Origin of the sequence: Thermococcus sp. GR6 (assembly GCF_012027415.1) — an archaeon.
GTDB classification, from domain to species: Archaea; Methanobacteriota_B; Thermococci; order Thermococcales; family Thermococcaceae; genus Thermococcus; species Thermococcus onnurineus.
The window spans coordinates 228009-341486 of record NZ_SNUM01000002.1; the positions used below are offsets into that span (position 1 = coordinate 228009).

General features: G+C 50.6%; 115 protein-coding genes and 1 tRNA gene (2 of these 116 running past the window's edge). 63 read left to right on the forward strand and 53 right to left on the reverse strand.

Going from position 1 to position 113478, the window contains the following annotated elements:
* Positions 1 to 295 carry the 5' end (the start) of a cation diffusion facilitator family transporter gene (locus E3E32_RS07410; protein WP_167731197.1) on the reverse strand. The gene continues 566 nt to the left of window position 1, outside the view, so the window shows 295 of its 861 coding nt (coding positions 1-295); its start codon is at positions 293 to 295; its stop codon lies off the left edge, out of view.
* A gap of 378 nt (positions 296 to 673) precedes the next feature.
* Between E3E32_RS07410 and E3E32_RS07415 the strand changes: the two genes are divergently transcribed.
* Genes E3E32_RS07415 through E3E32_RS07445 form a run of 7 tightly spaced genes read left to right on the forward strand, consistent with a single transcriptional unit; the run spans position 674 to position 7348 of the window.
* A complete protein-coding gene (locus tag E3E32_RS07415; protein WP_012572670.1) occupies positions 674 to 901 on the forward strand; it encodes a ribbon-helix-helix domain-containing protein in 228 nt (75 codons plus the stop codon).
* Between the two features lie 25 nt (positions 902 to 926).
* Positions 927 to 2066 (forward strand): sulfate adenylyltransferase, encoded by a 1140-nt coding sequence (sat, locus tag E3E32_RS07420; RefSeq protein WP_167731198.1) that lies wholly within the window; start codon positions 927 to 929, stop codon positions 2064 to 2066.
* Between the two features lie 29 nt (positions 2067 to 2095).
* A complete protein-coding gene (locus E3E32_RS07425) occupies positions 2096 to 3031 on the forward strand; it encodes a DHH family phosphoesterase (RefSeq protein WP_167731199.1) in 936 nt (311 codons plus the stop codon).
* Positions 3032 to 3036: 5 nt separating this feature from the next.
* A complete protein-coding gene (locus E3E32_RS07430) occupies positions 3037 to 4467 on the forward strand; it encodes an alkaline phosphatase family protein (protein ID WP_167731200.1) in 1431 nt (476 codons plus the stop codon).
* A gap of 38 nt (positions 4468 to 4505) precedes the next feature.
* On the forward strand, positions 4506 to 5051 hold the full coding sequence (cysC, locus tag E3E32_RS07435) for an adenylyl-sulfate kinase (RefSeq protein ID WP_167731201.1): 546 nt from the start codon (positions 4506 to 4508) through the stop codon (positions 5049 to 5051).
* 18 nt (positions 5052 to 5069) lie between these two features.
* Positions 5070 to 5813, forward strand: a complete 744-nt coding sequence (locus tag E3E32_RS07440) for a sulfite exporter TauE/SafE family protein (protein WP_167731202.1) — start codon at positions 5070 to 5072, stop codon at positions 5811 to 5813.
* Positions 5810 to 7348 (forward strand): flippase, encoded by a 1539-nt coding sequence (locus E3E32_RS07445; RefSeq protein WP_370456366.1) that lies wholly within the window; start codon positions 5810 to 5812, stop codon positions 7346 to 7348. Before E3E32_RS07440 ends, E3E32_RS07445 begins: the two co-directional genes overlap by 4 nt.
* A 247-nt stretch (positions 7349 to 7595) precedes the next feature.
* Here E3E32_RS07445 and E3E32_RS07450 read toward each other — a convergent pair whose 3' ends face one another.
* Complete coding sequence (locus E3E32_RS07450; protein WP_167731204.1) at positions 7596 to 8447, reverse strand: glycosyltransferase family 2 protein; 852 nt, start codon at positions 8445 to 8447, stop codon at positions 7596 to 7598.
* A 74-nt stretch (positions 8448 to 8521) separates the two neighbouring features.
* On the opposite strand from E3E32_RS07450, the gene E3E32_RS07455 reads away from it, so the two are divergent.
* The 5 genes from E3E32_RS07455 to E3E32_RS07475 are packed head-to-tail and all read left to right on the forward strand — an operon-like array spanning position 8522 to position 13683.
* A complete protein-coding gene (locus E3E32_RS07455; RefSeq protein WP_240910604.1) occupies positions 8522 to 9400 on the forward strand; it encodes an alkaline phosphatase family protein in 879 nt (292 codons plus the stop codon).
* Positions 9397 to 10347: a glycosyltransferase family A protein gene (locus tag E3E32_RS07460; protein WP_167731205.1), complete on the forward strand. Its 951-nt coding sequence runs from the start codon at positions 9397 to 9399 to the stop codon at positions 10345 to 10347. Before E3E32_RS07455 ends, E3E32_RS07460 begins: the two co-directional genes overlap by 4 nt.
* A complete protein-coding gene (locus E3E32_RS07465; RefSeq protein WP_370456367.1) occupies positions 10340 to 11611 on the forward strand; it encodes a sulfatase-like hydrolase/transferase in 1272 nt (423 codons plus the stop codon). Before E3E32_RS07460 ends, E3E32_RS07465 begins: the two co-directional genes overlap by 8 nt.
* Positions 11608 to 12492 carry a glycosyltransferase gene (locus E3E32_RS07470; RefSeq protein ID WP_167731207.1) on the forward strand — a complete coding sequence of 295 codons (885 nt, stop codon included), beginning with the start codon at positions 11608 to 11610 and terminating at the stop codon, positions 12490 to 12492. The genes E3E32_RS07465 and E3E32_RS07470 overlap by 4 nt, the downstream gene beginning before the upstream one ends.
* Before the next feature lie 51 nt (positions 12493 to 12543).
* Complete coding sequence (locus E3E32_RS07475; RefSeq protein WP_167731208.1) at positions 12544 to 13683, forward strand: site-2 protease family protein; 1140 nt, start codon at positions 12544 to 12546, stop codon at positions 13681 to 13683.
* On the opposite strand, the gene E3E32_RS07480 is transcribed toward E3E32_RS07475, so the two are convergent.
* Positions 13680 to 14417 (reverse strand): hypothetical protein, encoded by a 738-nt coding sequence (locus E3E32_RS07480; RefSeq protein ID WP_370456368.1) that lies wholly within the window; start codon positions 14415 to 14417, stop codon positions 13680 to 13682. The genes E3E32_RS07475 and E3E32_RS07480 overlap by 4 nt on opposite strands.
* 97 nt (positions 14418 to 14514) lie before the next feature.
* Here E3E32_RS07480 and E3E32_RS07485 point away from each other — a divergent pair, with 97 nt between their 5' ends.
* The 3 genes from E3E32_RS07485 to E3E32_RS07495 all read left to right on the forward strand — a co-directional run bounded on the left by E3E32_RS07485 (position 14515) and on the right by E3E32_RS07495 (position 16507).
* Entirely contained in the window at positions 14515 to 15492 is a 978-nt protein-coding gene (locus E3E32_RS07485) for a TIGR00269 family protein (protein WP_167731209.1), read from the forward strand.
* A 100-nt stretch (positions 15493 to 15592) separates the two neighbouring features.
* The gene (locus E3E32_RS07490) at positions 15593 to 16201 is read left to right on the forward strand and encodes a hypothetical protein (protein WP_370456369.1); all 609 of its coding nucleotides are present in this window, start codon (positions 15593 to 15595) and stop codon (positions 16199 to 16201) included.
* Between the two features lie 9 nt (positions 16202 to 16210).
* Positions 16211 to 16507: a transcriptional regulator gene (locus E3E32_RS07495; RefSeq protein WP_167731210.1), complete on the forward strand. Its 297-nt coding sequence runs from the start codon at positions 16211 to 16213 to the stop codon at positions 16505 to 16507.
* On the opposite strand, the gene E3E32_RS07500 is transcribed toward E3E32_RS07495, so the two are convergent.
* Both E3E32_RS07500 and pcp read right to left on the reverse strand, forming a co-directional pair.
* Positions 16494 to 18488 (reverse strand): DUF460 domain-containing protein, encoded by a 1995-nt coding sequence (locus E3E32_RS07500; RefSeq protein ID WP_167731211.1) that lies wholly within the window; start codon positions 18486 to 18488, stop codon positions 16494 to 16496. The two genes, E3E32_RS07495 and E3E32_RS07500, sit on opposite strands and share 14 nt — an antisense overlap.
* Before the next feature lie 50 nt (positions 18489 to 18538).
* A complete protein-coding gene (gene pcp / locus E3E32_RS07505) occupies positions 18539 to 19141 on the reverse strand; it encodes a pyroglutamyl-peptidase I (protein WP_167731212.1) in 603 nt (200 codons plus the stop codon).
* Between the two features lie 61 nt (positions 19142 to 19202).
* On the opposite strand from pcp, the gene E3E32_RS07510 reads away from it, so the two are divergent.
* Positions 19203 to 20315: an NAD(P)/FAD-dependent oxidoreductase gene (locus E3E32_RS07510; RefSeq protein ID WP_167731213.1), complete on the forward strand. Its 1113-nt coding sequence runs from the start codon at positions 19203 to 19205 to the stop codon at positions 20313 to 20315.
* 9 nt (positions 20316 to 20324) lie between these two features.
* Positions 20325 to 20675: an ASCH domain-containing protein gene (locus E3E32_RS07515; protein WP_167731214.1), complete on the forward strand. Its 351-nt coding sequence runs from the start codon at positions 20325 to 20327 to the stop codon at positions 20673 to 20675.
* A 70-nt stretch (positions 20676 to 20745) separates the two neighbouring features.
* On the opposite strand, the gene E3E32_RS07520 is transcribed toward E3E32_RS07515, so the two are convergent.
* The gene (locus tag E3E32_RS07520) at positions 20746 to 22245 is read right to left on the reverse strand and encodes a carboxypeptidase M32 (protein WP_167731215.1); all 1500 of its coding nucleotides are present in this window, start codon (positions 22243 to 22245) and stop codon (positions 20746 to 20748) included.
* A gap of 156 nt (positions 22246 to 22401) precedes the next feature.
* On the opposite strand from E3E32_RS07520, the gene E3E32_RS07525 reads away from it, so the two are divergent.
* Entirely contained in the window at positions 22402 to 23241 is an 840-nt protein-coding gene (locus tag E3E32_RS07525; protein WP_167731216.1) for a carbohydrate kinase family protein, read from the forward strand.
* On the opposite strand, the gene E3E32_RS07530 is transcribed toward E3E32_RS07525, so the two are convergent.
* The 5 genes from E3E32_RS07530 to E3E32_RS07550 form a co-directional block, all read right to left on the reverse strand.
* Positions 23238 to 23663, reverse strand: coding sequence for a hypothetical protein (locus E3E32_RS07530; protein ID WP_167731217.1), 426 nt, complete (start codon positions 23661 to 23663; stop codon positions 23238 to 23240). The two genes, E3E32_RS07525 and E3E32_RS07530, sit on opposite strands and share 4 nt — an antisense overlap.
* On the reverse strand, positions 23660 to 24886 hold the full coding sequence (locus E3E32_RS07535; protein ID WP_167731588.1) for a DUF58 domain-containing protein: 1227 nt from the start codon (positions 24884 to 24886) through the stop codon (positions 23660 to 23662). Before E3E32_RS07535 ends, E3E32_RS07530 begins: the two co-directional genes overlap by 4 nt.
* A gap of 90 nt (positions 24887 to 24976) precedes the next feature.
* Complete coding sequence (locus E3E32_RS07540) at positions 24977 to 25930, reverse strand: MoxR family ATPase (RefSeq protein ID WP_167731218.1); 954 nt, start codon at positions 25928 to 25930, stop codon at positions 24977 to 24979.
* Positions 25899 to 26351 (reverse strand): hypothetical protein, encoded by a 453-nt coding sequence (locus tag E3E32_RS07545; protein WP_167731219.1) that lies wholly within the window; start codon positions 26349 to 26351, stop codon positions 25899 to 25901. The genes E3E32_RS07540 and E3E32_RS07545 overlap by 32 nt, the downstream gene beginning before the upstream one ends.
* A complete protein-coding gene (locus E3E32_RS07550; RefSeq protein WP_167731220.1) occupies positions 26338 to 27177 on the reverse strand; it encodes a DUF4129 domain-containing protein in 840 nt (279 codons plus the stop codon). The genes E3E32_RS07545 and E3E32_RS07550 overlap by 14 nt, the downstream gene beginning before the upstream one ends.
* 69 nt (positions 27178 to 27246) lie before the next feature.
* On the opposite strand from E3E32_RS07550, the gene E3E32_RS07555 reads away from it, so the two are divergent.
* A complete protein-coding gene (locus tag E3E32_RS07555) occupies positions 27247 to 27741 on the forward strand; it encodes a DUF2118 domain-containing protein (protein WP_167731221.1) in 495 nt (164 codons plus the stop codon).
* Between the two features lie 39 nt (positions 27742 to 27780).
* On the opposite strand, the gene E3E32_RS07560 is transcribed toward E3E32_RS07555, so the two are convergent.
* A complete protein-coding gene (locus tag E3E32_RS07560; RefSeq protein ID WP_167731222.1) occupies positions 27781 to 28074 on the reverse strand; it encodes a hypothetical protein in 294 nt (97 codons plus the stop codon).
* A gap of 122 nt (positions 28075 to 28196) precedes the next feature.
* Between E3E32_RS07560 and E3E32_RS07565 the strand changes: the two genes are divergently transcribed.
* On the forward strand, positions 28197 to 28688 hold the full coding sequence (locus E3E32_RS07565) for a peptidylprolyl isomerase (RefSeq protein WP_167731223.1): 492 nt from the start codon (positions 28197 to 28199) through the stop codon (positions 28686 to 28688).
* Here E3E32_RS07565 and E3E32_RS07570 read toward each other — a convergent pair.
* From E3E32_RS07570 to E3E32_RS07590, 5 genes are read right to left on the reverse strand one after another with little or no spacing between them, the layout of a single operon-like run.
* Positions 28662 to 29567, reverse strand: coding sequence for a type II secretion system F family protein (locus E3E32_RS07570; protein ID WP_167731224.1), 906 nt, complete (start codon positions 29565 to 29567; stop codon positions 28662 to 28664). The two genes, E3E32_RS07565 and E3E32_RS07570, sit on opposite strands and share 27 nt — an antisense overlap.
* Positions 29568 to 29572: 5 nt before the next feature.
* On the reverse strand, positions 29573 to 30640 hold the full coding sequence (locus E3E32_RS07575) for a type II secretion system F family protein (protein ID WP_167731225.1): 1068 nt from the start codon (positions 30638 to 30640) through the stop codon (positions 29573 to 29575).
* Between the two features lie 11 nt (positions 30641 to 30651).
* Entirely contained in the window at positions 30652 to 32511 is a 1860-nt protein-coding gene (locus E3E32_RS07580; protein ID WP_167731226.1) for a CpaF family protein, read from the reverse strand.
* A gap of 6 nt (positions 32512 to 32517) precedes the next feature.
* Entirely contained in the window at positions 32518 to 33501 is a 984-nt protein-coding gene (locus E3E32_RS07585; protein WP_167731227.1) for a hypothetical protein, read from the reverse strand.
* Between the two features lie 11 nt (positions 33502 to 33512).
* Positions 33513 to 34820: a DUF515 domain-containing protein gene (locus tag E3E32_RS07590; RefSeq protein WP_167731228.1), complete on the reverse strand. Its 1308-nt coding sequence runs from the start codon at positions 34818 to 34820 to the stop codon at positions 33513 to 33515.
* Positions 34821 to 35033: 213 nt separating this feature from the next.
* Between E3E32_RS07590 and E3E32_RS07595 the strand changes: the two genes are divergently transcribed.
* Genes E3E32_RS07595 through trm14 form a run of 3 tightly spaced genes read left to right on the forward strand, consistent with a single transcriptional unit; the run spans position 35034 to position 37500 of the window.
* Positions 35034 to 35366 (forward strand): TIGR04076 family protein, encoded by a 333-nt coding sequence (locus tag E3E32_RS07595; RefSeq protein ID WP_167731229.1) that lies wholly within the window; start codon positions 35034 to 35036, stop codon positions 35364 to 35366.
* Positions 35323 to 36396: a GTPase gene (locus E3E32_RS07600; RefSeq protein ID WP_167731230.1), complete on the forward strand. Its 1074-nt coding sequence runs from the start codon at positions 35323 to 35325 to the stop codon at positions 36394 to 36396. The genes E3E32_RS07595 and E3E32_RS07600 overlap by 44 nt, the downstream gene beginning before the upstream one ends.
* Positions 36397 to 36402: 6 nt before the next feature.
* The gene (gene trm14 / locus E3E32_RS07605; protein ID WP_167731231.1) at positions 36403 to 37500 is read left to right on the forward strand and encodes a tRNA (guanine(6)-N2)-methyltransferase; all 1098 of its coding nucleotides are present in this window, start codon (positions 36403 to 36405) and stop codon (positions 37498 to 37500) included.
* A 27-nt stretch (positions 37501 to 37527) separates the two neighbouring features.
* Here trm14 and E3E32_RS07610 read toward each other — a convergent pair whose 3' ends face one another.
* From E3E32_RS07610 to E3E32_RS07635, 7 genes are all read right to left on the reverse strand, one after another.
* Positions 37528 to 38046, reverse strand: a complete 519-nt coding sequence (locus tag E3E32_RS07610; RefSeq protein WP_240910605.1) for a cell division protein — start codon at positions 38044 to 38046, stop codon at positions 37528 to 37530.
* A gap of 4 nt (positions 38047 to 38050) precedes the next feature.
* Complete coding sequence (locus E3E32_RS07615) at positions 38051 to 39763, reverse strand: OPT family oligopeptide transporter (protein WP_167731232.1); 1713 nt, start codon at positions 39761 to 39763, stop codon at positions 38051 to 38053.
* 414 nt (positions 39764 to 40177) lie between these two features.
* The gene (locus E3E32_RS10200) at positions 40178 to 40300 is read right to left on the reverse strand and encodes a hypothetical protein (RefSeq protein WP_255453213.1); all 123 of its coding nucleotides are present in this window, start codon (positions 40298 to 40300) and stop codon (positions 40178 to 40180) included.
* Positions 40301 to 40481: 181 nt separating this feature from the next.
* The gene (locus E3E32_RS07620) at positions 40482 to 41159 is read right to left on the reverse strand and encodes a fumarylacetoacetate hydrolase family protein (protein ID WP_167731233.1); all 678 of its coding nucleotides are present in this window, start codon (positions 41157 to 41159) and stop codon (positions 40482 to 40484) included.
* Positions 41160 to 41171: 12 nt separating this feature from the next.
* Complete coding sequence (locus tag E3E32_RS07625; protein WP_167731234.1) at positions 41172 to 42326, reverse strand: tryptophan--tRNA ligase; 1155 nt, start codon at positions 42324 to 42326, stop codon at positions 41172 to 41174.
* 120 nt (positions 42327 to 42446) lie between these two features.
* Positions 42447 to 43856, reverse strand: coding sequence for an acetate--CoA ligase family protein (locus E3E32_RS07630; protein WP_167731235.1), 1410 nt, complete (start codon positions 43854 to 43856; stop codon positions 42447 to 42449).
* 58 nt (positions 43857 to 43914) lie between these two features.
* The gene (locus E3E32_RS07635; protein ID WP_167731236.1) at positions 43915 to 45231 is read right to left on the reverse strand and encodes an SLC13 family permease; all 1317 of its coding nucleotides are present in this window, start codon (positions 45229 to 45231) and stop codon (positions 43915 to 43917) included.
* A 144-nt stretch (positions 45232 to 45375) separates the two neighbouring features.
* On the opposite strand from E3E32_RS07635, the gene E3E32_RS07640 reads away from it, so the two are divergent.
* From E3E32_RS07640 to E3E32_RS07655, 4 genes are all read left to right on the forward strand, one after another.
* Positions 45376 to 45951: a winged helix-turn-helix domain-containing protein gene (locus tag E3E32_RS07640; protein WP_167731237.1), complete on the forward strand. Its 576-nt coding sequence runs from the start codon at positions 45376 to 45378 to the stop codon at positions 45949 to 45951.
* Positions 45952 to 45975: 24 nt separating this feature from the next.
* Positions 45976 to 46281: a DUF211 domain-containing protein gene (locus tag E3E32_RS07645; RefSeq protein ID WP_012572624.1), complete on the forward strand. Its 306-nt coding sequence runs from the start codon at positions 45976 to 45978 to the stop codon at positions 46279 to 46281.
* Positions 46282 to 46839, forward strand: coding sequence for a winged helix-turn-helix domain-containing protein (locus tag E3E32_RS07650; RefSeq protein ID WP_167731238.1), 558 nt, complete (start codon positions 46282 to 46284; stop codon positions 46837 to 46839).
* 149 nt (positions 46840 to 46988) lie between these two features.
* The gene (locus E3E32_RS07655) at positions 46989 to 48365 is read left to right on the forward strand and encodes an alpha-amylase (protein WP_167731239.1); all 1377 of its coding nucleotides are present in this window, start codon (positions 46989 to 46991) and stop codon (positions 48363 to 48365) included.
* Positions 48366 to 48411: 46 nt separating this feature from the next.
* On the opposite strand, the gene E3E32_RS07660 is transcribed toward E3E32_RS07655, so the two are convergent.
* Complete coding sequence (locus E3E32_RS07660; RefSeq protein WP_167731589.1) at positions 48412 to 49854, reverse strand: NAD(P)H-hydrate dehydratase; 1443 nt, start codon at positions 49852 to 49854, stop codon at positions 48412 to 48414.
* Positions 49855 to 49896: 42 nt separating this feature from the next.
* Positions 49897 to 50448, reverse strand: a complete 552-nt coding sequence (locus E3E32_RS07665; RefSeq protein WP_167731590.1) for a [protein ADP-ribosylglutamate] hydrolase — start codon at positions 50446 to 50448, stop codon at positions 49897 to 49899.
* A gap of 138 nt (positions 50449 to 50586) precedes the next feature.
* Here E3E32_RS07665 and E3E32_RS07670 point away from each other — a divergent pair, with 138 nt between their 5' ends.
* Positions 50587 to 51411, forward strand: a complete 825-nt coding sequence (locus E3E32_RS07670) for a hypothetical protein (RefSeq protein ID WP_167731240.1) — start codon at positions 50587 to 50589, stop codon at positions 51409 to 51411.
* Here the strand turns inward: E3E32_RS07670 and E3E32_RS07675 are convergent.
* The 3 genes from E3E32_RS07675 to E3E32_RS07685 form a co-directional block, all read right to left on the reverse strand.
* Positions 51408 to 52682, reverse strand: a complete 1275-nt coding sequence (locus E3E32_RS07675) for an amidohydrolase family protein (RefSeq protein ID WP_167731241.1) — start codon at positions 52680 to 52682, stop codon at positions 51408 to 51410. The two genes, E3E32_RS07670 and E3E32_RS07675, sit on opposite strands and share 4 nt — an antisense overlap.
* A 72-nt stretch (positions 52683 to 52754) precedes the next feature.
* The gene (locus E3E32_RS07680) at positions 52755 to 53213 is read right to left on the reverse strand and encodes a thermonuclease family protein (protein ID WP_167731591.1); all 459 of its coding nucleotides are present in this window, start codon (positions 53211 to 53213) and stop codon (positions 52755 to 52757) included.
* A 144-nt stretch (positions 53214 to 53357) separates the two neighbouring features.
* The gene (locus E3E32_RS07685; RefSeq protein WP_167731242.1) at positions 53358 to 54131 is read right to left on the reverse strand and encodes an S-methyl-5'-thioadenosine phosphorylase; all 774 of its coding nucleotides are present in this window, start codon (positions 54129 to 54131) and stop codon (positions 53358 to 53360) included.
* 117 nt (positions 54132 to 54248) lie between these two features.
* Between E3E32_RS07685 and E3E32_RS07690 the strand changes: the two genes are divergently transcribed.
* Positions 54249 to 54977, forward strand: a complete 729-nt coding sequence (locus E3E32_RS07690) for a proteasome assembly chaperone family protein (RefSeq protein ID WP_167731592.1) — start codon at positions 54249 to 54251, stop codon at positions 54975 to 54977.
* Positions 54978 to 54986: 9 nt separating this feature from the next.
* Positions 54987 to 55367, forward strand: coding sequence for a DUF473 domain-containing protein (locus E3E32_RS07695; RefSeq protein WP_167711217.1), 381 nt, complete (start codon positions 54987 to 54989; stop codon positions 55365 to 55367).
* On the opposite strand, the gene nucS is transcribed toward E3E32_RS07695, so the two are convergent.
* The 4 genes from nucS to E3E32_RS07715 form a co-directional block, all read right to left on the reverse strand.
* Positions 55364 to 56116 (reverse strand): endonuclease NucS, encoded by a 753-nt coding sequence (nucS, locus tag E3E32_RS07700; protein WP_167731243.1) that lies wholly within the window; start codon positions 56114 to 56116, stop codon positions 55364 to 55366. The genes E3E32_RS07695 and nucS overlap by 4 nt on opposite strands.
* 262 nt (positions 56117 to 56378) lie before the next feature.
* Positions 56379 to 56726 (reverse strand): hypothetical protein, encoded by a 348-nt coding sequence (locus tag E3E32_RS07705; protein ID WP_167731244.1) that lies wholly within the window; start codon positions 56724 to 56726, stop codon positions 56379 to 56381.
* Positions 56727 to 56839: 113 nt separating this feature from the next.
* Entirely contained in the window at positions 56840 to 57901 is a 1062-nt protein-coding gene (gene radA, locus E3E32_RS07710) for a DNA repair and recombination protein RadA (protein ID WP_167731245.1), read from the reverse strand.
* A 176-nt stretch (positions 57902 to 58077) separates the two neighbouring features.
* Complete coding sequence (locus E3E32_RS07715; RefSeq protein WP_167731246.1) at positions 58078 to 59094, reverse strand: TrkA family potassium uptake protein; 1017 nt, start codon at positions 59092 to 59094, stop codon at positions 58078 to 58080.
* 50 nt (positions 59095 to 59144) lie between these two features.
* Here E3E32_RS07715 and E3E32_RS07720 point away from each other — a divergent pair, with 50 nt between their 5' ends.
* The 7 genes from E3E32_RS07720 (at position 59145) to E3E32_RS07750 (ending at position 70322) form a co-directional block, all read left to right on the forward strand.
* Positions 59145 to 59342 (forward strand): hypothetical protein, encoded by a 198-nt coding sequence (locus E3E32_RS07720; protein ID WP_167731247.1) that lies wholly within the window; start codon positions 59145 to 59147, stop codon positions 59340 to 59342.
* Between the two features lie 429 nt (positions 59343 to 59771).
* A complete protein-coding gene (locus E3E32_RS07725) occupies positions 59772 to 60398 on the forward strand; it encodes a DNA-binding protein (RefSeq protein WP_167731593.1) in 627 nt (208 codons plus the stop codon).
* A gap of 259 nt (positions 60399 to 60657) precedes the next feature.
* Positions 60658 to 61905 (forward strand): ORC1-type DNA replication protein, encoded by a 1248-nt coding sequence (locus E3E32_RS07730; RefSeq protein WP_012572606.1) that lies wholly within the window; start codon positions 60658 to 60660, stop codon positions 61903 to 61905.
* Positions 61905 to 64010: a DNA-directed DNA polymerase II small subunit gene (locus E3E32_RS07735; protein WP_167731248.1), complete on the forward strand. Its 2106-nt coding sequence runs from the start codon at positions 61905 to 61907 to the stop codon at positions 64008 to 64010. Before E3E32_RS07730 ends, E3E32_RS07735 begins: the two co-directional genes overlap by 1 nt.
* 2 nt (positions 64011 to 64012) lie before the next feature.
* Complete coding sequence (locus tag E3E32_RS07740; RefSeq protein ID WP_167731249.1) at positions 64013 to 69328, forward strand: DNA-directed DNA polymerase II large subunit; 5316 nt, start codon at positions 64013 to 64015, stop codon at positions 69326 to 69328.
* Between the two features lie 37 nt (positions 69329 to 69365).
* On the forward strand, positions 69366 to 70052 hold the full coding sequence (locus E3E32_RS07745; RefSeq protein WP_167731250.1) for a hypothetical protein: 687 nt from the start codon (positions 69366 to 69368) through the stop codon (positions 70050 to 70052).
* A 194-nt stretch (positions 70053 to 70246) separates the two neighbouring features.
* A tRNA-Gln gene (locus tag E3E32_RS07750) sits at positions 70247 to 70322 on the forward strand.
* Between the two features lie 617 nt (positions 70323 to 70939).
* Here the strand turns inward: E3E32_RS07750 and tpiA are convergent.
* A complete protein-coding gene (gene tpiA, locus E3E32_RS07755; protein WP_167731251.1) occupies positions 70940 to 71620 on the reverse strand; it encodes a triose-phosphate isomerase in 681 nt (226 codons plus the stop codon).
* 319 nt (positions 71621 to 71939) lie between these two features.
* On the reverse strand, positions 71940 to 72422 hold the full coding sequence (gene coaD / locus E3E32_RS07760; protein WP_167731252.1) for a phosphopantetheine adenylyltransferase: 483 nt from the start codon (positions 72420 to 72422) through the stop codon (positions 71940 to 71942).
* Positions 72423 to 72495: 73 nt separating this feature from the next.
* Between coaD and E3E32_RS07765 the strand changes: the two genes are divergently transcribed.
* Genes E3E32_RS07765 through E3E32_RS07785 form a run of 5 tightly spaced genes read left to right on the forward strand, consistent with a single transcriptional unit; the run spans position 72496 to position 77392 of the window.
* The gene (locus tag E3E32_RS07765) at positions 72496 to 73701 is read left to right on the forward strand and encodes a hypothetical protein (protein WP_167731253.1); all 1206 of its coding nucleotides are present in this window, start codon (positions 72496 to 72498) and stop codon (positions 73699 to 73701) included.
* The gene (locus E3E32_RS07770; protein ID WP_167731254.1) at positions 73702 to 75018 is read left to right on the forward strand and encodes an acetate--CoA ligase family protein; all 1317 of its coding nucleotides are present in this window, start codon (positions 73702 to 73704) and stop codon (positions 75016 to 75018) included. It abuts the gene before it with no gap.
* 49 nt (positions 75019 to 75067) lie between these two features.
* Positions 75068 to 75601, forward strand: coding sequence for a flavin reductase family protein (locus E3E32_RS07775; protein WP_167731594.1), 534 nt, complete (start codon positions 75068 to 75070; stop codon positions 75599 to 75601).
* A 31-nt stretch (positions 75602 to 75632) separates the two neighbouring features.
* Positions 75633 to 76610 carry a bifunctional N(6)-L-threonylcarbamoyladenine synthase/serine/threonine protein kinase gene (locus tag E3E32_RS07780; RefSeq protein WP_167731255.1) on the forward strand — a complete coding sequence of 326 codons (978 nt, stop codon included), beginning with the start codon at positions 75633 to 75635 and terminating at the stop codon, positions 76608 to 76610.
* Positions 76601 to 77392, forward strand: coding sequence for a DUF835 domain-containing protein (locus E3E32_RS07785; protein ID WP_167731256.1), 792 nt, complete (start codon positions 76601 to 76603; stop codon positions 77390 to 77392). The genes E3E32_RS07780 and E3E32_RS07785 overlap by 10 nt, the downstream gene beginning before the upstream one ends.
* Here E3E32_RS07785 and E3E32_RS07790 read toward each other — a convergent pair.
* Genes E3E32_RS07790 through E3E32_RS07820 form a run of 7 tightly spaced genes read right to left on the reverse strand, consistent with a single transcriptional unit; the run spans position 77376 to position 86570 of the window.
* The gene (locus tag E3E32_RS07790; protein WP_167731257.1) at positions 77376 to 78212 is read right to left on the reverse strand and encodes an NAD(+) kinase; all 837 of its coding nucleotides are present in this window, start codon (positions 78210 to 78212) and stop codon (positions 77376 to 77378) included. The two genes, E3E32_RS07785 and E3E32_RS07790, sit on opposite strands and share 17 nt — an antisense overlap.
* Before the next feature lie 2 nt (positions 78213 to 78214).
* On the reverse strand, positions 78215 to 79261 hold the full coding sequence (locus E3E32_RS07795) for a lysylphosphatidylglycerol synthase transmembrane domain-containing protein (RefSeq protein WP_167731258.1): 1047 nt from the start codon (positions 79259 to 79261) through the stop codon (positions 78215 to 78217).
* A gap of 2 nt (positions 79262 to 79263) precedes the next feature.
* A complete protein-coding gene (locus E3E32_RS07800; protein WP_167731259.1) occupies positions 79264 to 80415 on the reverse strand; it encodes an RsmB/NOP family class I SAM-dependent RNA methyltransferase in 1152 nt (383 codons plus the stop codon).
* A gap of 9 nt (positions 80416 to 80424) precedes the next feature.
* Positions 80425 to 80943: a DUF3201 domain-containing protein gene (locus tag E3E32_RS07805; RefSeq protein WP_167731595.1), complete on the reverse strand. Its 519-nt coding sequence runs from the start codon at positions 80941 to 80943 to the stop codon at positions 80425 to 80427.
* 45 nt (positions 80944 to 80988) lie between these two features.
* Entirely contained in the window at positions 80989 to 81888 is a 900-nt protein-coding gene (locus tag E3E32_RS07810; RefSeq protein WP_167731260.1) for an LEA type 2 family protein, read from the reverse strand.
* 54 nt (positions 81889 to 81942) lie between these two features.
* Complete coding sequence (locus tag E3E32_RS07815; RefSeq protein ID WP_167731261.1) at positions 81943 to 84315, reverse strand: COG1361 S-layer family protein; 2373 nt, start codon at positions 84313 to 84315, stop codon at positions 81943 to 81945.
* Positions 84312 to 86570 (reverse strand): hydrophobe/amphiphile efflux-3 (HAE3) family transporter, encoded by a 2259-nt coding sequence (locus E3E32_RS07820; protein ID WP_167731262.1) that lies wholly within the window; start codon positions 86568 to 86570, stop codon positions 84312 to 84314. The genes E3E32_RS07815 and E3E32_RS07820 overlap by 4 nt, the downstream gene beginning before the upstream one ends.
* Positions 86571 to 86675: 105 nt before the next feature.
* On the opposite strand from E3E32_RS07820, the gene E3E32_RS07825 reads away from it, so the two are divergent.
* The 10 genes from E3E32_RS07825 (at position 86676) to E3E32_RS07870 (ending at position 95235) form a co-directional block, all read left to right on the forward strand.
* Positions 86676 to 87197, forward strand: coding sequence for a GbsR/MarR family transcriptional regulator (locus tag E3E32_RS07825; protein ID WP_012572587.1), 522 nt, complete (start codon positions 86676 to 86678; stop codon positions 87195 to 87197).
* 40 nt (positions 87198 to 87237) lie between these two features.
* A complete protein-coding gene (locus E3E32_RS07830; protein ID WP_167731263.1) occupies positions 87238 to 87750 on the forward strand; it encodes a CDP-2,3-bis-(O-geranylgeranyl)-sn-glycerol synthase in 513 nt (170 codons plus the stop codon).
* A 114-nt stretch (positions 87751 to 87864) separates the two neighbouring features.
* Positions 87865 to 90846: a hypothetical protein gene (locus tag E3E32_RS07835; protein WP_206205258.1), complete on the forward strand. Its 2982-nt coding sequence runs from the start codon at positions 87865 to 87867 to the stop codon at positions 90844 to 90846.
* Between the two features lie 3 nt (positions 90847 to 90849).
* Positions 90850 to 91566: a hypothetical protein gene (locus tag E3E32_RS07840; protein ID WP_167731265.1), complete on the forward strand. Its 717-nt coding sequence runs from the start codon at positions 90850 to 90852 to the stop codon at positions 91564 to 91566.
* A gap of 66 nt (positions 91567 to 91632) precedes the next feature.
* Positions 91633 to 92955 carry a hypothetical protein gene (locus E3E32_RS07845; RefSeq protein ID WP_167731266.1) on the forward strand — a complete coding sequence of 441 codons (1323 nt, stop codon included), beginning with the start codon at positions 91633 to 91635 and terminating at the stop codon, positions 92953 to 92955.
* 14 nt (positions 92956 to 92969) lie between these two features.
* The gene (locus tag E3E32_RS10075; protein ID WP_206205259.1) at positions 92970 to 93404 is read left to right on the forward strand and encodes a hypothetical protein; all 435 of its coding nucleotides are present in this window, start codon (positions 92970 to 92972) and stop codon (positions 93402 to 93404) included.
* A 161-nt stretch (positions 93405 to 93565) separates the two neighbouring features.
* Complete coding sequence (locus E3E32_RS07855) at positions 93566 to 94024, forward strand: hypothetical protein (RefSeq protein WP_167731268.1); 459 nt, start codon at positions 93566 to 93568, stop codon at positions 94022 to 94024.
* Positions 94021 to 94158: a hypothetical protein gene (locus E3E32_RS07860; protein WP_167731269.1), complete on the forward strand. Its 138-nt coding sequence runs from the start codon at positions 94021 to 94023 to the stop codon at positions 94156 to 94158. Before E3E32_RS07855 ends, E3E32_RS07860 begins: the two co-directional genes overlap by 4 nt.
* 110 nt (positions 94159 to 94268) lie before the next feature.
* Entirely contained in the window at positions 94269 to 94535 is a 267-nt protein-coding gene (locus E3E32_RS07865) for a ubiquitin-like small modifier protein 1 (RefSeq protein ID WP_167731270.1), read from the forward strand.
* Position 94536: 1 nt separating this feature from the next.
* Positions 94537 to 95235: a ThiF family adenylyltransferase gene (locus E3E32_RS07870; RefSeq protein ID WP_167731271.1), complete on the forward strand. Its 699-nt coding sequence runs from the start codon at positions 94537 to 94539 to the stop codon at positions 95233 to 95235.
* On the opposite strand, the gene E3E32_RS07875 is transcribed toward E3E32_RS07870, so the two are convergent.
* Positions 95228 to 96100 (reverse strand): hypothetical protein, encoded by an 873-nt coding sequence (locus tag E3E32_RS07875; protein ID WP_167731596.1) that lies wholly within the window; start codon positions 96098 to 96100, stop codon positions 95228 to 95230. The genes E3E32_RS07870 and E3E32_RS07875 overlap by 8 nt on opposite strands.
* A 99-nt stretch (positions 96101 to 96199) precedes the next feature.
* Here E3E32_RS07875 and E3E32_RS07880 point away from each other — a divergent pair, with 99 nt between their 5' ends.
* A complete protein-coding gene (locus tag E3E32_RS07880; RefSeq protein ID WP_167731272.1) occupies positions 96200 to 96628 on the forward strand; it encodes a molybdenum cofactor biosynthesis protein MoaE in 429 nt (142 codons plus the stop codon).
* Between the two features lie 107 nt (positions 96629 to 96735).
* Positions 96736 to 97668 carry an SPASM domain-containing protein gene (locus E3E32_RS07885; RefSeq protein WP_167731273.1) on the forward strand — a complete coding sequence of 311 codons (933 nt, stop codon included), beginning with the start codon at positions 96736 to 96738 and terminating at the stop codon, positions 97666 to 97668.
* Here E3E32_RS07885 and E3E32_RS07890 read toward each other — a convergent pair.
* Positions 97665 to 98579: an Lrp/AsnC family transcriptional regulator gene (locus E3E32_RS07890; RefSeq protein WP_167731274.1), complete on the reverse strand. Its 915-nt coding sequence runs from the start codon at positions 98577 to 98579 to the stop codon at positions 97665 to 97667. The two genes, E3E32_RS07885 and E3E32_RS07890, sit on opposite strands and share 4 nt — an antisense overlap.
* 69 nt (positions 98580 to 98648) lie before the next feature.
* On the opposite strand from E3E32_RS07890, the gene E3E32_RS07895 reads away from it, so the two are divergent.
* The 3 genes from E3E32_RS07895 to E3E32_RS07905 are packed head-to-tail and all read left to right on the forward strand — an operon-like array spanning position 98649 to position 100242.
* Complete coding sequence (locus E3E32_RS07895; protein ID WP_167731597.1) at positions 98649 to 99137, forward strand: adenosine-specific kinase; 489 nt, start codon at positions 98649 to 98651, stop codon at positions 99135 to 99137.
* A gap of 42 nt (positions 99138 to 99179) precedes the next feature.
* Positions 99180 to 99734 (forward strand): XTP/dITP diphosphatase, encoded by a 555-nt coding sequence (locus E3E32_RS07900; RefSeq protein ID WP_167731275.1) that lies wholly within the window; start codon positions 99180 to 99182, stop codon positions 99732 to 99734.
* 55 nt (positions 99735 to 99789) lie between these two features.
* The gene (locus E3E32_RS07905; protein WP_012572577.1) at positions 99790 to 100242 is read left to right on the forward strand and encodes an Lrp/AsnC family transcriptional regulator; all 453 of its coding nucleotides are present in this window, start codon (positions 99790 to 99792) and stop codon (positions 100240 to 100242) included.
* A 375-nt stretch (positions 100243 to 100617) separates the two neighbouring features.
* On the opposite strand, the gene E3E32_RS07910 is transcribed toward E3E32_RS07905, so the two are convergent.
* From E3E32_RS07910 to eno, 6 genes are all read right to left on the reverse strand, one after another.
* On the reverse strand, positions 100618 to 101541 hold the full coding sequence (locus E3E32_RS07910; RefSeq protein WP_167731276.1) for a hypothetical protein: 924 nt from the start codon (positions 101539 to 101541) through the stop codon (positions 100618 to 100620).
* 24 nt (positions 101542 to 101565) lie between these two features.
* A complete protein-coding gene (locus E3E32_RS07915; protein ID WP_206205292.1) occupies positions 101566 to 102207 on the reverse strand; it encodes a CGP-CTERM sorting domain-containing protein in 642 nt (213 codons plus the stop codon).
* On the reverse strand, positions 102204 to 102908 hold the full coding sequence (locus E3E32_RS10130) for a CGP-CTERM sorting domain-containing protein (protein ID WP_167731277.1): 705 nt from the start codon (positions 102906 to 102908) through the stop codon (positions 102204 to 102206). The genes E3E32_RS07915 and E3E32_RS10130 overlap by 4 nt, the downstream gene beginning before the upstream one ends.
* The gene (locus E3E32_RS07925) at positions 102905 to 104374 is read right to left on the reverse strand and encodes a hypothetical protein (protein ID WP_167731278.1); all 1470 of its coding nucleotides are present in this window, start codon (positions 104372 to 104374) and stop codon (positions 102905 to 102907) included. The genes E3E32_RS10130 and E3E32_RS07925 overlap by 4 nt, the downstream gene beginning before the upstream one ends.
* Before the next feature lie 384 nt (positions 104375 to 104758).
* Positions 104759 to 105589, reverse strand: coding sequence for a radical SAM protein (locus tag E3E32_RS07930; protein WP_167731279.1), 831 nt, complete (start codon positions 105587 to 105589; stop codon positions 104759 to 104761).
* A 180-nt stretch (positions 105590 to 105769) separates the two neighbouring features.
* The gene (gene eno, locus E3E32_RS07935; RefSeq protein WP_167731598.1) at positions 105770 to 107062 is read right to left on the reverse strand and encodes a phosphopyruvate hydratase; all 1293 of its coding nucleotides are present in this window, start codon (positions 107060 to 107062) and stop codon (positions 105770 to 105772) included.
* A gap of 115 nt (positions 107063 to 107177) precedes the next feature.
* On the opposite strand from eno, the gene E3E32_RS07940 reads away from it, so the two are divergent.
* The 4 genes from E3E32_RS07940 to E3E32_RS07955 all read left to right on the forward strand — a co-directional run bounded on the left by E3E32_RS07940 (position 107178) and on the right by E3E32_RS07955 (position 109853).
* Entirely contained in the window at positions 107178 to 108395 is a 1218-nt protein-coding gene (locus tag E3E32_RS07940; RefSeq protein ID WP_167731280.1) for a CGP-CTERM-anchored Cys-rich protein, read from the forward strand.
* A gap of 31 nt (positions 108396 to 108426) precedes the next feature.
* Positions 108427 to 108732: a hypothetical protein gene (locus tag E3E32_RS07945; RefSeq protein ID WP_167731281.1), complete on the forward strand. Its 306-nt coding sequence runs from the start codon at positions 108427 to 108429 to the stop codon at positions 108730 to 108732.
* Positions 108733 to 108904: 172 nt separating this feature from the next.
* Positions 108905 to 109582, forward strand: coding sequence for a deoxyribose-phosphate aldolase (gene deoC, locus E3E32_RS07950; protein WP_167731599.1), 678 nt, complete (start codon positions 108905 to 108907; stop codon positions 109580 to 109582).
* Positions 109569 to 109853 (forward strand): family 4B encapsulin nanocompartment shell protein, encoded by a 285-nt coding sequence (locus tag E3E32_RS07955; RefSeq protein WP_167731282.1) that lies wholly within the window; start codon positions 109569 to 109571, stop codon positions 109851 to 109853. Before deoC ends, E3E32_RS07955 begins: the two co-directional genes overlap by 14 nt.
* Here E3E32_RS07955 and E3E32_RS07960 read toward each other — a convergent pair.
* Positions 109850 to 110449 carry an ECF transporter S component gene (locus E3E32_RS07960; RefSeq protein ID WP_167731600.1) on the reverse strand — a complete coding sequence of 200 codons (600 nt, stop codon included), beginning with the start codon at positions 110447 to 110449 and terminating at the stop codon, positions 109850 to 109852. The genes E3E32_RS07955 and E3E32_RS07960 overlap by 4 nt on opposite strands.
* Before the next feature lie 74 nt (positions 110450 to 110523).
* Positions 110524 to 111861 (reverse strand): ornithine aminotransferase, encoded by a 1338-nt coding sequence (locus tag E3E32_RS07965; protein ID WP_167731283.1) that lies wholly within the window; start codon positions 111859 to 111861, stop codon positions 110524 to 110526.
* 175 nt (positions 111862 to 112036) lie between these two features.
* Between E3E32_RS07965 and E3E32_RS07970 the strand changes: the two genes are divergently transcribed.
* Together E3E32_RS07970 and E3E32_RS07975 are read left to right on the forward strand one after the other, a co-directional pair.
* The gene (locus E3E32_RS07970; protein ID WP_167731284.1) at positions 112037 to 113044 is read left to right on the forward strand and encodes a hypothetical protein; all 1008 of its coding nucleotides are present in this window, start codon (positions 112037 to 112039) and stop codon (positions 113042 to 113044) included.
* A 1-nt stretch (position 113045) separates the two neighbouring features.
* A complete protein-coding gene (locus E3E32_RS07975) occupies positions 113046 to 113285 on the forward strand; it encodes a hypothetical protein (protein WP_167731285.1) in 240 nt (79 codons plus the stop codon).
* Between the two features lie 172 nt (positions 113286 to 113457).
* Here the strand turns inward: E3E32_RS07975 and trxB are convergent, their stop codons facing one another.
* Positions 113458 to 113478, reverse strand: the 3' end of a protein-coding gene (gene trxB, locus E3E32_RS07980; RefSeq protein ID WP_167731286.1) for a thioredoxin-disulfide reductase. It continues 972 nt past the right edge of the window; only the last 21 of its 993 coding nucleotides appear in the window; its start codon lies off the right edge, out of view; it ends in the stop codon at positions 113458 to 113460.

A 113478-nucleotide genomic window follows, 5' to 3' on the forward strand; every position in this document is an offset into this window, starting at 1 on the left:
TCCCAACAGCATCCCGCCCGATCTCGTAGGCGACTATTATTAGGGCCTCACCAATGAGAAAAGCTACGAGAGGCTCAAAGCGAGAGTGGCCGAAGGGGTGACTCCTGTCGGGGGGCTTGGAGGATATCTTTATGCCGAGGTAGCCGATGACGCTTGTCACCACGTCGCTGAGGGAGTGAACACCATCCGACATGAGGGCTATGCTCGAGTACAGGAAACCCACGATTAGTTTGATGAAGGCAAGAAGAACATTGCCGATGATGCTGACCCATAGCGGCTTGTAGATTTCCTCCAACATATCACCCCAAAGTCACGCATATGAACACAACATTTGAACATTTCCATTCCGGATCAACATCAAACTTTATTAGGTTTTCCAATTTTATTCGGGAAGCCTAATCAAAGAACCATAAAAATAAGACCTGCGGTCAGTCCGTCACTCCATCATCACGAGCCTCAGACAAGGCTGAAATCATCATCCCAGAAAAGGTAGGGGATAGACCTTAAAAGGGTTGCTCAGCGATCACCTTTCCTTCCTCATCGGTCGGTTCGCCCATCAATCATCATCGCAGCATAACATACGCCATAGGAGTTTTAAAGATACCTCCCATCGAAAGTTTTATACGGCCTAATTAAATTTAATTAAATGTCATTAAAGCCGGAGGTGTGTGGAATGGCCGACGAAAAGAAGTACACGACAGTTTCCATACCAAAGCCCCTCTATGACAAGATTAAAAAGAGAATAGAGGGCACTGGTTTCACTTCCGTCTCAGATTACGTTACCTACGTTCTCCGCGAGGTTCTGGCGAGCCTCGAAGAGGAGGAGAAGGAAGAAGTCTTCACAGAGGAGGAAGAGGAGAAGGTCAAAGAGAGGCTCAGGGCTCTGGGCTACCTCGACTGATTCCCTAAATTTTTGAGGTGGTAGCATGGTCTCGAAGCCCCATGGAAGCAAGTTAGTCAGAAGGCTCGTCGCGGAGAGAACCCGCGAGAGAATTCTGAGCGAGCAGAAGGAGTATCCCTCCGTTAAGATCGACCACGGAAGGGCGATAGACCTCGAGAACATCGCCCATGGTGTCTATTCTCCCCTGAAAGGCTTTCTCACGAGTGATGATTTCCAAAGTGTACTCGACCACATGCGTCTGAGCGATGATACCCCTTGGACTATCCCGATAGTGATCGACATTGTGGAAAAGACCTTTGATGAGGGAGACGCGGTTCTGCTCTACTACGAAGACATACCCATTGCAAGGATGCACGTTGAGGAGATATATACCTATGATAAGAAAGAGTTCGCCCAAAAAGTCTTCAAGACCACTGATCCAAATCATCCGGGCGTTGCCAAGGTTTATTCCCTGGGTAAATACCTCGTCGGCGGTGAGATAGAGCTCCTCAATGAAGTTCCAAACCCCTTCGCCAAGTACACCCTCAGACCCGTCGAGACGAGGGTCCTCTTCAAGGAGCGCGGCTGGAAGACCATCGTTGCGTTCCAGACGAGGAACGTGCCGCACCTTGGCCATGAGTACGTCCAGAAGGCAGCACTCACATTCGTCGACGGTCTCTTCATAAATCCCGTCCTTGGAAAGAAGAAGAAAGGGGATTACAAGGACGAGGTCATAATAAAGGCCTACGAGGTTCTGTTTGAGCATTACTACCCGAAGAACGCCGCAACTCTGGCGACAGTGCGCTATGAGATGCGCTACGCAGGCCCAAGAGAGGCCATACACCACGCAATAATGAGAAAGAACTTTGGTGCAACGCACTTCATCGTAGGGCGCGATCATGCAGGTGTCGGCGACTACTACGGGCCCTACGAGGCCTGGGACATGTTCGATAACTTCCCCGACCTCGGCATAACGCCGATGTTCATCAGGGAAGCCTTCTACTGCAGGAAGTGCGGCGGAATGGTTAACGCCAAGATATGCCCGCACCCGGAGGAGTTCCACGTCAGAATCAGCGGCACCAAGCTCAGGAAGATGATAATGGCCGGCGAGCAGCCGCCAGAATACATGATGAGGCCCGAGGTTTACGAGGTCATAAGGAGCTTTGAGAAGCCCTTCGTGGAGTGAGCTCCTTTTATTTTTGCGGGGTGAGTTAGGTGCATCTAATAGTCCACCACTGGGACACGGACGGAATAACTTCAGCGGCTTTACTCGTCAGAGCACTCTGTTTAGAAGACTTCACAAATATGACAGCACCAATAGGCGAGTTCCGCTTCGATGAGAGGATCTGGAAGGCAATAGAACAGGCTGAAAAGCTCTACGTGATGGACTTCAACGTTCCGGGTGAGGTGGAGAAGGTAAACGTCGAAACACTCTTCATAGACCATCACACACAGCCGAGGATAAGGAACCCGAAGGTCAAGCAGATTAACCCCTCACTCGACGATGAATATTATCCATCGGCCTCGCTGGTGGTTTCCGAGTACTTCGGCCTCTGGAACGCCTGGAGCGCCCTTGGCGCAGTCGGCGACATCGGGGAGAGGGCTTTTGAGATTCCTTGCGTTAATGAGCTCCTCGATAGGGAAGGCCTATCACGGGAGGAAGCTTTAAGGCTCGTCGAGCTGATGGACTCGAACTACATAGCCGTGGACAGAGAAGCCGTTGAAGAAGCGGTTGCAGTTCTGCTCAGTCAAGAAACTAAAGAGCTCCTTGAATATGAGCCGTGGGTGAAGCGAGCGGATGAGATAAGACGCACAATAGAGGAAGCCCTCTCAAGCGTGGCTGAGAGGAACGGCTTCGCGATAGTCGAGTTCGAGAGTCCGTTCAACATAATCTCCAAGGTTGCACGGAGGCTAGTCTGGGAAATGGGCTTTAGAGGTGCCGTCGTTGTCAATAAGAACTTCCATGGGAAGGTTCAGCTCTACTTCAGGGTCTCAAAGGAGGAAGCCGAAAGGATAGACATGGCAGAAGTCATCGAGAGGCTCCGCGCCCTCGGAACAAACACTGGCGGCAAGAGGGAAGTCCTCGGTTGCGTATGTGAGAGGGATAAAATCGAAGACGCGCTCAAAATCGTTGAGGAATACCTGAGGTGAGAAGTATGGAGTTTGAGAAGAAGGTTGGGGAGAGTATGGCGGAGACCAAGAAGGTCTTTGTGATAGGCCTTGACTCGGCCCCGCCGGAGCTCCTCTTCGGGCGCTTTCTTGACGACATGCCCAACGTCAGGAGGCTCCTTGAGCGCTCAATTTACGGCCCCATGAAGACGGGCATCCCAGCAATCACGATCCCCATGTGGATGGTCATGGTCACGGGCAAAACTGCCGGCGAGCTCGGTCTCTACGGCTTCAGGCACAGGACGGGCTACAGCTACACCGACTACTGGATAGCCCACAGCAAGAAAGTTAAGGAGCCGACCGTGTGGGACTACCTCGGCGAGCGCGGAAAGAGGTCGATAATAGTTGGTGTTCCCCCAACATATCCGCCAAAGCCGATAAAGGGCCATCTAGTTAGCTGCTTCATAACACCAGATGCGAGCGTTGATTACACATACCCGAAGGAGCTAAAGGGTGAGATAGAGAGGCTCGTCGGCGAGTACATCTTCGACGTCCCCTTCAGGAAAGAGGCCAAGGACGAGGTCAAGGAAGGCATCTGGGAGATGACGGAGAAGCGCTTCGAGGTGATAAGGTACCTCCTCCAAGAGAAGGAGTGGGACTACTTCCACTTCGTCGAGATAGGCCTCGACAGGCTTCATCACGCCTTCTGGCGTTACTTCGACGAGAAACACCACCTCTACCCGGGGAAGGGAAACAAATACGAGAACGTCATTCCGGACTACTACAAGCTACTGGATAAAGAGATAGGCGAGACGCTCAAGCTCATAGACCTCGACGAGACGGCCGTCTTCATAGTTTCCGACCACGGCATAAAAGGCATGCACGGCAACTTCGCCGTCAACCAGTGGCTCATCGAAGAGGGCCTGCTGAAGGTCAGGAACCCGGAGGTTATCCACAGCGGTAAGGTAATCCGCTTCGAGCAGCTGGACGTGGACTGGAAGGAGAGCACGGCCTGGGGATGGGGCGGCTACTACTCGCGTGTCTTCCTCAACGTCCTCGGAAGGGAGAAGGAGGGCAGAATACCCCTATCAAAGTTCGAAAGCGTCCGCGATGAGGTTGCGGAGATGATAAAGTCCATACGCGGCCCGAATGGCGAGAAGTGGGACACGAAGGTCTTCTACCCTGAGGACATCTACCCCGTCGCAAAGGGAAGCAAGCCTGACATTATGGTCTACTTCGACAACCTCAACTGGAGAGCAGCAGGAACCCTCGGCCATCCGAGCAACTATTTACCTGAGAACGACACTGGTCCAGATGATGCGAACCACTCGGAGCTTGGAGTGTTTTCCATGTACCTGCCAGGCATGGACGAGTCAAAGCACACCCAACTGACCATCTACGACTTCGCGCCGACTGTGCTCAGGCTCTTTGGAATAGAGGAGCCGCTGGTGGGGATGCATGGGAGGAGCATCCTCTGAGTTCCCAAATTTTGACCACTGAAATCGGGGGAGTTGAAATGTCTGAGTTAAGGAACCTAGAGAAGGGCTTTACAATCTGGCTCACGGGGCCAAGCGGTGCCGGAAAGACTACTCTAGCTGTCAAACTTGCCAAGAAACTCAGAGAAATGGGCTACCGCGTGGAAATACTCGACGGCGATACGATAAGGAAGACGCTCTATCCGGAGCTCGGCTTTTCTAAGGAAGCGAGGGAGATGCACAACAGAATCGTCATCCATATGGCCAAGCTCCTCTCAAGAAACGGCGTTATAGCGATAGTCTCACTGATCTCTCCGTATAGAGCAGTTAGAGAGCACGCAAGGAAGGAGACAGGAAACTTCATAGAGGTCTACGTCCACGCCCCGCTGGAGGTCAGAATACAGCGCGACCCGAAGGGGCTCTATGCAAAAGCCCTGCGCGGCGAAATAAAGGGTCTCACCGGCTACGATGGCGTTTACGAAGAACCCGAGAACCCGGAGGTAAAGGTGGACAGCTCGAAGATGACGCCTGAGGAAGAAGTTGAACTCGTTATTCAGAAGGCCAGGGAGCTTGGGTACCTGCCGTGACACCCACGGGGGAGGGGCATGGAGGAGCTGATAATCTTCGTCGGTCTGGGCCTCCTCGTGGGCTTCCTCGTCGGGTTAACCGGCGTAGGTGGGGGAGCCCTAATGACCCCCTCCCTTATCTTCCTCGGCGTGGAGCCGCTTATAGCGGTCGGAACCGACTTGCTCTACGCCACTGTAACGAGGGTTTTTGGAGTGTTCTTCCACCACAGGAGGGGCAGGATAAGGTATGACGTATCACTGAGGCTTTTCGCAGGAAGTCTGCCCGCGATAGCCCTTGGTGGACTGATACTCAGGGAGATAAACAAGGAGGTCCTCAACAGCTACCTAACACTTCTCCTCGGCCTTATTCTGGTCATCAGCGCGGTTCTGAGCCTTCTCAAGGGCGAGCTTCACGTTCCGATAAAGCCGAGGTGGGCTTACGTTTATCTCCTCGGCTTCATCGTTGGACTTACCGTGCAGTTCACCTCCGTCGGAGCTGGCGTCATAGTGAGCTTCACGCTGATGAACGTGGCGAGGCTCGAGCCCAGGGATGTTGTCGGCGTTACGATAGTCTATGGGCTAGCCCTCTCGACCTTCAGCTTCCTCAACTATGCCCTCCTGGGAAGCGTGGATTACCACCTTGCAGCTGCGCTGATCCTCGGTACGCTGCCCGGCGTTTATTTTGGAACTCACGTGAACACGATGACAGAAAGGGAGAAGCTTAAAAGGGCGATAAACATCATAATCCTGCTGATAGGCATCTTCACCCTTCTCAACAGGTGAGGAATTTGGACGAAGTCAACCGGGCACTGCAGAGAATAGCCAGGGGCACAGGGATAGTGTTCACGGGGACCGTAGCGACGATGCTGCTGACGTTTCTAAGCAGGGTGATAATAGCGCGCTATTTTGACAGGTACCAGTATGGTTCCTTCACGTTAACCATAACGATCCTGAGCATAGCCATGACTGTTGCCATAATGGGCTTTCAAAGCGGCATTCCAAGGGAACTCTCGCGGTACAGGATGGAGGCACCCGAGAAAATCAGCGCTCTTATATCAACGGCCCTTCTGATGACCTCAGTAACATCCCTGATTATGACCACCATTACAGCAATCCTAGCACCTCACCTCGGCTTAATGCTCAATGATATTTATCTCCCTAGAACCCTCAGACTGGCCTCACCGGCCCTTCCATCCATGGTCCTCCTGATGATTCTCGTCGCCATTTCTAGAGGTTTTGGCAGGGTGAGAGAGAACCTTTATTACAGGAACATCCTCTCACCCCTGCTCTTTCTCACCATCCTCGTCGCGGGACTTTTTGCAGGGCTTGGCTTTACCTTTGTTTTCATTGCTTATGTGTTTGCCCAGTTCCTAACAACGGGAGCACTAGCGTTTGAGATGATCCGCCTAGGATTTTTACCAAAGAGGTTTACCTTTGACCGGGAACTTGGAAAAGAGCTGTTCATATTTTCTCTCCCGCTACTGCTGACAGGGATACTCGACTACGTCATGGGATGGACCGACTCAATCATGCTGGGTTACTACTTTAACCCCGATGTCGTCGGCCTCTACAACGGTGCGGCACCTATAGCCAGGCTTATCCCCCTGTTCCTCAACTCGATGGGCTTTCTTTACATACCAATAACCACGACCTTCTTCACCACAGGCAATATTGAGGGCCTGAAAAAGCTCTATCGAACCACAACGAGGTGGGTCTTTCTTCTGACGTTTCCAGTCTTTGTTTTTATCTTTGCCTTTCCAGAGGTAACAATAGGGCTATTTTTCGGTCCCAAATACGTCGAGGCAAGCACAGCACTGAGAATTCTGGCAGCAGGTTTTGTGTTCCACACTCTGTTGGGCCTGAACGGAATGAGCCTTACTGTGATCGGGGAGACAAACGCCAACCTCATCGGCAACTTCTTCGCATCAGTCGCCAACGTGGTTCTTAACGTCCTCCTTATACCAATCTACGGAATAGAGGGCGCGGCAACGGCAACCGCCGTCTCATACATCATCGCGAACATCTTCCGCACCTCATGGCTCTACAAAAAGACAGGGATACACCCCCTCAGCGGGAGCTACCTCAAGCAACTCTTTGTTGGGCTCGGTATGATCGTCATTCTCAAACTCGCCAACGTATCCGTCTCCAGCATATGGGCCGCGTTGGGTGTTCTGGTGGCATTTTTTGTTGTTTATTTCGCGCTGATACTAGTCCTCAGGAGCGTCGAGAAGGAGGACATTGAGCTCCTCTTCGCGGTAGAGAAGAAGTTTGGGATCAGCCTTGGAAGGCTGAGAAAGATATTGGAGCGGTTCGCCTAAAACGGTTGACGCCAGTTCAGGAGGGTCTCGTAGTCCGGCTCCGGCTCCTCCGTGTAGAAGTCCATGCCAAACCACAAGACAACCCCAAAATTGCATCAATTTGCTGTTTGGTAAGCTTCTCACGCCATTTGATGAGCTTTTTTAGAATGCCGATATAGGTCTTCCCATAAGTTTTGCGCGTAACCTTGCCCGGAGCTTCTGAGCCTTTTCTTTCCCCTTCAGGTGTTTCCTGGTTGATATAGCTGAATTATCCTAGTTTGCTACTTAACGCTAGAGGCAGTTTCTTTTTTAATTCAATTAAAAATAAACGCTTCAGAGACGAACTTCCAAGACCATAGTTCAGTGACACGACGCCTTTGAGATTCCATTTTTTTAAGAAGTATTGCCGGGACCGCGATATTCTTTTTTTATTAAACCTATATGAGTTCAGATATTTCTTGTCTCCTCCTGGAAAATGGAAAAAGAAAACTGACGGAACGATAGCAAATTTCCACTTTCCGAGTTTTTTGTGAGATAAATAAAAATCAAGATGCTCAAATCCAATTTTGTAACTGGGATCCCACGAATAGTCTTTCAAGACTTCTCTCCTCAATAGAATAGCATTGGGCACTAAATCAAACTCAAAATACCCAATATTGCCTGAGAACTTCGGTTCAAGAGGAGGATCATACTTTATTAAATATTCATTTTCAATCTTTAAATCGCATGCAAAACACCTGTATTTTCCCCTCTCTATTAAACACCCAGCAACACCGCCTAAATGATCTTCCCTTTCAAGGACTTTTTTTAAAATTCCCACATTATTAACCGTCATATCATCGTCAATTATCAAAAGATATTTAGATTTAGAAGCCTTCACAGCCTCATTTCTTCCATAAGCTAAACCAGAATCGTAGGGAAGCTCAAGAACTTTTAAAGGAAGGTTATCTTCAAATTTTTTGTACACTAAATATTTTGATCGATCTCGCTCACCATCATCCGCAACTATGACTTCTCCAAATCCTTTCCCAATTAAGGAACTCAATACTAATTCCAATTTATCAGGCCTATTAAATGTTTTTATAATTACACCTACATCGCTAAGATCAACCATAATCATCCCTATATCCTAAACACGCCAATTGTACAAAAACTTTATTATCACAGCATCAAGAAGAGAGATAGGGAAATAAAATGAAAAGGAGAATAGTCATATTGGGAATTGATGGCCTAGAATATAATCTTGTCGAAGAATGGAACCTCAGATATATAAAACAGAAAGCCTACACCAAAACAGACCTCTCAGATTTTGAGGTCATTGTTACCCCGCCGATATGGGCTGCGATGCTAACCGGAAGAAAAATCTCCGAGATAGAAGAACCATTCATAAAAAGACATAGATTCATTGCCCACAAAGGTAAGTCCAGCAAAGTAAAAGTCCCATGGTACGTAAGGCTGGGTTCAAGGATATTGCCCCTAGGAATAAGGAAAAAAATAGGGGAGGCAATAATAAAAAGAGTGACTGGAGATCCATTTTTAGCAACTTATGATTACCTTCTCAGGACGAATAAGCACAAAACTATCTTTGACTACTTCGACAAGACCTGGACGAACGGTGTCCCCTCCTACGGGAGTAACGTCTCGAATCCAGAAGTAAAGGCTGCCATGACAGAGGCCGTTAAGGGTAACCTCAAACCCCTCGTGGAATACGCAATGAGGACTTACGAGCAGGATAGAAAAGCCCTCTTTGAGGCGCTTGATGGGGACTACGAGCTCATCTTCTGGTACACACCCTTCCTCGACGAGATTTCCCACTTCTACATCAGGAAAAAGCTAAAGCTGATGAACCTCTACTTTGATGTGAACAAGCTTGTCAAAGAAGTCTCAGAGAAGCTGGACGAAGGTGATGTGCTTTACATAATTTCCGACCATGGAATGGAGCCTATTCCCGGCGACCCGCGCGGTGGGGATCACTCCGACCACGGCTTTTTCAGCAGCAACACTGGGGAGCTTATAGAGAAGCCCCAAGATTTGTTTAAGCTGGTCGTTGAGAAGGCGGAGGGGAAGAAGTGAGAAAACCGAGAAGTTCCCGAACAAATGGCTACATCATCGTAACTCCAGCAAAAAACGAGGAAAAAAATCTGCCTCTGTTAGCCAGGAGCGTCATCAACCAAAGCGTTAAACCAAAGCTGTGGCTTATTGTGAATGACAACAGCACAGACAGGACGGGAGAGATAGCGGAAGAGCTCTCAAGAGAGTTCGATTGGATTGAAGTCCTCCAACTCAGGGATAAAGTCACCGGCTATGACCTTAGATACAGGTATTCCATTGTCGTTAGAAAGGGATTCAGGCATGCACTCAAAATGGCCATAGAGCGAGGAACAGTCTTTGGCTACATCGGAGTTCTCGACGCGGACTTCATCCTCGAGAGAAGGTTTTTTGAAAAGCTGATTGACGCGTTCCACAAAAACAACAGACTCGGAATAGTGAGCGGGGGAGGGTACTACATTAGGAACGGCCGCTTGGTATGGGAGGGCACCGATCCCAAGAGACCAAAAGGAAGCCCGAGACTTTTCAGAAGGGAGTGCTTTAGAGAGGTCGGGGGATACAGAAGGGGCCCGAGTCCGGACACGATATCCCATTACCTCGCGAGGTTCCTTGGATGGGAGACGAGACAGGTAGTGGATGCAATCGCAGTTCAGCTCAGGGAGACAGAGGGCAGATTCGGCTTTTTGAGAGGTTACGAGATGCTCGGATGGTCAAACTACAAGCTCGGCGCCGCGTTTACCTATATACTTGCAAGGGCAGCTTTTCTCATGCTGGAGAATCCAGTAAAAGCCTATGGTCTCATAGCTGGATACCTAAAAGCGTTTAAAGCGGGGGAGAGAAGAATTGAGAACGGAGACCTCAGGGAAATGATAAGACGCGACCTTTCATTTAGGAGCAATCTCGAGAAGCTGAAGAGGATAAAGACAGCCACGCGAGATGTTCCCGTTAAGGAGAGTGGCCTCCGTGGATAAACCCTATGTGATCATAATAGTCCTCGATACCCTCAGAAAGGATTACTCCAAGGGAATAGAGGATAAACTGGTGAGAGAGTTCGGGTTCACAGGATACGAGAACGCAATAGCTCCCTCACCATGGACCATCCCGAGTCATGCATCGATGTTTACCGGTCTGTACCCTATATATCACGGGGTGCACGAGGGCAAGAAGAGGAAAGTGCCCGACGTGAGGTTCAGGGAGGATGGGACGTACCTGCACGAGGTTTTAGCTTCCCTCGGATATACGACATACCTCTTCACTGCAAACTTCTTTATCGGGCCAGACTTTGGGATAAAGGGCTTTTCCGAATTCCACGACACGCTAAAGCCCCTCATCGAGGATCGGGACAGAGAGGAGCTTAACAGGGTGCTCAAAAAGTATCAGCCCAAAAATGGGCTGGAGCTTGTCAAAGCCTTGATGAAAGAGAAGGAGTTCGTCCTGCCCTTCAAAGTCCTCTGGAGAATCATAAGCAGGTACGGAGAAGGGTGGCCAAAGGATAAGGGTGCAAAAGTTACGAACGAGCTCCTCAAGGAACTCAACTTTAAGGCTCCATCCTACATCTTCATCAACCTGATGGAAGTCCATGAGCCATATTCCCTTTTTGAAGGATTCACGGACGCTCCGGTGGTCAACAGACTCCTCGGGGAAGAGCCCGAGCTGGTGGAGAAGTGGAGGAAAGGGTATCCAGAACAGGTTAAATACCTTGAAAAGAGACTCGTGGAGATGCTCAACATCCTTCAGGAGAAGGGGGTACTCGAGAACTCCATAACCATAGTGACCAGCGACCACGGCCAGCTGCTCGGGGAATATGGGGGAAAGCTCGGGCACGGCGTTTTTCTCCATGACGAGCTTTTAAGAGTTCCTCTTCTCATCAGATTGCCCAATGAAGAACCCCCCGAGAAGGAAAACGGATACATCAGCCTTGCAAGGATAAAGCCCCTAATTTTAAGCACTATTCAAGGCAAGGAGTTTAGTCTTACATCAGAGTACGCCATAGCGGAGAGCTTTGGCACCCACTATCCGTATCCAAACCTGGCGGAGGATAAAAAGGAGCTCGTCCAAGAGCTTGAGAAGTACAGGCTGAAGCTCTACCACAGGGATGGCACGGCTGTCTTCAACGTTGAGGACTGGTGCTTTGAAGAAATAAACGCGGAGAACGAAGAAGAGTTCAGGAACATCGCCAAAAAGCTCATAGTCAAACACCTAAGCCTTTTCGCAGGCAAGGGGGTGGCCAAGTGAGGCCAGCTGTTTCCATCGTTATCCCCACATATAACCGAAACAAGCTCTTAACGCGGGCCATCGAAAGCGTTCTAAGCCAGGGATTCGACGACTTCGAGGTTCTCGTAATAGACGGTGCGCAAAGCAATTCAACGAGGGAACTCGTGCGCTCGTACGGGGATGGAAGGCTTCGCTACATTCCGCAGAGAGGAAAGGGGATAGCCGACGCGAGGAACCTCGGCGTTAAGAAAGCGCGGGGAGAGTACATAGCCTTTCTGGATGACGACGACCAGTGGCTTCCGGAAAAGCTCGGGCTCCAGATGGAGCTTTTTAAGAGCTTACCCTCCACATACGGCCTCATATACACGGCATTCAACTACTACTATCTCGAGAGAAACAAAATCCTTGGAACTAAAAAGCCAAAGGCTAGGGGCAACGTTTACCGCCACCTGCTGAAGGATAACATAACGGGAACGTCAACGATTATGGTGAGGAGGGAGTGCTTCAAACGGGCGGGCCTATTCAGAATGAGCTTCCCAACGTGCGAGGACTGGGATATGTGGCTCAGGATATCGAGAATATGTCTCTTCGAGGCTATCGACAAGCCTCTCGTGAACTACTCTATACACACTGGCCAGTTCTCCTTTGCCAAATATCTGGCCGGCAGGTACAGAATGATAGAGGCGCATGGGGACATAAGGCATGACCCTCAAGTTTTGAGCTACCACCTTCTCCAGATAGGCATTCTAAAGCTGTTCAGCGGTGACAGAACGGGTGGAAAGGATGTACTCAGGGCCTTCAAGCTTAACCCCACGATGACGGGCAATCTCCAAGATGTTCTCGGCTCTATTTTCGATGTGAGAACAAAGATATACATCCTGAAGTTCCTGAACAGACTGTGAGTGCGATTACTTTTTAAACTCAGCTCGAAAACGCTTTATTAGGTGACTCAAATGAACAGCACGCTCATCATGATAATCATTGGCATCCTAGCATTTTGGGCCGTGCTCTACGCCCTCTTCGGGAGAAAATACGATGAAGAGAATGAAGAGGGCTTGGCTGTTGACCTTTTCATAGCCATGTGGCGAACAAAGAAACTGTTAGGCTTCATAGACAATCTCGCCCATAGATGGAAGCGCTTCTGGAGGGTTTATGGAGATATAGGAATAGCCCTCGGCTTCCTTGGCATGGCCTATGTCTTCTACGCCCTCCTAAAGACCGCGATGAATACGATACAGACCGGAGGCGAGCAGGCTGGAGTCCAGCTTGTGATACCAGGCATTACGATTCCCCTCTCATACGGCCTGATAGCCCTTGTAGTTGTCATGGTCGTCCACGAGCTGAGTCATGGAGTAGTCGCAAGGGCTGAAAATCTGCCCCTAAAGTCAGTCGGCTTGGTTCTTCTCGCCGTAATCCCCGGTGCCTTCGTGGAGCCCGACGAGGAGGCCCTTGAGGAAGCCCCACTGAGAACGAGGCTGAGGGTTTACGGCGCAGGCTCGCTCGCCAACATAGTGACGGCTCTGATAGCGGTTCTCATAATCAACTTCGCAATAACCCCAGTTCTCCAGCCGGCAGGAATACTCGTCTCTGGAGTCCTTGAAGACGGTCCCGCTTACGGCGTTCTCCAGCAGGGGGATGTAATAATCGCAATGGACGGTCAGCAGATCAAGGACATGGAGCAGTTCATTAATTTCATGAACACGACTAAGCCAGGCCAAGTGCTGACAATCACCGTATTGAGGGACGGGAATGAAATAAACCTCCAGCTGAAGCTCGGGGCGCATCCGGATAACCCGGAAAGAGGTTATATTGGTATTTATCCAGCACCACACTACGTCTCAAAGGTAGGACACGAGGACATAATCTTTCCGCTGTTCTTCACGTTCTACTGGATATACGTGCTCAACCTTGGAATCGGCCTCATGAACCTTTTCCCACTCGTTCCATTGGACGGCGGCAGGATGCTCGATGATGTAGTCAAGACGTATCTGCCGGAAAATGTGGCCAAGCCCGTAAGGTACTTCACGATAGGAGTCGGATTGTTCCTCCTAGCGCTGAACCTGTGGCCGGCCTTAAGGGGTATTATGGGCTAAGATATCCTTATTTTACCTCCTTTTATCCGGAATTTATAAGCTCCCGGCTCAAAGTCAGGTAGTGGAGATTTTCTTATGATCATCTCTTCGTATTTCAGGTCACCAGAACGAAACTCGACAATATACTGACTGTACAATGCCAGCCAAGACATGTATCGTTTTGACACACGATCTTTGTTTAGCAACCAGATATTTATTGGTCTCTTCCTGTTTTCAGTTATTCTCGCGGTTTCTTTTAATGCAAAAATTTTCTGATTTATGCGGATTGAAGTACGTTCCCCCATTAGAAATCCAAATCCGTCGGATGTTACCACTAAACCCACCGGCCTCCTGTCCTTTACATCTTCCTTGAGCAACTGCCTGTAAGTCGCAACATACTTTGGAACGAAGGTAGATACATCCAAATTTGGTAAAGTACGCACGTAACGATGAGGGTATTTTAACTGGTCATATGACGCAAAGATGTCAATAACACCCAAATTTCCACGTTCTCCCTCATGATATATATCGATACCAGCAAAGTTTAGCTGCATATTGAGAGCAGAAAGAGGGAGGACAGTATTTATTATTACCCCAAAATCACCCATGTCCATCCTATTTTTTAGAATCTTAGCACCAAGGGTCCATCCGACAGAATATGTATCATAAACAATCAACAAAACGGAGTCTTCTAAAAGCCCACCACCTATGAGTCTATCAAGCTTCTCTATACCAGTGCTCAACACCGCCCCCACCAATACTTTTTTGATTTAAACGATATTAAATATTTTGATAGAGTAACTCCCAATGTGAATTTTTTTAAGCTCACGAGATTATCCACTTGGGGATAACATGAGATGCTCTAAATGCGGGAGACCAGCCGTCTACCATGCACGCTACACGGGAAGGTACTACTGCAAGAAGCACTTCAACGAGATGGTAGAGAAGAAGTTCAAGGAGACCGTTAAGAAGTACAGACTCGTAGAGAAGGGTGAGAGGATAGCCGTTGGCGTGAGCGGCGGAAAGGACAGCGTTGTTCTTCTCCATCTCCTTGCTAAGCTCCAAAAAAAGTTCCCCTTCGAGCTGGTGGCAGTGACGATAGACGAAGGAATAGCCGGCTACCGTCCACCGAGCGTGGAGATAGCCAGGAGAAACGCGGAGAAGCTTGGTATAGAGCATCGTATCTATTCGTTCAAGGAATACATAGGATTCACCCTCGACGAAACAGTTGAGATAATGGGAAGCTTTGAGAAGGGTGAAAGAGTCGGGGCCTGCTCCTACTGCGGAGTTTGGAGGAGGTGGCTTCTCAACTACGCGGCCAAAGATGTGGAGGCTGATAAGTTAGCCGTCGGCCACAACCTCGACGATGAGGTTCAGATGTTCATAATGAACATACTGAGGGGAGACATTGCCCGCTTGGGCAGAACCGGGCCTTACTACGAAGAGATCCATCCTGAGCTTGTTCCAAGAATAAAGCCCCTCCGCGAGATTCCCGAGAAGGAGATAATACTCTACGCAGTGCTGAACGAGATTGAAGTCGATTTGAGCGAGTGCCCCTACGCTGTCGAAGCCTTCCGCGCCGAGATAAGGGACTGGATCAACGAGATGGAAGAGAAGCATCCAGGAACAAAGTACCAGATTCTCAGGAGCTACGACAAACTCTTCCCTCTCATAGCAAAAACCTATACCAAACGGACGAGCGAGCTTAACCGCTGCAAGATATGCGGCCAGCCGACAACGGGCGAGATATGCAAGGCCTGCCAGTTCAGGTTACAGGTAGAGAGAAAGGCTAGGGAGAAGGGGCTGACCTTCAGGATAGAACAGGACTAAATACCATCCAAATTTGTGTGGAGAACTTTTAGTTGTTTTTCTGAATTTCAGAGTTTCGACCGGTTATAAATAGTTTCACCACCTAGTTCTAATCGAGGTGATGGATATGGAAGAGGTTCGGGAGCTTAAGAGTGTGCTTGAGAAGGTAGAGCGAAAGCTGATCGCCGCCGGAAAGATGTACGGTGCCCTGAACTTCGCGGTATGGTTGGCAATAATGCTCCTCTACTACGACATCCTGGCACTCCTTGATATACCATGGCAGTTCAACCTTGTCTACTGGCCGATTGCTTTTATCGTGGCGATAACATTCACAGGAAGGGTGTGGAAGAGGTTCGTCGAGATAGCAAAGGCAACCGGCAGAGAGGTGGAGTCCTCAAAAAGGGAGGGAATGCCCATTGCCTTCTCGTGGATTCTCGGGATAATTGTAGGCTGGATAGCAATTCCCCAGACGTCAATAGCAGTTAACGCAGAAGCGAGGCTTGCCGTCGGTTTCTTGAGTTTCATAACCATATCGATTGCAGGGATGTTCGCCCTCGTCATGAAAGGCGAGAAGGAGATGATTCCCGCATTCCTCATTCCGGGAATACACATTCCCATCGTCTGGAACATGGAGAACGGAGCCATGATTCTGGCCGGCTTCGTCGTGGCTTTAGGCTTCGCGGTCACAATACTCATCTACATCCACAACGCCTTCAAGGCCATCGAGTAGGGTGATAAAATGGAGCCCCTGCGGGAGCTGACGAAGAACCACGTCCTTGGAAATCCGATCAGGCTAGGCATCATGCTCTTTCTTCTGCCCAGAGAAAAGGCCTTGTTCCGAGATCTGCTCGAAGTCCTCGAGATAACGCCCGGAAACCTTGACTCACATTTAAAGGCCCTTGAAAAAGCCGGCTACGTTGATATCTACAAGGTAATCGCCGATAGACCTAGAACTGCAGTTAAAATAACGGAGAAAGGAGCAAAGGAAATAACAGAGTACCTAGCGACGTTGAAGAAGATCCTCAGTAGGATTTAGACTCGTCCTCAGCTTTTCTCATCAGCTCTTTGGCCCTCTCAATGCGGTATTCCTCGATAAGGCGGAGGAACTTTTCAGTTTCCCTCTCGCGGTCTTCCTCCCCCCACTTCGCCAAGAGTCCTTCGATGGCCTTCTCCAGTGTTTCCCTCTCCACGACGGCAAACTCGTCAACCCTCTTGACGTCCAGCTCTTCAGAGGTGAAAAATGGTACGTGAGCTTCTCTGAGAATCTCAGCGACGGGTTGAGGCAGGGGCTTCTCGGTTATCAGCGCACGGATTTTCTTTTCGATCAGAGACTCCGCTATGGCTTTTCCAGCTCCAGCGGGATTAACCACGAAGAGGACGTCACCCCTCCTTATGCCTATCTCCCTCTCAAGCCTCTCGAGCTCGCGCCAGCTGAGAACCTCCATGACCTTGAGCGGAACTGCACTTCCCCGTATCTCAACGACGTTCATCCGCTTAACTTGAGCCAAATCCCTGCTCAGCCTTTCAATTATCGCCTTGGCCTCTCTAAGTTCCCTCTCAAGCCTCTCTATGCGCTTGACCTTAGCCTCAAGCTCCCTCTCGCGGAGAACCTTCCTTCTGACCTCCTCGTCATAGTCAACAAGCCTGCGCTCGAGCCGCCCTATCGTCTTCCTCTGCTCCTTTATGATTTCCCTCAGCTCAGCGTTTTCCCTCTCGAGGAACTCAATCCTCTTTTCAAGCTCGCGAATTCTCTTCAGGTAGGGTTCGAGATCAACGCTCGGCTTTTCCTCAGGCTTCTCCTCTTCCCTCTTCGGCCTCTCACGGAGGGTTACGCGCTGCATAGCCTCGCCGAGGTTGTAGCCCTGAATCACAAGGGCCTTGACCTCATCCGCCTTTTTGGTCAGCCCTGCCTCCCGGAGCTTGGCCTCAACGTGCTCCAGCTTGGGTTTGAGGCGGAGATATGCCTTGTATGCCGCAGCCAGGGCGTCGCGCTGGTGATCGTCCTCAACGCTTACACCAAGGTTTCTCAAAAGCTCGTTTTTCTCCTCCACGCGGAGGCTCTCCCTCGGGACGAAGAGCTGGGCCTTGAAGGATCGAGCTATCTTCTCGACGAAACCCGGGGCTGGATTAACGTCGGTTGCCACTATCACCGGATGACCGACGTCGCTTATGAAGCGGAAGACCTCGCCGACGGGCATGTTCCTCTCGCTGTGGAGCGCCACTATGTTTCCGCTTAAATCAATAGCCGCTATTCCAACGGTTATTCCCGGATCTATGCCGACTATTATGCTCCTGCGCTCCTCTATGGCCCTCTCGCTCTTCAGAGGAGCAAAACCCAGCTCGGCCCTCTCGACAGGGTAAATTCTAACCTCGACGTCGCCGCCGCGCATGGGTCTTATTAAGCCAGCCAGCTCTTCCCTGCTGGCATAGACCTTGAACTCACCCTTTGCCAGGCCGTAGTCCTTCTCTTCAACTTCTAGATCAAAGGGGACATCGGCCCTCCTCAGCCTGTCCTCTATCTCCCTAACCTTGTCTCTAACCAGGTTGTGGACACGCTTTCTATAGCGATCCTGGCTCCAGCCACCCTTACCGTGGCTCCTCCCTCGCGTCACCTTGATTATGACCTCGTCCTCGAAAGCTAAAACCTCATAACCTATTCCTTTCGAAGCCAGAAGAGCGCAGACTTTGGCTTCTTCGTAGGGATCGAACTTGTCGGTTATTCTTATTCCCTGCTCCCTCGCGAGGCTTGAGAGGGAGCGCTGTTCTCCGGGCCTCCCGGTCACCTGGACGAGCTTCGTCCCGCTGGGTAGCGCCCGGAGGAACTTTCTCAGGTCGTCACCCAGCTCGGTAACGCTGTCCATGGCAACTATATCCGGTCTCTTGCTCTGGATGAAGCGGATTAAGCGGTATAGAGTGAACTCACCCTTTCTCTCTAGTCTGCCGTTGAACCAACTCACGACGGCAAACCTCTTTGGGTGCTCACTTATTATGTCAATTCCGAGGATTAGAATAGGCACCACCCTTAAGGGGTTTTGTAAAAAGTTGGAGAAGGGCCTTAAAAAGGTTATCAGGCTTTCAGCGAGGTTTTAATGATAACCTCATAGGCCTTCACTACCGTTTCTAAGGCCATTGAAGGCCTCGGCTTGTCGAGGGCCTGCTCATGGATGAAAGGCACGTGGATGAAGCCGGCTTTGGTTTCCATTCCTGCGACGGCTATCGTATGGAGGGCAGTGTACATAGCCGTGTTGCAGACGTAGGTTCCGGCGGTGTTTGAAACGGCTGCGGGTATCTTCGCCTCCCTCAAAGCCTTCACGATGGCCTTTATCGGAAGTGTGGCGAAGTATGCATCCGGTGCCCCCTCGAAAATCGGCTCGTCCTCCGGTGTGTATCCCTCATTGTCGGGCATCGTCGAATCCATGACGTTTATTGCAACTCGCTCTACTGTGATGTTCGGCCTTCCGCCGGCCTGGCCAGTCAAAATGACCACGTCGGGTTTCGTCTCCACTATGAGCCTCGGCAGAATTTCCCTGGCCCCTCTGAAGGTGACCGGGAGTTGGCGCTTTACCAGCTCGGCACCAGCTATTTTGTCCGGCAGCCTCCTGACTGCCTCCCACGAGGGATTTATTTCCTCCCCACCAAAGGGCTCGAAACCAGTAATCAGCACCTTCATGATGACCACCGAAAAGGTTAGGTTTTTAGGTTTAAAAACACACTCAGCTTGAGGGGTGAGAATGAGGTACGACGTTCTTATAATCGGTGGCGGACCCGTTGGCAATTATCTCGCTAACCTGCTCGCTAGGGACTTCAAAGTAGCGATGGTGGAGAAGAAGGGCTCCTTCGGGGGAAAGGCCTGCACCGGGATAATAGGGGCAGAGAACTTCGAGAGGCTCGGTCTCCCGGAGGAGGCTATCATCAACAAGCTTAGGGGGGCAGTCTTCTACTCCAGAATACAGAGCTTCGAGATAGAGAGAAAATCACCGCAGGCTTACCTTGTCGACAGGAAAATCCTTGAGAAGAGCCTCGCCGAGAGAGCCGTTAGGAGGGGAGCCGACTATTACATGAGCACAACTTTCTTAGGCTTCAAGAACGGAAGGGCAGTTCTTCAGAGGTTCGGCGAGAGGTTTGAGATCGAAGCTGGCTTCTACGTTGGCGCCGACGGCGTGAGCAGCACCGTGGCAAAAGCCATTAGAGCTCAGACAAAGGCGGAGTTCCTGAGCGGCTACGAGGTCGAGGTCGTTGGTGAGTTCAAGCCTGACTTCGTAGAGGTATGGGTGAACAAGGACATCAACGAGGAGTTCTTCTTCTGGGTGGCGCCGGTAAACGAGAGTCTGGCCAGAGTCGGAACCTTCGGAAGCCTTGAAGCACTCTACAAGTTCCTCAAGATCCGGATGCTCAAGCCGACCTCAGTTGTTGAGTTCAAGGCGGGATCGGTTGGCTTTGGAGCAAGAAAGCCATGGGTCCGGGGCAACATCGCTTTAATCGGTGACGCGGCACTCCAGATAAAACCCACAACTGCTGGAGGAATAGTCTTTGGGATGATCTGCGCCCATGCCCTTAGAAGCGCCCTTCTCGAAGGCAGGCCCGAGGAATATGAAAAGCTGTGCAAGAACATAAAGAGACAGATATCCTTCGGGCTTCGCTTCAGGAAAGTCTTCAGGGGCCTGAGTCAGGACGACATCGAAAAGATTTTTGAGGTTCTCGGAAGTGAGGAGGCAAGGGAGGTAATAGAGAGTCATGCTGACTTCGATGACCATGTTAAGACCACCAAAGCCATACTTAGACGGCCAAAGCTCCTCGCGAAGCTCCTGAGGATAAGCCCGAGCATCGTCAGGTACCTCGTGTGAGGTGGGAGTATGGTAACGTGGAGAATGGGTCTTCAGGAGGAGTACCTCAAGGCGATAGCCGAGGGCAGAAAGAAGGTCGAGGGAAGGCTCTACGACGAGAAGAGGCAGGGGATAAAGCCGGGCGATACGATAATCTTCGAGAACAAGCTCATGGTGGTCGTGAAGGACATCAGAGTTTACTCCTCCTTCAGAGAGATGCTGGAGAAGGAGGGTCTTGAGAACGTCTTACCAGGGGTAGAGAGCATCGAGGAAGGTGTGAAGGTTTACAGAAAGTTCTACAGCGAGGATAAGGAGAAGAAATACGGTGTTGCGGCGATAGAAGTCGAGCCAATGGGATGGATCGGAGAAGAGAATCCATAACCCATGAGAAGTACGTCAATCCAAAATTTCTTTAGAACTCAAACACAAACAGAAAAAGAAAGGAGAAACCTCAGAGGTACCTCTCCTTCACCCAGCGGACGAAGTACTCCGGGTTCAGCTCCTCGCCGATGGCTTTCTTTAAGAGCTCCTTCGGTGGGTAGATGCTGCCCCAGCGGTGTATCTTCTCCCTCAGCCAGGCCTTGATGGGCTCGAACTCGGCTCTGGCAACCTTCTCCTCGAAGTCCGGAATGTCCCTCTTCATGTGGTAGTATATCTGCGCTGAAAGGAGCGTTCCTATGCTGTAGGTCGGGAAGTAGCCGACAGTCCCGTGAGCCCAGTGGATGTCCTGGAGTATTCCCTCGGTGTAGGTCTTGGGCCTTATGCCGAGGAGCCTCTCCATCTCCTCGTTCCAGAGCTCGGGGAGGTCTTTCGCCTTGACGCCCTCGTTGAGCATCATCCTCTCAACCTTGAAGCGAAGGAGTATGTGGAAGTTGTAGGTTACAACGTCGGACTCTGTCCTGATGAAGTCCGGCCTGACCATGTTGAAGTAGAGGTAAACATCCTCGGGCGTGTAGTTGGCCATGAACGGCAGGTTTTCCTTGAGCACGGGGTGAATCAGCTCGGCGAACTCCCTGCTCCTTCCGATTACGTTCTCCCAGAACCTGCTCTGGCTCTCATGGATTCCAAGGGAGACACCTCCAGCGATTGGGCTGAACATGAAGCGCTCATCCTGCTGGAGCTCGTAGAGGGCATGACCGAACTCGTGGACGGTGCTCAGTATGGTCCTCCTAAAGTCGTAGCCCTCGTATCTGGTCGTTATCCTGACGTCCCTTATGCCAAACTCCGTGGTGAACGGATGGGCCGAGACGTCAAGCCTTGAGCGGACGCCGAGCGGAAAGCCGAACTTCTCCAAAATCCAGAGGTTAACGCGCTCCATCTGCTCCCTCTCGTACTTCTCCTTTTCGAGCGGGTGGCTCTGCGGAACCTTTCCCTCATCCATTATCTTTTCGAGAAGCGGCTTAAGCTCCTTCTCCAGCTTTTTGAACATCCTTTCGACGTCTCTGGTGGTTGTTCCCTCCTCAAAGAGGTCGAGCAGAGCATCGTAGGGCTCGTCCTCGTAGCCGAGATAGTCAGCGGCCCTCTTGGCGAGGTCTATGATTCTGTCGAGCCAGGGCTCGAACTTGGAGTAGTCGTTGGTTCTTTTAGCCTCTTCCCATGCTTTCGTTGCCTGGCTCGTTACCTCGCTCATCTCCCTGAGGAACTCGGGTGGGAAGGACTTGCTTATCCTGATTGAGCGGTCGAGAACGCGAACGACGCCGCGCTCGTACTCGTTGAGGTCTTCGATTCCCTTCGCCTTCTCGACGAGCTCGACGAACTCAGGCTTGAGGAGGAACTCCTGGCTGAGAACGCTCAGCTCGCCCTGGGCAACAGAGCGCTCGAGTATGCCCTCTCTAGGCATGTTAACCTCCATGTCCCAGCCAAGGACGCTCCGGGCGTGGCTAATGGCCCAGATGCGCCTGTACCTGGCGAGAATCTGCTTGATGGTTTCGTTCTGGAAGATTTCCTCCATGGCAACCACCCCACTGTCTTTGATTCAGCATTGGAATTAGGCTCTTTTAATCTTTTCGATGAGCATCTAAACGAATGGGTAGAAATCGATTACTCAACCGGAAATCGCTTAAAGACCGGTTCATAATGATGGCCAAAATAAAAAGAGAAAATGGTGATGAGGATGGACCTCGTCGTGCTCGGTCATGTCTCAATAGATCATCTCAGGTTTCCGGGCAAGGAGGAGATACTCCTTCCGGGAGGAGCTGCAGCGGCAGTGGCGACTTCTGCGGCTCTAGCAGGGGCTAAGGTGGGCCTCGTTACCAAGGTGGGGGAGGATTTCCCGAAGGAGTGGCTGGAGAAGCTCTCATTGATCCTTGACGTTAGAGGCGTTCAGGTTCTCCCGGGAAGGACGATACATATCTACATGATATACCATGAGGACGGAAGCGTGGATGCACCCGTTGACATGGGAGTTGCCCAGGCCATGGGGGAGACGCCCATTCCCGAAGAATATCTCAAAGCCAAACTCTTCCACATAGCCCCCATTCCCCCAGAGGAACAACTGAAAGCCATCAAAAGGCTCGAAGGGAAAAGGATAAGCATTGACTTCAACCCGACCTACATGGAGGACTACAAGAGGAAAACCAAACTTATGAAGGAGATAGTCTCGCGCGTTGAGGTTATCTTCCCCAACGAGAGGGAGGCGTTAACGATAACGAAAGCCGAGACCGCGGAGGAAGCCGCAAAGATTCTCCACGACTGGGGCGCGAAGCTGGTGGTCATCACAAGGAGCGAGAGGGGAGTTTTAATCTACGATGGAACCTTCAAAGAGTTCCCGGCACTCCCAATAAGTCCCGAGGAGATAGTGGACCCGACCGGGGCTGGAGATGCATTCGCGGGTGGCTTCCTGGCGGGATACTCGAAGGGAGCACCGCTCGAGGAGTGCGTTAGAACGGGTCTTGAGAGAGCCCGCGAGATCCTCAAAAAGATGGGGAGCTGGAGCATAGAGGTTTAGCTCTCAGCAACGGCCTTCGCGAAGACGTACAGTGCTATGAGCAGGAAAGCGGCCAAGGCAGTAACCTCGAGCCTCGGAAGGGCAGGGGAGATGCTCTCCATGAGGAGATAAGTTGGAAAAGCCAGCACCACCGCAGCTAAGACGACGAAGTAGTGCTCCTTTGGAGCCCTCTCCCTGTCGAGGTAGCCCATCTCGATGGCCAGAAGGGTTAGGGCAATTATCGCGAGGCCGTAGAGACCGCCGGTGCGCGTGTATATCAGGAATGCTCCAATGGTCACGAGGAAGAGAGAGCCAATGAAGTACCACTGGATTCCCATGAGGCCGAGGGGGATCAGGAAGAGGATCCTACCGTCAATCCTCACCAGCAGCGCAAAGAGAAAAACCAATGGAATCATTGAAAAGAGCCGCCTCTTTATCTTCATAGGCTTATCACCTCTGCTATCGCGGACTTGAGAGGCTTCCTGACGTCCCAGTCAATTACTATTCCATAGGCTGCCATCTTTCTGAGCATGGCCTTTCTCTGAAGGCTGAGAAGCTTCAATGCGAGCTCCTCTTCCCTACTCTTTGGCTCAAGGGCCGTGTATGGGTTGGGACTTATGACAACGACGTTGTAGCCGTACCTTGCCATGATTTTAAGCGCCTCCCTGCTCTCTTCTGCCAGGAGGGGCGAGAAGTATAGCAGCTGAGCCCTCGCCGGAAAGCGGGACTTTATGAGGTGCTCAACCTGGTAGGCAATCAGGTTGTTCTTGTCCGGCTTTGCAGTGCTGAGAAAATCAACACACTTGAAGAAGTGCCTCTTTCCGTAGTCTATCCGGACCCAGAGGGGGACTTCTTCAGCTAAGAGCAAACCGAAGCTCGTGCCGTTGTTGAGGGCATTGAGCATAAGCGAGGCAGCAGCACGGACGAGATAGTCGAAGACCAGCTCGCCCGTGTAGGAGGAGTCAACGATGAAGATGACGTCGACTTTCCTTTCGCTCTCGTACTCGTTGGCCATTATCCTTCCAGTCCTTGCAGTGGCCTTCCAGTTGATTATCTTGAGCGGGTCACCGGGCTGGTACTCCCTTATAGCGTGGAACTCAACGCCTTCGCCGACTCTTGGCGATGGCAGTGGACCGACAGTTATCTTCGTTCCCCTCGTGGAGTATGGGGTGGGGACGTCCTCTATGATGGGGACGCCAACGATTTCAGTGTAGAGTTCAATCTTCTTATCAACCTTGAAAAAGCCGAAGGGATCACGGTAGCTGAGACCGACCCAGTTGAACTCGTGGATACCCCTCTTTACCCTAACTCTATATCTCAGGATTCTCTCCTCACCCTTCTTTAGGGAAATCACATACTCCTTGCTACCCTCTACAAGCTCAAGCCCTTCTGGTATGTTCTCCACAAGCTTAAGGCTCGGAATCCTCTCGCGGGACTTTATCCTGAGCTGGATTTCGACTTCGGTACCCTCCAGAAAACGGTCGTGGGGAATAATACGCTCTATCTCAACGTTCAGGCTGGGCTTGAAGAAGAAAACGGCTATGAAGAGCAGCCAGAGGATTGGAAGAGTAAGGTAAACCATCTCCCAGCGGAGCAAGAGAAAGGCCAAAAGAACGATGAGCCACAGAGCTATGAGTATCTCCTCAGCCTTCTCTGTGGGCATCATTCTCCCAGCTAGTCCTGCAGGCTTTTCCCTGCCCTTGACGTCTATTGGGGTCTGGAGTATTATCTCCTCAGCCTCGACCACTCTTCCACCTCACTCGAACTTGGGAACGGGAACGCGCTCAAGGAGTTTCTCCATGATGCTCTCCTGGCTGACCTTGGTGTACCAGAGCTCGCGCTTGAGGATAAGCCTGTGGCTCAGGGCAGGAACAGCTATAGTTTTAACATCATCTGGAATCACGTAATCCCTACCCTCGAGTGCGGCATAGGCACGGGAGAGCTTGAGGAGGGCAAGGCTTCCCCTCGGAGAGGCGCCAACCTCTATCTCCTTTCTGTCCTCCCTAGTGGCGATGACGATGTTCGTTATGTACTCAAGGATGGCGTCGCTGACGTAGACATCTTCGACTACCCTCTGCATCTCCACGACTTCCTCGGGAGTAAGGATGGAATTTATATCTACCTCCTCCTTCTTTCTAGCCATCCTCCTGCGGAGTATCTCTATTTCCTCCCCCCTGCTAGGGTAGCCAACGCGGAGCCTGACCAAGAACCTGTCGAGCTGGGCCTCTGGGAGCGGGTAGGTTCCCTCCTGCTCTATCGGGTTCTGCGTTGCTATGACGATGAAGGGCTTGGACAGCTCGTAGGTCTTACCCTCCACTGTGACCTGTCTCTCCTGCATTGCCTCAAGGAGCGCACTCTGGGTCTTCGGTGGGGCACGGTTTATCTCGTCAGCGAGAAGGATGTTGGTGAATACTGGCCCCTTCTTGAACTCGAACTCGAGCGTTTTCTGGTTGAAGACGCTCACGCCAAGAATGTCACTTGGAAGTAGATCTGGAGTGAACTGAACGCGCTTGAAATCAAGACCCAAAGCCTTGGCGAAGCTCTTCGCCATCAGGGTCTTTGCGAGACCCGGAAGATCCTCGAGCAGTACGTGGCCATCAGCGAGTATCGTTGTCAGGATTAACTTGAGCACCTCGTCTTTTCCTACTATGGCCTTCTTGACTTCTTCCAAGACCAGATTACCCTTCAGGCTTACCTCTTCTACCTTCATTTAGATCAGCCTCCACAATCGTTAGGGCCTTCTCAAGATTATCAAGAAAGTCGCCCTCAGAGCGGAGAACCCTGAGAGCCTCGTTGGGGTCAGAGTTAAGGTGGAGGTATGTCTGATTGTAGTCCTCTGAAAGGGTGGCGTATATCTCGATTATCTTCTCTTCTATGAGGGCCCGCGCCACCTTCCCGCTCTTGGCCTTCTCTATCAGGGCAACGGTTCTCTCAACGTCCGTTTTCCTCTCAACCTTCTTAACCCTCTTGAACTCCGGTCTTGCAACCTGAAGCTCAACGCCAAAGAGGAAGAAAGCGAGCAGTACACTAAGGAAGAGCACGGAGAGCCACCTAACCATATACGAACCGGCAGTTACTGCAATCAGTACTGGGATAGCAGCCAGCGGAACGAGGTATTTATTGAGCCTCACTCAGCCCACCCCTCATCTTCCTGTAAACATCAAGCGCTCGTTTTGCATCGTCCCAGGTTACCTTCTCCGGAGCGTACTTGGCCTTTTCGAAGAGCCTCGTGAGCTCGACGAAGGCGTCGTGCATGTATTTAACACGCCCGGCGTGCTCCCAGTGAGTCCAGCTCTCCCTGTAGGGAATACCCAGAACCTCAAGCCAGAGAACGGCGTTCTTGTATATACCAACAACAGCCTCCCTCGGGTCGCTGAACATCTCAAGGCCAATTTCGTCGAGCTTTTTATCGAACAGCTCCGCCCTGAGCTTCATCTCTTTTCTCTTCCTCTTCTTGAGGGCATCTCTATAAATGAGCACAGTTGTGTAGACAAAAACAGCGATCCCTGCAATGAGCACTAGGTAGAGGACGTACTGAGAGGGGAGGGACTCCCTAGCAGGGGTGAGTGTGGTAGTGTTGTTGTAATAGATGGGGACAGGTGAGGCGGCCGAGCCATTGACAGTGGTCGTGTTGTTCACTGGAATCCTGATCCTGGATATCTCCCTGATGTATCTGCCGATAATCAAGGTCCCCATCCCGGCCAGTGCCCAGACTATGTAGTAGATAAAGGACTTTCCAGGACTCCTCTTGAAAACGGCGAATGGATCCTTCCAGCTCAGGACGACTTCAATCGCGAATATCAACACCAAAAACGCAAGAACAACCCCCAAAACACCCGACCACTGAGCTTCACTACCTCGAGAAATCTCCGAAGTGGCCGAGCTGTAGTTGAGCATGAAGGTCATCAATGAAAATAGCAGTCCAAAGAGGGCTAGGAATTTTACCCTGGTGGACATTTTTATCGGGCGTAGTATGGAGGGCAGGTTTAAAAACTTTTACCCCCAGGTAAAGGTCAGGTGATATGTATGGAAAGGATGCCAAAGCTTTACGTTGAAGCCCCCAAGGAGGTGTGTATCGAAAACAACAAGGCTTCGAGGGACTGTCTCATCATAATGAACAACGTTGAGGTATGGTTGAGGAAGGGCGAGAGCGTTCCAGAGTTCATCGACGTCGAGAAGGCCAAGCTCCTCGCCAAAGAAGTCTACGACAGGTTCTACCTTTACGTGAACAGGCTCGAGGGCAGGATGGAAGTGGATGCCGTCCTTGTGCTCCCAGACGGGAGGACAAGAATATACCTAAGGAAGGGCGACGAGCTTCTCCTTCTCCCGGTCGAGGGCTACACTAAGACCCTCATAGCCAACGTGGGCAATCGCGTCAGAACCGGCGACGCCTTCGCAGCGGTAACGACAAAGAAGGGCGAAGTCCACTATCTCAAGCCTCCCAAGACAGGAACGGTTGTCTTCATTGACGAAATAACCAATAGACCGCACTACGTCTACTACATTCTGCCTGAAGAGTAGTTCCTCCCTTTATCTAAATTTTTAGACGTTGGTGGAGGTTCACTCTTCCATCCCAGCTATCATGGCGTCTATGCTCGACTTAAGGGCAAGTTTTATGCCGTCCATTGGATCCAGACCTTTGATGGTTCTCGTATTGTTTGCGCTTGTTATTATGAGGGACCACTGAAAAATGCCCTTCTTAAGCGGCCGGCTCTGAAACATGGCTATAAACTTCTGCTCATCTTTCGAGACTTCAAGAATCTCAACATCTGTGTCTCCAAGCTTTGTGGCGTAAACCTCCTTGATCTGGAGGTCCTTATACTCCTCCCGGAGTCTATCTGAAAGACATCCCATTTCGTATACCCCAACTTGGAATTAACTTGTTATTCTTTATATATATTACCTCGCTTCGTTAATAGAAATCGTTATAAGGGCGTGCGTCCACTCCTACTGAAGCACTTTTGGAGTTGAAGGAAATGAAAGTAGAAGTTGGAGATTTTGTGGTGTTCAACTACATCGGAAGATTTGAGGATGGAGAAATTTTTGACACGAGTTACGAGGATATCGCAAAGGAGAACGAGATATACGTGGAGGAGAGGGAATACGGGCCCCTCGGAGTTAACGTTGGTGTTGGTGAGATAATACCCGGTCTCGACGAGGCACTTATCGGAATGGGGATTGGTGAGAAGAAGACCATCACCATACCACCCGAAAAAGGCTACGGCATGCCAAACCCGGAACTAATCATTGAGGTGCCCATAGCCGACTTCTCAAGCGCTGGCATAGAGCCCATCGAGGGCATGTACGTAATGACCGATTCAGGAATAGCTAAGATAGCAAAGGTTGGATCGGATAACGTTACCCTCGACTTCAACCACCCGCTCGCGGGCAAGACCCTTGTCTTTGAGGTCGAGATAGTGGACATACAAAAGGTTAAAGAATCAGAGGCCTCCGATCTGGAAGTTTGATGCTCCTTGGAATATTACAACGCCCATTACCACAAGCAGCAGGCTGTATTTAAGGCCTGCTGAGAACTTTCCTTCTCTTATAACGCCAATTCCAAGGCCAGAGACTATCGCCTGTAGGATGACAAAGCCAAGAAGTATCGTTTTTATAGTGTCTATTGGGAATGTAATTTCTCCAGTGCTCATAGCTCCCATGACCTGAGAGACTATGCCAAGGATTAGGGGGCCTATGAATCCACTCGTGACTATGAAAAACATCACCTGCATCCCTGTTGAGGCCTTACGCTCCTTTTTGATTCTGAGTATTTCTCTGACGTCGTTTCCAACGAAGACAAGGATATCACTCATAGGGGCACCCCTTTCAATGGCCTCAATGATAATCATCATGGATCTGTAGATAACAGTGGACTTCCTGTTCCTTATGGCAAACGCTCTGAGGGCTTCGACAGTTGAACGGCCCTTCTTTATCTCGGCAACAGTTTTCTTGAACTCCTCTGTTAATGCACCAAACTTGGCCGTAGTGAGCTCCTCAAGTGCCTCAGAGAAGGATATACCCGCCCTGAGGGAGCTTGCCAGATAGAAAAATGCATCCGGAAGCATCTTCTCCATTTCCTCAATACGCTTGGTTATTTTCCAGTAGGGATAACCAAAGGCCATCCCAAGAAACAGCGCCAAGAACGCAGCGAGTGCATAGAGTTTAGTAAGGAACAAATCAACCACGAGGGCTCCAATTATCCCTACAAGGAAAGACACAACTAGATACTCGACAGCCAGGAAGTTTATTCCAGCGGAGTATATAAGTACTTCATAGCGCTTCAACCACATCTTTGGAATAAGCCGTTCAATAAGTCGTGTTGAAAGTGATGACAGTCTTCGGGGCATCTTTTTCACCTCGGCTCTCCCTTCTTAATCATATTGACTATGATGAACGACAGCGCCGGAAATGCAAACAGCAAAATCACTGCAAGGGTCTCCGGCGGCATTATGAGCGCCTGTGCCATTACTGACCCCGCTAGGATTCCGACGACGAACATCGTTGGCATGACTATGGTTATGAACATGTAAATGAAGGCTATACCGTTGACCCTCTGAACATACTCTATCAGCTTCATCCTGTACTCAAAGGCGAAATCTTCTGCCATCTTGTAGAGGACTTCCGATAGGTTTCCACCAAACTTCACAGCTCTAAGGATCTGTTTAACAACCCTGCTCACGTTTTCTGAACCCATCTTCTCGTCGAACTTCGTTAAAGCCTCTTCAAAGGAGGAACCTGTCCTCATGTCTCTGAGTATAAGCTCAAACTCCTCAGAGATGACACCGTAATCAGCACGTGCAACTGATAGTATTGCCTCGGATATACCAACTCCCGCACTAAGGAGTGATGCCATGTGTCTAAGCGCATACGGCATCGCTCTCTCAACCTCGACGACCCTGCGTTTCCACACCATTTTAGGGTACTGCCTCATGTATATGAAGCCACCAATGAAACCAAGAATGCCAATTAGAATGGATGTATCTATTGGCATGTAAATGAGGTATGAGAAGAGGAACCCAAAAATACCCGAGAATATTGCAACACCAAGCATAAGGGCAACGTACTTATCCTTGGGCATCAAAATGCTGGCCCTGTATAGATCCTGATCGAGGCCTTTAAAGAAGCTTGTGAGCGACTCTATTGGACCTCTAAAATAGCGGAGCATTGTTTCTGCGAGCCTCTCCGAGAATGGTTTTTGGATCTCCTGTTTTCTCCATTCGAGAATTTCTTCTATTTCTTTTTCCTTGTCTACTACCTCTGTCCTTTCCTTTTCAATCTCTTTTTGAAGCTCCTTAAGGGCCCTCAACCTTTCCTGAACGCTCTTACCTTTTGGGATTCTTCTAATAGGCTTTTCAGTTACTTCAATGGTCTTTCCACCTAGTCGCTCCAAAAAGTCTGCGAACGCTTTAACGATGTCCACGATTACCACCCTTAGATCAGATTCCTAATCTGCCTGCTGGTTTCAACGCCGCTCTCAGCCTCAATCTTCTTGAATAACGCCTCTTCATCGACATAGAACTGCCTTATGTAGTATCCAACCTTCTCAATGCTCCTGATGCCCTGTTCAACCATCCAGTCAAGGATTATTTTTCTCTTTTCTTTTTCCAACTCCAGCTCTGCCATGCTCATTCCAGTGTGGTGAGCGAGTGCGTTGAGGGTCTTGCTCGGAACACCTGTAGGAACGAGCTCATCCTTGGCAGGATCATACTTGTACAACTTGTTCAGTTGAATATTTTCCCCTTCTACACCCGAAATCTCTGCTATCTCTGTTATCCTTCTGATGGTTCCCTTCTTCCTGCTGTGGAACCTGACCTGCATTATGATAATGTCGAGGGCCGGAATCATTATCTTAGGGACGTTCATCGGTGGACTCTCGAGACGGACTATAGTTTCCCTAGCAGAGTTAGCATGGATTGTGCCCATACAGCCATCGTGACCCGTGTTCATTGCAGTGAACATTGTTCTTGCCTCTGGGCCACGAACCTCACCAACGATGATTCTATCAGGACGCATACGCAGGGTGTTCTTAACGAGATCATCCATGGTTATTTCTCCCTTACCTTCAAGGTTAGGGGGCCTCGTTTCAAGACGCACCCAGTGTTCAACTGGAAGCTGGAGTTCCGCGGTATCCTCAATAGTGATGACACGCTCGCTCGGGGGGATGAACATTCCAATGGCGTTCAGGGTAGTGGTCTTACCCGAGCCAGTTCCACCGGCGACGAGTACGTTGGCCGGCTTGACTCCAAGACCATCAACGAATATCCACAGCAGAGATGCTATGTCAGTGCTCATAGTTCCGTACTTGATGAGGTCTATAATCGTGAGCGGATCTTTCTTAAACTTACGGATGGTTACGGTGGGTCCATCAAGACTTATCGGAGGTATGGTGGCGTTCACACGGCTTCCATCAGGCAAACGGGCATCGAGAAGAGGACTTTGCTGGTCTATCCTCCTGCCGACCTCTCTAGCTATGCGCTCGATTATGTTGAGTATCTCCCTGTCTTCGGGGAAAATTATGTTAGTCTTACACATATTAAAGCGCCGATGCCAGACATAAACGGGTCTTTTGGTTCCGATTACCATAATCTCCTCAAGGTTGTCGTCGCGGACGAGCGGGTCGAGTTTACCGTAGCCTATCATTGACTGGACGATCATCTCCGTGAGTATCTCTATCCTACCCTCCGAGAAGTGTGGTGCATCCTCCTTTATCATCTTTCTAATGGCGTTCATGAACACCCGCCGGCGCTCTTCGGGGTCTGGAAATGCCGTAGGATCTATCTGAAGCTCTGTTATTGCCCTCTCCTTGATCCTCCTAAAGAGCTCCTCCTCATCGCGAGTGAGTTTGGGAAGACGAATCTCATATATCGGAACTGGCTCTCCCTTAACCTTGAGAATACGGACGTTGCCATAGGCATCGAGGACCTCAGCCCTTCCAGCATAGGTTGTCTCCTCTTTACTGGCGGATGAGCCAAGTATGTCCTGAAGTGTTGAAGGAGGCTTGGGTTTTGGCTTTTCAACAGGTGTGGGTTTTTTCTCCGGGGTATCCTTGGTGAGTATTTCCTCAAGGATATCAGCGCCAGTTGGTCTGCTCTTCAGGGTATCCTCGGAAGAAGGCTTGCTAAGAATTTCCTCTAGATCAATGCCACCTTTCTCATCCACAAAAGGAAGCGACTCCTCTTTTTCTTTTTTCTTTTCATCCCTGAGCATGCTCTCAAGGAGATCATCCTCTCCGTTAAGTATCTCATCTATCCATGAGAGGCCTTCCTTCTTCTTTTTCTTCTCATCCAACACCAACTCTCACCGCCCCTCTTTCGTCCAGCTAACGTGATAGGTTATATCCACACTTCTCCCCATGAAGATTATCCAGACCGGGAAGTCGAATCCCGCCTGCTGCGGGGGAGTGATTTCAGGTGTTCCTACTGAGATACCACTTATCAGCGTGTTCGAGAGCTGGAACATTCCCGGGAGGGATGGAGCCGGTTGCGGCTGAGGAGTCTTCTGCGGTGAGGTGAGACCTTTGTATCTCCAGACGAAGTCCTCCATGTACTCTTTGTAGGTCATGGTATAGTTAGGTACGAAGTCGTAGGTCTTGGCACCATCGAAGATGACAGGTATCGATGCTGCGAAGAACGTGTTGAAAAGTCCGCCTTCGTTGGGAACGTTAGTGAGGCGGAAGGTGACCGTTCCGTCGTACTTAAGGATTTTAATGTGACCATCAACTATTGGAAACATACTTTTCAGATATACGACCTTGGGAGTGTTTATGAGCTGTGGGTATATAACACCACAGCTTATTACTGAGATATCATCAAGATCCCCTATAACGCCACTAACCTGACTTCCATTGTACTCAACAGAAGTTATCTTAGCCTGATCACCACAGACAGTTTGATAATTCACGGTTGGGACGATGTAGGAGTAGTGGGAGGTTATCCTGAAGTTCACAACAACCGTTTCATAGGGCATTATCCAAAAGCCAGTGTAATAGTTGAGGGTCGTCCTCTGGATGTTTGAGAGGTTATGAATTACACTATCCCCAAGGAAAAATGCCTTCATCGCCTCACTATTGTCGAGCCTGTAAACTGTGAAGTCATAGCGCGGATTGACCACTATAAACTTCGGGAAGGGGGCTGTGTTGACTATGGTGACATTTAGGTCTATCATTACCTGTCCCATTATACCGATGTTGTTGTAGGTGTCCCCGGGAAGAGTGTAGGTCGCTGCACTAACTAGAGACGAAGCTAACAAAAGAATAAAGAGAGATGCTGCAAGGCGCTTCATGGTTAATCACCTCAGCTCGCAACCTTCGCTATGTAAAGGTACTGCTGGTTGGAGAGTATGTCTGGTACGAAGATCGACGGAACTCTAACGATGACGAGGAACTGGGTGTTCGGATCGAGCACGAGCATGCCCGACTCCTTCTCCAGGTCGACTATCTCCCATCCGTATGCCCGGAGCTGCTCTTTAACATCCTCGCTGGCCTGTATCTTTCCAGCCGCTATTGCCTTGAGTATCTCAGTGAGATCGACGGTGTAGGTGTAGCTCGCCGAGGCGCTCTGGGTGGCCGTCTGGGTGTTCGTGTAGATATCGCTGATGGCCTGGCCGTTGGTTATTGAAGTGTCTCCTGGCGTGTATGTGGTCGTGTGATCCTCGGTGTACTGGGTTGAAGAGGAGCTGCTTGAAGAGCTGGTCTGGCTCTGGGCCTCGTTGACCGATATGGTTCCGACCTCAGTCGGTAGGAGGACGAGCTGGACGTAACCCTCGTTCACTATCTCCTTGAACTGGGCGTTGGTGGCGTTCTTGGCGAATATCATTATCTTATCTCCCGGAGCAAGGAAGGCGCCGTTTATCTTGTCCCTCGAGAGGACGAGGGCAATATCAACAAACTCAACCTTGTAAATCCTGTACTGGATGAGCTCCCTGTAATCCATTATTCCCCCGAGAATGGACTTAGCCTCAGTCTTTGTGACGATTCTCTTGAGGTCACCCTTCTGCAGTATAACGTTCTGAGTTGGTATAGTGTCGATGAGGTAGTAGTAATAGTCCCTCCAGAGCTCGAGAAGGTACGGCGATGTTGTGATAGAGTTGACTTCCTCTATCGTGGTTGCGCTCGCAACCTGATCTTCAAGACTCTTCATGGAGTCAATAACATTCCTTTTGAGGTCGTCGGGCAGAGGCATCGAGAGAAGCGGCTGGAACTCCATCTCTATGCTCTTTATCTTTTCCTGTTTGGTCTGGTTAAGCTGCCTCTCGTATTCGAGACGCTTCTGCTCTGCAATGTATGCCTGATACTCCTGCCAAGCCTTTGCATAGGCAGCCTTAACGTCTATTGCGTTGACTTCATCAACGGACTGAGCAGAGTTGATCTCGTTTATGAGCTCTTGCTTAGTATGCTGACCAATGGTACTGTTCATTATCTCTCCTTGGAAGTACTGGTTTACCTCGGCCAGCTTTTTGGCCTTAGCCTGCGATAGCTGCTCTGCTGCACGATTTTGGAGATAGACATATGCTCCAACAGAGATTACAAGAATGATAACGATGAGAATCGCAGCACCAGTAAGAATTCTCTTCCGTCTCTCCCTTTCCCTAATGCTCCCCACTGAACGGGGTTTTTTAGGGGTTTTTTGACTGGGGGTTTGGCCATTTTAGGAACATCAGGTTCCGCACTGGCCTTACCTAGTTCCCTCAAACGGCGAATCTTCGCCTCGATATCTTCGGACACGTTGAGCACCACCATCAACTGTTATCATAATCAGCTTCTCATATCAAATAGTTTTTTGAACCTCAAGCTTTATTTAGATTTCGGTGGTGGTATGGAGCGGTTAGAGATTCGAGTAGTGGAAATTCGGGGAAAATGTCCCGTTTTTCGTTCCGGGGACAAAATCGTGATTGACGGCCCAACCATCAACCTAGAGGAGACAGACGCACTGTGCACCCATGCTCTTGCCTCGCTACTGCCGTACATAGTTGCACTGCGAAAGGGTATTAAGCCAAAAGAACTTGGGCTTGGTAGGGGAGAAAAAGCCTATGTGCAGTGCCTTGATCCTGGACCGCCCTACACAGATGGAGGGACAGTAATCTTTGAGATAACGGTGGTGCGAGATGAAGCAGAGAAAAGCTTGGCGGGTTGTGAGAGAGGTAATTGACGAGGCCGATATCATCGTCGAGGTAGTTGACGCGCGAGACCCTATAGGAACGAGGAACAGAAATCTAGAGAGACTCGTTAAGGAGGAGGGAAAGCCGCTCCTTATAGTCATGAACAAGGCCGACCTCGTGCCCAAGGAGTGGGCCGAGGAGTATAAGAGAAAGAGCGAAATTCCGGTCGTTTTTATCTCCGCCCGCGAGAGGAAGGGAACTGGAATTTTAAGGAGGGAAATCAAAAAGCTCGCAAAGGGCCTGCTGGACGAGCAGGATAAAGTCAAGGTGGCCCTCATAGGCTATCCCAACGTCGGCAAGAGCACGATAATCAACACGCTGAAGGGCAAGAAGGCTGTAGGAACAGCCCCTATTCCCGGTTACACAAAGGGGAAGCAGCTCATAAGGCTGAGCAAAAAGATATGGCTCCTCGACAGTCCCGGAGTTGTTCCCATAGATGACTTCGACGAGCTAGTCATCAAAGGAGGTTTTCCTGCAGACAAGATAGAGGAGCCAGTTAAGCCGGCACTGAAACTCATCGGCAGAATCCTGGAGACGAGAAAGGAGGCGCTAACGGAGAAGTTTGGCATTGAAAACTTTTCCAGCGAAGAAGATATCCTTAGGGAGATAGGAAAGCGCAAGGGCATAATCAGGAAGGGCGGTGAGGTTGACCTTGAGGAAACGGCTCGCTGGCTCCTCCGCGAGTGGCAGACCGGAAGGTTCACCCTCTTTGGAAAGGAGAAAGAGAAAGGCCAAGAGTTCGTCTGGGACTTCGAGGATGTTCTTGATGGCATCGAGAAGGATTTGCTCCTCGACCCAAGGAGGATACTCTGGAAATACGGCGAAGAGCTGAGGGAAAAGCTTGACAACACGAAGCGGGTTGGAATAAGGGAAATTGAGGGGTTCACCGTCGGCATCGCGACGGGCTTCAAGAAGTGCGACGGCGGAATAAAGCTCCTCGAAAAGCTCACCGGAAAGCACGCCCTTGCGAGTGAGTGCTTTGGGAAGAAGTGGAAGGGTGTCGTTGCGATAATGGAGTGATGAAGGATGAGACTGCTACTCACGACTTCTCAGGGAATCGAAGATTTAGCAAAGGCCGAGGTAGAGAGCCTTCTCAGCCAGCTTGGAGTTCCGTTTCGGGTGGAGGAAAAGCCGCTGGGTGTAGAGGGTAGAGTCCTGGCCGAAGTGGGCGAGGCTTTTTACACCGACGAGAAGGGCAGAAAGAGGGAGCTGAGCGTTGCGACATATTTAAACGAACGCTCAAGACTGCTCCACCGCGTCATAGTTGAGATAGCGAGCGAGAGGTTCGAGGGAATAAGTGAGGACGAATCAGAGAGGGCGTTGAAGAGAATAGAAGACTTCGTGGCTTCCCTTCCAGTGGAAAAATACATCAAGGTCAGTGAGAGCTTCGCGGTTCGCTCCTTCAGGAAAGGAGAACACAAGATAACCAGTGTTGATATAGCAAAAACCGTCGGAAAGGCAATTTTTGACAGGTTGAGCAGATACGGGACTCCAAAGGTTAACCTCGACCATCCAGCGGTTATCTTCCGAGCGGAGCTGATTGGTGACGTATTCTTCCTCGGGATAGACACCACTGGTGATTCTTCCCTCCACAAGCGGCCTTGGAGAGTCTACGACCATCCAGCACACCTCAAGGCTAGCATAGCCAACGCACTCATAGAGCTGGTCAAGCCAGACGGTGGGCCCTTCATCGACCCCTTCTGCGGAAGTGGGACGATTCCGATAGAGCTGGCTTTGGGAGGCTACGGAGGCAAAATAATTGGCCTTGAGAAGTACAGAAAGCACCTCCGTGGGGCCGAGATGAACGCCCTGGCCGCTGGAGTTTATGACAGGATAGACTTTATACTCGGCGATGCGACGAAGCTGAGCGAATACGTTGAGAGCGTTGACTTCGCGGTGAGCAACTTGCCCTACGGCCTCAAAATCGGGAGGAAGAGCATGATACCAAAGCTCTACATGGAGTTCTTTGCTGAGCTGGCCAAGGTTCTTGAAAAGCGCGGCGTTTTCATAACGACGGAGAAGAGGGCCATAGAAAAGGCGATAGGGGAGAACGGCTTCAAGATTGCCCACCACAGGCTCATCGGGCACGGTGGATTAATGGTTCACACCTACGTTGTTGAATAGCGCAACAACAAGAAGAAAAGAAGGGAATCAGACCCTCAGGCTCTTGATGGCCTGGAGGGTCTCCTTCAGATCCTCGTAGCCAAAGCGCAGGTACTTTCTTCCCTCTTCCTCATAGCCGTCGGCGAAGGCACTCCAGGCTCTGTTAAGGGCCCTCTCGCCCCTGCTGAAGACCGTCATTATGGTTCCATAGGTCATGAGGCCTTCTATCCTGAGGGGCTGGGCCTTCTCCGCGAACTCTTCGAGCTCCTCCAGTACGGCGGTGAGTTCACTGAGAACCTTATCCCTCGGGGCGTCCATTATGGCCTCGAGCCTTGAGAGACTCTCGGTGAGGAGCCTTTCAAGCTCCTTGACGCCGCCGGTTCCGCTCTGGGCAGCTCTGTGGAGCTCCTCTTTGGCACCCTGCCTTCTCAGGACTATGCCAACGGCCATGACGCCGAGCGAAACCGCCAGGCCACTCCACATTGGCGGTATCCTGGCAGCCGTGATAGCTCCCCCAACGAGACCAATGGTGAGTATGACGTTGCCTATGAGCTTCTTCATTTCCATCACCTCATGGGTGAAGGACTCCCAGCACGGTGAGGACCGCGAACAGGAGGGTCATCGCGGCCTCTCCCACCATCAGACCAGCCGCCACTGGGAGGACCTTCTCCGTAATGAACTCGTGTCCCTTCTTCCTCTTGGCGACCTCGTGGACGATACAGCCTATTCCGTAGGGAATGATGTAGAGCATCGGCAGGTACATCGAGAGTCCAACGAGGACTCCAAGTCCTGGAATGCCGCTCATCGAAAGGGCGAAGCCGAGGATTCCACCGGCGATGAACTTGTCCACCGGAACGTTTCCTCCGAGGATGGCCTCGACCATCGACTTGAGGGCCATTGCCTGCGGCGCCGGAACCATCTCGTTTCCTATTCCGTAGGCCTTCCAGATGAGACCGACGACGGTCAGGGCTATTATCGGCCCTATCCAGGCGGTGAGGAGCTCGACCTTCTGCTGCTTTGATGGAATGCCTCCGACGAGGTGGCCCGTCTTGAGGTCCTGCATCATATCGGCCGCTCCAGAGATAGCGACTCCGACGGTGGCGCCAAGGAGTATCGTGAGCGGGACGTTCTTGCCGGTCAGGTAGAGGAGTATCATGACCGAGACGAGTGAGAGACCTGAGACTGGGCTCCAGTCGGTCATTCCAGTGGACATTGCAACGAGGAGCGAGGCGACGAAAATCCACGCGACGCCGACAAGGGCCGTGAGCAGGCTCCTGCCCAGGCCGAGGTCTCCAAGCTGGTAGGTTGTCACCAGCAGGAGGAGGAACGCCAGGGCGATTCCAGCGTAGAGGTAGCTTATCGGTAGCTCCTCGTTCCTAGCCCTTGAGCCCAGCTTACTGGCTCCAGCAATGCTCTTGATGGCGACGATGATAACTGGGAGCGAGAGTATGAGGCCAGCTATCGAGCCTCCAAGGAGCATTCCGATACCGAGGGGCCTTGTCATGTTGGCGTAGACGAAGGAGCTTATCGCACCGTCGGTGACATCACTCGGAAGCCATCCAAGGGCCTTGACGAGTGGGGTGATGATGTAGTACGAGAGCACTCCACCGGCAAGGACTATGAGACCGTTCCTTCCGGTTATGAGTCCCATTCCGAAGACCATGAGAGAGAGCGCTATCGTGAGGTTGACCCAAGAGGGCAGGTGGAGGACAGAGCCGAGGTCAACGTACTCCGGGATTATCTCCGGAAGGCCGAGGATGGGGAACTGCTGGACGAGATAGACTCCGGCACTGACTATCATTCCAAGGAAGAGCAACCTGGCCTTCTCGATTCCGCTTCCTGGGGTCTTGAGAACGGTAGCGACTGCAGTTCCCGTCGGGAACCTGAGGCGGTCTATCTCAATCATCTGCTTCCTCAGGGGGATTATGAAGGTGATTCCCAGTATGGCTCCAGCAGCCGTCGCGATGAAGAAGTAGGGCATGTTGATTTCCTCGTTGAGACCCATTATGTAGAGCGCCGGTATGGTGAATATGACTCCGGAAACCGAGATGTTGACTGCAGAGGCTATTGTCTGGACGATGTTGTTCTCGACGATGGTTCCCTTCTTGAGCAGTCCCCTAAGGATTCCCCAGCCGACTATAGCGGCTATTGCAGAACCGCCGGAGGTGAATCCCATAATCATCCCGGCGTAGGTGAAGCTCGCAGCCATGAAGGCGCCCCAGATTACACCGAGTATTATTGCAGCGGGAGTGACTTCGCGATAGGTTCCCTTTTCTCCACTCATTTCCCAACCTCCTGCACAATTATGAACATTCATGTCCACATAGGTGTTGGAAGTTTAGGGCATAGGTATTGCTTTTTTTTGAAATATAAAGTTTGTTAGAACGCTAAAATTCAAGAACGAGAATTTAAAACCAATAAACAGCCAAATTAAGCCTTTATGGCAGTTTTTGATATTTCATGAATAAGAATTCATCAACAGCATGTTCAAATAGACACCAGCGCACATTACGTCATTACAGTATCGAAGAGTCTTTGAGGACAGATGGAACAAAACGAACGATGACCCGTCGGAGAAGAGGACTCAAAGCAACTTAGAAGAAATTCAAAAGAAAACGAATGAAAGTCGACTTATTAACCCCTCAGTGTCATACTTAAAACGGCTTTTTTTGTCGTTCGGGTTGTGTATGATGAGCTTTCACTTTCCTTTGGGCAGCTCAATCACCGTGTCTATGTGCTGGATTTCTCCAAAGTCCTTCAAAACTTCGCCGTCGTTTGATACTATCTTCACATCTACCGGAATGTCGGAGTCAATCTTCACCGTTAGGTTAGAGGGGCCGGCAAAAACTTACTCCAGAGTTTCTCCAGAACCCAAGAACTTCGTCTTGCTGTAAACGAACTTGGTCTCAACGCAGCCAGCAGAGAGAACCAAGAACCCAACGAGGAAAATAGCAAGGCACTTCATCCACACAACCGGAAAGAGTTATGAAAGAAAAAGTTTCTCAGCAAAGTATCGAGTCCTCCGCTATGACGTCCTCTTCGAGCGTTCCTATCCCCTCGATCCAGGCCTCTATTCTGTCGCCGTGTCTGAGCGGGCCAACGCCGGCGGGCGTTCCAGTGGCTATTATATCGCCAGGCTCAAGGGTCATCACGCTTGAGATGTACTCTATCAGCTCGGGAACTTTAAAGACCATTTCGCTCGTTCTGCCGAGCTGTCTGAGCTGGCCGTTTACTTTCAGACCTATTTCGAGGTCGCTGATGTCGAGTTCCCTTTTATCAATGACCCTCGGGCCTACGGGGGCGAAAGTGTCGAATCCCTTGGCTATCGCCCATGGCATGCCGCTTTTCCTTGCTTCCGCCTGCAAATCTCTCGCCGTAATGTCGAGCAGTATTGTGTAACCGAGGACGTAGTCCATCACCTTCTTCGCAGGGACGTTCCTCGCGCGCTTGCCGATTATCACAGCAAGCTCGACCTCGTGGTCAACGCGCTTGCTCATCCGTGGAAGGACTATCGTTGAGTTGGGACCGATTAGAGCCGAGGGCGGCTTTAGGAAGAAGACTGGCCTTTCGGGGACGTCGCTCTCCATCTCCTTTGCGTGCTCCGCGTAGTTCTTGGCGAGCGCTATTATCTTGGTCGGCCTGATCTCGTAATAGGTGTCACGGAAAGGGAGACGGAGCAAGGGCGCACCCCCTCAGCCCTTCAGCGCCTCCGGAACGGCTTTATCCCACTGCTCTCTAGCGAGCTCACCGGTGTACTTGAATTTCTCAACCTTCTTCTCGGCTTCCTTACGCTTCTTCTGGTGGTCGATGAGGAACTCCTGCACCTTCTTGATGAGGTAGCGCTTGCACTCGCCGCAGGTCAGCTCTCCAGCCTTACAGGCGTGGTAGCGCTCCATGAGCTTCTTATCGTCCTCCTCGAAGAATATCTCCAACCACTTGAAGACGACACACTTCTCCGGGTTGCCGCCCTTCTCGCGCTGCTCCTTTAGCGTTGGCTGGCCGCCGGTCAGGGCGTACTTCCATATTTTCTTGCCAGCCTCTTCCGGATCGTCAGTCAGGTAGATGGCCGTTTCCGGCTTGCTGGCGCTCATCTTTCCTTCGAGGCCCATAAGTCCCGGCACGAACTTGCTGTGCAGAGCCGCCGTCTTGTAGTAGCCAAGACTCTCGGCAAAGTCCCTTTGCAGTCTCCAGTAGGGGTCCTGGTCTATGGCCGCTGGAATCAGACAGCGCTTCTTCTCGAAGAACGTCGGCGCAGCCTGGATAGCCGGATAGAAAATCATTCCAATCTTACTCTGTTCGGTGAAGCCGAAAACAGCTTTCGCCATCGAGAAGTTTATCTTCTTGGCTATTGGGATTGCCATCTCGTAAATCTTGGTGAACTCACTGTCCTGAAAGATGAAGGTCTTGTCCGGGTCGAAGCCGACCGCTATTATATCAAGGATGTTCTGATAGGCCCAATACTTGGTGTCCTCAAAGGTGAGCTTGTCCTTGAACAGGAACTTCTCGTCGTCGGTTATCTGGATGTAGAGGTTCACGCCGAACTTCTCCTGGAGCCATTTCGTCGCGAAGAAGGGTATGATGTGGCCTATGTGCATCGGCCCGCTCGGACCCCTCCCGGTGTAGAGGAAGAAGCCCTTTCCGCTCTCGTAGTCCTGAAGAACCTTATCGTAGTCCCTGTGGGAGAAGAAGAACCTCCTCCTGAAGTAGAGCGGTAGCTCGCTCTTGGTCAGCTGGGCGGTCTTCTCAAGCAGCTCGTCCGTCAAAGGACTCGTTCCAAACTCCTCTATCAGCTTGTTGTAGTCCACCAAACCCTCAACGTCCCAGGGGGTAACCCTAAACTCGTCCATTCAAAGCACCTCCATTTCCAGTGGAAACGAAACTCCAGACTAAGCAGGGGCAGAAGAGGAAGGCTTCACCAAGGCCAAAAACAATCACCGAGCATGGGAAGAAAAAGGAAGGAAGAGGATTTAAAGTTTTCCATTCTCCCTAAGCCACTCGCCGTATCTGACGAGGGCATAGACGGCATCGACGCCGTCCTCAACAGTCTCGTAGACCGGAACGCCTTTGAGCTCGATATTCCTTGCCATCTTGTGCGGATAGTCTCCTCCCGGGGCGACGAAGACTATAGGCTTGCCGTATTCCTGCATCTTTGCAACAGCATCAACGATTCCCTCGTCGAGAGCGGGGCTCTGGAAGAGTGCGATAACGACGAGAACGTCAACGTTCGGATCCTCAAGGGCGTAGCGCATGGCCCTCTCGTATCTGTTGGATGGGGCGTCGCCAATGACGTCTATCGGGTTCTTGTAGCTCATGTGGTGCGGGAGCTTGTCCTCCTCTATGTCCTTCCTAAAGCGCTCGTTGGTCTGCTCGGTGAGCTCGGCAAGCTCCATTCCACGCTCAAGCAGGCCATCGCTCATCATGACTCCAGCGCCACCACCGTTTGTGACTATGGCAACATGATTGCCCATTGCAGGCTTCTGCATTGCCAGAGCCTTGGCGTAGTTGAAGAGCTGGCGCATGCTCTTCGCCTCGAGAACACCGGCTTGTTTGAAAGCTGCCTGGTATATGGCGTAAGAGCCGGCAAGTGAGCCTGTGTGGCTCGCTGCCGCCTTAGCTCCGGCCTCGGTCCTCCCACTCTTGAGGATTATGACAGGCTTCTTGAGGGTGACCTCTTTAGCAGTGTTAAAGAACTTCCTTCCGTCCTTGACACCCTCGATGTAGCCGGTTATGACGCCCGTTTTCGGATCCTCACCGAGATAGGCCATGAAGTCGCTCTCGTCAAGGTCAGCCATGTTGCCGAGGCTGATGAACTTGCTCATTCCTATCTTGTGACTTGCCGCCCAATCAAGAATGGCAGCCCCAAAAGCACCACTCTGGCTCATGAAGGCTATCTTGCCAGCGGGTGGCCTAGCCTGTCTTTCTGGAGGATTGAAGTTGCAGTCAAAGCCGTTCTCAAGGTTTGTGACGCCGAGACAGTTCGGACCAACCAAGCGAATGCCCCACTTTCTGGCTCTCCTAACAATTTCCTCCTCAAGGTCTGCCCTTCCGGCTTCCTTGAAGCCAGCAGAAATGACGACTGCGCCCTTAACACCCTTCTCGCCACACTCATCGATAACATCAGGAACAAACTTGGCCGGAACGGCGATAACTGCCACATCAATCTCATCGGAAATTTCCTTAATGCTCCTATAAACTGGGAACTTCTTTCCATTGACCTCTATTTCGCCACCCTTGACGTTGACAGCGTAGACCTTACCCTCATACTTGAGCGTTATCGAGCGCATTATCGCGTTTCCAACCTTTCCTGGAACATTTGAAGCGCCTATGACAGCCACGCTTTTCGGATAAAACATGAAGTCCAGTTTTGGTGCCCCCATCTCGTTCACCTCCGAAATTTTTTCGGTCAGTTCTATTTAAGTTTTCCCTCCCTAAAAATCAAAATGGATAGAGGAGGATTATCAGGAGGTAGAGCGCTATGAAGAGGGGAATTTCTATTATTGCTCCCGCCCTTATGTAGTCCATGAAGCTATATTCCCCAGGACCGAAGACTATTGTGTTGGGTGGCGTTGAAACCGGCGTCCAGAACCCTATTGATGAGGTCATCGCTATCGCCATTAGGAGCGGATAGGGGCTTATACCAGCAGACTGGGAAATGCTCACAGCTAAAGGTGATAGTATGGCTGTTGTAGCCGTGTGAGACATGCTGTTGCCGAGAAGGAAGGCTATAACCATTATCGCCAGCAGGAGAATATAAGGAGAGTGAATATAGCCGGTGACGGCCTTTCCTACCATCTCCGCTGCCCCAGTTACTTCCATCGCCTTACTCAGCGGGAGCATTCCAGCGAAGAGGAAGACAGTTGTCCAACTGACGGAGTTGAAGGCCTCTTTAGCAGAGATTATACCAAAGGCCACCATGAGGACGGCCCCAAGTGCTGCAGCCGTCTGATACGGAAGGAGCTTGAGCATCATGGCGAGTATGGTCAGTACGAAGATGACTATCGCCAGCCACATTCTGTCATCCTGGACCTCTTCGAGTTCTGAGATAGCCCTCCCACTGAATGACGCTTCTGAACTCGGCAGAAACATCCTTCCAACTGTTACCGCCAGGGCTATACCGAGTATCGTCAGAGGAAGTCCTATTTTTCCAAACTCAAAGAAGCCAAAAGGCTGAAGGCTCATTTCTTCTAAAACGCTATTGACTATTCCGTTGGGTGGTGTTCCAATGACCGTGAGAGTTCCGCCGAGCGAAGCAGCCCAGGCCAGCGGAAGAAGCATTCGCTTGGGACTTATTCCAGCCGAGCGAGAGGCAGCAACGACAATTGGCAGTAAGGCGACAGTGGTTGCGGTGTTGCTGAGAAAACCGCTGAGGATTGCCGTAACTATCATAATGAAGAGCATAAGACGAACCTCGCTCGCCCCGGAGATTCTGACGACGAGCTCACCGATTTTTTGAGCCGCGCCCGTCCTAAAGAGGCCTTCCCCTACCATGAACATGAAGAGGAACACTATGACCCACTTGTAACCGAAATAGGAGAAGGCCGTATTTGCGTCAAGAATTCCTGTTACGGAGAGCACCACGGGGACGAGGACGGCGGTAAATGCAATAGGGATTATCTCAGTGAAGAACAGAACGAAAGCCACACCAAGTAGAAGGAGAGACATTTGAGCAGACGTTAAAACCTTCGAGAGAACGTAAAAACCCAAAACAACCGCCGAAATTATGATCCCATGGACAAGTTCTTTGCGCTCCATGCCACTCACCCATTGGATATTTTATCCGCAAATCTTATCAAGTGGAGGGCAGCCTTGACATATATAAACCTACCGCCGAAAGCAAAAGGGTTATATGCCATAACGTTCAAAGAACCGTTAGAACGTTTAAATTGGGTGGGAGCGATGGCAAAGATTAAGGTCATAACTGACCCAGAGATAATAAAACTGATGCTCGAAGACACGAGGAGGAAGATACTTCAGCTACTCCGCAACAAGGAGATGACAATTTCCCAGCTCAGCGAGATTCTCGGTAAGACGCCACAGACAATATACCACCACATAGAGAAGCTCAAGGAGGCCGGTCTCGTTGAGGTCAAGAGGACGGAGATGAAAGGCAACCTCGTCGAGAAGTACTATGGAAGAACGGCGGATGCCTTTTACATCAACCTCTATCTCGGCGATGAAGAGCTCCGCTACCTTGCCCGCTCGAGGCTCAAGACCAAACTCGAGATATTCAAGGCCCTGGGATATGAATTCGACGACGATGAGCTCCTCGACGTGATGGACCACATCCTCGAGAAGGAGCACGAATACAAGACGGAGATATCCAAGGAGATAGAGGTAAACGAGGAGAAGCTTAAGGACTTCTCCAACGAGGACATAATCCACGCCATAGAATGGCTGGCAATGGCCAAGATGGGTCGCGATGAGGAAGCGATGGAGCTCCTCCGGAAGCTCGGGAAAATACTTAAAAAGTGAGGGTGAAAGGGGAAGCGATGGACTATGGCAAAGGGGATAAGGCTTCTAGTTCTAGACGTGCTTAAGCCGCACCAGCCGATAGTGACAGAGCTGGCTTTGGGACTGAGCGAGCTCGAGGGGGTAGATGGAGTTAACATAACCCTCGTAGAGATAGATAAGGAGACGGAGAACGTCAAGATAACCATGGTCGGAGACAATCTGGATTACGAAGAGATAGTCAGGACTATCGAGGAGTTCGGCGGAGTTGTTCACAGCATCGATATGGTCGCAGCCGGGAAGAAAATCGTTGAGGAAGGAGAAACCCCCCAAGACAAGTTGGAGGAGTACTGAGTGAAAGGAGTTTTGATCATAACAGAACCCGAGAAAGTAAAAGTCCTATCGGAGGAGACACGATTCAAAATCCTCCAATTACTCAGAGAGCGCCCAATGACAATTATCGAGCTTAGCAGCGCACTTGGAAAGGACAGAACAACCGTCTATCGACACGTGAAGATGCTCGAGAACGCGGGACTCATCAAGGAGCTCGACAATGACGGTAACGAGAGGATATACACCAGGACAGCGAGGCTCTTCCTCATAAAAGCAGACCCTGACGAGGTCATAGAAGAGTTCAGACAGGCCTATCTCCAGGTAGAGGCTGAAAAGCTCATCCAAATCCTTGAAAAAGCAGGCGCCAAAATAAAAGACCGAGAAAAACTAAAGCATCTCACCAAGACAGTGCTCAACGAAATTGAACTCAACTCCCAGCCTATACTCAAGAGAATATCCCAAGCCAAAGTGGATCTGACGGAGGTAGAGCTCTTCCACCTTCTCAACATGCTCGTTTTCCTTCAGAGCTGCGAGCTCTGCGAGAAAGCCAAAGAAGTAAAGAAGCTCGTGGAATTCTGAGGCTTCTTTTTATCATTCCTGATAAAACATGAAGTTTCATTTTCATCGCCCAGTGGATGAACGATTAGGTTCTCCAATGCACATTGGCGGCAAAGTTTAAATATTTCACCATCGGTGATATATTGTGAGCAGCTTACCCGGGTGGTAACATGGCCAGAAAAGCAGCCGTTGCAGTTTTGATAGCCCTTCTGATTTCCATGAGCCTGTTTGCAGTTCCAGCTAGGGCGGAAACACTGGAAAACGGCGGAGTCATAATGCAGGCCTTCTACTGGGATGTGCCAATGGGTGGAATTTGGTGGGATACAATAAGGGCTAAGGTGCCGGAGTGGTCACAAGCGGGCATAGCCGCAATATGGCTACCGCCGGCGAGTAAAGGCATGAGCGGCAACTACTCCATGGGCTACGATCCATACGACTACTTCGACCTCGGCGAGTATGACCAGAAGGGAACGGTAGAAACGAGGTTCGGCTCAAAGGACGAGCTCATAGCCCTAATCAACACGGCACACGCCTACAACATGAAGGTGATAGCGGACATAGTCATAAACCACAGGGCGGGCGGCGATTTAGAGTGGAACCCCTTCGTCAACGACTACACCTGGACGGACTTTTCTGGTGTTGCCTCAGGCAAATACACCGCCTGCTACCTCGACTTCCATCCCAACGACGTCAGCTACGCAGATGAAGGCACCTTTGGAGGTTTCCCCGACATAGACCACGACAAAGAGTGGAACCAGTACTGGCTGTGGAAGAGCAACGAGAGCTACGCTGCTTACCTCAGGAGCATTGGAATTGATGCCTGGCGCTTCGACTACGTCAAGGGCTACCCTGCGTGGGTGGTTAACTCGTGGCTGAGCTACTGGGGAGGCTGGGCCGTTGGAGAGTACTGGGACACCAACGTCGACGCCCTTCTCAACTGGGCCTACGCGAGCGGCGCCAAGGTCTTCGACTTCCCGCTTTACTATAAGATGGACGAGGCCTTTGACAATACTAACATCCCGGCTCTCGTCGATGCACTCCAGAACGGTGGAACTGTTGTCTCTCGCGACCCCTTCAAGGCTGTAACCTTCGTGGCCAACCACGACACTGACATAATCTGGAACAAGTATCCGGCATACGCTTTCATCCTCACCTACGAGGGTCAGCCCATGATATTCTACCGCGACTACGAGGAGTGGCTCAACAAGGACAAGCTGATAAACCTCATTTGGATACACGACCACCTCGCAGGAGGGAGCACAACTATAGTCTACTACGACAGCGACGAGCTCATCTTCGTTAGAAACGGTTACGGCGACAAGCCAGGATTGATAACATACATCAACCTAGGAAGCAGCTGGGCAGGCAGGTGGGTATATGTGCCCAAGTTCGCGGGCTCATGCATCCACGAGTACACAGGCAATCTGGACGGCTGGGTGGACAAATGGGTGGACTACAGCGGATGGGTTTACCTCGAGGCACCGCCGCACGACCCTGCCAACGGTTATTACGGCTACTCCGTCTGGAGCTACTGTGGTGTTGGCTGAAGTCTTTCTTTTTATACCCATTTCTCGGCAAAAAAGGAGAAGGAGCTCAGAACTCCACCACCCACCTGACCGCGTGCGGGACTTTTTTCGCAACCTCCAGTGCAGTGAAGTTCTCGCCGAGCTCTTCCTTCACCATATCCCCAGCGAGGCCGTTGAGGAAGGCGCCAACGGAAGCGGCCCTTAGCGGCTCGTTGCCCAGAGCCAGCAGGGCCCCAACGAGGCCAGCCAACACATCTCCAGTTCCTCCGGTGGTCATTCCCCTGTTGCCGGTTCTGTTGTACTTCCAGGTTTTTCCGTCACTTATGACGTCGTAAGTACCCTTGAGCAGGATAACGCCGCCAATTTCCCTTGCCTTTGTCCTCACGAGCTCTGCTTTTTCCTGGAAGGAACCCTCGGGCTTGACGCCAAAGAGGACCTTGAACTCGCCACCGTGGGGAGTTAGGACAAAGGTCTTGCCCTTGAGAACGGTCAAGTCCTCGGCTATGGCCTTTAGGCCGTCGGCGTCTATAACCAAAGACTTTTCGCAGCGCTTTACAAATTCCCTGACGAACTCCTTAGTTTCTTCCCTTAATCCTATGCCAGGCCCTATGATGACGGCATCAGCCTTTTCTGCCAGTGCCAAGACTTCTTCAAGATGCTCTTTTGTAAAGTTCTTTCCTTCGACAGGCCTCAGAATAATATCTGGGTCGGCTATGCGCCTCGCAGGATATTCCGGCATCACTAAATAAACCAAGTCCACAAGATATGCAGCAGCTTTTGCCGCCAAGTAGGGCGCGCCGAAGTAGTCCTCGCTTCCGCCGATTATTAACAGCCTTCCGTTCTGACCCTTGTGCTCGCCCTTCTTCCTTAAAGCGAACTTCGCATCACCGGGGCCAACGAGGTGGTAGAGTTCCTTGGGATAGCCTATCTTAACCACAATGCGCTCGAAGCCATCATACTCCTCCTTGTCCCACTGAAATGTTACGGCGAAGTCGGCCTTAACTTGAACCTTTGAGGGATAGCCGCTCGGCAGGTCAACGCTGACTATCTTGGCCTTTCCGGCGTATTCGTTTATCTTCTCGATGGCCGAGCGGATCGGCTCGCGCGGCTCGCCCTTTGTGCCGGCTCCAAGAAGGGCATCTACTATGACATCGAAGCCAGACAAATCGAGGGCCTTAATGTATGTCGAGTCCTTGAGGATCTTGATTCTCACGAAGTCGAGGCCCTTCAGGATTTCCCAGTTATGCTTAGCTTCCTCACTTCTAATTTTTATCTCATCGCCAACAAGAAAAACGGTTACATCGTTCTCAAAGCTCAGGTGACGGGCAACAACAAAGCCATCTCCACCGTTGTTGCCAGTTCCAGAGAAGACGGCTATCTTGAGGCCTTTCCCAAACTTTTCCTCAATCGTTCTGGCAACTCCAGCGCCAGCATTTTCCATGAGCTGGAAGGGTGAAATTCCGAGCCACTTGGCGTTGATGTCCCAGATGTAAACGTCCTCGATTCTCATGGGCACCACCAGTGGAGTAATTGAAAGCGAACGATAAAAACCTCACCCAAAGTCAAGGGCTTTCCTTGCAATCTCATAATCCCTCTCCGAATAGAGCACGAGGTAGACCTTCTCGACGCTCCTCGCTTCCCGCGAGAACTCTTCCACTGTCTCCCGGAAGGTTCTCACGACTCCCTCAAGGGGACAGCCGTAGATTCCCGCACTTATCGCCGGAAAGGCTATCGTTTTGACGCCAAGTTCCTCTGCCTTCCTCAGAGCGCCGAATATAGCCTTCCTCAGCTTTTCCTTTTTATCCTCATCCCAGCGACCGCCGCAGTAGGGGCCAACCGCGTGAATGACGTACTTAATCCCGTATCGCTCCAGCCTCAAAGCTGGTGTTACAACGACCTCGCCGTGTTCTATCCAGTCTTTTCCGAGCTGCTCCCTCATCGCTTCCTTACTTATCCGTATATACTCGCGGGCATCGCCGGCGGCCGCTTTGGCTATCGCGTAGGCGACACCGCCGCCGTGCTCCAGATACCTGTTCGCCGCGTTGACTATCGCCTCGGCCGGGAAGCGGGTGATGTCTCCACGGACGATTTCGAAGGAGAGCACCCCAATCACCGTCTTGAGAATTACTTCCACGCGATTTTAACCCTTGCGCGAGAGATTACATTCCGAGACTAAAGCATCAATACAACTAACAGCAGTAATATTTAAAAAGCCTTCTCCTTAAGCAACCCAGGTGATGGGATGAAGGCGTTCGATGCAGTGGGAGATGCCATAAACTCAACTGCAGAGAATCCCAAAATATGGAGGTATCCAGTAATAGCCTCCGGGATAGCGGCCGCACTCATTGCACTGACCGGAATAGGAGATGATGCAGCCCTCATCCAGTATGAACCGGACTTGCCGGTGGCGGCTATCGTAGCAATGATACTAATCGCGCTCTTCCTTAAGCTCACGGTGCTCTACTACCCCACCAAGGCTTTCTACTACCACAAAAAGGGCATCCCTTTCAAAGAAACTGACCTGATAAAGGAATCCATCATAGGCGGATTTATGGTGATTCTGGTGAGCATAGTCTACGGCATTGTTTTTGGAATAGTCGCCGTCATCCTGCTGCTTCCCGCGATAATAGCCCACTACGTAATACCAGGAATCATTGGGGATGTTACCACAGTTGCTCTTGCCCTCCCATCTGTTCTCTTCCTCGCAGGGGTGCTCTTCATGATGATTCCTGCGTACATCTGGACTGACGACTTCGGCGCCGGCCTTGGCGTCATCGGGATCGCGTGGGAAAACAAGAAGGAAACCACAGTCTTTGGCATGGTGATGCTGCTCGCGCTGATTGGACTGGCCGTTGCCGCCGCAGGAATTGTGGAAGTCTTCTCGTGGGTACTCGATGGGGCCGTTGGCGCCCTCATAGTGGGCCTCATAGATGGCTCAATCACAGGCCTCATGAACGTTGTTTCGAACACCGCGGGGGCAGCCATGTACAACAGGCTCTCGGTGGTGATAGAAAGAAGAGAGGCAATTCCGCCTGAGATCGACCCGGACTGGCTCGCTAGCCTTTAGGCGAGCTTTTCTATAACTTTTTCCACATCATCGAGTATCTTCTCCTCGTCGAGAGTGAAGACCTCGCGGTCGAGCATCAGGATCTTTCCGTCCACTATCGTCGTCTCGACGTCGTTGCCATTGGCGGAGTAAACCAGGTGGCTGATAACGTTATTAATCGGCCTCAGGTGAGGTTTGTCGAAGTCTATTATCGCGATGTCGGCCAAGTAGCCCTCCTTGATTATGCCCGCTTTGAGCCCTAGTGCCCTCGCACCGTTGACGGTCGCCATTCTGAAGACGGTCTCTGCATCGGCAACGGTGGGGTCGAGGTTGTGAACCTTATGGAGGAGAGCCGCAAGCTTCATCTCGTCAAGCATGTCGAGGTTGTTGTTGCTCGCTGAACCGTCAGTACCAAGGCCGACGTTAACGCCCGCATTAAGAAGCCTCTGAAGGGGCATAACGCCGCTGGCGAGCTTCATGTTGCTCGCAGGATTGTGGGCGACGGTAACGCCGTGTCTCGCCAGAATCTGTATGTCTCTGCTGTCTAGCCAGACGCCATGAGCTATTATGACATCCCTTCCAAAGAAACCGATGTCGTCAAGCAAAACCACAGGGCTCTTGCCATAGCGTTCGGAGATCTGACCTATTTCAGCCATTGTTTCGCTTACATGGATGGTTATGAGCTTGCCGTGTTCATTCGCGAGTCTTCTGACCTCTTTGAGGAGGGCTATCGAGCAGGTGTACGGGGCGTGCGGCCCGAAGACGAAGTGAACTCTATCTGAGTCAAGTCCCTCTATGAATTTCATTATCCTGAGAGCTTCATTTACCTCCTTCTCCGTCTTCTCAGGGTCGCCCAGGTCGATCATGCCGTAGCTCAGGTATCCCCTCAGACCGCTTTCGAGGGTCACCTCGGCGACCGCGTCCATGAAGAAGTACATATCTAAAAACGTCGTCGTCCCGCTTTTTATCATCTCCAGCGCGCCAAGGTAAGCGCCGACTTTGGTGTACTCCCTTGTCAGCTTAGCCTCTTTCGGCCAGATGTGGTCCTGGAGCCAGTCCATCAACGGCAGATCGTCGGCGAGGCCGCGAAAGAGCCCCATTGGAGAGTGGGTGTGCAGGTTGACGAAGCCTGGAGAAACAACTTTTCCCTTGGCGTCTATGACAGTGTCGGCGCTCTTGTTGATGTTTTTGGCAACCTCTACTATTTTATTACTCTCGATGAGGACGTCCGCTTTGATAACTTCAAGGTTCTCGCCGTAAACCACGTAGCCGTTCTTGATTAGGATGCTCATAACTACCACCCTCTTTTTTAAGAGGGGATATTTAGAAGATAAGTTAAAAAGATGTCGGGAAAGAGAGAAAAGTCAAAGGGGAACCCAGAGAGCCCATTCGTAGGGGTTGAACTCGTTATAGTGATCCCAAATGTAGGCGTAGCCGTTCTCAACCAGCCACTCATTGACGTTGAGAGCATAACCGTCGTCCCAGTAGGGAAGATAAACAACAGCGACAACACGGTCGTATGGGTCGGTTTCGTATATATCGTCGACATCGATGTAAACGTACTCTCCAAGTATCAACCTGGTAAGGGCACGCCATGCCTTTTTGCCATCGCTTGTGTAAATTTCCGGCGCGTTTATGTCCGCAAGGCGTATCTTGAACGTCTCTCCAGCATGGTAGCCACTGTAAGACTGGAACCAGATGGTATCGCCGTCAACAACATCAATCACCTTCCCATAGGCCTCAAACTCGTAGGCACTGACAAAACCAGAGACAAAAACCACCATAAGGATCACGGATGTAAGGAACAATGCACTCCGCCCCATGGGAATCACCGGAGAAAAATACAAAAGAAACATAAAAAGATTTTGCATATATGTTAAAATTCCACAAAAAGTAGAAATATTATATTATCTCAAACACCAAAACTATATAGTCGCACAAAGGACAACATAAAATAAAAATGAAAGTCAGACAAACATGCTCTTCAGCACCTCGGCGCAACCGCACTTCCTCTCCTCCGGTATGCGCGGAATTCCCTTCTTGAGAAGCTCCTGAACCTTATAGTTGTTCTCAGCCATGACCTTCATGACTTCCTGGGCATCAACCGGTTTGTCTGCCCAGACGTCGTAGTCGGTAACGGTTGCGATGTTTACGTAGCACATGCCAAGCTCCCTGGCGAGGTTTATCTCCGGAACGAGCGTCATGCCGATGATGTGAGCGTACTGCCTGAACATAAAGCTCTCGGCCCTCGTTGAGAACCTCGGCCCCTCAATACAGACGTAGGTGCCCTTCTCATGGGCAGTGAAGCCGAGCTCTTTAGCCGTCTCGTAGAATATTTTCCTCATCTCGGGGCAGAAAGGATCGGCCATGCTGATGTGGGCGACCCTCGGTCCATTGTAGAAGGTGTAGTCGCGCTTTTTCGTGAAGTCAATGAACTGGTCGGTTATAACTATGTCCCCTGGCTTGTACTCCTCACGGAGCGAGCCGACGGCTGTTACGCCGATGACGCGCTCGACGCCAAGCTCCTTGAGAGCCCAGATGTTCGCCCTATATGGAACCTCGTGCGGCGGGAACTCGTGGTGCTTGCCATGGCGCGGTATGAAGGCGACCTCGACGCCCCCAATCTTCCCGATTTCCACTGGAGCCGAAGGCCTGCCGTAGGGAGTGTGAACCTTGACGGTCTCTTCTGGATCAAAAACGCCGTAAACACCGGAACCGCCTATGATACCTATCCTCGGCATTTGGACATCACCCTGTAAAAATCAGGCTTGAGTTATTTAAGACTTGCCTTTCCAGTGGAAATAGAGCTCCGAAACTTTAATAACCTTTAGAAACTAAAAATTTCCTTGGGTGAGAACATGGAGAACGGGAAGCCGGTCAAGATAGTTCTGCCAGAGATAAAGAACCCCATTCTCATCGAGGGATATCCCGGAATAGGCCTGGTCGGCCACATAGCGGCCAACTTCTTAGCGAAGGAACTCGGAATGGAGATGGTAGGCTACGTGGAGAGTCCATTCATCCCGCCGATGGCGCTCATCCTTGAGGGGAAGCCCAACCCACCACTCAGGTTCTACGGAAAAGACAACATAATCCTCGCCGTTGCCGATATCTACGTGCCTCCAACCCTGGTAAGCGAAATAGCCAAGGAACTGGTGAGGTATCTGAAAGATATGAACGCAGCGAAGGTAATTTCTCTTGGAGGCATCGGTATCGGCTTCTTCAAGGAGAAAATGGACGTCTGGGGCGTCGGTGCGCGCGAGGAGCTCAACAAGGAGCTGGAGAACCTCGGCGTCAAGATACTCCAGTACGGCTCAATAATGGGCATGAGTGGCAAGCTCCTATGGGAGGCAAGCAGAGAAGGTTTGGACGCCTACGTTCTCCTCGGCGAGACCTTTGGGGACAGACCAGACCCGAGGGCAGCAGCCAACGTTGTTGAGGTTCTCAAGAAGCTGACGCCCATAGAGGTCTCCACGGAGCCGCTTATCAAGGAGGCAGAGATGATAGAGGAACAGCTCAGGAAAATGCATGAGCAGATGGAGCAGGCGAGGAGAAAGACCGAGAAGCAGTACGAGAGCATCTACCTGTGAGGTGAGAGCATGGAGGCGGTGACCTTAGCTGGAATCGCAAGACGCGTTCTGGATGAGCTCCTCAGAAGCCCCTACAAGACGCTGGAAATCAGAAGCGCGAGGAACGTCGTAGCCCTCGAAAGGGCGCGCGAGCTGGGAAGGGTCTTTCTCACATACGAAACCTACCAGGATATAACCATCGGAACGGAAGGACTCCTCGCTGAGTTGCTAAAACTCGAGAGCATGGAGCAGCGCATTCCATGGGAGGAGAGTGACGAAAGGGAAATCACAGTCTGCAGGGCGCAGGTGAGGCTGCTGGGACTGGGAAGAATCGTAGAGATAAGGAAGAAGAATACAATTCTGCTCGTCAGGGTCAGGGAGATGCTCCCGCAGGAGATGGACATTGGCTAAAACAGCGTCGTTTGCCTGCCCTTAGCTACGCTTTCCCTCTTGGGCGGCTGAACCCTTCTGAATTCCAGACCTTCTTTTTCAAGGAGCTTCTTAGCGCCAGAGGTAAGCGAAGGTGCGACGAGAATTCCCCTGACGGCTGGGTGCTCAGCCCTCAAAGCCTCGACGTAGCGCTTGAGCTGACTCACCGCGTGGAGGTCTGCCCTCCTGCGCTTGAGCTCCAGAACCACGAGGTTGCCCTCCCTATCCCTTCCAAGGATGTCCACTATGCCGTGGCCAATGGGCTTCTCGCGGAAGAGGGGCTTGAAGCCAGGCTCAATTAGCTCGGGGTTTTTGAATATCATCTCCGCCATCTCAGCCTCGCTGCCGGTTAATGCCAGCTCCTCGTAGTCCTCGGCCTTAAAGAGGGAGGCGAGGTAAACCTCCTCCAGCTCAACTTCAAGGATTTCTTTGGGCTTCCTTCTTACGGATCGGAGGACAATAATCCCATCGCGCTCCTCGACGGTTACGAAGCTTCCAGGCGGCTGCCAGTTGACAGGCTCACGCTTCTTGCTCTGGTGGATGAGAAAAGCACCATCCGGCTTGACGATTATGACCCTATCCCCGGAGCCGAGCTCGCTCTTAGCCCTGCCGTCGTAGTGAACCTTACACCGGGCAAAAATCGTCAGCATGGCCTCCTTTGATAGCGCGGAATCGATTATCCCGAGGAGTTCCTCGCGAGAGGGGTTCGTCACTGCCTCAACTTTTGACATGGGAAGAGGTAAAGAAGAGGGGTTTATAAAAGTGAAGTCTTAAAAAGGAACTTTAAACAGTGAACGCATATAGTTACCTACCACCTTTGGATAATCCAAAACTCACAACAGTCCATCCGACTAAAAAGCCAAAGATACACTATTAAGGGTAATCCTGAGTTGATTACCTTTGACACTAACAAATAAACCCAGTGCACTACCAATGAAACCAAGTAATACTCACGGAACGAACCAGAATTTTTAAAGCTGAACCATTTTAAACTCAAAAAATCAGCTTCCGTTTATTTTCGTGGTCTGACTGATTATAGTCCTGGAAAGTTTCTCCCTCTGATTTGTTAGTCATTCCCTTTCTTCTTACTGTAAGCAACATTGGAATCACAGATACCACAGCCAATGTATTAAGCAATTCATCGACAAACAGATAAAACTGAATGATATTAAAATAAACCGCAGTGCTGTATATTCCCCGAACCGACATAAAAAGAGCCGCAAGTACTGCCCAGGTTTGAGGCTTCCCGAATTCCCGAGATTTTACGGCCGAGATTGCATAATATAAAAGCAAAGGAAACATCAGAGCCGAGATTATATTTCCAGCCAACGTAAGATTCATGGTATCATCACCTACGACGGTGTCTCATATCCTGACCCGAAACTGCTCAATCCCGCTATGGTTAGACTACCCAAACCTACAAACGCCAACATTAAAAACAATAAGGAAACAAATTAATCCTCGACGCCCTTGTCGGTGATGCGGAATATTGCCTCTCCCTCGGGCAGGTGCGGGCTGTCTATGAGCCTGGCGACGCGCTTTCCAGCCTTGCCCTTCCTGAGGTATATCCTCAGCGTCGCGGAGTGTGCGAGTATATGACCTCCAACGGGCCTCGTCGGATCGCCGAAGAAGGCGTCGGGTTTCGCCTGGACCTGGTTGGTGACGAAGACTGCTATGTCGTAGAGGTCAGCAATGCGGTGAAGGTCTGCTAAGTGCTTTGCCAGCTTCTGCTGCCTCTCGGCGAGAGTTCCTCTTCCAACGTACTCACTTCTGAAGTGAGCCATAAGCGAATCTATGACGAGCAGCTTGACGGGCCTCTCAGTCTCGGCCTTCTCCTTGATTATCTCCTCTGCTCTCTCGACAAGAAGCATCTGGTGGTTGCTGTTGAATGCCCTTGCAACATAGATGTTCTTGAGGACCTCCTCCGGATCGAGACCGCGGTTTTCAGCAATCTGCCGTATTCTCTCGGGCCTGAAAGTGTTCTCCGTGTCTATCCAGATGACCGAACCTTGAAGTCCACCTTCCTCTGGCGGGAGCTGAACCATTACTGCCAGAGTATGGGCCAGCTGGGTCTTACCGCTTCCAAACTCACCAAAGACCTCGGTTATGGCCTGGGTTTCTATACCGCCGCCGACCAGCTTATCGAGGCTCTTGCTCCCGGTGGATATCTTGCCTATGGTCCTCCGCTTTTCCATGTACTCGTCGGCGCGCATGAAGGTTCCTATGTTGGCTGCTTCTCTGGCAGCTTGGATTATCTTGAGTGCCGCCCCCTCGCTTATGCCGGCTATCTCTTTAAGCTCCATCGGAGATGCAACGGCTATGGCCTCAATGCTGTCGTAGCCGGCCTCGCGGAGCTTCTCGGCAGTGGCAGGACCAACGCCCGGAAGATCCTCTAACGTCTTAATCTCTTTCTGCTTCTTCTTGGTTGAGCTTGATGATGACTCCTCAACAACGTCGAGCTCCTCAAACTCCTCGAGCTCTTTTATTTCATCCTCAGCCTTCTTTTTCTTCGGCATCCCACTCACCCGCTACGACTACCTTCCATAGGGGTAAAAAACTGGAGGGTTATATACTTTTCTCAGGGAAAGGAACTTTTAAGATTTTGGTTCTAAAGCCAAAAGACCATCAAATTGGCCAAATTTGGTGGAGTGAGCACAGGACAATAAAGCAAAAGCCCAAAAATCCCAGGAGTTCAGCCTTTTCCAGTGGAAACAACACTCCTTATCACGAGCAGTTTTGCCCCCTCCGGGATGGGTTCATTGAGATTGGGTCCGAGGATAGCCCTATCAGTGTAGTAACCGACGAGGAAGTAGCCCTCCGAATAAAGCTTCTGAAACGCCTCGATGTAGGGAACACCCCAGAGGTCCTTCCTTACAATGGTGGATATGTCATAGCCCCGGGAGGTGGTCGTCAGGTCATCTATGACATCAACGACTTCGGGTTCGAAGACTGAACTCGCTAAAAGCCTGCCCGCGAGGCTCCTGCTTGTTATAACCCTGTCGGCACCTGCCTGCTTAAGCAGCTCGACGCTCTCTGGCTTCAGTGCTTCCACGAAGACTTTTGCATCAGATATGCGCTTTATCATTAGGGTTGTGAAGACAGACTTCGAGTCGTCCTCGAGGGAAAGTATCACATAGGACGCATCCCCTATCTTGGCCCTCTCAAGAGTCTCTCTATTCGTGGGGTCGCCAATGAGAACCTCCACCTCTTCCGGAAGTTCCAGTTTTTTGCGCTCCTCTTCACTGGGGAGAACAACGACTATCGGTCTTGCATCAGCATCTCCAGAGGAAATCGCCGACATGAGCTCACTCACACAGCTGGGAACGCTACTTCCCTGACCTATGACAACGTAATGTCTAGAATACCTTACGCGGTGCATGCCCGTCATCCTCCTCAAAGACGATGAAATGAAGTATTCAGCTAGAATGGAAACCAGGGCGGTGAAAGTCGAGATTCCAGCGACAGCGGCTATCATAGCTACTATCCGGCCGGCTTCGGTTTGGGGGATTATGTCCCCATAGCCGATCGTGGCCATGGTTATTATTGCCCAGTAGAACGCGGTAAAGAAGTCCACACCCTCCAAATACATGAACAGACCCGCAAAAGCTAACGCCAGTCCCAGAACCACAGTAGCAATTAGGAGAAGCTTGTTCCTGCTCACCCGAATCTTGAGCTTCAAGAGTCTTCTAACGAGGGGTACTGGAATCATGTTGTACACTATCGTTGGCAGGTTTAAAAAAGTATCATTAATGCTTTGTGGTGTCCAGTAATGGAGTTAGATTTCCACTGGAAACAAAGGTCTTTTTCGATGATTATCTGAAAGACCCCCCAGAGTTTCATTTCCACTGGAACCCAATTTCGGAGAATGGATGGATTACATGCCAGAAAAAACAGAAAGCCCAATTTATAAAGGACATTACAAACATAAAATCAACAGATTTTAAATCTACTCTTTGAATATTTAGACTAATTTTCATAACCTTTATGAGTTTGAGATTTTTTATGAACATTGTTCATGAAAAAATATAAATATCAGGAATTGTAAAGAAAGCGGGAGAGTTTCACCAAGAACAGAAGAGCAGCATGGGAGTAGCCAAAGTCCGCCTCCACCGGAAACAGAACTCTGGGGGACTACAAAACCGTTTAATGTTATGTCTTGTGTTTAATACACATGTTTATCAAAATAGTACAATTTGGAGCGTCAGTGTACATGATTTTCTGTCCAAAAATGTTCATTCTTCTTTCAGTGGAAATGCCCCTCTGGATGCTATTGTTCATTTTCGAATGTAAATATTTGATGCACTATTATGTTCTTTGACCCCTCCAGTTTCCGCTGGAACGATACCGTTATTAAGTTTCGAATCGAAAGTTCCCTTGGTGATTCCAGTGGAAGATATTGAGAATCAAGTTCTCAGCTGGCTTAGGGATGGTGACGACAACGCTAAGGACATTGTGGATCTCCATTGGGTCATAAAAAACGTCGGTCAGAACGCTTACGTTGCTGAGCATCCCCGTATGCCATTTAGCCTTATCGTGATGTTCTCTGATGACTTTGTCCATCTGATAGTTCCTTTTCGTCTGGAGACCATTTCCATGACGAAAGACGAGCGCTTGAAGATTTACCACACGCTTCTCCTGCTCAATGATAGAGTCAACCTCATGAAATTCACACTCTCCGGGATGAACGATGAGATATACCTCCGTGTGGACCTCGACAAGAAATCCATGGGTAAGGCCGAGTTCAATGATGCCCTGACGTCACTTCTGATAGGTCTTCAATCGGCCGTCGAGGCCCTTGGCTTAGAGGAGGCCTTTGCCCAGGATGTGTTTGACCGCATTGTCTGGATGATCTTCGAGAGGCTTCAGAAAGGGGCTACACGGGAAGAACTTCTCCGCTTCCTGGTGGTTAAAGTCGGAATGCCTGAAGCCGATGCCAAACGGCTGCTCAAAGAGATATTCGAGGCCCAGGAAGAGGCTAACTCTCGTGAACAGGACAACACAATATATCTCTGACGATTTTTCTGTTGGCCCTCTATTCTTTTTACATCCCTCTGTTCAACAAGGCATATAAACCCCTGAAGCTCACTACCTACGCTTTCCTCTGTATCCGGTGCTTCCTGTGGAGCACATGTTTAGCGTTCATGATCACAATGATGAAGTCGTATGATTTACAGTTATTGTCTTTAAAATTGTCATACGTTCCAACTGTGATTCGGAGCTCTGTACAATAATCACGGCTGGAGCTGGATTTCCAGTGGAATGGGTGGTGCTGATGGACGACAATTACCTTGATTCAATCTTCGAGAAGTATCTTCATGCCAAGAAGATTTTCAAGAATAAGGAGGTTTTAAGGCATAGCTATACGCCCAGAGAGCTTCCTCACAGGCGTGAACAGATTGAGAACCTTGCGCACATCCTCGTTCCGGTTCTTAGAGGTGAAACTCCTTCCAACGTTTTCGTCTACGGCAAAACCGGTACTGGTAAGACCGTCACCATAAAGTTCGTCACAGAGGAGCTGAAGAAGATATCCCAAAAGTACAACGTTCCCGTTGATGTTATCTATGTCAACTGCGAGATAGTCGACACACAGTACCGTGTTCTTGCCAACATCGTGAACCACTTCCGCGAGGAGAGTGGCGTTGAAGTTCCGCTCGTAGGATGGCCGACCGATGAGGTGTACTCCAAGCTCAAGGCGGTCATAGATGCCAAAGAGCGCTTCGTCATCATAGTCCTCGATGAGATTGACAAACTCATCAAAAAGAGCGGTGACGATATTCTTTACTCTCTCACGAGGATAAACACCGAACTTCACCGGGCGAAGGTTAGCATAATTGGCATATCCAACGACCTCAAGTTCAAGGACTACCTGGACCCGCGCGTTCTCTCAAGTCTAAGCGAGGAGGAGGTTGTCTTCCCACCTTACGACGCCAATCAGCTGCGGGATATACTCATGCAGCGTGCTAAGGATGCCTTCAACGAAGGTGTTCTCGATGACGGTGTAGTTCCCCTCTGTGCTGCCTTGGCAGCCCGCGAGCACGGTGATGCAAGGCGTGCCCTCGACCTGCTCCGCGTCGCTGGAGAAATAGCCGAGCGCGAAGGGGCGAGCAAGGTAACCGAGCGCCACGTCTGGAAGGCCCAAGAGAAGATAGAGCAGGACACCATGGAGGAGGTCATAAAGACTCTTCCGCTCCACTCAAAGGTTCTCCTCTATGCTATCGTTCTCCTGGACGAGAACGGCGAGCTGCCCGCAAACACTGGCGACGTCTATTCTGTCTACAAGTCCCTCTGCGACCACATAGACCTTGAACCGCTAACTCAGAGGCGCGTGAGTGATTTAATAAATGAACTAGATATGCTCGGCATCATAAACGCCAAGGTCGTCAGCAAGGGCCGCTATGGTAGAACCAAGGAGATAAGGCTCAACGTAACTCCTTATAAGGTCAAGAACATATACCGTCATGATCACCAGCTCCAGACGGTACTCACTATAAGCATGTCCCGCCAGAGGAGGCTGCTCTGATGGGTCTGATTAAGGATTTAATGGCTAACAACTATCTAATCACCCCGTCGGCCTATTACCTCCTCGTTGATGGCTATAAGAAGGACTTTACTCTCGCTGAGCTCATCAAGTTCGCCAAGGCAAGGGGTACCTTTGTAATAGACTCCACCGTCGCCAGGGAGTTTCTCATGGAGAAGGGCATGGCTCCATTGGAAAGTTCGATCTCTTCTTCTACAGAATCCCACCCCCATGTTGAAGAGCAAACTTCAGAAGATATGGCTTCTGAAGCTGAAATGCTTGTTGAAACTCCTGGAACTGTCGAATCGTCTGCTGTGGGTGGAGAAATACTCGAACTAACAACTGTGGCTGCTGTTCATAGTGCTGACAAAGGGACTTCTATTTCCACTGGAACCTCCTCTGAAAGCGGGGGTGATATGTCTGAAATGAGTTCGTTGGGGCAAGAAGAGCCCAACTTTTCTGGGGGGGAGAGTTATATTTCCACTGGAACTCTGGGGGAATCCCCCCTTATAGGTGACTCTGAATCTGAAACTGAAGTCATAGAGGCCTCCATTTCTGAGGTTGCTGATGAAACCCTTCCAGTGGAAGGGGGACTTTCAGTCGAAGAGGCTCCGACTGGAAACGACAATGGCAATGTCCCCAGCTACGTGAGCAGTGGGGAGGCCGATAACGGCGTCAAGCCGAGGATAGTCTACGGTGACTACGGTGTCCCGATAGCCTACGTCGAGGAGGTTCCTGAAGAAGAGAAGAGCTATTCAGTCTATTCTGACTTTAGGATATCTCCAAAGGAAGGCTTCTACTACAGGGCCAAAGAGATCCCAGAGGATTACGAAATTGCCTTCGATGTCAAGGACGTCAAGTTCACCATTCCGAAGGCCAAGGACGCCCGGGGCAAGGAGGGGGAGATAATAATCAAGGTCTATGCGGACTACTTCAGGAGCAGGCTCAAGAAGATGCGCCGTATTCTTCGCGAGAATCCGGAGATAGGCAGTGTGATAGACATAGCCAAGCTAAGTTACGTTAGAACCGATGATGACGTCACGATAATCGGCCTCGTGAACTCTAAGAGGGAGACTGCTAAGGGTTTCATGTTCGAGGTTGAGGACAACACGGGAATAATCAAGGTCTTCATAAACCGCAACAACGAGGACTCGAAGAAGTTCTTCGAGATAATGCCCGACGCTGTGGTGGCCTTCAGGGGTCGCTACTCTGGAAGGGGCATCTTCTTCGCGGATAAGATTTACCTGCCGGACGTTCCAAAGTTCAAGCGCGAAAAGCCGCCCCTTGAGGAAAAGGTCTACGCTGTTCTGCTCAGTGACATCCACGTCGGAAGCAATAAGTTCTGCGAGAAAGCCTTTATGCGCTTCCTCGAGTGGCTCAACGGAGATGTCAACAACAGGGCCGAGGAGGAGCTCGTGAGCCGGATTAAGTACATGATAATCGCTGGCGACGTCGTTGATGGCATAGGCATCTATCCCGGCCAGTACAACGAGCTTGCTATTCCTGACATTTTCGACCAGTACGAGGCTTTGGCGAACCTCCTCTCCAACGTGCCGGGCCATATAACAATGTTTATTGGCCCGGGCAACCATGATGCGGCCAGAACGGCCCTTCCTCAGCCGGGCTTTTACGAAGAATATGCCAGACCTCTCCTTAAGCTCAAGAACGCGGTCATAATAAGCAATCCTGCGGTGGTAAGGCTTCACGGCAGGGACTTTCTCATAGCTCACGGAAGGGGGATAGAGGACGTCGTCAGCTTTATCCCGAACAGAACCCACCACAGGCCTGCGGAGGCAATGCTCGACCTCCTCAAGCTCCGCCACCTTGCACCAACCTTCGGTGAGAAGGTGCCAATAGCTCCGGATCCGGAGGATACCCTTGTCATAGAGAGCGTTCCAGACCTTTTCCAGGCCGGCCACGTCCACGTTATGCAGTATAAGATTTACAACGGCGTCTTTTTGATAAACACCGGCACATGGCAGGCCCAGACGGAGTTCCAGAAGATGGTGAACATCGTTCCTACCCCTGCAAGGGTTCCAATAATCGATGTGGAAACCGCCCGTTTGAGGGCCGTTGTGCACTTTGACCAGTACTGTGAGGGTGTTTGACAATGGCCGAGCTGTATTCTGAAGAAATGAAGGCTTACTTTGAATCTCTCCAGCGCGAGATCGATAGGGCCTACGAGATAGCGAGAAGGGCCCGCGCCCAGGGTAAGGACCCGAGCACCGATGTTGAGGTTCCTCAAGCTACTGACATGGCCGGTCGTGTCGAAAGCCTCGTTGGCCCTCCAGGCGTTGCCGAGAGGATTAGGGCGCTCGTCAAAGAGTATGGAAAGGAACTGGCCGCCCTTAAGGTCGTTGACGAGATAATAGATGGCAAATTCGGTGACCTTGGGAGCAAGGAGAAATACGCAGAGCAGGCGGTAAGGACGGCTCTTGCTATTCTCACTGAGGGCATCGTTTCCGCCCCGCTGGAAGGAATAGCCGACGTTAAAATCAAGCGCAACGAGTGGGCTGATGGGAGTGAGTACTTAGCCCTCTACTATGCCGGGCCAATAAGAAGCTCTGGTGGAACGGCCCAGGCTTTGAGTGTTCTCGTTGGCGATTACGTGAGAAAAAAGCTCGGCCTCGACAGGTTCAAGCCGAGCGAGAAGCACATTGAGAGAATGGTTGAGGAGATAGACCTCTACCACCGGGCAGTTACGAGGCTCCAGTATCATCCGGAGGCAGACGAAGTAAGACTTGCCATGAAGAACATCCCCATAGAGATAACCGGCGAAGAGACCGACAAGGTTGAAGTTTCCCACCGCGATGTCCCTGGAGTGGAGACCAACCACCTGCGCGGCGGTGCAATCCTCGTTCTTGCTGAAGGTGTCCTCCAGAAGGCCAAGAAGCTCGTCAAGTACATTGACAAGATGGGCATAGAGGGCTGGGACTGGATAAAGGAGTTCGTCGAGGCGAAGGAGAAAGGCAAAGCTGAGGTCAAGGAAGAGAAGGTCGAGAGCGCCGGTGAAGAAGCTCCCACTGAGAAAGTTGAGGAGAAAATTGAGAAGGGCTTCTACTACGAACTCTACGAGAAGTTCAGGGCCAATATCGCCCCCAACAAGAAGTACACGAAGGAGATAATCGGTGGCAGGCCGCTCTTCGCCGAACCCTCCACTAACGGTGGCTTCAGGCTTAGATACGGCCGTTCGAGGGTTAGTGGCTTCGCAACCTGGAGCGTCAATCCTGCAACCATGCTCATCCTCGACGAGTTCATAGCCATAGGCACGCAGATGAAGACTGAACGCCCCGGAAAGGGCTGTATCGTAACCCCCGCAACCACCGTCGAAGGCCCGATAGTCAAGCTCAAGGATGGCTCGGTTATCAGAGTTGACGACTATCAAACCGCCCTCAAAATCCGCGACAAAATCGAGGAGATACTCTACGTCGGCGACGCCCTTGTCAACTTCGGCGACTTTGTTGAGAACAATCAGACTCTCTTGCCTGCCAACTACGCTGAAGAATGGTGGATTCAGGAGTTTGCTAAAGCCATCGCGGATATCTACGAGGTCGAGCTGAAGCCCTTCGAGGACAACCCACGCGAGGCGGTAGAAGAGGCCGCTGAATACATCGAGCTTGATCCTGACTTCCTTGAAAGGCTACTTAAAGACCCTCTCCGCGTCAGGCCGAGCATTGAAGAAGCCATACACATCTCCAAGGTTCTCGACATTCCCTTCCACCCCTACTACATCCTCTACTGGAACACACTAAAGCCGGAGGAAGTTGAGGATCTCCAGAAGGCCCTTCTCGGCGCTCAAATCGAGTGGGACGAGCACATGAAAAACAAGTTCGCGAGAAAAGTCGTCCTCGACAACGACTCGAAGATAAAGCGCTACCTCGAGCTTTTGGGCCTTCCGCACCGATTGGAGCGGACGGAAGATCGGAAGAAGGTTATCGTAATCGAATATCCCTGGAGTGCCGCATTACTGACTCCCCTCGGCAACCTCGAGTGGGAATTCAAGGCCAAGCCCTTCCACACAGTAATTGACATCATCAACAAGGGCAATAGGATTAAGCTCCGCGATCGGGGTATAAGCTGGATCGGCGCGAGAATGGGCAGGCCCGAGAAGGCCAAAGAGAGGAAGATGAAGCCACCTGTTCAGGTGCTCTTCCCGATCGGTCTCGCCGGTGGAAGCTCCCGTGACATAAAGAAGGCCGCCGAAGAAGGCAAGACTACGGAGGTGGAGATAGCCTTCTTCAAGTGTCCAAAATGCGGCCACGTTGGGCCAGAACATATATGTCCGAGTTGCGGAACGAGGAAAGAGCTTCTCTGGCACTGCCCGAAGTGCAACACCGATTACCCCGAGGATGAGGCCGATAACTTCGACTTCCGGTGTCCGAAGTGTGGGATTGAGCTCAAGCCCTATGCTAGGCGGAGGATAAAACCCTCTGAGCTTCTCCGCGCTGCCATGGAGAACGTCAAGGTCTACGGCATAGACAAGCTCAAGGGCGTCCAGGGAATGACCTCAGGCTACAAGATGGCTGAACCTTTAGAGAAAGGCCTCCTCAGGGCCAAGAACGACGTCTACGTCTTTAAAGATGGTACAATCCGTTTCGACGCCACCGATGCCCCGATAACCCACTTCAAGCCGCGGGAGATAGGTGTAAGCGTTGAGAAGCTCCGTGAGCTCGGCTACATCCATGACTTCGAGGGTAAACCGTTAGAGCGGGACGACCAGATAGTCGAGCTCAAGGTGCAGGACGTAATCCTCTCCTACGAGGCTGGCAGATACCTCCTCAAAGTCGCACGCTTCATAGATGACCTGCTTGAGAAGTTCTACGGACTGCCGAGGTTCTACGACGCCGAGAAGATGGAGGATTTGATAGGCCACCTCGTCATCGGTCTTGCCCCCCACACGTCTGCCGGAATCATTGGCAGGATAATAGGCTTTTCCGACGTGCTGGTTGGTTATGCTCACCCGTATTATCATGCCGCGAAGAGAAGGAACTGCTTCCCGGGCGACACAAGGATACTCGTCCAGATTGACGGAATGCCAATGAGGATAACGCTTAGAGAGCTCTACGAGCTCTTCGAGGATGAACACTACGAGAACATGGTTTACGTCAGGAAGAGACCGAAGGTTGACGTTAAGGTCTACTCCTTCGATCCGGAGAGCGGAAAAGTGGTTCTTACTGACATCGAGGATGTCATAAAGGTGCCGAGTACTGATCACCTGATAAGGTTCGAGCTGGAGCTTGGAAGGGAGTTCGAGACTACCGTTGACCATCCAGTTCTAGTCTACGAGGGTGGAAGGTTCGTAGAGAAGAGAGCCTTTGAGGTGAAGGGGGGTGACAGGATACTCGTTCCAAGGATTGAGTTTGATGAAGTTGAGGTTGAGAATCTCGACCTCCTTGAGGCCTTTTCCGATGAGAACTTTGGGCCGTTGTGGGACTCGATAATGGTTCGCGGACTCTCGCGGTGGCTGTCCTCGATTGGGGCTGGGGTTAAGTCGGACTACCTCAGGCGGGATTCAGTACCCCTAAGTGAGCTTTTCAAAGTGCTGAAGGAGAAGGGTCTAAAACTAACTGACGTTCCGGACTGCAGGCTCGCTTTCAAGCGCGACAGGGTTGCGATAAGGAGATTCGTCCCGGTAAAGCCCCTGATGCGGGTCCTTGGCTACTACCTCGCCGAGGGCTACGCGAGGAAGAGCGACAGCGTTTACCAGATAAGCTTCTCAATAGCCGACGAGGAGGTTCACGACGACCTGAAAATGGCTCTAAGGGAGGCCTTTGGCGATGGCTTCGGAATCTACGAGCGTGGAGAAAAGGTAACCGTCGGCTCGCGCATCCTGTATCTCCTCTTCACCGAGGTTCTCAAAGCCGGAACGAGTGCACACACCAAGCGCGTTCCCCCAATCGTCTACACCCTGCCCAGAGACGCCGTTGCAGAGATGCTGAGGGCCTACTTTGAGGGGGACGGAAGTGCCCTTAGAACCGCTCCAAGGGTTGTTGCCTACAGTGTTAACAAGTCCCTTCTGGAGGACATTGAAACCTTACTTCTCTCGAAATTCGGAATCAGAGGATATTACACCGTTGATAAAAACGCCAACCGGGGCAACGCCAGGGGTAGGCTGTATCATGTACGGCGTGGACGTGAGCCTCCGGTCTCTACCGTCTATGCCCTTAACATTGCCGGTGAACATTACCACAGGTTCTTTAGGGAGATTGGGTTTATCAGTGAACGTAAAAATGATGTTTATTCACTCCATGAGACTAAGGTTAGCAATCAGGATCGCTACTCGAACGAATATGGCTGGGTTGTAAAGGTCAAACGCATCGAATACCTCAAACCTAAAGATGACTTTGTGTTCTCATTAAACGCTAAGGACTACCATAATGTTCTAGTAAATGAAAATATTGTAACACACCAATGCGACGGCGACGAGGACGCGGTAATGCTCCTCCTCGATGCCCTCCTGAACTTCAGCAAGTACTACCTGCCCGAGAAGCGCGGTGGGAAGATGGACGCGCCGCTGGTTGTTACCACCCGCCTTGACCCGCGCGAGGTGGACAGTGAGGTCCACAACATGGACGTTGTCAGGTATTATCCGCTCGAGTTCTACGCGGCGACTTACGAGATGAAATCGCCCAAGGAGATAAAGTTCATCGAGCGCGTTGAGGACCGCCTAGGAAAGCCCGAGATGTACGAGGGCATAAAGTTCACCCACGACACTGATGACATCGGCCTCGGCCCGAAGATGAGCCTGTACAAACAGCTCGGCGACATGGAGGAGAAGGTCGCCCGCCAGCTGGCTTTGGCGGAGCGTATTCGCGCGGTTGACGAGCACCACGTTGCCGAGACGATAATCAACTCCCACCTCGTTCCAGACCTGAGGGGCAACCTCAGGAGCTTCACCAGACAGGAGTTCCGCTGCGTCAAGTGCAACACGAAGTACCGGAGGCCACCGCTTACCGGCAAGTGCCCCAAGTGCGGCGGCAAAATCGTCCTGACCGTCAGCAAAGGTGCAATTGAGAAGTACCTGCCGACGGCCAAGATGTTGGTTACGCGGTACAACGTGCTGGACTACACGAGGCAGAGGATATGCATGACAGAAAAGGACATCAAGAGCCTCTTTGAGAACGTCTTTCCGGAGAGGCAGAGGACTTTGATGGGCTTCTCCGCTGACATCTGCGAGAAGATGATAAAGGCTAGGACCGGCAAGTCCAACGGCAGGAACGGCTACCTTGACGAGCTTAAGGCCAACGGGAAGCTCAAGAAAAAGGCTGAGAAGTCAAAAGCCAAGACGAAAGCTGAAAAGAAGTCTAAAAAAGCTGAGAAAAAGACCAAGCCTTCTGAAGGTCTTGAGAAGGACATCAGGAAGGAGAAGTCCAAGATGAAGAAGCCCAAGAAGGGCATAAGCCTGGACGAGTTTTTTGGTTCCTAGCGTTAATCATATATATTATTATGTCGCCCTTTTTTTGATGTACGACCAGTTCAAACTGCTCCCCAGCGTCGCCTACCTCCGCGTGCAGAAGCAGGTCTTCCTCGGCTATTCCATGCCCCTGGCCGGATGGGTAGGGGAGTATCTGATAAATTACCAGAAGCTCCCGCGGCCGAACTTCCTAAACCGTGCAATGGCCAAACTGGGCTTTTCTCTGGCGGGTGAAGAAAGGGACGACGGTTATATCACTCAATTCTTTACGAAGGGTAGCGTCTCGATAAGCGCGAGCTGGGACGTCGAGCAGGAAAATCTCTTCCTTCAGATTATCCCCCTCCGCTCAAGGCTCTCCCGCGGCTTAACGATCCGCGCGGAGCACATCGAGTTCTACGATCAGTACGTGGTCAGTATAGAACCGACAGGAAAGCTCCCGCCTGGTGTTAAGAGCATCGGAATAAACGCCCTGATTTTGGAGGACTTTTATCCCATCGAAACGCCCTACTGGGGCATGCTCCACGAGGATTGGGAGACAGAACTCAACCTCCTTGTGATGAAGGATGATGTCTATGATTCCCTCCAGCGCGAGGAGTACCGCTGTCCGGTCTGCTTCTCTCCGCTGAGTGAGGAGAACGGCGTTCTTAAGTGCACCCGTTGCGGCTTCGTTTACGCTCCGGAGAACGACTTCGAGAGGGTCGTGGAGAGCTTCAGCGTGGAGGAGTTCGCCTTCTAGCAAACTTTTCTGGCGAAAAGTTTGATCAAAAAGTTTGCCTCTATTTCAAATGCGGGAAAACTGAGGCGTACAATCTTAGAAGAAACAGAGTACAATCGCACACTAATCAAAGTTTGGGGAGCAAGGAGTCGGGGGTGTTGGCTTACTTGTGGGCTTAAGGTTTATAAGCCCTTTCTTAGCTTTTTCTATCGGGCAGCCCCGTGGTGTAGCGGCCAAGCATGCGGGACTTTGGATCCCGCGACCCGGGTTCGAATCCCGGCGGGGCTACCAATACAAACTTCGCCTTCGCGAAGTTTGATCAAGGTTCATAGCTCCTTCTCAAAATCCTATTCCAAAGCGTGATTGCTGTTAGATTGGTCTCTGGAGTGTTGGAATCCATTAAAGCCTACTCTTTCGTGAGGAGTTCACTTTCAACCGACGCCCGAAGGGCGTCAACGGAAAGAAACTCCTTTTAACTCGCAGGTTGAGAAGATTCCAAGTTAAGAGCGTCCTACCAAGAAGTAATCACACTCAAATACCCAAATTTTCCAAGAGCTACAAACTTTTGGTGAAGCTTTTCCCAAAAGCTTCGGCACTGGCGGAAAAATTCTGACTGCTTCTAGAAATACTGATTTGAGTGTGCACTCCTTCAAAAAGGCGATTTAAGTTGGATTTCTTCTTAACTGGCCAATTTTCAAGAAGTCTCTCAAAGTACGACGCCCAAAGGGCGTCAAAAGAAAAGTAGACTTCAGATTAAAGTCTCCTGTTAAATGGAAATCCTCTCGAACTTGCAGAATTTGGGGGTGCACTCATCCAAAGGGACATTTTATCAGGCAGTTTCAACTTTGGTCAAGCTTTGCTCGCGCAAAGCTTGTTCGCATCGGCGTTGAAAATTTTAAGAGAAAAGCTTAGATTATCATCGACACCAAATCCCTTATCGCCTTCTCCGGGTCTTTTGCCTTGGTAACGCCGCTCGCGAGGAGAACGCCAACGCTTCCGAGCTCTAAAGCCTTCTTGACGTCCTCTCCAGTGGAAATGCCCGCGCCGGTCAGAACCTTGACCTCTGGGTTTACCCTCCTGACGAGCTCGACGGTGTAGGTTATGACTTCCGGCTTGGCCTTGCTGACTGGAATGCCCGTTCCTATCAGCTCAGGCGGTTCAACTGCGACGTAATCTGGCCCCAGAGCGGCGACAGCGGCACTGACTGCTGGATTGTTGGAGCAGACCATTGTCATCAATCCAACTTCCTCGGCGCGCCTTATGGCAGCTTCGAGGTCCGCTAAAATCATTCTGTTCTCCGAATGATTGAGGAGAGTTCCGACGGCCCCGGCTTCTTTAACTGCCTCCGGGAGGACGTGACCGGTGTGGCTTCCCGGTTTAATCGGGTCTATATGCTGAGCAAAGACCGGAATCTCGACCTCCTGGACGATCCTGTAAAGGTCAGCCAGCTGGGGGGCAACCACGATGGTTATTCCAGTCTCCTTCCAGACCTTCTCGGCGGCCTTGGCGATCTCAAGGGCTCTCTCGCCCGTGGCCTCGATGTACGTCTTGAAGTTTATCGCTATTATCGGTTCCTTCAGCTTCGTCATAGATATCACCAGGAGTGAATTAACGCTCAACTCTTAAATTCTTTCCTGGTGAGGAACTTTTCCTCAGACCCGGTTGGGACTTTTAATATTTTGAGAAAAAGGTTGCTGGGAAGATGCTCCTGAATCCGGAGGGGTTATTCTCCTTCAGGTTGGAGGGTAATAGGGGAGACTCTCCTGAGAGTCAAGATGCCAATCCTAAGGGGCCTTATTGAAGCCTACCACCCTTTCTGCCCGCCGAATATGGGGTTCCTCGTTGGAGCCCTCACCCTCAGGATGGGGAGGAGGTCAGATGGAGTATGTATCAATAATATGGGGAGCATTACGGTGAATCTCTCTTCCTAGGGTTTCCGAGCGGGTCGATGAGGCCTGCCCTGATCAGGGAGGAGCTTATCTTCGCCCCGAGGCTGCTCCTTATGATCCTGATGGTCACTATCTCGAGGGGCTTCAGGCCCCTCTCTTCTCTGGCTCTGTTCACTATGAGTGCCCCTTTGTAGGTCTCCTCACTGACGACTATGGCATCGAGGCTTTTCATCTTATCCGCGAAGCCTATGGCCGTGTGTATCTTGATGATCCTGTAGTTGGAGTAGCCGTTAACCTCGAAGAACTTGAGCAGATCCCTCAGGCGGAGCTCGTAGGGAAGGATTTTATCTGCGTGGGGCTTGTTTCTCACCATCTCGTCGGCAGTCAGTCCAACATAGACGTACTTTCCCACCTCGAAGGCCTTCCTCAGCAACGCCTTATGTCCGAGGTGGAGCCTATCAAAGGTTCCTCCGACGACCACTTTGCGGTACTTTTTCTTCATGGACTAAAATTAGGCTGAAGAACCAATAAGCTTTTTTATCAACTTCCAGAGATTTTTTCCTGGAGGTGGTAGAATGAAGAAGCTCATCGCGTTCATTCTGACGATTCTTCTTCTCACGCCCTTGGTCAGTGAGGTCAATGCCGCCGGGAACTCACAGCCCCTTTTCAAGATCGAGATCATGATTCGGGTCTCGCCGGTGGTCATAAACGGCTCTTCCACCTGGATGGGCCAGTTCAGGATATATGCCACCCTCGAGGATCCGGGTTACAGGGCCTATTTTGACTATCTCGCAGCAAACAACACGACGAAGGCAAACGAGGAGTTCAGGTCATTCGTCAAACAGCTGATTTACGATAACCTGAAGAACAACTTCAAGGATCGTTTTGAGGCCAAAGGCATTAACAGCACAATTTACCTTCCCTCAGGAGGTCCGGTTAAAGTTCTCGACAACTGGTCTGCTGTCGTTACCTTTGCTCTCTCAAACTTCCTTGTCAGCGATGGAAAAATCATCAGCTGTCCTCTTAGCGGCCCGATGGACTTCGTCTTTAAGGGCCACGTTTTCGACTACAGCTGGGACAAGCTGACGCTCGTGCTTCCGAAGGACTACGAGGTGAAAAACCTTGCTCCTGCTCCTGACGACTTCAGTAACAACGTTGCCGTCTGGACCAACGGCGACTTCATACCCCTGATAGAGCTTTATACACCCGTGTATTCTTATTTGATATTTCTGAACTCGACCAGGAAGGAGATATCGCTCCAGTACGATCCCCATGAGGGCTACGTTCAGTTCAATGCCACATTTACCGGTGCCAACGCAACGCCCGTGGTTATCGATCAGCTCCTCTCGAGCTTCAAGGCCACGATGGACATAATAAGTCTGGACACCCGCGAGGAGAACGGCACCTTGGTTGTCATAGGTGTGGCAAAACCCAAGGTGGCCTACAGGGAGACCTCCTCCGAAAGGATATGGGAGGCCCTTCTTAAACTGCCCGGGTCGTTTGACAGGGTTTCAGTGGTGGGCGGCACCTACAATATGGCCCCTGACAACACCATCGTAATCACTGTGACTGAGAAAAAGACGAGCCGTCTGCCTTACATCTGGGTGGGCCTGATTCTGGTTGTCGTTCTCGGAATATTCTGGATCAAGAGGCGTGGGATATCTTCAGAGGAGCCAGAACAGTCAACTGGAGAAGAAAGTGGGGCTGTTGAAGATGGAAGCACTGAAAATGAAAAAGTCGAGGAATCAAGTGATGAGACCTCCGAACAGGGAGGTGAGTGAATGGACTTCTTCTTTTATCCCAAGAGCGTCGCAGTCTTTGGCTCCTTCAAGGAGGGGGCAATAGCCTACGAGGTCCTCAGGAACATCGTTGAAGGTGGCTTTGATGGGAGGATAGTTCCAGTCAATCCGAAGGGTAGAACCGTTGAGATCGCGGGGAAAGCCTTTGAAATTCGCCCGAAGCTGGAGGAGCCCGTTGATGCTGCCATAATTGCCATTCCGGCGAAGTTCGTTCCATCGCTCATAGACGAGATTGGTGAACTCATCAAGGGTGCTGTTGTCATAAGTGCCGGCTTTTCCGAAGTCGGAAACGTTGAGCTTGAGCGCGAGCTCGTCGAGAAAGCCAGAAAGCATGGCATTAGAATCATCGGCCCTAACTGCGCCGGCATCTTCGGTGTCCACGGCAAGTTTTTCGGCTCCTTCGAGGTTCGCGTTAAGCCGGGTGGTCTAGCGCTCATAAGTCAGAGCGGCGCCTTCGGCGGTGCCGCTTTAGCGATGGGCAACGACGAGGGGATAGGCTTCTCGGCCTTCGTTTCTTATGGAAACGCGGCTGACCTGAACGAGAGCGACTTTCTGAGGTATTTTGCAGATGACAAAAACACGAAGGCCATAGCACTCTACATTGAGGGCGTTAGGGACGGGAGGCGCTTCATGGAGGCCCTCCGCTATGCAGCTGGCAAAAAGCCTGTGATAATCCTCAAGGCTGGAAAGAGCAAGAGTGGTGCAAGGGCAGCCGCTTCTCACACCGGTTCGCTCGCCGGAAGCTATGAGATTTACAGGGCGGCCTTCAAGCAGGCCGGCGCCATAGAGGTTGAGGAGATGGAGGAGCTATTCGACGCAGCGAAGGCCTTTGAGATGTACGAGAAAGCCGGGAGGCGCGTTGCCGTGATTACCAATTCTGGCGGGCCCGGTGTTCTCGCTACCGACAAGCTCGAGAGTCTTGGCCTCGAAATAGCTCAGCTAAGCGATGAAACCGTTGAAGAGCTCCGCTCGTTCCTTCCACCGCAGTGCTCGGTTAAGAACCCGATAGACCTCATAGCTGATGCGGACTACGAGCGCTACAAGAAAACGATTGAGGTTGTCTGCAGGGACGGGAACGTCGATGCTTTGTTGGTAATCTGCGTCCCGCCGATATTCATCCCGAGCGAAGAGATAGCGAAGGCCGTAATCGACGCCGAGTGCGACAAACCAGTGATAGTAAACTTCATGGCCGGAGAGCTCGTTAGGGATGGGGTTAAGCTGCTGGAGGAAGGTGGAATAAAGAACTTCCCTACACCGGAGAGGGCAGCCAACGCTTTGGCGTGGCTCTCCCGTCGATGAGGCTTTTAACTTTTTTAAGGTGAAGCCCAATTCATTTTTGGTGGTTCTCATGAAGCCGTACCGACTCCTCTATCCTTTGAGGACTTACCTCATCGTGGCAGGAAATGGTGAGGAGACAAACGTAATGGCCGCCGACTGGGTCACGATAGTCTCGTTCAGGCCCTTCATGGTTGGTGTTGCCATTTCTCCTGAGAGGTATACATGGGGACTGATAAAGAAGTACCGAGAGTTCGTCATCAGCGTGCCGAGTCTCGATATGCTCCGGGACGTCTGGATAGCCGGCACTAGGCACGGCCCTGAGAAGCTGAAAGAGATGAAAATAACCCTTGTTCCATCGAAGGCTCTTGAAACCCCCAGCATAAAAGAGGCCCTTGCGAACGTTGAGTGCAGGCTCGTGGATGAGAGGGACTATGGCGATCACACATGGTTCGTTGGGGAGGTTGTAGATAGCTCATACCGAAAGGATGCCTTCGAAAACGACAGGCCAAATCTTGACGCTAAATTCCTTGCTCATACTGCATGGACGGATTTTGTGACCTTCGAGAAGCACATCCATCGTCCTCCTCAAGTCCACTCTCGATAACCTTTTATACTATTTTTACACTCCCCCCCTGATGATAGCTCTTGGCATAGAGGGGACGGCACATACCCTTGGCATAGGCATAGTCACCGAGAAGAAAGTTCTCGCCAATGTATTCGATACTCTCACTACTGAAAAGGGTGGAATCCACCCAAAGGAAGCCGCCGAACACCATGCAAGGCTTTTGAAGCCTCTTCTGAGAAAGGCCCTTGACGAGGCAGGAATAACTATCGAGGACGTTGACTTGATAGCCTTCTCCCAGGGGCCAGGTCTCGGGCCTTCTTTGCGAGTTGTTGCCACGGCTGCACGAGCTCTTGCCATAAAGCATAACAAACCGATAATCGGTGTGAACCACTGCATAGCTCACGTTGAGATAGCCAAGATGTTCGGTGTTAAAGACCCCGTTGGCCTCTACGTGAGCGGTGGAAACACCCAGGTTCTGGCGTTGGAGGGAGGCCGCTACCGCGTCTTCGGTGAAACGCTTGATATTGGCATAGGTAACGCTATAGACACCTTTGCGCGCGAGATTGGGATAGGTTTCCCTGGGGGACCCAAGATAGAGAAGCTTGCCCTGAAGGGAGAGAAATACATTGAGCTCCCCTATGCGGTTAAAGGTATGGATTTGAGCTTCTCCGGAATACTCACTGAGGCCGTCCGGAAGTACCGCACGGGCCGGTATCGGGTTGAGGATCTTGCCTATTCTTTTCAGGAGACGGCATTTGCAGCGCTCGTTGAGGTCACTGAGAGGGCCGTTGCCCACACCGGCAAGGATGAGGTCGTTCTCGTTGGAGGCGTCGCCGCGAACAACAGATTGCGGGAGATGCTTAGAATAATGACTGATGACAGGGGGATAAAGTTCTTCGTTCCGCCCTACGATCTCTGCAGAGACAACGGGGCCATGATAGCTTACACTGGATTGAGGATGTATCTTGGCGGTGTTAGGTTCAATCTCGAGGAAACTGTGGTAAAGCAGAAGTTTAGGACGGATGAGGTGGAGGTTGTATGGAGTTAAAGGTTTCAATCTGGATCTTTTTTATTGATATCGTACTGTTCATCGTTATCGGATATTCCGCGCTCTTCGCCCTCAGAAGGATATCACGTTACGGTGAACCCCTTAACAGGTTCATCGTTATAGTGGCAGTTTCCATGTTCACGGCTGCGGCAGGAAGGGCACTTGATATCGTTGACGATTTCACTGGAGAAGTGCCCATTATTATATCTCTAGAGCAGATTCTCTACTTTCTTTCGATAATCGGTATAGCATATGGACTGTTGAGCTATATAAGCCATGTTGAAAAAACTATTCTTCCGATTCCTGCAAATGCCGCTGGGAACGCAAGGCTCTCCCCGGGAGGTTATCTCTACACGGGAGAAGACACAGGAGATCTTGTAGAGTTTATTTCTTCAATTGACGCTCCAGTGCTTGTAATCACCAGGAGTCCTTGGATGTACGAAAATATCGGAGAGCACGTTCAGACGCTCTGGATAACCCCTGCCGTTGACAGGGGGATAGGACCAACGAAACTTCACGTGATCATGGAGAGTGCAGTGAAGTTTCTCCGGGGAGGAGGCAGATTGATAGTGGTGGACTGCTTGGAGGCCTTTATCCTGTACAACGACTTTACGGCCACCTTTAGATTCCTTTCGTCTCTAAAAGACTACGCCGTTGAGGCAAAGTCCACCCTGCTCCTGGTTGTCGTTAAAGGAACCATTGGGGAGAAAGAGCTGAAGATACTCATGAGGGAGTTTACTCCGGTCAAGAGTCCTAAGAACCTCCTCAAAACTTCCTCTTGATCTTCATTGTGTACTTTGGGTAGACCTCATTCGTGAATCTTACGAACTTTGTCTTTCTCGGGGAGAGCCTTATCGTTATCTCCGTTTCAGGCTCGAGGTAGGTGTAGAACTGGCCGTCTATCGCCAGGATTATCTCTCTAGTTAAGGCTAAGTTCCTAACATCTATTTTGGTGTAGGAGGGTACTATCATCGGCCTTGAGCTCAAAGCTATCGGTGCAAGAGGGGCTATCACTATTACGTCGAGCCTTGGGTCTACGAAGGGACCTCCTGCGCTCATGGCGTAGCCAGTCGAGCCCGTCGGAGTCGATACTATGAGCCCATCCGCCCGGATTTCATCGGCGAGGCCTTCGTCTATGTAGTAGCGCAGATGGATTATCTTGCCCGGTATACCGGTCAAGATGGCAACCTCGTTGAGGGCATCGGGAACTACGTTCTCGCCGTTTAGATATGTCCTCAGCTTTATGCGCTCATCTATGTGGTAGTCACCTTCAATCAGCTTGCTGAGGGCAAAAAAGGCCTCGTGTGGTTCAACCTCCGTGAGAAAACCGAGCGTCCCCATGTTGATGCCCAGCAAGGGTATTTCCTTTTTGGTCTTGTGCTCCACCCTGAGAATCGTTCCATCTCCCCCGATAACGATGATGAAATCGACGTCGAAGTCCTCCAGCGGGAGAACGTCCTCCTCATGGAACTCGGGAAGATATTTGTACGTATCGGTATCCACGTACACCTCATAACCGCTGACCTTGAGGAAGTCGTAGACCCTGTATGCGAGCTTGAGGGCGGCCTCTTTATCCCTTCTGGCCACTATCCCGAACTTCATGGTTACCCCTTCTCCTCTTCATCAGTTAAATTTTTCTTTTTCTTCTCCTCACTGACCTTAATGCCGAAGTGAGTTGTTATGAATCCTCCGAAAACCGTTGGAGCCCAGTAGGATACGACCCTCTCGATGAGTGTTGCCGTTACCGCGAAGTTCTTGTCTATGCCAAGAAGGACATAAACACCTGAATTAATAGCCTCGATGAAGCCTGCTCCGCCTGGAATTATGCTGAGCAGCCCGACAACTATGCCTATCATCTGAACGACCATTACGTCCATCAGTCCAATGGGATAGTTTATGCTCAGAAAGATGAAGTATGCGCGGAGGATGGTCAGAAACCAGAAAACGAAGGAATAAGCCAGGGCCAAAAAGAAGGTCTTCTTATCCTTCAGCAGGAGCCTGAAGCCCTCCTGAAACTTGGGAACGCTGACCTCTATATTGTGAATGAATTTCTCCTCGTACTTCTGTGCTCTTTTGGGCATGATTCTGGAGACCAAGTTGAAGAACCAGTAAAGTATCTTTTTCGTCCTCCTCTCGTTGAGGAGTATGACGAGGGTTATGACGATGAGGAGGGCAAGGAGGAAGTCGAGTATGAGGAGCATTATCGTTAGGGATCTCGAACCGAGAAGGTAAACATAGATGGTGGAGGCCATAAGCATTATCACCACGGGAATGAGGTCGAGTATCCTGTCTGCCATGACTGTGGCAAAGACCGGACCGTAGGCTCCGTTGGAGCGTTTAGAGAGGTAATACATTCTAATGGGCTCGCCACCGCCTCTCGCTCCCGGCGTAACGTTGTTTACAAAGATGCCGACGAATATTGCCCCAAGGATGGCCTTGAAGGGTGCGTTTATGTCGAGGCTCTTAAGAAGTACACGCCAGCGAAGGGCCCAGATGAAAACTCCAGCTATATAAGCGAGAACGGCGAGCAGGAAGTAGTCCAATCTGGCCTTTTTTAAAACGTCCAATACCTCCTCTACCCCTACCCATCCAATGAGGAGGGCAATTATGAGCAGTCCGAGGGTGAGGAATGCTATTTTTTTCCAGTCCATTCTCACACCTTCCTGAGCTTCGCTATGAAGAAGCCCTGAGTTAGATGTCTGTTCGGATAAAACCTCTGCACTCCGTCGAGGCCTATGCCGTGGGAGCCTATGAATAGGCTCTGCTCCTCGAGCTTTAAACCTTTGCTCAGCATGTACTTAACGTTCGCCTCGTTTTCCTCATAGCTGAGCGTGCATGTAGAGTAAACCAGAACGCCACCCTTCCTGAGGGATTTGATTGCCGCGTTGATGAAGTGTCTCTGGTAGCGCGCCGTCGCCTCGATGTCCTTTGGCGTCCTGCTCTCCCAGAGCTTTGGCCTAATTCCCAAGGCTGTACAGGGAGCATCGAGGAGTATCTTATCGGCCTCTATTCCGAGCTCGGGCAGCTTCCTTGAGTCCATGTGGATCAGTTTGACATTTTTGACCCCGAGCCTCTTGAGCTCCTTCTCCATTTTCCTCAGCCGGTTCTTTGATTTGTCGATGGCTATTATCTCACCCCTGTTCTGCATGAGCTGGGCGATGTGGCTCGTTTTTCCTCCTGGAGCGGCCGCCATGTCGATTATCAGCTCCTCCTCGCTCGGCTCTAAAATCCTCGCAACGACCATTGAAGGCAGGCTCTGGGCGTAGAAGAGCCCCTCCTTAAAGCTCTCCAGTTCGCTCAGGCTGGGAAGCCTGAACTTGGGCAGGGTGACCTCTACCGCTATACCCCTCGTCGAGACGATCATCTCTTTGGCGCTCATCCTCGCTATTCCAATTCCAACGAGGAGGCCCCGTGGATCGCGAATCTCGACCTCGTCGCCGGGCTTGATTTTCTTGTCCGCCTGGAGGACACCGGGTGCGTAGAGCATTGCCCCCTGATAGACGCTCTCGCTGGCGAACTTGTTTGCCCTTACAACGTGAAGGCCGGGCTCATAGTCATCAGGGAAGTTTGGGCCTTCGCGCTCGAAGTAGATGCCCTCCTCCAGATAGGGACTCCTCTTTGGTTTCAGACCTTCCTTTCGGAGAATTCTCATCAGCTTTGAGCGGCTCGTCTTGAGTGTGTTAACGCGGATGTAGTACTTCTCAACCGGCGTCCTGAGGGAGGCCATTATCTCCTCGGCCTCTTCGCCAAAGAGCCGCCTGTAGTACTCCTTCAGCTCCGCTGGAAAGGCCTCCTCGTAGCTCATCCAGACACCTCAGAGATCGAAGATTTCAAAGCGCTTCCCGATATCAATGAGCCTCTCAATGCCCTCCCTGAGGGTCTCCACGCTCTCGAAGTTGGCCTCGAACTGGAAAATCTTCTCATCGCTTTTCTCTATGCGCGCCATTATCTCGCTCGGAGAAATCCTCCCGTCGCACCTCCAGTTGTATACGTCGCTCAGAAAGTCCTCCGCCCCGTAGATGAAGCTCCTCGGGAAGAGCTCCACGAAGAGGCCAACGAAGTTCTCGCTTATCCTTTCCTTTGGAACCGCGACCACGAAGTAGTAAGCCTCTGGTGTTGCCCCAACTTCTATCTGGGGCTTTATCTCGAAGGCCGGGTGTGGGTACTTCATGAGCCTCCATTCGCCGTCGAGGAAGATGTAAGCGCCAAAGACCTCCTCCACGTCCTCCACTTTGAAGCCCTTCTTGGGAAGCTCGGCCTTAAGTTCCTCGTTGAGCCTGAAAATGCTCTCCCACATCTCGTTGAGAAACTCATGAACCTCTCTCACGTTCATTTCTCCCACCAGAAAGGAAAAAGATGGAGGGCTTAAAAACTTTGGTTACCTCACGAGCCCCTCCAGCATCCTGTTGAGGTCTCCCATTATGTCCGTCCGGACGGTCTCATCTACCGTCGCCAGCTCCATCTTGAACTCCTTACCAAGCACCGTGACGTCGAGGTATATCTCCGCTTTCACGTAGCTAGTCTCGTTGTTCTTTATGTGCCTAACCCAGGCCTCTGGAAGGGCGTTTGTGTCTATGAACGTTTCAACATCAACTGTTCCGTAGCCCTTCGCCGGAAGGACGACGCTCTCGACTATTGTGCCTTCACCTATCTTGATCCCGTTCACGTAGAGAGTGTAGCTGACTCCGGTGATCGGGAGGGGGAAGGGATTGGGGTTGTAGAGCTGTAGGTGGTTAATTATTACCGCCTTGTTCCCTCGCACTCCAGCCCACTCTGTCTCTGTCTCGACGAGGGCGGGAGTTTTGGCTATGCCAAGGTCCCTGCTCTTGGCTTTTACATCGAGATAGCTCAGTATATCCTCGTTTACCTCTTCGCTGATGCTTCCCTCCACCGGCACCACTCCGAGGAGCTTGCCTTTGAGGTGGATGGTGAAGGCGCCTCTTTGCCCGTTGTTCAAGTAGTTTATCATGGCCTTCACGAGGTTTCTGTTGTCTATGGATATCGCGAGCGTCATGTCTTTTTTAGTTGCCCCGTAATCGAACCTCTCCACCCTTGCCACAGGGACATCAGCGAACTCGAGGCTAACGTTCTCTATGGATGCCGGAACGAGCAGAGGCTTGTTGAGGTGGGCGTTTATCCAGATCTCTGTGGTGCTTTCGTCCACGTAGCCCCACTGGGCGTTGATACTGGGCTGAAGCGTGAGGATGGCATAGCCGACGTAACTGCCCCACAGTATGAACGCGAGGAGTACTGCTAAGACCGCTATTTTCCAGTTCATTTCTCTCACCTTCCTATTTGTTATCTGTGGGGCGTTTAAATGTTTCCTATTTTCTCAGCTGGCCCTTCTTCTGTGGATGTAGATTACCACGATCACCACCAGTACTCCCACAACCACGGCGAGGTTCCTCAGATTGGTTGAGGTCTTGATGTTCTCCTTCACCGTTACATCTACGGTCCTTTCGAAGACGTAGACGTTGTCGTCGCCCTGGTTGGGGTCTCCGACGGCCCTTATCCTGAGCTGAATCTTGTAGTCTTTGGGTATGGCATCGCGGTCTATCCTGAGGATTATTACACCCTCGCCAGTAGCTCCAGGTGCCAGATCACCAATGTAGTCTGTCCTCTTGTCGAGGGTGAAGGGCTGGTCGGCCTTAACCACACCTTCGATGAGCACGCTCGTGGCCTTCTCTCCGCCCGTGTTCTTCAGGGTGATGTAAACCTTGACTCTCTCTCCCTGGAGGGGCTCGGGTTCAAACCTGATGTCAACGACCTCTATATTCGGCTTGGCGCCTATGATGATTGGAACCTTCAGTGTGATGTTCTTCTGTACCCCAAGGCTGTTGGTGTACATAATTAGGAGCGGTATCTCGTAGGTTCCGGAGCTCGCGTTCTCTGCAACGTTGACCCTGAAAGATGTCTGGGCCGAGTCGCCCTTGTTTAGGCTTCCCAGACCTATGACCTGCTGGCTCGTTTCGCTGAGCTCAAACGGCCAGACCGGCTGGGGCTTTATTATGACTGTCCTTGCGGTTCCGGTTCCGACGTTGTCTATCTGAATATTTACCTCCACGTTGTCGGTTCCCGGCAAAATCTTGCTCGGCGAGGTGGAGACCTTTGAGAGGATCAGCTCGGCCCTTCCTGTGACGTCTATTCCCACCAGCCTCTCATCGGTTATTTCCTTCTCGTCCGGCTCGCTGAGATACTTGAGCTCTATCCTGAGAGGGTATATGCCGTTCTCGAGCCTGTCGTTGGCCTTAATCCTGAACTCCAGCGTCGTGCTCTGTCCCGGTTGGAGCTCGGCCACATACTTTACGTTGTCCTCGCCGATGGGCAGGAATGCGTCAATGTTCTGCTTCGCCAGCTCGCGCATTATCTGGTTGAGCGACGTCTGAAGGTTCTCGCTTAGAGCCTCGCTCCCCTGGATTGGCAACTGTGAAAGGGCTGAGAGGTCAACGTTTTTGATTTCCCCTTGGACCGGGACCTGGTAGGAGGTTATCTTCAAGCTGAGGGCCTTGATGGGCTCGGCTCCGGTGTTTTCCACCGTAAACCTCACTGTGAAGGTATCCCCGGGGCTTATCTCCCCTGGAATCGTCTCGACCTTCGTTATCTCGACGAAGCCCTCCCTGCTCTTTTTGACGGTAAGGGCGACGAAGTTGTAGCTCTGAAGCATTTTCATGTTAGCCCCCAGGCCCGTAAAGTAAACCACCCCAACGTAGAGCGGATAGGTGCCGACGTCGGCGTTGGGGTTTATCTTTATCCTGAACGTCAGTGTTGTGTTCTCCTTGCCGTCGAGATACTCTATGTACTGGATCGCGCTTCCCTCGGGGTAGAATGCACTCTGGGATAATCCGCTCTGACTCAGTGCCATCGATACCGCGCTCGCTATGGAGGAGCTGTCGTTGAAGCTCACCGGCGCTGGTGAAACGAAGACGTTCAGATAGCGAACCTTCAGCGCTCCTTCGTTCCTCAGGTGGACTTTTATCGTGACTGTATCGCCTGGCTGGACAGTTTCTGGCATTTCAACGCTTGAAATCACCACTCCCGGGGCGGTTGCTGCTCTCCACTCGGGTGGCCCGCTGATGCTTATCTTTATCCCGTTCGGATATACTTCGAGGACGGTCACGTAAACTGTCTGATCATCCACATCAACTTCTACCGTTTCTCCCTCCCGCACGGGAGTTATGTCTGGATACGTTATGGGCATTAAGATGTCTTCCTTGTTTATCCCGAGCTCTGGGTGCTCCTCGATGGTTTTCACGACCGCGTCGGCTATCTCCTTCGGCGATGCCGTGTTGAGCCACTGGTAGAAGCCGAAGGCGTTGGCCATCAGGCATGCGTTGAACGCTGTAGTGTCGTTGACGTACTGGGAACACGAGCTTACATCGTAGCCCTGAGTTTCGGCAAGGGCCAGCAGGAACTCTGGGTCGAGGAGGAGCCTCTGGATCTTCTCGGGGTCGGGTACGTATATCGTCTTATACTCGGCGTTGAGTATCTTTCCATCCTTCATTATCACTAGGAAGGCGTAGTACTCGCCGTTCCCATAGTCCTTCTGTGTATCTGTCAGCGAGATTATGAGCGGCCCAACCAGTGTGGCCTCGCCCCTGCTCAAGTAGCCCTCGAAAAGCGGGCTTCCCGTCGAGGCGCTCACCGCACTTCCGAGCAGACCCGTGATGAGCATCAATCCGAGCAGGACAACCTTTATCTTTTTCATTCCACATCACCCCCAATTTTCTTTCCGTAGAAGACCTGCAGCAGTGCAGGCGTTACAAGGTAAGCGGCAAACATAGAGGCAAATATTCCGAACGCGAGTGTCAATCCAAAGTCGTGTATCGTCGGCAGCTCTCCGGCCAGGAGCGCCAGAAATCCTCCGGCAGTCGTCAGGGCGCCGGCAAGTATGCCCGGGCCCACGCTTTCGACAGAAGTGACTATCGGGCGCGGGTTCCCTTCGTTCACCTCCTCAAGGAAGCGGTGGGTTAAGTGCATCCCGTAATCGACGCCCAAGCCGACTATCATCGAGATAACACCAGCCAGTGTCTGGGTGAAAGGAATGCCAGCGAGACCCATGAAGCCGACCGTCCAGAGAGCACCGAGGAACATCGGCGTTATCATCGCCAGGGAGACCTTTGGGCGCCTGAAGAGGAGCAGGACTATTAGAACGACGAAAACCGTTCCATACATGGAGATGCGGTTTATTTCCTCGTTTGTGAGCTGGTCGAGGACGTAGTTGAGGTAGATGTCACCCGTCAGGGAGAGGCTCACTCCTGGTGGGAAGGCGGCGTTCTGGACTTCTTCTTCAAAATAGCGTATTATCCTCCTGAAGTCGTCTATACTCGAGCCGCTGAAGTCCCCGGTGAATTTGATTATCGTCATGGAGTAGTCCGATGAAACGAGCTGAGCTCCCTGGTAGTCCTTCAGAGCTTCCTTTATCTTCTCCCTGTCGTCGGGGATGTAACCGTACTTCTGAACAACGATGTCGGCTATACTCTCGGAGTCAAAGACGTTGTTGTAGTAGGTGTCTGCCTTTATCTGGTTCTCGAAGCGGTAGATGCTCCTTACTACGGTGGGATCCCTCACGTCATCCGCTTTTACGAGAACATAGAGTTCATCCTGGCCTCCAAAATCGCTGCGTATGTCAAGCAAAGCTTCTATCTCGGGCATTCCCTTGGGAACGAACTTCTCAAGCCTGACCTCGGTAGTTACCTGTGTCATACCGTAGCCAAAGATGAGCGTTATCAGAAAGACTGCACCGAGAAACGCAAAGGGCTTCCTCCTCACGGCCTCGCCCAGGGAGCGGAAGGCTTTCCCAACGAAGCCTGAATGGGAGCGTATCTCCGGAACCTCGTAGTGCCCCTTGAGCTTCTTCATGACGTCTTCCTCAAGGATTATCACAGAGGGTGTTATCACGACCGCGTTCAGTGCCGCCAGACTCAGTCCTAGGATCAAGGTCGTCGCCAGGTTGTGGAGCATCGGAAGGCTCGAGAGGTACATGGCAGCAAAGCCGGCAACGGTCGTCAGCGCCGCTCCGAGCAGGGCCTTTCCCGTCTCGGCTATGGCCTCCTCAGCGGCCTCCTCGATTGTCCTTCCCCTTTTGCGCTCCTCGTAATAGCGGTTCGTTACGTGGATTCCGTAGTCTATGCCCATTCCTATGAGCATCGCACCTATGGTGGTCGTCGCAAGGTCGAGGGGAATGCCGAGGAGCCCCATTGCACCCAGGGTCATGGCTACACCAAAAACGAGCGGCGTTAGGGGTATCAGCGCCTTGACCGGCGAGCGGTAGAAGTAGAGGAGCAGGGCGAGAACGATTATGAACGATATCGCCATGGTCTTGTTGAGGTCGCTCTGGAGGAGTTCCAGTATGCGGTAGGTTATGCCTATGTTGCCTGTCTGGATAACCTCGACGTTCTTCGGGAACTTCACGTCGTTTATGTCCTCATGAATCCCCTCATAGACTCTGACGAGGGTTTTGGAGTTCTTCTCCCTGCTTATGGTCACCACTATCATCGTCGTCGTGTAATCCCTGCTCACGAGCTGATTCCTCGTTTCCGGTGGGAGCACGTCAAGGACGAACTTTGCCTCTTCCTCATTTTCCGGGAGCCTGCCAAGAACCTGCATGTAGATGTCGGCGATACTTATAGTGTCCGTGACGTACTCCCTCTGGAGGAGCCTCTGTTCGAGTTCATAAATGGCTTGAATTACCTGGGGATCCCTCACGTCGTAAACTCCACCCGGCTCGATGGAGCTCACTTTGACCACTATGATGGTGCTGTCGCCGCTCTGGAACTCATTCTGAAGTGTGGTATAGTCATCTATGGCAGGGTGTCCTTCGGGAAGCATGCTTCTCAGGTCGCTCTCAAAGCGGAGGTTCTGAATTCCGTAGATGGAAACCACTAACAGGAATATCGCTATTAGGGCAAAAGCGACCCTGTACCTCACGATTATCCTAGCGGTACTGCGCAGCGCTTCCATTATTTTCCCTCCGAACTTTCGGAAATTTCCGAAAGTTTTAAATATGTGAAGCCTTAAAAACCTTTTCCCGAGATTACTATTATCACTGGAATCGAGGTGCTGGGCATGGGAATCGAGGAAGCCCGTCGAATAGTTATGGAACACTTCGCAAACGCCGCGAGAAGATTCGGCTTTAGTGAGCTTTATGGCTACATCTACGGTGCTCTCTTCCTGGCTAAGGAACCAATGAGCCTGAGTGAAATAGCCGAGAGGACGGGCTATTCGCTCTCTCACGTGAGTACTGCCCTGAAGTCTATGGAGAGCCTCGGCTTGGTGGTTAGAATCAAGAAGCCTGGCGATAAGAAGGCCTACTACAAAGCGACAAAGCTCCTCAAGGACTGGAGACAGGCTGCCTACTACAGCAGGATTCTTGAAGACATTCAGCAGATGAAGGAGAACCTCATGCGTGCTTTGGAGGAGCTTGAAGGTGAGACCGGCCCCGAGGCGGAGTTCATCAGGGAAAGCATCGAGTTAGCCATGAAGAGGAACGATCTTGCCGAAAGGATACTCCGCTTTCTCATGAACCACGACGATAAGGAGGTTCTTGAGAGGCTCCTTAAGTGCCTTGAGGGCGAAGAGAAGCGGTAGCTTTAAAACCAGCTGTTGGTAGTCAAATTGGGGTGGAGGAATGTCGCTGTCGTCGCTGCTGTGGGCATTCTGGTATATTCTTCCCGCTTACTTCGCCAATGCATCGCCCGTCCTGGTCGGTGGTGGAAGGCCGATAGACGGCGGCAGGTACTGGAAAGACGGGCGGAGGGTCTTTGGGGATGGTAAAACCTGGCGCGGCTTAATCGGAGGAGTTGCAATTGGAACTGCAGTTGGCGCTCTCCAGTACTTCATTACCCCTGAGTTCTACGGTTCACTTGAGAAGGCCCTTCTTCTTGCGTTCCTGCTGTCATTTGGTGCCCTTTTTGGCGATTTGGTCGGGAGCTTCTTCAAGAGGAGGATAGATCTTCCGCGTGGCTCTCCGGCGATAGGTCTCGACCAGCTCGGCTTCCTGATTTCAGCGCTGGCCTTTGCTTATCCAGTCAAAACACTCGATTCTGGCCAGATAATCTTCCTCCTCGTCGTTTCGCCCTTCGTTCACTGGGGGGCCAACTACTTCGCCTACAAAATGGGCTGGAAGAGCGTGCCGTGGTGATGAGTGCTCTTTCAGATTTTTCCGTTTTTTGCATACTTATCCTAGTGGTGTATAAAATTTGGACAGAAAATATTTTTAAACTTCAACTGGTTTTAGTATCTCGGTGAAGTGCCTATGAGGAAGGCGTTAGGATTGTGGTTAATAATAATGATTTTTGGTATGACAGTAAGTACTGGAATGTCAAGTAATTACGTGGTAGCGGTAACGACCGGCGATCCCTATGAGGCATTCTGGGACATCCTGAACAAGGAGGCAGAGCTCGTGGTTGGCGTTGAAAACGGCAACCTCAGTCTTGTATCAGATCTGATCCAGAACTCTCGCCTTGGCGCTGAGAACGCGGCCAATATTTCGGCCTTAATCTGGCAGGCCTTGGAAGAGCTGGAAGCCTCCGGGATCAAAACTTATTACACCGCTGAAGAACTCCAGGAGATGGCTCAGAACATTAGCGAAAACGGTCTGCCACAGGAGACTGTTGATGCTCTTAAGGAGCAGGGCTGGACTGACGAGCAGATTCAGGCCCTGGAGGAATACATTGTCCAGAACGGGGCAAACATTACAGAGGACTTTAACATGACGGCTTTCCTCAAGGACTTTTCAGTGGCATTCGTTGAAGTAGGCTTTAAGTACAATCATTATGAGGCCTGGGCATTGGAGAAATGGAAGTGGAGTCAGCCTGCTGAGGCTCCGACAGCGAACAATGGAGAATTGATAAACCCTGTTTTGGCAGATTCATGGGCTCAATTTTATCATGCGTACGCTGTGAGTGATTACGTGAGAATGGAAGAATTTATTAAGTCCTTAAGAGATTCCACGTATAATTTCTTGACGTATCAGAAGAGATTTGTTAGTTTAACCTTCTTGTGCAATAGGAGTGTAATCACGAAGACTGGAACACTGGATCATGTTAACTGGAGTGATAATGGTTCAATGGTGTTTACCACGCTAGTCACTTCTCCGACTGATGGGGGATTTATACTTAACACCACAACTTACTATTGGCCAAGTGCATTGCAAGCTTATGAGTTGATATCCAACATAATGACTCTCGTAAAGGCCAGGAATTATGGTAATAACAATTCGGAGGTTCAGTGGATTCTTAATCAAAAAGTTTCAGAATTGAGAAATGCACTTAAGGTAATTATCGTGAGTACGGGCACTTCAACTGTATATGTCTCGGATGAGCCCGTTTATCCAATAGAACCAATAGACCCTATATATCCAATAGAACCAGAATTGCCAGTACTGCTCGTTTCAACGACCTCTCCGGAAGAGTCCTCAACACCGGAACTTTCCGAGAGTACAACCTCCATAACTCCTGCTGACGAGATTACACTACTGGCGCTTGATCCCAACAACGAGGAAGGACGTCTGGTGGTTGACAGTGTTGACGTGGAAGTGGTTGAGGTAACCTTGGATTACGTCACATACAAGGTTGTAGTTTATCTCCATGTTGAGGATAACGCAGTCTCAAACGTAAATGCAGAGTTTCAGGGAACTGAGTTGAGTGACTCTCAATATGTGGGCTTCTTGTATCCTGATGATAGCCTTGTAGTGGAAAGTACCGTTAGTGGAAAGGTGTATGGTAGCGGTCAAGTGACGGTGAGCGGAACTGTTAAGATAACGTACACTCCCAGTTCTGGCCCAACACCGAATAGTGTGGAGCTGGCAAGTGAAGAGCGTGAAATAACCAAGAGTTACTCAAAGACGATAACGCTGGAGGATGACGTTGATCCCAGTAAGATTTATGTAAGCATTGCGACTTATGATGAGAATGGTGACGGAACAGTCACGGCGGACGAAGACGTTACTTTCAAGGTTGTAGTGAGGAATGAGAACAGCAATGCTGATGTTTCAGGAGTCTGCTGGATTAACGTGGTTTATCCGATAAGCAGCAATGAGAGGGGTAATCGGACTTTCAGCGTTAGCGTTAATGCTCCCGCGGGCGGTAGTGACGTTGAGACTTTTGGTAGTGTGCATTATGCCTGGTCCGGAACCTTCATGTACACTGGAAAATGCAGTTTAGATCAGTACACAAAAAGCTTTGACGGTTACGTGACGGTGGTAACTGACACTTCACCAATGAATCCTAGTAACTCCCTATTTAGTGTCGAGCTAATAGCATATCCGACTGAGCTTGAGGGTGGTGGAGAAGTGTATTTGCAAGTAAAGGCTTGGAATTACGATGGTTCGTTGATTCCTGTTATGGGATACATTGAGATTGATGGGGACAGGAGAAGCATTGATGCAAAGATTCCAGCAGATGAAAGTGGAGATTCCCTATTAACGTTCACTTACAACGTCATTGGAGTCGGCAATCACACGTTTAAACTCTTCTTAGACAACCAAGATGGAGAACCAAACGGGATAGGAGAAGAACACTGGAGCGAAGTGACAGTGGAAGTGAAAACTGGTGACCAACTTAAACAGGTAACGTCGGAGTGTGATCCACTGTACTTCAAGTATAATATGGGAAACTATGAGGCGACCCTCACTTGTCGATTGACGATTTACAATGGATACGACTATGATTTAAAAGTGACAGGAGACATCGTTTCGGATATTGATGTTTCGATATTAAACAAGTATCTGCAACTTCAGGCAGGGAGCTCTTCACCAGTGGTTAGCTACATTGATCCCACCACAATACCAACGGGAGGCTACTCCACCATAACGTCTATCGCACACTTCAAAATATCAAAACCTGACATCCTTGTTATTGGCGACATATTCCCTTATTGGGAAGATGCATGGAATGATATTCAGGTGGAGGGAATTTATGGGGCGATGGTTCCAGTAGAGATAATCCACGACGTGCCTTTTGATAAACTCGGGATTCAGCGCTTTACTCTTCAGAGCAGTGTTTACATAGAAGTAGATCACATAGCAGTAGTTGCAGACTTAGCCACCGATGCATACTTAACGTACAAACTTGGATCAAAAGTTATGCCTGTTGCTAACATTAAGTTTATCAAAGATGCCCTCACTAGGCTTCCACCAGAAGTTAGGGAAAAGATAAATCCAATTATTGAACAGATAAGCATCAATTGGCTTGCTAATTGGATAAAGGAAAGGGCTATAACTTGGTGGAGGGGATGATGGATGTCAGAAAGGGTGTCCCTTAAGGGGATATGGAAGTCCCTCTTTTTATTTATTCTTTCACAGTTAGGAATTGCAATTCTCTTGCATCATGAAGGTGCTCCTCCAACCAAAGTTCTGGGATTGTTGACAGTGCCTGTAATTCTAATCCTGTTTTTCTTAGCATACGTGGGGGATGATCCCAAGTTTGCCGGATTTTTCTTTTATTGGCTAGGTTTCTTGATGGCCGTCAGCATAAAGGCATCACTTCCTGTTAGGATACTTATTTTTGTTGGTTTGCCGGCATTCTGGTTTTTTGTGTATTTGGATTTAAAGAACGTACGCTGGACTTTGCTCTTGGAGAGGGTTTTCAATATAGGCAAAGTTGTTCCCCTGCTTCTTGCGATGATAGCCATCGTAAGCCTTGTGGGGATTAATTACAAACTGTTCATCATCTCAGAGGCATCCGTGTCTAGGGTTTTCATCATTATCTGTGAAGCAATAGCATTTGTAGTCCTTTACAAATTAGCTAACTCACAAAATGAGGCCACTAAGAAGAAAATCATCAAACTCACACCATGGGTTTATATATTCCTGTACGTCCAATTAGTTCCGACTACAGTGGACCTTTGGATAGGCCTTTTACTGCCGATTGTCGGTTCCATTGCATGGGCATTTCTCTTGGCACTTATGTTGATGCATTCACCAAAATTTAAGATCCTCAAAGTTAGCAGTAATTAGGATGAAAATATTGTCTTTCTGACATTTTATTTTCTATTTCAAAATAATTACTGAGGTGATTAAGAAATGATGAGGTTTCCTGTTTGCCCTGTAGTTTGGCCTGGTACGGCTCGTCTTGGGGATTCCGTTGGATTTGATGTGGATTTGGTGAATACGTATTCTGTGGATAAGTCTGTGAGGGTTAAATTAGAAATTGATGGAATTGTTGTTGATGTTGTTGAGACTACAATTAGTGCCGGACACTCTGCGGGAGTACTACTCCACTGGAATGTTCCGGATGACTTTTCAGTGGGCGAACATACTGTGAAAATACAGGCCTGGTCAAGAGACATAAACTCTGATGAAGACGCTCCCTGGAACCCAGAAGACAGCGAAACTGGGCCAATTAACGTTGAGCGTCCAAAGGATTTACTCTTCGGCAAACTTGTGCCGAATGTTGATGACATTGTGGTTCAGGGTACCGTGGTTCACTTTGACGTGATTGTGGAGAACAAGAATGTCTCTCCAGCTTATAACGTGCCTATTAGGGTTCTTTACACTTACCAGGATCCAAATGGTGAGTTCAGCGACTCCAAGGGGATATTCGAACGCAAACCTCGTCAGATTGACGGACTTGGCACTAACATTACTTGGTTTGAAATTACCTTGACCAACCCAGGAAAACACTACTTCACGCTTTACGTTAACGGCGAAATAGAGGATGAAAAGATTATAACGGTAATCTCGAACAGTAGCGTGGTGGCGTGGATGACTTGTAGTCCGGAGTTCGTCAGCGAGGACGTGGATTCAGTGTCGTGTCGTATTGAAGTGGAGAACTTAGACAGTATGCCAGTAGACATCTGGATAACGGACATTTACTTTGCCGGGGGCAAGATATACGACCGTACTGAAGGCGATAATCTAATAGCCTCAAATCCAGAAAGCTTGACGTTAAACCCAGACTATTCAGAAATGTTCACTTTCACAATCCCCATTAACGGTGAACTTCAGAAGAGAGTGCCAGTAGACTTAAGCGACATAAACTTGGGAACACCAATAGCAATCCAGGCCTACTTAAACCAACTAAAAGAACCAGTAACGTACGTGATAGAAATGAATCCCCGGCCTGTTACTGCAGGGGACGTGGCAGAAGCTATGTATTCTGGGGCAAAATGGGTAAAAGACGAAATCGTCGGAACATTCACAGACGTAAGGAGCATCGCGGGAGGAGCTGGGGCTACCAAAGGTCTCGTAAAGTTTCTGGCAAAGAGGGGGATTGAAATTTCCAGTGAAAGTGCAGGAATGATCTTTGGAGCATTTGCTCTGTACGTAAAACTCTGGATATATGTCTTAGAGAATCCAATACCCGGGGATGATCCAGGAGATAATAATCTAATAATAGGAGATTAACGGGGGGATGATGATTGGATCCACTTGCAGAGCTTTTCCTGCTTTATCTTCTCCTAAATTCTGTTTTTATTTTAGGTCTCCTTATAGGCAATATTGCCGGTTTTCCTAAGAATCGTGAGAATTCAGTAAATCCTGTTCTGTCTGCAGTAACTAGCATGGTTCTCTTCCTAACGGTGGGATTGATAAATCTGTACTTGGGGCTGATTGTTTTTTTAGTGTACGTATTTACTTGCGAGAGGTACGAAGATAGAGTATTCGCCAAACTCCTAACTCCATCAAGAAGCACTATGTACATTCTCTGCCTACAGGTGTTGTCCTCCATTGAAACGTACCTGGTTACCAGGGATACAAGTTTGATGGCTATTGTAGGAATATTTCATCTGATCTACATTGCTCTAGTGTTACATTCATTCAGAGTCCCAACATTAGAGGAATGGGCTACCAACTAAGCAGGCAAAGAGCGTGGTGAAAATGACCCTAGGGAGTTAATCGGACTTCAAGTACCCTCAGAATTTGCAATTTGGCTTTATGAGCTAAAAGTCGGACTCTTTGATCCTATACCTCCAAACGACCCTGGTGATAACAATTTGATAATAAGTGATTCCGGGTGATGCCAATGGATCTGGTGGATGTATTTCTTGTTTACTTTGTCCTCAACTTTATGTTTATTGTTGTACTAGCCTATAAGATTATGGTGGTCGAGATACCTAAGGGCTGGAGGAATTGGAGTGTGCCCATACTTTCCATAGCGACTGCCATGACTATTTTGCTGGTTCTTGGCTTGGTATATGAAACCGTTGGATACATTTGGACATTTGTTTTTATACTGCTGGTGGGGAAAAGAAAGCAGGAAGTCGGCGAAAGGCTGTTTGGCAAAATCTCAAAAAGTCCAGCATGGTCTGTGGTTTATCTGATCTGTTTATCCCTGCTTTCGTTTGCAATGGTTTACTGGAAGCTTGATTCAGCAAATGCTGGAATTCCATTGGGTGTGGTTTATCTCGTCTACTCAGTTCTAGCACTTTACTCTTACAAAACGCAAAAATCAACGTTATCCAACCCGGACCGGTGAAGCCGACGATGACATGCCCTGCAGTTGTTGGTCTAGGTGGCTCAGCTCAGTGTACTATACATTTCAAGCTGGAAGAGCAGACGGCATTAACGCTTAACTTGGAGAGACTTGAATTTGGTGGTAAGATGATATGATCTTATCCATCCAGTAAGGGACATCTTAATGTCCAAGGAGTTGGAACTTTGGTTCCTTGTCCAGCAACCCTTTTTAACTTCCATTTCCCAACTCCTTCGGTGGTGTAAAGATGAAGGTAAAGGTCAGGTACTTTGCCCGCTTCCGCTCTCTCGTTGGCACTGGTGAGGAGGAGCTGGAGGTTCCGGATGGGATAAAGGTTAGAGAGCTCATCGATATCATCAAAGAAAGGCACCCGGTCCTCAAAAACGAGGTCTTCGCGGAGGATGACGATTTGGCCGACGTCAACGTTTCTCGGAACGGGCGCTATGTGAGCTTCGACGAGGTTTTGAAGGACGGTGACACGATAGCGCTGTTCCCCCCGGTAAGTGGTGGTTGATATGCTGAGCGAGAGGGAACTGGAGCGCTACGACAGGCAGATCATGATTTTCGGAAAGGAAGGTCAGGAGAAGCTCAAGAACTCCAAGGTGGCCGTGGTGGGAGTAGGCGGTCTTGGAAGTCCGGTCGCCTACTACCTTGCTGCTGCTGGAATAGGGACACTCCTCCTCATAGACGAACAGACGCCGGAGCTCAGCAACCTCAACAGGCAGATACTCCACTGGGAGGAGGATTTAGATAAGAACCCCAAACCGCTCTCCGCCAAATGGAAGCTGGAACGCTTCAACTCTGACATAAAAATCGAGACCTTCGTGGGACGTCTAAGTGAGGAGAACATCGATGATGTTCTCGAAGGCGTTGACATAATCGTTGACTGCCTCGACAACTTCGAGACGCGCTTCCTTCTCGATGACTATGCGCAGAGGAAGAAAATCCCCCTCGTCCATGGCGCGGTCGAAGGAACCTACGGTCAGGTGACGACGATAGTTCCGGGCTTCACCAAAAGCCTGCGCGAAATCTTTCCAAACGTAGGGAGAAAGAAGGAGAAGTTCCCTATTTTAGGAGCTACCGCGGGGGTCATCGGCACGCTTCAGGCAATGGAGGTCGTTAAGCTGCTCACCGGTATCGGCGAGCCGCTCCTGAACAAGCTTCTCATAGTCGATCTGGCCTTCAATACATTCGATGTCGTGGAGCTCAAGTAGAGGGCCCCTCCACGCTTTTCTTTTCGTTGATGCTCTTTATCTCGATGACCTCGTTCCAGGATCCCTCCTGGGTTATCGTCATGGTGCCGAGCGTTGGGTCGTCTATCACTGTCTTGGAACTAACGGTGTAGCTTATCTTTCCGCCAACGAGCTCTCCGTCCTTGAAGTAGAGTTCCAAAATGCCGTTGTCAACGCTTATCTCCGTGTCTGGAGTGGTTGCGAAGTACATCCTTGCCAGTAGCTCGAGATCGGAGCTTCTGAGGTAGTACATGAGCGTTAGAACGTTACCCTCCTCGCGTTCGTCGGGGTCTCTGGTTAGATACTTCCTGGCGAGGCTCACGAGATTGTATTCCCAGAGGAATTCACTGGTGGTACTATCGTCCGTCTTTATCCATCCGGCAATCGTCCGGATGTAGGTCACGTTGCCCACAATTACCTGTGAGAAGTTGGTGGAAGCCCCATCCGGCATGCTGACGGTGGTGGAATTTATCCACGCGCTCCACGATTCAAAGTCCATGTAACCTTCCTCGACTATGCTGAGGTTCACGTGGTCTTTCTGGGTGATCCCTTCCTGCTCCACTGTTACTACCATTGAAATCGTGGCGTTGCTCACGTAGGTAAACTGCTTTATCTCTGAGACTGCCTGTAGGAGCTCAGGAATGTCATACCTTCCCGGGGTCTCCGTTGAGGTTGGGGTTTCAGTGGGGGTGGTGGTCGTAGGGGTACTTGTGGTTGTTGGGCTCAACGTCTGGGTTTCAGATGGAAGGGACTCGCTCGATGTCGTGGTTGAGCCACTGGAGGATATGCAACCCGCCATGAGTCCAGTGAGCAAAATGAGGATGAGCACAAGCGCGTATTTTCTCATTCCCTTCACCGACAACTCCTGAGCTTGAAACCACTTAAACCTTTTTATTAGCCCGACAGATTTAATTGGGTGAAGCTTTAAGTTCCATGGGGGATGGATATGAAGGTTAAGATTACTAAAGAACCCTTCGATCTCAATGAGGCGTTGAGTTATCTTCTCGTTCCAGAGGCCGGTGGCTACGTTTTCTTCTTGGGGAAGGTCAGGAACGAAAACCATGGCAGAAAAGTCAGAAAACTCATCTACGAGGCCTATGAAGAGATGGCCATTGAGGAGATGGAGAGGATACGGAGGGAAGCCCTTGAAAAGTTTCCCATACTGGACATCCTGATATGGCACCGCTACGGCGAGCTCAGTGTGGGCGAGGACACGATACTCATTATTGCCAGTGGCAAGCACAGGAAGGAGGCATTTGAGGCCTGTATGTGGGCAATCGACGAGGTCAAGAGGCGCGTCCCGGTTTGGAAACGGGAGGTAACTGATGAGGGTATCTTCTGGATTGAGGGGGATAAGCTGGTACCCGACAAATGAACATCTATGTTCTCTCCATTTTTTGCGAACTACTATTGGTGGTATGCAAAATCGGAATAGAAAAAGTATATATACAATTTTGTCCCATTCTCGGTCGGTGGGCATCAATGGAGAAGGTTGTATACAGTGTCGCTAATTCAGTTGATGTCGGAACGTCCACAAACATTGTCTCCGTTGGAAAGCCGCCATGGAGCAGCCAGTCCCACAGCGGAAGGCTGGAGAGACTCATCCTCCAGCTCGGCGCTGGAAGTGGGAGGTTCTCCGAGATTACAGGTATCCCCCGTTCGATAGGCTGCATCGGTAACAACTCATTTCTACTCCGGCGGGAACCCCTCAGCCCCGAGAGGGTGAGGGAAATAATAAAGGATTTCATAGATATCGGTGGAAGGGAGCTCTGGCTCACAAACTACGATCGTGTCGAATACCTCACCAGCATCGCTGCATATGCCGTTGAGATAGGCGTCCCCGAGGTGTACGCCGTCGTTAAGCTCGAGGACCTTGGATCAGTCCATCCGGTTGAGGGAGTTCGTTTCATCGCCGAGCTCGAATACTCTGAAGAGAACATTCAGAAGCTTGAGGCTCAGGGCTGGCTCCACGGAGCTCTTGTAATGGCCACCGCAAAGCAGTACGATGAACTCAAGGGCCTCAAGATCAGCTTCTCCGGGGAAATCTACGTTGATATACTCTACCCGGGCTCGGCCAGGAAGCTCGACTTTAACGTCATAGAGATGAAGAGGGTTCTTAATCAGAGCGCCGAGATGTATCATGACTGCCTTGCAGGAACCCTTGCAATAACCGCCGAGGGGTACGCCCTTCCGTGCCCGCTCCTCAGGAATTACATCGTGGCTGACGTTAAGGAGGTCGGACTGAGGAAGGCCCTCAGGAAGAAGCGCCTCAAGGAGTTCTGGAAGATGACGAAGGATAAGATAGAGGCCTGCAGCACCTGTCCCTTCAAGTACATCTGCCACGACTGCAGGGCTCTGGAATATCAGGCGACCGGGGAGATAAAGGGGATCGAGTACTGCCAGATGGGGTTTTAGAAGTCCAGTATAGAGTGGTACCCATCCCCATCTTTTTTAACCATGCCGGAAAACCTTCTGTTGTATTTCATGTCGTTCAACTCCTTGAAAGTGTCGAAGTACTCTATGAGGAGCTTGTCCACGTAGTTGCTGAACTCGAGTATCTTGCTTCCCAGATCTTCCTTTGACGAGAAGAACCACTCAAGAAGATAGCCGTAGGATGGCAGCACGCCCACGGTTATTTCGTACTCTCTGAAGCGCTCCAGCACTTCCTCGTTCAGACTCTTTGTGAGCCCTATGACACCTCTGTCATGGATATTCATATCGATCATGGGGTCAAAATCAACGAGAATACCTTCCTCTTTGAGCCTGTTTATCATAAACTTGACCGTTGGCCTGGTCTTTCCAAGTCTTCTGGCTATTTCAGTTATCGGGGTTCTGGCGTCTACCTTGAGAATGTCCATGAGAACGGCGTAGTCGTAGTTGAGGGTCCATCTCCCAAAGTTGTCGTCTCCGCTGTATGGATAGGCTCTAACTTCGTAGTATTCATAGTCTTGGGAGTATCTGGAGATAAGGTCGTCTATCTTATCGGTTTGATCTGCCGGGACGTATATAATCAGCGACAGTCCATTCTTAAAGCCAAAGGCGGGATTTATGTAGCCTATAAATGGATTTGTCGCCATTCTGTTAGCTACTTCCATAAGCTCATCTGGGGGCACGCTCAGAAATGCGACGAAACTCTTCAGTCCAATGAGTCTTAGATTGTACAAGGCGCTTACGGTTAGATACTTCCCGTAGTACTTGTCGTATAGCCTTTTGAGCCTGTAGTAGTCTATGCCCTCGCTCTCGGCTATCTTCTTCAGGCTGTCTGTTGGATGCCTATTAAGGATTTCAACCAGGAACTCGAGCTCTTCCATCACAGGCTCGACCATTCTACCTCACCGATTTATACCTAGGAAAAAGTTAAATCGTTTTGATATTAAATTCTTCCGGTGATGACCATGGTGAAGATAGAGGTTGTGGATATCGAGAAGCCGGAGGGCGTTGAGGTAATAATTGGACAGGGCAACTTCTCCATATTCACGGTTGATGACCTTGCAAAGACGCTTCTCACAACTGTCCCGGGTATAAAGTTTGGTGTGGCCATGAATGAAGCAAAACCCCAGCTTACGCGCTTCACCGGCAACGATGAGGAGCTTGAGAAGCTTGCCGCCAAGAACGCAGTGAAGATAGGAGCCGGCCACGTCTTTGTGATTCTCATGAAGAATGCCTTCCCGATAAACGTCCTCAACGCCGTCAAGAACCACCCTGCCGTTGCCATGGTCTACGGTGCCAGCGAGAACCCGTTCCAGGTTATCGTTGCCGAGACCGATCTTGGAAGGTCTGTACTTGGCGTCGTTGACGGCAAAGCGGCAAACAAGATAGAGACCAAAGAACAGAAAGCTGAGAGGCGTGAACTCGTCGAGAAGATTGGTTACAAAATAGACTGAAAGTTTTTTATCGTCTTTTCTTCCCTATCCTCCGGTGGTTATATGAGGCTGGCGTTCATCACTTCTAACCTGGGGAAGGTTGAGGAAGCGCGAAAGTACTTTGAACCCTTGGGCGTTGAAGTTTATCAGCTCAAAGTTGAGTATCCAGAGATACAGGCAGATACGCTCGAAGAAGTTGCCCTCTTCGGCTTGGAGTGGCTGAGCAGGAAAATCGATGAACCGTTTTTCCTCGACGATTCTGGTCTCTTCGTTGAAGCTCTGAAGGGATTCCCTGGTGTTTACTCTGCCCACGTCTACAAGACCCTCGGCGTTGACGGCCTTCTGAAGCTCATGGAGGGCGTTGAGAACAGGAAGGCGTACTTCAAGAGTGTCATCGCTTACTGGGATGGCGAAGCTCACATCTTTACCGGTATTGTGGAAGGTGAGATAATCCACGAGAAGCGCGGAAACATGGGCTTCGGCTTCGACCCGGTATTCAAGCCTTCGGGTTTCGACAGAACTTTTGCCGAAATGACAACCACCGAAAAGAACAAAATATCACACCGAGGTCAGGCTCTTAAAGCTTTTTCAGAGTGGCTAAAGGAAAACCTTAAATAAGCTCATCCTCCCAAAAATTATGATTGCAGTTGTACAAGTGACGAAGGGGGTCGCGATGGTAACTTCACTCGATGCCACTGATATGAAGCTGTTGAAGGAACTTAAGGAAAACGCCAGGGAGAACATAGCCTCGCTCAGTAAGAAGCTGGGCATCCCGAGGACCACCGTCCACTACCGCATCAAAAAGCTCGTTGAGGAGGGCGTGATCGAGAAGTTCACGGTTAAGCCAAACTACAAGAAGCTCAACCTTGGTACTACCGCTTTCATACTTGCCAGATACGAGCCAGATTCCGGCCTGAGCCAGCGGGAGGTCGCTGAAAGAATAGCCGCCCTCGAAGGGGTTTACGAGGTCCACATCATAGCAGGCGAGTGGGATCTCCTCATAAAGGTGCGCGCCCCCTCATCGGAGGAGGTTGGCAAGATAGTCGTTGATAGGCTCAGAGAAATCAAGGGCGTCGGCCAGACTGTAACTATGGTGTCGTTCGTCACCGTGAAGGAGGAGCTGTAAAGCTTTGGGGCGATGATTGGCGTTCTCCTTTCTGATTTTATGATGATGCGAGGAAGGATGAGCCCGCGAATTATAAGTTAAAGGAATTAGAGAGTGTCTTCAGCTACTGTTTTCTCTGTTTTATTGCCTCTCCGATTATGGCCAGTCCTACAAATGATGCTGTCCGCAGGTTTTGTTTTCTGGTTTCTGGGGTGGTTATGATTATATTCCACTCTGTTGTTCCATTTAACCAGTATTCCGGACGGGGGAATTTAACGGTTCTGGCTCCTTGTGAATGCATTTTGAAATAGACAAGACTTACGGTGATAATAAAGACAGAGAAGGGCGATTTTTGGACTCTTGGGAATCATGTGTTGTTTCACCTCCACCTTGACATTAGCTCTGAGTTCCATAACATTTGGCTGTTGATAGATTACCGATTCTAACCGTACACTCCTTGATATTGAGTCCCGGCCCACTCAGTCTTGTGAGCCTGAAACCCTTGATGGTTTCTGATGTTATCACGTATTTCTCTATTCCACTGCGGTGCCAGCCTTCTCTTATCTTTTCAAACGTGGCAATAACGCTGCTGTTGAGCTTGAACGCTGTTAATCCGGGAGGAATACCCGCCTTGGTTGATACCTTTACCCCTCCTGGATAGTTGACTATAATCGTGCCGTTGGGAAGTCTATACAAAACTGCTCTTATCGGAATCAGGATTCCCTCATCAATGGAAGTGTGCTTTGTATCCCAAACTATGACCTCCATAACTGTAAGGTTCTCCGTTAGTTTGGGAGAGCCGATATCGGCAGCTTCATGCCATTCCCCTAGGAACAGGATTGCATGAGTAGTGTTGGGAACTCCCTGGAGCCTCTCTGGAAGGACTTTGAATGAAGAATAATCCATGGGAGTCCCCTTGGATATTTCCAGCACATCCCATTTTTTAGTCGTGTTTGTGACGTAAACAGTTAACAGCAGGAGCTCCTTTTTTGAGGGGGAATAGAATGTGAATAGGTGGAGGTGTGAACGGCCGTTGTTGAATTTGGATTCCTGAACTATCTCTAATGGTGGCTTGTAGAGCTGTCCATCGGTGGGTTCCCATTTCCCCGTGGGAGGCTCTATAATTTCTGCTTCGATTAGAACGGCATCAGCACTCCAGTTCTCTGCGCATGGCTTTGCAAATAATAAGTATGCATCATAGGGAGAAAGTTCTTGGGGAACACCTGAGGGCCTGTTATCTTGGGGTGAAACTATAAGCATTAGTGCTAAAATTACAAAAACAAAAAAGAACAAATATTGTATTAGTGACCTTTTTGGCATTGTGGTCACCACTAGTTTGGCTTATCAGCTTACCTTTTCCCGTCTTATCAGCAGGGGAATTAACGCCAACCCAACTAGCAAAGCTGGCCCGCAGGTTTGTTTGTTTTCTGGTTTCTGGGTGGTTGTGGTTGTCTTGGTGTACCTCATGTCCATGCCGCAGTCGGCGAATGTTTTAGGTTCGACTTTGCAAGTGGTGTTACACGTCATATCTAAGAACATTGGGCATTTGCCTAGGAAACAGTCATCACAATGAAACTCCATCTCAAGTCCATTCTCCGTGATCCTTCCAGTCATCCGAGTATACTGCTTAGGGAGTGTTGAGCCTAAGAATTTGTAGGAAGTTAGGTTCTTGATGGTTTCGTTTACCGCGCTCCAGTTGATGTTGTTGATTGTGAATTGTGTTGAATTCCTGGCTGGGATGAGTTTTTGCCTGCTTTCGTTCCCGGTTATCGTGATTTTGACGTCAGAAGTCTCATTGTAGGGTTTTATGATGGTCAAGTTATCGACCATGAACCATTCTTCTGGCGTGCAGTTTGAGTGGCATTCGAAAGTTACCAACTTCACCGTCTCATTGCCCGGCAGGTGGTTGAACAGGTTAACCTTTCCAGCTGAAGCCAAAGGAAGGAAAAGGAGGAAGAGCAAGGCCAGGGATAAACCCTTCTTCACCGCCCACGCCACCTCCTGGCCAATATAGGGACTAATGCTAATCCGACCAGTAATCCTGGTCCGCAGAGTTTTTCTTTTTCTTTTGTCGTGCTTGTTGTCGTATCTTTTGGCCCCCATGGAGGGGTTATTACCTTAAAAACTGGTTTTCCCCACTGACAGGTTACATTGTTTTCTTCTCTCCGGCATTCGAAGGTGATGTACTGCTCGCACTCGCCACAGTAGCCGCCATAGAGGGTCACTTTGAACGTAGTCGCGTTGAGTTCGACTTCCCATCTGGTTATTGTCTTGTTCCAGTAGCCTTTGCTCCAATGTTCTCCGGTGACGTTTGGGAGGTAGTTTTTGACCCCCTGCTGGTACTCTTTGATGATTTTTGACAGGTTCCAGTCGGAGAGGTTGAAGGGCACTCTGGGGGTCCTGGGGTAGTATGTGTCAAATCTTTTTATCGTGTTTCCGGATGGATAGTATGCTAGAGTTTTGACGTGTGTCTCATTGTGTGGGAAGATAATGTATATTTTGTCAATTCTTGAGTCATTAAGCGGGTTTAATGGAGGGGAAGTAGGGTGTGGACCACCTTTATCTAGAATGTACACCCATAATACGGTGTCATTTTCTTTGAGAACATCCCAGATACTGATGGCATTTGTTTTTGGTAGTACAATAAGAAGGGAAAAAACGAAAAGAACAAAAGCGATCCTTTTCACCTCTCATCCCCCCAGTGGACTCTTAGATAGTAGCCAACTCCAGTGTACGGGCCAACCTTTGGAATATAGTCTACCGGCAGTGTTGAATCTGGGATCCCGTCAAAGTCTAAGTCAAGATAGAGTTTTGCATCCTGATCATACACTTCGTTATAGGATAAAGTATGATCTATCACAAGTAGGGCGAATACAACTTCCCACGCTGAGGTCATGTTACGAGGTATCTGATCAATAATGTACGTTCTGTGCCAGTGAGTTGGCATCATCTCTTCTAGTTTGTTCAGATCGTTAGGTCCATTATGATCTGTTATGACCTTAATTAGTCCGTATCCAAACTTTTCTCTCAGTTTTTTGTCGTATTCGAGAAGTTCGTTGTAGAACCAGTCATAATCGTTCTTTTGGTTTGGATTGCCTTTTGTACTTAGTTCGGTGGCTATTTTTGAATCGTCCATGATCGTTCTTATTCCCTCGAATCCGTATATCCCGTACTCTGTTTCGAGCACATATTTCAGTTTATCATACGTGAATCCGTCCGTATCTCCGTCCATATCATAGTCCCATGAGAATGGTGCACCGTACTCGTCGTCAATGCCAAAGACAAAGTGTGCAAGCTCGTGAGCCACGCCCCTGTAATATCCAAGGTTTTCTGGGGTGCCATACCATTCCTTTTGAAGGTGAACGTAACCTTTTGGCACTGTTGAATCCTCTTTAAACCAGAGCCAGTACCTGAAACCATGACTAGTATAAAACCCGCCGGATTCTTCGATCCGTACCATTGAGTTCTTCCATTCTTCACTGTCCGGTAGGACGTTGTTTGTTATGTTAACCTCTGTTATCATCGCGTAGCCGTCGGTGTAATCGTAAACCACCTGGCTCGCCCTCTGGAAGCCTTTGATGAGTTTTTTGAGGTAATCCTCGTCGGCGTCCCAGCCAACGGCCACGGTAAGTTTAATACCGAGAACATCTCTCAGCGCGGGATCCTTCCCTATGAACAGCTCCACACTGTTTGGAACGCCATCTCCATCATAGTCGCCGTAGGCGTCCCTTTCGATCAACCCCCTGTAGGGGTCTGGGTCGTCAATGCCAAAACCGTCCGAGGGATCGAACCTCTCAGGGATTCCTCGGTTTTCTAGTTCCCTGTTCAGCTCAAGCTCCCTGTAAAATGGAATTCCATCGTCGTCGTTCGTCTTGATGAGGAACCATATTTCGGCGTCGTCTTCATCAACGTCCTCCGATGTTGCAACGACATCAAAGGTCAGTGAACTTGCCTCAGTCGAGGTTTCCGAACTCGAAACCGGCCCGGTGCTGGAGGGTTTAACGCTCTCAGTGCCCCTCTTGAAGGTGAACGTTGCCCCGTACCTGGCGCCCTTTCCGATTTCGGGCGTTGTGTTGGTTGTGCCGTTGCTCACGTTGGCGCCTTTGTCTGCTTCTCTTGTGGACATTGCACTCACGTCATCACTCAGCTTCATCGTCCTCACTTCGGCGTTTCGCTTGTTGATGATGAGGACCCTCTTTTGGGTTCCGTTGGAAATCCTCCAAGAATTAGTAATATGCCCAATAGTAATGCGCATATCCTTCTATTCATTGCCACCACCTAACACTGGGGTCTAAGCAATTAAGTTTGTATAAAAAAGTAAAAAAGCTTTTCGAATGATTTAAAATTTTGCCACTCAAAGTGATTACTTCTGTGAAAGCCCGCTTTTGGAACACAATAGCTGGAAAATTGCCCCCTAAATAGGTGAAACTAATTAGTTTCGGGGATTATTACCGCGAAGGGAGCAAATGCCTTGGGTGGTAGGGGAACCCTACACTCTTCTAACTCCGGAACGGTTAGTGGGTTCTCTTCGATGTTATCACATCACACAGCACTCGTAAATTATCTCAACTTCCCTAATCGTTTTTGCCCACTCAATGACCCTCCTCGGTGGGTTTGTCAGCCTATCAACGCCCGCCAAAACCGCCCCCCTGTCGAACTCAAAGCGCCATTTCCCAAGCGGTCTCATGCAACCTATGCTGAGCTCACCATCAAACTTTTCCCTAGCATACCTCACAACGTTGAGGCTCTCCTCGACGGAAGGTTTCGGAACGTTTTCCATCTCCGTTCCCTTTGTTGGGATGAGCACGTCGAGGACGATGACGTCTATAGGATACTGAAGGAGCATGTCTATTGCCTTGTACTCCCAGTGAATTCTGCCGAAGTCAAGGCCGATTGTTATGTGGGGTGCGACCCTAACACCGGCTTCGGTGAGCATATCGAGGATTCTGAGATAGTCTTTGACGGTCTTGTTTATCTTGTACACGCGCTTTATCACGTCGTTATCGCCGACGAAGTCGAGAGAAACGACGTCAACGTATTTGATCCACTCCACATCGCTCTCATCTATGAACCCAACGTGGGCGTTGAGCTTTAAGCTCGTTCTCCTTTTTATTTCTCTCAGCTCGTTTGCATACTTATCCAGTGGCACCTTCAACCTGGAATCCATACCGCCGCTGAGAAGGCAGCCGGTATAGCCTTCCTTTTCCAGATTCATACAGTAGTTAAGGAGCTCCCTTCGCGTGGGTTTTCTCATTCTCTCCAGGTAGTGCCTCCCACAGTGGGCGCAGTTGAGGGCACAGTAGTTGCCCGTGAGCGAGATTGAAGGAAATTTGATGCCGGGAATGTAGATTTTGAGTTTTTTGGGCATTCAGTTCCCTCCCTGAAGGTCGTAGGGGGCAGAGTCTACTCGGAGAGCTTGATAGTCATTCTTCATCGGTTGAGGCCTCCATAGGATGAGCCCACTCTGCTGGTTCTGGCAAGTTCAAAAAACGTTGAAGCCGAAGTTAAAAACCCTTGCTGGTCAGAAATGTAGAAAAGAGGGGGCAGCTCAGAAGAACGGGTTCCTGAACTTCCTGCCCGGATAGTACGCGATGCCCTCGAGCTCCTCTTCGATCCTGATGAGCTGGTTGTACTTGGCGTTCCTGTCACTCCTGGCTGGAGCACCGGTCTTTATCTGGCCGGCGTTAAGGGCAACGGCAAGGTCTGCTATGGTAGCATCCTCGGTCTCTCCGCTCCTGTGGGAGACGACGACGCCGTAGCCGGCCCTGAAGGAGGTGTAGGCGGCATCTATGGCCTCGCTCAGAGTTCCAATCTGGTTGACCTTGAGGAGGAGCGCGTTGGCGGCGCCCATCTCGATGCCCTTTCTTATCCTCTTTGGGTTGGTGACGAAGAGGTCGTCGCCGACTATCTGTATCTTGCCGCCGAGCTCTTTGGTGATGAGCTTGAAGCCCTCCCAGTCCTCCTCCTGGAACGGGTCCTCGATGGAGACTATCGGATAAGCCGAGACAAGCTCCTTGTAGAGGTCAACGAGCTCTTCCCTCGTGTACTCCTTGCCGGCAACGACGTACTTGCCGATGTCCGGGTGGTAGAACTCGCTGGAGGCTGCATCAATAGCGAGGGCAATCTCGTCGCCCGGCTTGTAGCCGGCCTCCTCAATGGCCTTGATGAGGGTCTCGAGTGGCTCGGTGACCTCTTTCATTGGCGGTGCGAAGCCACCTTCGTCTCCTACGTTTATTGCGTCCTTGCCGTACTTTTCAGCGATGACGCTCTTGAGGACATGGTAGGTCTCGCTGACCCACCTTATAGCTTCTCTGAATGAGTCAGCACCAACGGGCATTATCATGAACTCCTGAAAGTCAAGCTCGTTGCCGGCGTGAACACCGCCGTTGATGACGTTGCTCATCGGAACGGGCATGACGTAGGCGTTGGTTCCCCCGATGTACTGGTAGAGCGGAAGTCCGAGGGCGTTGGCGGCAGCCTTTGCAACGGCCAGAGAAACGCCGAGGATAGCGTTTGCACCGAGGTTGCTCTTGTTCTCGGTGCCGTCGAGCTCGAGCATCAGCATGTCAATGTCCCTCTGCCAGGTGACGTCCATGCCGATGAGCTCGGGCGCGATTATCTTGTTGACATTCTCAACAGCCCTTCTAACGCCTTTTCCGTGGTAGCGCTTTCCTCCGTCGCGGAGCTCAAGGGCCTCGTGGGTTCCAGTGCTCGCTCCGCTCGGAACCGCTGCCCTACCCATGCTTATCGGCGTGTAGACCTCGACCTCGACAGTCGGGTTCCCTCTGCTGTCCAGTATCTCCCTGGCAACGACCGCGGTTATCTCAAAGGGGTTCTCCATCTCAATCACCTCGGGTGATATTCTCCAAGCAGCATATAAAGCTTTTAGCTTCAAACCGCGCTGAAGCGATGGATAGGCGTATATATCCCAATGCCTAACTAACTTTGGTGAGATTATGAGAAAGGCTGTGGCTTTCATAATACTGCTTACCCTTGCGATAACCCCCTTTGTTCGCGCCTGCATGAGTCCGACAGATTCCTACGCCGTTGAGGTCGTTCTGAACAAGCCAGGGATAATTTACAAGCCGTATCCCGCTTTCAATGCTCTTCACAACGCGATAGTCGAGAATGATACCTTCATCTTTCGCTCCCACTACGACAAAAGGCTTGTAGTTGTACTGTGGAACGCCAGCGACGGTCCTCACCTGAGGATAGAGATTCCGGCAGAGTGGAGAGAGACTGGGTTGACTAAAACAGCCTTCAACGCCTCGCTCCTGATAACAACCGACGCACTTGAAAAGTTGAAGGCTGATGGATGGAAAACGAGGGACAATCTAACTTTTACCAGGGACAACGTCACGATAACCCTGACGCCGGTGGCTGGGGGAGAGTGCACTTCGGATGGGGACTGCGCCACGGGCGGCTGCTCCGGGGAAGTATGCGCTCCAAGGGAAGAGGCCGCCAAGATAGTAACCCCCTGCGTCTATCGCGAGTGGTACACCTGCCTTGGCCTGACGAGCTGCGGCTGCGTAAACGGGATCTGCACCTGGAAGCCGAACGATGCCTTCGAGTCCTGCCTGAGGGAACATGGGATTGATCCTGAGAAAGTTATCCGGGCGGGTCCCGTGAGTGTGGAGGTTGAAGCTTACAACATGGAGCCTGGAGAGGCTGAGGCTGCCGTTAAGGACTTCCTCTCGGCCTTTGGTATTGACTGCAACCCGGCGCTGACCTTCATGAAACCCATGAATGGAAGGCTCGTCCCCGTGGTTGATCCATCCGAAGTGAACTTCCCGGAGGCGGTAAAAGTCGAGCTCGAGTGGCTGAGGGATGTCGGGGTGCTCCAAATAAGCGACGAAGACATCGAAGCGATAGCTAAAGTTGCCGGACTTGGAAAGGCGGGACCCAACTCTCACATCGGCTGGTACGAGACAAAAGACGGCACTTATGCGTGGATACCCTACGATGAGAGCCTTAATCCAATGCTGGTCAGGTGCACCACCGATGAGGTGCCCACCTACGACATCCCGGACGGAACGGCCTATGTTGGTCCAACAATAACCCAGCCTCCATCCACAGATGTTACCCCGACAACGGAGGATTCGCCAAACGGCGAGATATGTGGTCCCGTCTTAATCGTTGGGCTGTCACTGGTTGCCCTCCTGCGGAATAGGTGAGCTTTTAAACTTCCCTCTCCAACTTTTCATCATGGACTGGAAAAGAGGGCTTCGCGAAGAGGGTTTTCTCGAGCTGGACGGCTTTAGGGTGGAGCTTACCTTAGACAACACTTTCATGGACTTGGACTACATACCGAGGATAGTCGTCTACGACTATGAGAACGAGAAATGGCATGTTCTGAGAAACGCCGTACCGAAAGGAAGGACACTCGAGGAGAACTGGGACAATGCAGTGATGGTTTTTGAGTGGATAGTCAGAGGTGAAGAGGAGCCACAGTTTGGTGAGGAGGGTGTTAAGGAGAGGTTTTTAAAGGCCTTGAAATTCCTGGGGGTGTAAGGTTGCCTTTCTAACGTTCGTTTGAATCTTCATTAAAACTTCCTCTGCCCTTTAGAAAAAAGCTCAAAAATTGTCAAAAATCCAAAAGGAGCCTTCAGATTTTCCGATTGAGTGCCCATTTTTGAGGGAAAATTCTAAATACATTCAGATGGAGTAGTAACCGGTGATGGGTATGAGCGATCACATCGATATCGCCAGGTATATCGACCATACGAATCTCAAACCTTACGCTACCGCCGATGACATAATCAAGCTCTGTGATGAGGCCAAGCGCTACAACTTCTACGCCGTCTGCGTCAATCCCTATCGCGTCAAACTCGCCAAGGAGCAGCTCAAAGGCTCGAACGTAAAAGTGGCCACCGTCATAGGATTTCCACTCGGTGCAACTCCCACAGAAGTCAAGGTCTTCGAGGCGAAGAAAGCACTTGAAGACGGCGCCGATGAGCTGGATATGGTGATAAACATCGGCGCGCTGAAGGACGGCGATTATGAGTACGTTAGGCGAGACATAGAGGAGGTCGTTAAGGTCGCCCATGAAAAGGGGGCAATAGTCAAGGTCATTATTGAGACCTGCTATCTAACTGAGGAGGAGAAAATCAAGGCCTGCGAGCTGGCCAAGGAGGCTGGAGCGGACTTTGTGAAGACCTCGACCGGCTTCGGAACCGGTGGCGCAACAGTCGAGGACGTCAGGCTGATGAGAAAGGTCGTTGGTCCAGACATGGGTGTCAAAGCATCCGGAGGAGTCAGGACATACGAGCAGGCAATGGCTATGATAGAGGCTGGCGCGACGAGGATAGGGACCTCGAGTGGCGTGAAGATTGTGGAGGGGGCAAGGGATGCGGGAGATTAAGGACATCCTTGATCGGGCCATTCAGGAACTCAGGGCGGAGGGTCTTGAGCCGGACATCCTCCTCGTTGGTCCCGGTTTCTTGGAGCACACCATCCAGGTGCTTAGGGAGTGCAAGCTTAAGATATACAAGATTGATGAGCTCGGCTACGACGCGGTGGTTGCTGACTCCAAGTACCTCGGCCAGATAAAGCGCGCCTCCAGAAGGATTTCTGTCGAGCCTCTCCTCAAGGAAAGTGAAATGTGGGAAGAAATAAAGAAGCTGGACGTTTAGATGAGGTCCTCGACCTCAGGATACCTCTTCTTTATTGCCTGTGCCAGTCCGGTGCCGACTAAAACACCTGTGACCGCCTGGACGATGTTGGGTGGGACTTCCTGGGCCGCCGCCGGAATTCCAAACATGTAGGCTTCGAACAGGAAGTAGCCGGTTATCATTATTATTCCACCGACTATTCCGGCCATGATGAGCGTCGAGACATTGTCGCTTCTCCTTGCCAGATAACCAACGGCGAGGCCTTCCAGTCCCTTGACGACGAGCGTTATTGGCGCCCATCCGGGATATCCTGCTATAACATCGCCAAGGGCAGAGCCGACACCACCTGCGAAGACACCAACAACGGGTCCGAAGACCATAGCTGTGAACATCACCATCGTGTCGCCGAAGTTGAGGTAGCCGCCGGTCGCCGGAATGGTTATCGTGACGAATGCAGTGGTGACACCCACTACGGCCGCCATCATTGCAGATATTGCCATAACATTGGCGCTCCTGAACTTCTCTCTGTTGGCCCAGAGGTAGGCGAGGTAGACTATGATCGCCCCTCCAAGTACATAGGGCACGTAGGGTTTTAGCATTTCAGTTAGGTCTCCCATGTTAACCACCTGAAGAATTTCAAGTTTCAACTTTAAAAAACTTGGCCCAGGAAAAGCGAGAAGAAAAGAATGGATTACTGGAGAGCGGCCTTGAGGCTCTCCTCGAATATTTCCATAGCCACGTCGATCTCTTCCTTGCTGATGGTCAGTGGTGGGATGAACCTTATGCTGTTGTCGCCGCAGCCGAGGAGTATAAGGCCGCGCTTGACGGCTTCCTTGACGATTTCGTTCCTGAGCTCTGGGTGCTTCTCCTTGGTGTCCTTGCTCTTGACAATCTCGACGGCCTGGGCGAGACCAAGACCTCTGGCATCTCCGATGACCTCGTACTTCTCCTCAAGCTCCTTGAGACGCTTGTGGAGGTAGTCACCGACATCCTGGACGTGTGGCAGGAGCTCCTTGACGATCTCTACGACCTCTATTCCAGCCGCTATTGCCACTGGATTGCCGCCGAAGGTCGAGGCGTGCCTGCCAGGCTTGTCGAACGCTATGTCGGCCCTGTGGACGACACCGGCGAGCGGAATGCCGCCGCCTATGGCCTTACCAAACTGGATGGTATCCGGGGCAATGCCAAAGTGCTCAATGGCCCAGAACTTGCCCGTCCTGCCAACACCCATCTGGACCTCGTCGTCCGCGAGGAGTATTCCGTAGTTGTCCGCTAACTTCTTCAGCTCCTTAAAGAAGTTCTTCGGTGGAACGACGTATCCACCCTCACCCTGTATCGGCTCGAAGACTATGGCGCCGACCTCTTCGGGCGGAACGTGGCGGAAGACGTACTCTTCGATGAACTCAATGACCCTGTTAACGAGCTCGTCCGACTCGGCGTAGCCATCAATGTGCCAGGGGTTCCTGTAGGGGTTCGGATAGGGAATGTGCTCGACGCCCGGCATGGTCGGGAAGAAGCGCTCCTGCTGGACCCACTTACTCGCGGTGAGGCTGAGAACGGCCTGGGTCCTGCCGTGGAAGGCGTGGTAGAAGGCTATGAACCTCTTCCTGCCGGTGCCGTACTTGACGAGCTTCATCATGGCCTCGTTGGCCTCGGCGCCGCTGTTCTGGTAGACGACCTTCTTCGGGAAGTCGCCTGGAGCCAGCTCTGAAAGCTTGTTGGCTAGTATTATGGCGTTCTCGTAGAAGAAGTCGTTCAGTGCGAAGTGAGTGAACTTCTCAGCCTGCCTCTTGACGGCCTCAACAACCCTCGGGTGGGCGTGGCCGACGTTGAGAACACCGACACCGCTTCCGAAGTCGTAGAAGACGTTTCCATCGACGTCGTAGACGAGTATGCCATCACCGTGGTCGATGACTATAGGGAGGGTATCGGGGTCCTGGGTGGTAACTGCCAGAGCCTCGAAGTTCTTCTTTATTATCTCCTGAGCCTTCGGCCCGGGAAGCTCCTTAACGTTTGGCCTAACTACCATCGTGCATCACCGATGGGAGAAGGAACTCCTCCTATATAATCCTATGTTCATCAATGAACACTTTTGGTCGAAAAATCTTCGGGAGAACGCCAAAAAGCGTGAGCCCATAAAAGACCACCGCCCGTGGGGACGCAAAGTTAATAAACTTGGACAAGTTGTAAGATTCGGTGAGCCTGTGGTGAGAGGAAAGCTGTTTTCATGGGGCATTCTGGTAGTTCTTGTGATGTTACCTTTGATCAGGATTGTGCTAATAGATTATCCTAATGTCTTTGTGGCTCCTTCAGTATCTGGAAACAATTTAACTGTCGTTCTTGGGGCGCACAACCCTTATCCATTTAATAGGGCGGTTAAACTTACCCTGTTTGTTGAGGGGAAAGATGAGAATGACAAAATTGTCCTGTTCAACGAAACTCTCTCCCTCTCCGGAGGAGAGGTCTTTTTCAGGAACTTTAGTACTCGTCTCGATGATGGCATGTACTCGATAGTTCTCTTACGGAATGGAGAGGAGTTGTATTCCAGAAATTTTGGGGTTGATAGATTTGTGGAGATCGTAGCTCTTAGCTGTACTGATGGAGTGTGCTCAGTTACTCTGAGGAACTCGGACGAGTTCCCAATCACAGGTTATGTCCACTGTATCTCTATTAATGATATCACGCTTTTTGATAGAAATTCTGGTCAACTGAAACCTTTCCCCGAGAGATTTACTATCAAGCCAAACTCAAGTGTTACCGTCATGTTTTCTCTACCTAAAACCGAGGAAATTGTTGATATTTCAGGGGATTTGGAAAGGTGGTTCCTTCATAGTTATTATGTCCCGGTATACATATGGTTCGTCCTCAACAGTAGGCATGGGAGTACCCTTTCTATTTCCAGCTCCGTGGTAGAGATTGATCTCCAGGATGTTCCAGGGTTTCCTTATTATATCTGGCTACTGGTCATCCTGGGGGTCTGGGGCATTACAGGCTTTGCCACCTATAAGCGGTGGAACCAACTTATTGCCCTTGAGCTTTTTGCGTATTCATTCGTCTGGACGTTCCTGTACATTGAAACCGATGGGTTCTATGCCATGCCGGCCTCCTTGGTTCTTGCCTCGATTCACGTAATATTGATTCCGATATCCCTACTAATCGTTGTGGTTTATATGCTCTTTCCGATTGATGATTACTTTGCCGGGAGGAGATGACATGGGAAGGAGGGATAAGATAATAATTCTCCCGGCGATTTGGGGACTTCTGGCGTCGGCAGTTTTGATTTTTATGGAAGCCGGGCATCAGTGGTATATAGCTCTGGAAATCCTCCCCAGGACTGCCATAGTGGTCACCATTGAGGTTTTTGTTCTGCTGACCGTTTTTGATAAGAACTTTCTTTTTGATACCTCTGATGATGCTGAGGAGTTCTGGTTTCACGATGCTAACTTCCCCTGAATGAAAATGATCCTTGGACTAATAAGACTGAGGACAGGGCAGACAAAGTTCAAGACATCGGCATTCTTTTGTTGAGTCTTATCTTTCTTTGGACTGGGAAAACGAAAAGCTATTTGGGTAACTCACCTAATGAACTCAAAAATGCCTTTGGAAGAAAAAGATACTGAGAAGCTCACTCCGCTGCCTTCCCGTT

Excerpts from the sequence above, each read along its gene's own strand:
- E3E32_RS07925 (WP_167731278.1), bottom strand. The coding sequence starts at position 104,374 with ATGAAGCTGAGTGATGACGTGAGTGCAATGTCCACAAGAGAAGCAGAC.
- E3E32_RS07810 (WP_167731260.1), bottom strand. The coding sequence starts at position 81,888 with ATGAACTGGAAAATAGCGGTCTTAGCAGTACTCCTCGCGTTCATACTG.
- E3E32_RS07670 (WP_167731240.1), top strand. The coding sequence starts at position 50,587 with ATGAAGGCGTTCGATGCAGTGGGAGATGCCATAAACTCAACTGCAGAG.
- E3E32_RS07885 (WP_167731273.1), top strand. The coding sequence starts at position 96,736 with ATGGAGAAGGTTGTATACAGTGTCGCTAATTCAGTTGATGTCGGAACG.
- E3E32_RS07855 (WP_167731268.1), top strand. The coding sequence starts at position 93,566 with ATGCCAATGGATCTGGTGGATGTATTTCTTGTTTACTTTGTCCTCAAC.
- E3E32_RS07485 (WP_167731209.1), top strand. The coding sequence starts at position 14,515 with ATGAGATGCTCTAAATGCGGGAGACCAGCCGTCTACCATGCACGCTAC.
- E3E32_RS07895 (WP_167731597.1), top strand. The coding sequence starts at position 98,649 with ATGGTGAAGATAGAGGTTGTGGATATCGAGAAGCCGGAGGGCGTTGAG.
- E3E32_RS07740 (WP_167731249.1), top strand. The coding sequence starts at position 64,013 with ATGGCCGAGCTGTATTCTGAAGAAATGAAGGCTTACTTTGAATCTCTC.
- trm14 (WP_167731231.1), top strand. The coding sequence starts at position 36,403 with ATGAGACTGCTACTCACGACTTCTCAGGGAATCGAAGATTTAGCAAAG.
- E3E32_RS07775 (WP_167731594.1), top strand. The coding sequence starts at position 75,068 with ATGAAGCCGTACCGACTCCTCTATCCTTTGAGGACTTACCTCATCGTG.
- E3E32_RS07930 (WP_167731279.1), bottom strand. The coding sequence starts at position 105,589 with ATGCCCAAAAAACTCAAAATCTACATTCCCGGCATCAAATTTCCTTCA.
- E3E32_RS07945 (WP_167731281.1), top strand. The coding sequence starts at position 108,427 with ATGGACTGGAAAAGAGGGCTTCGCGAAGAGGGTTTTCTCGAGCTGGAC.
- E3E32_RS07520 (WP_167731215.1), bottom strand. The coding sequence starts at position 22,245 with ATGGAGGAAATCTTCCAGAACGAAACCATCAAGCAGATTCTCGCCAGG.
- E3E32_RS07770 (WP_167731254.1), top strand. The coding sequence starts at position 73,702 with ATGGACTTCTTCTTTTATCCCAAGAGCGTCGCAGTCTTTGGCTCCTTC.
- E3E32_RS07530 (WP_167731217.1), bottom strand. The coding sequence starts at position 23,663 with ATGAAGATAAAGAGGCGGCTCTTTTCAATGATTCCATTGGTTTTTCTC.
- E3E32_RS07705 (WP_167731244.1), bottom strand. The coding sequence starts at position 56,726 with ATGAATCTTACGTTGGCTGGAAATATAATCTCGGCTCTGATGTTTCCT.
- E3E32_RS07450 (WP_167731204.1), bottom strand. The coding sequence starts at position 8,447 with ATGATTATGGTTGATCTTAGCGATGTAGGTGTAATTATAAAAACATTT.
- E3E32_RS07865 (WP_167731270.1), top strand. The coding sequence starts at position 94,269 with ATGAAGGTAAAGGTCAGGTACTTTGCCCGCTTCCGCTCTCTCGTTGGC.
- E3E32_RS07910 (WP_167731276.1), bottom strand. The coding sequence starts at position 101,541 with ATGCCAAAAAGGTCACTAATACAATATTTGTTCTTTTTTGTTTTTGTA.
- E3E32_RS07565 (WP_167731223.1), top strand. The coding sequence starts at position 28,197 with ATGAAAGTAGAAGTTGGAGATTTTGTGGTGTTCAACTACATCGGAAGA.
- E3E32_RS07600 (WP_167731230.1), top strand. The coding sequence starts at position 35,323 with ATGAAGCAGAGAAAAGCTTGGCGGGTTGTGAGAGAGGTAATTGACGAG.
- E3E32_RS07730 (WP_012572606.1), top strand. The coding sequence starts at position 60,658 with ATGGACGACAATTACCTTGATTCAATCTTCGAGAAGTATCTTCATGCC.
- E3E32_RS07455 (WP_240910604.1), top strand. The coding sequence starts at position 8,522 with ATGAAAAGGAGAATAGTCATATTGGGAATTGATGGCCTAGAATATAAT.
- E3E32_RS07875 (WP_167731596.1), bottom strand. The coding sequence starts at position 96,100 with ATGAGAAAATACGCGCTTGTGCTCATCCTCATTTTGCTCACTGGACTC.
- E3E32_RS07675 (WP_167731241.1), bottom strand. The coding sequence starts at position 52,682 with ATGAGCATCCTAATCAAGAACGGCTACGTGGTTTACGGCGAGAACCTT.
- E3E32_RS07800 (WP_167731259.1), bottom strand. The coding sequence starts at position 80,415 with ATGAGCTACGAGGAGGCCTTTCCAGCGGAGCTGAAGGAGTACTACAGG.
- E3E32_RS07830 (WP_167731263.1), top strand. The coding sequence starts at position 87,238 with ATGTCGCTGTCGTCGCTGCTGTGGGCATTCTGGTATATTCTTCCCGCT.
- E3E32_RS07835 (WP_206205258.1), top strand. The coding sequence starts at position 87,865 with ATGAGGAAGGCGTTAGGATTGTGGTTAATAATAATGATTTTTGGTATG.
- E3E32_RS07690 (WP_167731592.1), top strand. The coding sequence starts at position 54,249 with ATGGAGAACGGGAAGCCGGTCAAGATAGTTCTGCCAGAGATAAAGAAC.
- E3E32_RS07820 (WP_167731262.1), bottom strand. The coding sequence starts at position 86,570 with ATGGAAGCGCTGCGCAGTACCGCTAGGATAATCGTGAGGTACAGGGTC.
- E3E32_RS07765 (WP_167731253.1), top strand. The coding sequence starts at position 72,496 with ATGAAGAAGCTCATCGCGTTCATTCTGACGATTCTTCTTCTCACGCCC.
- sat (WP_167731198.1), top strand. The coding sequence starts at position 927 with ATGGTCTCGAAGCCCCATGGAAGCAAGTTAGTCAGAAGGCTCGTCGCG.
- E3E32_RS07490 (WP_370456369.1), top strand. The coding sequence starts at position 15,593 with ATGGATATGGAAGAGGTTCGGGAGCTTAAGAGTGTGCTTGAGAAGGTA.
- E3E32_RS07695 (WP_167711217.1), top strand. The coding sequence starts at position 54,987 with ATGGAGGCGGTGACCTTAGCTGGAATCGCAAGACGCGTTCTGGATGAG.
- E3E32_RS07510 (WP_167731213.1), top strand. The coding sequence starts at position 19,203 with ATGAGGTACGACGTTCTTATAATCGGTGGCGGACCCGTTGGCAATTAT.
- E3E32_RS07975 (WP_167731285.1), top strand. The coding sequence starts at position 113,046 with ATGGGAAGGAGGGATAAGATAATAATTCTCCCGGCGATTTGGGGACTT.
- E3E32_RS07475 (WP_167731208.1), top strand. The coding sequence starts at position 12,544 with ATGAACAGCACGCTCATCATGATAATCATTGGCATCCTAGCATTTTGG.
- deoC (WP_167731599.1), top strand. The coding sequence starts at position 108,905 with ATGAGCGATCACATCGATATCGCCAGGTATATCGACCATACGAATCTC.
- E3E32_RS07655 (WP_167731239.1), top strand. The coding sequence starts at position 46,989 with ATGGCCAGAAAAGCAGCCGTTGCAGTTTTGATAGCCCTTCTGATTTCC.
- E3E32_RS07815 (WP_167731261.1), bottom strand. The coding sequence starts at position 84,315 with ATGAAAAAGATAAAGGTTGTCCTGCTCGGATTGATGCTCATCACGGGT.
- E3E32_RS07625 (WP_167731234.1), bottom strand. The coding sequence starts at position 42,326 with ATGGACGAGTTTAGGGTTACCCCCTGGGACGTTGAGGGTTTGGTGGAC.
- coaD (WP_167731252.1), bottom strand. The coding sequence starts at position 72,422 with ATGAAGAAAAAGTACCGCAAAGTGGTCGTCGGAGGAACCTTTGATAGG.
- E3E32_RS07795 (WP_167731258.1), bottom strand. The coding sequence starts at position 79,261 with ATGGACTGGAAAAAAATAGCATTCCTCACCCTCGGACTGCTCATAATT.
- E3E32_RS07635 (WP_167731236.1), bottom strand. The coding sequence starts at position 45,231 with ATGGAGCGCAAAGAACTTGTCCATGGGATCATAATTTCGGCGGTTGTT.
- E3E32_RS07550 (WP_167731220.1), bottom strand. The coding sequence starts at position 27,177 with ATGTCCACCAGGGTAAAATTCCTAGCCCTCTTTGGACTGCTATTTTCA.
- E3E32_RS07940 (WP_167731280.1), top strand. The coding sequence starts at position 107,178 with ATGAGAAAGGCTGTGGCTTTCATAATACTGCTTACCCTTGCGATAACC.
- E3E32_RS07785 (WP_167731256.1), top strand. The coding sequence starts at position 76,601 with ATGGAGTTAAAGGTTTCAATCTGGATCTTTTTTATTGATATCGTACTG.
- E3E32_RS07960 (WP_167731600.1), bottom strand. The coding sequence starts at position 110,449 with ATGGGAGACCTAACTGAAATGCTAAAACCCTACGTGCCCTATGTACTT.
- E3E32_RS07715 (WP_167731246.1), bottom strand. The coding sequence starts at position 59,094 with ATGATTCCAGTACCCCTCGTTAGAAGACTCTTGAAGCTCAAGATTCGG.
- E3E32_RS07540 (WP_167731218.1), bottom strand. The coding sequence starts at position 25,930 with ATGAAGGTAGAAGAGGTAAGCCTGAAGGGTAATCTGGTCTTGGAAGAA.
- radA (WP_167731245.1), bottom strand. The coding sequence starts at position 57,901 with ATGCCGAAGAAAAAGAAGGCTGAGGATGAAATAAAAGAGCTCGAGGAG.
- E3E32_RS07515 (WP_167731214.1), top strand. The coding sequence starts at position 20,325 with ATGGTAACGTGGAGAATGGGTCTTCAGGAGGAGTACCTCAAGGCGATA.
- E3E32_RS07870 (WP_167731271.1), top strand. The coding sequence starts at position 94,537 with ATGCTGAGCGAGAGGGAACTGGAGCGCTACGACAGGCAGATCATGATT.
- E3E32_RS07880 (WP_167731272.1), top strand. The coding sequence starts at position 96,200 with ATGAAGGTTAAGATTACTAAAGAACCCTTCGATCTCAATGAGGCGTTG.
- E3E32_RS07645 (WP_012572624.1), top strand. The coding sequence starts at position 45,976 with ATGGCAAAGGGGATAAGGCTTCTAGTTCTAGACGTGCTTAAGCCGCAC.
- E3E32_RS07840 (WP_167731265.1), top strand. The coding sequence starts at position 90,850 with ATGTCAGAAAGGGTGTCCCTTAAGGGGATATGGAAGTCCCTCTTTTTA.
- cysC (WP_167731201.1), top strand. The coding sequence starts at position 4,506 with ATGTCTGAGTTAAGGAACCTAGAGAAGGGCTTTACAATCTGGCTCACG.
- E3E32_RS07430 (WP_167731200.1), top strand. The coding sequence starts at position 3,037 with ATGGAGTTTGAGAAGAAGGTTGGGGAGAGTATGGCGGAGACCAAGAAG.
- E3E32_RS07955 (WP_167731282.1), top strand. The coding sequence starts at position 109,569 with ATGCGGGAGATTAAGGACATCCTTGATCGGGCCATTCAGGAACTCAGG.
- E3E32_RS07735 (WP_167731248.1), top strand. The coding sequence starts at position 61,905 with ATGGGTCTGATTAAGGATTTAATGGCTAACAACTATCTAATCACCCCG.
- E3E32_RS07790 (WP_167731257.1), bottom strand. The coding sequence starts at position 78,212 with ATGAAGTTCGGGATAGTGGCCAGAAGGGATAAAGAGGCCGCCCTCAAG.
- E3E32_RS07615 (WP_167731232.1), bottom strand. The coding sequence starts at position 39,763 with ATGAGTGGAGAAAAGGGAACCTATCGCGAAGTCACTCCCGCTGCAATA.
- E3E32_RS07900 (WP_167731275.1), top strand. The coding sequence starts at position 99,180 with ATGAGGCTGGCGTTCATCACTTCTAACCTGGGGAAGGTTGAGGAAGCG.
- E3E32_RS07845 (WP_167731266.1), top strand. The coding sequence starts at position 91,633 with ATGATGAGGTTTCCTGTTTGCCCTGTAGTTTGGCCTGGTACGGCTCGT.
- E3E32_RS07890 (WP_167731274.1), bottom strand. The coding sequence starts at position 98,579 with ATGGTCGAGCCTGTGATGGAAGAGCTCGAGTTCCTGGTTGAAATCCTT.
- E3E32_RS07610 (WP_240910605.1), bottom strand. The coding sequence starts at position 38,046 with ATGGAAATGAAGAAGCTCATAGGCAACGTCATACTCACCATTGGTCTC.
- E3E32_RS07570 (WP_167731224.1), bottom strand. The coding sequence starts at position 29,567 with ATGCCCCGAAGACTGTCATCACTTTCAACACGACTTATTGAACGGCTT.
- E3E32_RS07745 (WP_167731250.1), top strand. The coding sequence starts at position 69,366 with ATGTACGACCAGTTCAAACTGCTCCCCAGCGTCGCCTACCTCCGCGTG.
- E3E32_RS07525 (WP_167731216.1), top strand. The coding sequence starts at position 22,402 with ATGAGGATGGACCTCGTCGTGCTCGGTCATGTCTCAATAGATCATCTC.
- E3E32_RS07905 (WP_012572577.1), top strand. The coding sequence starts at position 99,790 with ATGGTAACTTCACTCGATGCCACTGATATGAAGCTGTTGAAGGAACTT.
- E3E32_RS07630 (WP_167731235.1), bottom strand. The coding sequence starts at position 43,856 with ATGGGGGCACCAAAACTGGACTTCATGTTTTATCCGAAAAGCGTGGCT.
- E3E32_RS07825 (WP_012572587.1), top strand. The coding sequence starts at position 86,676 with ATGGGAATCGAGGAAGCCCGTCGAATAGTTATGGAACACTTCGCAAAC.
- E3E32_RS07555 (WP_167731221.1), top strand. The coding sequence starts at position 27,247 with ATGGAAAGGATGCCAAAGCTTTACGTTGAAGCCCCCAAGGAGGTGTGT.
- E3E32_RS07535 (WP_167731588.1), bottom strand. The coding sequence starts at position 24,886 with ATGATGCCCACAGAGAAGGCTGAGGAGATACTCATAGCTCTGTGGCTC.
- E3E32_RS07415 (WP_012572670.1), top strand. The coding sequence starts at position 674 with ATGGCCGACGAAAAGAAGTACACGACAGTTTCCATACCAAAGCCCCTC.
- E3E32_RS07495 (WP_167731210.1), top strand. The coding sequence starts at position 16,211 with ATGGAGCCCCTGCGGGAGCTGACGAAGAACCACGTCCTTGGAAATCCG.
- nucS (WP_167731243.1), bottom strand. The coding sequence starts at position 56,116 with ATGTCAAAAGTTGAGGCAGTGACGAACCCCTCTCGCGAGGAACTCCTC.
- E3E32_RS07965 (WP_167731283.1), bottom strand. The coding sequence starts at position 111,861 with ATGGTAGTTAGGCCAAACGTTAAGGAGCTTCCCGGGCCGAAGGCTCAG.
- E3E32_RS07585 (WP_167731227.1), bottom strand. The coding sequence starts at position 33,501 with ATGAAGCGCCTTGCAGCATCTCTCTTTATTCTTTTGTTAGCTTCGTCT.
- tpiA (WP_167731251.1), bottom strand. The coding sequence starts at position 71,620 with ATGACGAAGCTGAAGGAACCGATAATAGCGATAAACTTCAAGACGTAC.
- E3E32_RS07780 (WP_167731255.1), top strand. The coding sequence starts at position 75,633 with ATGATAGCTCTTGGCATAGAGGGGACGGCACATACCCTTGGCATAGGC.
- pcp (WP_167731212.1), bottom strand. The coding sequence starts at position 19,141 with ATGAAGGTGCTGATTACTGGTTTCGAGCCCTTTGGTGGGGAGGAAATA.
- eno (WP_167731598.1), bottom strand. The coding sequence starts at position 107,062 with ATGGAGAACCCCTTTGAGATAACCGCGGTCGTTGCCAGGGAGATACTG.
- E3E32_RS07440 (WP_167731202.1), top strand. The coding sequence starts at position 5,070 with ATGGAGGAGCTGATAATCTTCGTCGGTCTGGGCCTCCTCGTGGGCTTC.
- E3E32_RS07680 (WP_167731591.1), bottom strand. The coding sequence starts at position 53,213 with ATGGGGCGGAGTGCATTGTTCCTTACATCCGTGATCCTTATGGTGGTT.
- E3E32_RS07685 (WP_167731242.1), bottom strand. The coding sequence starts at position 54,131 with ATGCCGAGGATAGGTATCATAGGCGGTTCCGGTGTTTACGGCGTTTTT.
- E3E32_RS07560 (WP_167731222.1), bottom strand. The coding sequence starts at position 28,074 with ATGGGATGTCTTTCAGATAGACTCCGGGAGGAGTATAAGGACCTCCAG.
- E3E32_RS07640 (WP_167731237.1), top strand. The coding sequence starts at position 45,376 with ATGGCAAAGATTAAGGTCATAACTGACCCAGAGATAATAAAACTGATG.
- E3E32_RS07595 (WP_167731229.1), top strand. The coding sequence starts at position 35,034 with ATGGAGCGGTTAGAGATTCGAGTAGTGGAAATTCGGGGAAAATGTCCC.
- E3E32_RS07660 (WP_167731589.1), bottom strand. The coding sequence starts at position 49,854 with ATGAGAATCGAGGACGTTTACATCTGGGACATCAACGCCAAGTGGCTC.
- E3E32_RS07805 (WP_167731595.1), bottom strand. The coding sequence starts at position 80,943 with ATGAACGTGAGAGAGGTTCATGAGTTTCTCAACGAGATGTGGGAGAGC.